At 40.4% G+C, this 115,343-nt stretch carries 93 protein-coding genes and 7 pseudogenes (2 of these 100 running past the window's edge); 81 read left to right on the top strand and 19 right to left on the bottom strand.

The genetic code is table 11. From position 1 onward, the window contains the following. A protein-coding gene (locus DSY56_RS05065) for an amino acid ABC transporter substrate-binding protein (protein ID WP_112444231.1) crosses the window boundary here: on the top strand, nucleotides 1-82 show its 3' end. 758 nt of this gene lie to the left of the window's left edge; the window shows 82 of its 840 coding nt (coding positions 759-840); the start codon falls outside the window, past its left edge; it ends in the stop codon at nucleotides 80-82. A 278-nt stretch (nucleotides 83-360) separates the two neighbouring features. Here the strand turns inward: DSY56_RS05065 and DSY56_RS05060 are convergent, their stop codons facing one another. From DSY56_RS05060 to DSY56_RS05045, 4 genes are all read right to left on the bottom strand, one after another. Further along, nucleotides 361-708, bottom strand: a complete 348-nt coding sequence (locus tag DSY56_RS05060) for a thioredoxin (protein ID WP_050390825.1) — start codon at nucleotides 706-708, stop codon at nucleotides 361-363. 111 nt (nucleotides 709-819) lie between these two features. Next, nucleotides 820-2,538, bottom strand: a complete 1,719-nt coding sequence (locus DSY56_RS05055; RefSeq protein WP_000121686.1) for a phospho-sugar mutase — start codon at nucleotides 2,536-2,538, stop codon at nucleotides 820-822. Between the two features lie 234 nt (nucleotides 2,539-2,772). Further along, a complete protein-coding gene (locus tag DSY56_RS05050) occupies nucleotides 2,773-3,735 on the bottom strand; it encodes an Rpn family recombination-promoting nuclease/putative transposase (RefSeq protein WP_112444229.1) in 963 nt (320 codons plus the stop codon). A gap of 190 nt (nucleotides 3,736-3,925) precedes the next feature. Then, complete coding sequence (locus tag DSY56_RS05045) at nucleotides 3,926-4,885, bottom strand: Rpn family recombination-promoting nuclease/putative transposase (RefSeq protein WP_112444227.1); 960 nt, start codon at nucleotides 4,883-4,885, stop codon at nucleotides 3,926-3,928. 449 nt (nucleotides 4,886-5,334) lie between these two features. On the opposite strand from DSY56_RS05045, the pseudogene DSY56_RS12755 reads away from it, so the two are divergent. The 11 genes and pseudogenes from DSY56_RS12755 to DSY56_RS12305 all read left to right on the top strand — a co-directional run. Continuing rightward, nucleotides 5,335-5,439: pseudogene (locus tag DSY56_RS12755) on the top strand (YSIRK-type signal peptide-containing protein); the annotation flags it as partial. Nucleotides 5,440-6,855: 1,416 nt separating this feature from the next. Next, a pseudogene (locus DSY56_RS12660) lies at nucleotides 6,856-7,115 on the top strand (hypothetical protein). 88 nt (nucleotides 7,116-7,203) lie between these two features. After that, a pseudogene (locus tag DSY56_RS12320) lies at nucleotides 7,204-8,259 on the top strand (MucBP domain-containing protein); the annotation flags it as partial. Then, complete coding sequence (locus DSY56_RS12720; RefSeq protein ID WP_373455503.1) at nucleotides 8,257-8,916, top strand: MucBP domain-containing protein; 660 nt, start codon at nucleotides 8,257-8,259, stop codon at nucleotides 8,914-8,916. The pseudogene DSY56_RS12320 and the gene DSY56_RS12720, both read left to right, overlap by 3 nt. Before the next feature lie 102 nt (nucleotides 8,917-9,018). After that, nucleotides 9,019-12,036, top strand: coding sequence for a G5 domain-containing protein (locus DSY56_RS05035; RefSeq protein WP_112444223.1), 3,018 nt, complete (start codon nucleotides 9,019-9,021; stop codon nucleotides 12,034-12,036). 587 nt (nucleotides 12,037-12,623) lie between these two features. Next, a complete protein-coding gene (locus tag DSY56_RS05025; RefSeq protein ID WP_112444218.1) occupies nucleotides 12,624-13,538 on the top strand; it encodes an Rpn family recombination-promoting nuclease/putative transposase in 915 nt (304 codons plus the stop codon). A gap of 9 nt (nucleotides 13,539-13,547) precedes the next feature. Beyond that, nucleotides 13,548-13,988: pseudogene (locus DSY56_RS05020) on the top strand (Rpn family recombination-promoting nuclease/putative transposase); the annotation flags it as partial. A gap of 159 nt (nucleotides 13,989-14,147) precedes the next feature. Then, nucleotides 14,148-14,321, top strand: a pseudogene (locus DSY56_RS05015) (ATP-binding cassette domain-containing protein); the annotation flags it as partial. A 330-nt stretch (nucleotides 14,322-14,651) separates the two neighbouring features. Next, entirely contained in the window at nucleotides 14,652-15,521 is an 870-nt protein-coding gene (gla, locus tag DSY56_RS05010; protein ID WP_112444212.1) for an aquaglyceroporin Gla, read from the top strand. Nucleotides 15,522-16,594: 1,073 nt separating this feature from the next. Continuing rightward, nucleotides 16,595-17,791, top strand: a complete 1,197-nt coding sequence (gene tuf / locus DSY56_RS05000) for an elongation factor Tu (protein ID WP_001040724.1) — start codon at nucleotides 16,595-16,597, stop codon at nucleotides 17,789-17,791. 96 nt (nucleotides 17,792-17,887) lie between these two features. Beyond that, on the top strand, nucleotides 17,888-18,553 hold the full coding sequence (locus tag DSY56_RS12305) for a hypothetical protein (protein ID WP_234990552.1): 666 nt from the start codon (nucleotides 17,888-17,890) through the stop codon (nucleotides 18,551-18,553). A 79-nt stretch (nucleotides 18,554-18,632) separates the two neighbouring features. Here the strand turns inward: DSY56_RS12305 and DSY56_RS04990 are convergent, their stop codons facing one another. Then, nucleotides 18,633-19,715, bottom strand: a complete 1,083-nt coding sequence (locus DSY56_RS04990; protein WP_112444210.1) for a DEAD/DEAH box helicase — start codon at nucleotides 19,713-19,715, stop codon at nucleotides 18,633-18,635. Continuing rightward, nucleotides 19,712-20,689, bottom strand: coding sequence for a Gfo/Idh/MocA family protein (locus DSY56_RS04985; RefSeq protein WP_112444209.1), 978 nt, complete (start codon nucleotides 20,687-20,689; stop codon nucleotides 19,712-19,714). The genes DSY56_RS04990 and DSY56_RS04985 overlap by 4 nt, the downstream gene beginning before the upstream one ends. Nucleotides 20,690-20,887: 198 nt before the next feature. On the opposite strand from DSY56_RS04985, the gene DSY56_RS04980 reads away from it, so the two are divergent. From DSY56_RS04980 to DSY56_RS04915, 14 genes and pseudogenes are all read left to right on the top strand, one after another. Next, nucleotides 20,888-21,838: an Rpn family recombination-promoting nuclease/putative transposase gene (locus tag DSY56_RS04980; RefSeq protein WP_112444207.1), complete on the top strand. Its 951-nt coding sequence runs from the start codon at nucleotides 20,888-20,890 to the stop codon at nucleotides 21,836-21,838. A gap of 3 nt (nucleotides 21,839-21,841) precedes the next feature. Beyond that, a pseudogene (locus tag DSY56_RS04975) lies at nucleotides 21,842-22,279 on the top strand (Rpn family recombination-promoting nuclease/putative transposase); the annotation flags it as partial. Nucleotides 22,280-22,284: 5 nt separating this feature from the next. After that, nucleotides 22,285-22,404, top strand: a pseudogene (locus tag DSY56_RS12750) (Rpn family recombination-promoting nuclease/putative transposase); the annotation flags it as partial. A 1,230-nt stretch (nucleotides 22,405-23,634) separates the two neighbouring features. Then, nucleotides 23,635-36,648, top strand: coding sequence for a Rib/alpha-like domain-containing protein (locus DSY56_RS04960; RefSeq protein ID WP_160109911.1), 13,014 nt, complete (start codon nucleotides 23,635-23,637; stop codon nucleotides 36,646-36,648). A gap of 367 nt (nucleotides 36,649-37,015) precedes the next feature. Then, nucleotides 37,016-37,312, top strand: a complete 297-nt coding sequence (locus tag DSY56_RS04955; protein ID WP_234990551.1) for a hypothetical protein — start codon at nucleotides 37,016-37,018, stop codon at nucleotides 37,310-37,312. Nucleotides 37,313-37,332: 20 nt separating this feature from the next. Continuing rightward, nucleotides 37,333-37,926, top strand: coding sequence for a hypothetical protein (locus tag DSY56_RS12300; RefSeq protein ID WP_234990550.1), 594 nt, complete (start codon nucleotides 37,333-37,335; stop codon nucleotides 37,924-37,926). Nucleotides 37,927-38,024: 98 nt separating this feature from the next. Beyond that, nucleotides 38,025-38,624 carry a DUF6088 family protein gene (locus DSY56_RS04945; protein WP_112444201.1) on the top strand — a complete coding sequence of 200 codons (600 nt, stop codon included), beginning with the start codon at nucleotides 38,025-38,027 and terminating at the stop codon, nucleotides 38,622-38,624. Between the two features lie 234 nt (nucleotides 38,625-38,858). Then, on the top strand, nucleotides 38,859-40,250 hold the full coding sequence (gene pgdA, locus DSY56_RS04940) for a peptidoglycan-N-acetylglucosamine deacetylase PgdA (protein ID WP_112444288.1): 1,392 nt from the start codon (nucleotides 38,859-38,861) through the stop codon (nucleotides 40,248-40,250). A gap of 102 nt (nucleotides 40,251-40,352) precedes the next feature. Further along, entirely contained in the window at nucleotides 40,353-40,493 is a 141-nt protein-coding gene (locus DSY56_RS12295; protein ID WP_000693317.1) for a hypothetical protein, read from the top strand. Nucleotides 40,494-40,505: 12 nt separating this feature from the next. Then, complete coding sequence (locus DSY56_RS04935; RefSeq protein WP_112444199.1) at nucleotides 40,506-41,348, top strand: aldo/keto reductase; 843 nt, start codon at nucleotides 40,506-40,508, stop codon at nucleotides 41,346-41,348. Between the two features lie 272 nt (nucleotides 41,349-41,620). Further along, the gene (locus tag DSY56_RS04930; protein WP_112444196.1) at nucleotides 41,621-42,382 is read left to right on the top strand and encodes an elongation factor Tu; all 762 of its coding nucleotides are present in this window, start codon (nucleotides 41,621-41,623) and stop codon (nucleotides 42,380-42,382) included. 192 nt (nucleotides 42,383-42,574) lie between these two features. Next, nucleotides 42,575-43,492: a glycine--tRNA ligase subunit alpha gene (gene glyQ, locus DSY56_RS04925; protein ID WP_112444194.1), complete on the top strand. Its 918-nt coding sequence runs from the start codon at nucleotides 42,575-42,577 to the stop codon at nucleotides 43,490-43,492. Between the two features lie 260 nt (nucleotides 43,493-43,752). Next, the gene (gene glyS, locus DSY56_RS04920) at nucleotides 43,753-45,789 is read left to right on the top strand and encodes a glycine--tRNA ligase subunit beta (protein WP_112444193.1); all 2,037 of its coding nucleotides are present in this window, start codon (nucleotides 43,753-43,755) and stop codon (nucleotides 45,787-45,789) included. Nucleotides 45,790-45,831: 42 nt separating this feature from the next. After that, the gene (locus DSY56_RS04915) at nucleotides 45,832-46,089 is read left to right on the top strand and encodes a DUF896 family protein (protein WP_050261374.1); all 258 of its coding nucleotides are present in this window, start codon (nucleotides 45,832-45,834) and stop codon (nucleotides 46,087-46,089) included. A gap of 114 nt (nucleotides 46,090-46,203) precedes the next feature. Here DSY56_RS04915 and DSY56_RS04910 read toward each other — a convergent pair whose 3' ends face one another. Genes DSY56_RS04910 through DSY56_RS04900 form a run of 3 tightly spaced genes read right to left on the bottom strand, consistent with a single transcriptional unit; the run spans nucleotide 46,204 to nucleotide 49,049 of the window. Further along, nucleotides 46,204-47,442: an NAD(P)H-dependent oxidoreductase gene (locus tag DSY56_RS04910; protein ID WP_112444191.1), complete on the bottom strand. Its 1,239-nt coding sequence runs from the start codon at nucleotides 47,440-47,442 to the stop codon at nucleotides 46,204-46,206. 18 nt (nucleotides 47,443-47,460) lie between these two features. Continuing rightward, a complete protein-coding gene (locus DSY56_RS04905; protein WP_033677008.1) occupies nucleotides 47,461-48,066 on the bottom strand; it encodes an NADPH-dependent FMN reductase in 606 nt (201 codons plus the stop codon). 59 nt (nucleotides 48,067-48,125) lie between these two features. After that, nucleotides 48,126-49,049, bottom strand: a complete 924-nt coding sequence (locus tag DSY56_RS04900; RefSeq protein ID WP_112444189.1) for an FAD:protein FMN transferase — start codon at nucleotides 49,047-49,049, stop codon at nucleotides 48,126-48,128. Nucleotides 49,050-49,344: 295 nt separating this feature from the next. Here DSY56_RS04900 and nox point away from each other — a divergent pair, with 295 nt between their 5' ends. The 3 genes from nox (at nucleotide 49,345) to pdxT (ending at nucleotide 52,334) form a co-directional block, all read left to right on the top strand. Then, a complete protein-coding gene (nox, locus tag DSY56_RS04895; RefSeq protein ID WP_112444188.1) occupies nucleotides 49,345-50,724 on the top strand; it encodes a H2O-forming NADH oxidase in 1,380 nt (459 codons plus the stop codon). A 152-nt stretch (nucleotides 50,725-50,876) separates the two neighbouring features. Further along, entirely contained in the window at nucleotides 50,877-51,752 is an 876-nt protein-coding gene (gene pdxS / locus DSY56_RS04890) for a pyridoxal 5'-phosphate synthase lyase subunit PdxS (protein ID WP_000138517.1), read from the top strand. Beyond that, nucleotides 51,753-52,334 carry a pyridoxal 5'-phosphate synthase glutaminase subunit PdxT gene (pdxT, locus tag DSY56_RS04885; RefSeq protein ID WP_112444186.1) on the top strand — a complete coding sequence of 194 codons (582 nt, stop codon included), beginning with the start codon at nucleotides 51,753-51,755 and terminating at the stop codon, nucleotides 52,332-52,334. A 20-nt stretch (nucleotides 52,335-52,354) separates the two neighbouring features. Here pdxT and trhA read toward each other — a convergent pair whose 3' ends face one another. Together trhA and DSY56_RS04875 are read right to left on the bottom strand one after the other, a co-directional pair. Continuing rightward, nucleotides 52,355-53,002 carry a PAQR family membrane homeostasis protein TrhA gene (gene trhA / locus DSY56_RS04880; protein ID WP_049509562.1) on the bottom strand — a complete coding sequence of 216 codons (648 nt, stop codon included), beginning with the start codon at nucleotides 53,000-53,002 and terminating at the stop codon, nucleotides 52,355-52,357. Continuing rightward, the gene (locus DSY56_RS04875) at nucleotides 52,999-53,445 is read right to left on the bottom strand and encodes a DUF1836 domain-containing protein (protein WP_112444184.1); all 447 of its coding nucleotides are present in this window, start codon (nucleotides 53,443-53,445) and stop codon (nucleotides 52,999-53,001) included. Before DSY56_RS04875 ends, trhA begins: the two co-directional genes overlap by 4 nt. A 134-nt stretch (nucleotides 53,446-53,579) precedes the next feature. Between DSY56_RS04875 and DSY56_RS04870 the strand changes: the two genes are divergently transcribed. The 7 genes from DSY56_RS04870 to trxB all read left to right on the top strand — a co-directional run bounded on the left by DSY56_RS04870 (nucleotide 53,580) and on the right by trxB (nucleotide 57,934). Further along, nucleotides 53,580-54,074, top strand: coding sequence for a GNAT family N-acetyltransferase (locus DSY56_RS04870; RefSeq protein ID WP_112444182.1), 495 nt, complete (start codon nucleotides 53,580-53,582; stop codon nucleotides 54,072-54,074). After that, on the top strand, nucleotides 54,074-54,592 hold the full coding sequence (locus DSY56_RS04865) for a methylated-DNA--[protein]-cysteine S-methyltransferase (protein WP_050971675.1): 519 nt from the start codon (nucleotides 54,074-54,076) through the stop codon (nucleotides 54,590-54,592). The genes DSY56_RS04870 and DSY56_RS04865 overlap by 1 nt, the downstream gene beginning before the upstream one ends. Nucleotides 54,593-54,597: 5 nt before the next feature. Continuing rightward, a complete protein-coding gene (locus DSY56_RS04860; protein WP_000889091.1) occupies nucleotides 54,598-54,954 on the top strand; it encodes an arsenate reductase family protein in 357 nt (118 codons plus the stop codon). Nucleotides 54,955-55,111: 157 nt separating this feature from the next. Then, nucleotides 55,112-55,912 (top strand): amino acid ABC transporter permease, encoded by an 801-nt coding sequence (locus tag DSY56_RS04855; protein ID WP_112444179.1) that lies wholly within the window; start codon nucleotides 55,112-55,114, stop codon nucleotides 55,910-55,912. After that, on the top strand, nucleotides 55,912-56,655 hold the full coding sequence (locus tag DSY56_RS04850; RefSeq protein WP_000590965.1) for an amino acid ABC transporter ATP-binding protein: 744 nt from the start codon (nucleotides 55,912-55,914) through the stop codon (nucleotides 56,653-56,655). Before DSY56_RS04855 ends, DSY56_RS04850 begins: the two co-directional genes overlap by 1 nt. 77 nt (nucleotides 56,656-56,732) lie before the next feature. Further along, complete coding sequence (locus DSY56_RS04845) at nucleotides 56,733-56,957, top strand: DUF4059 family protein (RefSeq protein WP_164226726.1); 225 nt, start codon at nucleotides 56,733-56,735, stop codon at nucleotides 56,955-56,957. A 65-nt stretch (nucleotides 56,958-57,022) separates the two neighbouring features. Then, entirely contained in the window at nucleotides 57,023-57,934 is a 912-nt protein-coding gene (gene trxB / locus DSY56_RS04840; protein ID WP_112444175.1) for a thioredoxin-disulfide reductase, read from the top strand. 39 nt (nucleotides 57,935-57,973) lie between these two features. On the opposite strand, the gene rlmB is transcribed toward trxB, so the two are convergent. Further along, the gene (rlmB, locus tag DSY56_RS04835; RefSeq protein ID WP_049497720.1) at nucleotides 57,974-58,702 is read right to left on the bottom strand and encodes a 23S rRNA (guanosine(2251)-2'-O)-methyltransferase RlmB; all 729 of its coding nucleotides are present in this window, start codon (nucleotides 58,700-58,702) and stop codon (nucleotides 57,974-57,976) included. A gap of 44 nt (nucleotides 58,703-58,746) precedes the next feature. Further along, nucleotides 58,747-59,358 carry a peptide deformylase gene (gene def / locus DSY56_RS04830; RefSeq protein ID WP_112444173.1) on the bottom strand — a complete coding sequence of 204 codons (612 nt, stop codon included), beginning with the start codon at nucleotides 59,356-59,358 and terminating at the stop codon, nucleotides 58,747-58,749. 174 nt (nucleotides 59,359-59,532) lie between these two features. On the opposite strand from def, the gene DSY56_RS04825 reads away from it, so the two are divergent. The 6 genes from DSY56_RS04825 (at nucleotide 59,533) to DSY56_RS04800 (ending at nucleotide 64,984) form a co-directional block, all read left to right on the top strand. Continuing rightward, nucleotides 59,533-60,852, top strand: a complete 1,320-nt coding sequence (locus DSY56_RS04825) for a CapA family protein (protein WP_112444171.1) — start codon at nucleotides 59,533-59,535, stop codon at nucleotides 60,850-60,852. Between the two features lie 21 nt (nucleotides 60,853-60,873). Then, nucleotides 60,874-61,701 (top strand): HAD family hydrolase, encoded by an 828-nt coding sequence (locus DSY56_RS04820; protein ID WP_112444169.1) that lies wholly within the window; start codon nucleotides 60,874-60,876, stop codon nucleotides 61,699-61,701. A gap of 1 nt (nucleotide 61,702) precedes the next feature. After that, nucleotides 61,703-62,338 carry an SGNH/GDSL hydrolase family protein gene (locus DSY56_RS04815; protein ID WP_112444167.1) on the top strand — a complete coding sequence of 212 codons (636 nt, stop codon included), beginning with the start codon at nucleotides 61,703-61,705 and terminating at the stop codon, nucleotides 62,336-62,338. 83 nt (nucleotides 62,339-62,421) lie between these two features. After that, a complete protein-coding gene (locus DSY56_RS04810; RefSeq protein WP_112444165.1) occupies nucleotides 62,422-63,147 on the top strand; it encodes a CppA family protein in 726 nt (241 codons plus the stop codon). Next, nucleotides 63,144-64,079 (top strand): serine hydrolase domain-containing protein, encoded by a 936-nt coding sequence (locus DSY56_RS04805; protein ID WP_112444163.1) that lies wholly within the window; start codon nucleotides 63,144-63,146, stop codon nucleotides 64,077-64,079. The genes DSY56_RS04810 and DSY56_RS04805 overlap by 4 nt, the downstream gene beginning before the upstream one ends. 8 nt (nucleotides 64,080-64,087) lie before the next feature. Next, nucleotides 64,088-64,984, top strand: coding sequence for a DMT family transporter (locus DSY56_RS04800; protein WP_112444161.1), 897 nt, complete (start codon nucleotides 64,088-64,090; stop codon nucleotides 64,982-64,984). 147 nt (nucleotides 64,985-65,131) lie between these two features. Here DSY56_RS04800 and DSY56_RS04795 read toward each other — a convergent pair whose 3' ends face one another. After that, nucleotides 65,132-65,830 (bottom strand): GntR family transcriptional regulator, encoded by a 699-nt coding sequence (locus DSY56_RS04795; protein ID WP_000936191.1) that lies wholly within the window; start codon nucleotides 65,828-65,830, stop codon nucleotides 65,132-65,134. Nucleotides 65,831-65,971: 141 nt separating this feature from the next. Between DSY56_RS04795 and guaA the strand changes: the two genes are divergently transcribed. Then, the gene (gene guaA / locus DSY56_RS04790) at nucleotides 65,972-67,534 is read left to right on the top strand and encodes a glutamine-hydrolyzing GMP synthase (protein ID WP_112444159.1); all 1,563 of its coding nucleotides are present in this window, start codon (nucleotides 65,972-65,974) and stop codon (nucleotides 67,532-67,534) included. A gap of 91 nt (nucleotides 67,535-67,625) precedes the next feature. Next, nucleotides 67,626-68,456: a type II restriction endonuclease gene (locus tag DSY56_RS04785; RefSeq protein ID WP_112444157.1), complete on the top strand. Its 831-nt coding sequence runs from the start codon at nucleotides 67,626-67,628 to the stop codon at nucleotides 68,454-68,456. Nucleotides 68,457-68,474: 18 nt separating this feature from the next. On the opposite strand, the gene DSY56_RS04780 is transcribed toward DSY56_RS04785, so the two are convergent. Then, a complete protein-coding gene (locus DSY56_RS04780) occupies nucleotides 68,475-69,389 on the bottom strand; it encodes a DNA adenine methylase (RefSeq protein WP_050242102.1) in 915 nt (304 codons plus the stop codon). Nucleotides 69,390-70,488: 1,099 nt separating this feature from the next. Between DSY56_RS04780 and DSY56_RS04770 the strand changes: the two genes are divergently transcribed. The 7 genes from DSY56_RS04770 to DSY56_RS11840 all read left to right on the top strand — a co-directional run bounded on the left by DSY56_RS04770 (nucleotide 70,489) and on the right by DSY56_RS11840 (nucleotide 78,594). Further along, nucleotides 70,489-71,775, top strand: coding sequence for a peptidase U32 family protein (locus DSY56_RS04770; protein WP_000169104.1), 1,287 nt, complete (start codon nucleotides 70,489-70,491; stop codon nucleotides 71,773-71,775). A gap of 349 nt (nucleotides 71,776-72,124) precedes the next feature. Beyond that, complete coding sequence (locus DSY56_RS04765; RefSeq protein WP_031223021.1) at nucleotides 72,125-72,334, top strand: helix-turn-helix transcriptional regulator; 210 nt, start codon at nucleotides 72,125-72,127, stop codon at nucleotides 72,332-72,334. Next, entirely contained in the window at nucleotides 72,324-72,812 is a 489-nt protein-coding gene (locus DSY56_RS04760; RefSeq protein WP_112444153.1) for a DUF6773 family protein, read from the top strand. Before DSY56_RS04765 ends, DSY56_RS04760 begins: the two co-directional genes overlap by 11 nt. Before the next feature lie 115 nt (nucleotides 72,813-72,927). Beyond that, nucleotides 72,928-74,388: a nicotinate phosphoribosyltransferase gene (locus DSY56_RS04755; RefSeq protein WP_112444151.1), complete on the top strand. Its 1,461-nt coding sequence runs from the start codon at nucleotides 72,928-72,930 to the stop codon at nucleotides 74,386-74,388. After that, a complete protein-coding gene (gene nadE / locus DSY56_RS04750) occupies nucleotides 74,385-75,209 on the top strand; it encodes an ammonia-dependent NAD(+) synthetase (RefSeq protein ID WP_112444150.1) in 825 nt (274 codons plus the stop codon). Before DSY56_RS04755 ends, nadE begins: the two co-directional genes overlap by 4 nt. Nucleotides 75,210-75,458: 249 nt before the next feature. Further along, a complete protein-coding gene (locus DSY56_RS04745) occupies nucleotides 75,459-76,010 on the top strand; it encodes a GNAT family N-acetyltransferase (protein ID WP_112444149.1) in 552 nt (183 codons plus the stop codon). A 631-nt stretch (nucleotides 76,011-76,641) separates the two neighbouring features. Beyond that, nucleotides 76,642-78,594 (top strand): PspC-related protein choline-binding protein 1, encoded by a 1,953-nt coding sequence (locus tag DSY56_RS11840; RefSeq protein ID WP_160109909.1) that lies wholly within the window; start codon nucleotides 76,642-76,644, stop codon nucleotides 78,592-78,594. Between the two features lie 571 nt (nucleotides 78,595-79,165). Here DSY56_RS11840 and queA read toward each other — a convergent pair. After that, nucleotides 79,166-80,194, bottom strand: a complete 1,029-nt coding sequence (gene queA / locus DSY56_RS04715) for a tRNA preQ1(34) S-adenosylmethionine ribosyltransferase-isomerase QueA (RefSeq protein ID WP_112444147.1) — start codon at nucleotides 80,192-80,194, stop codon at nucleotides 79,166-79,168. Between the two features lie 150 nt (nucleotides 80,195-80,344). Between queA and DSY56_RS04710 the strand changes: the two genes are divergently transcribed. Then, nucleotides 80,345-81,052 (top strand): glucosamine-6-phosphate deaminase, encoded by a 708-nt coding sequence (locus tag DSY56_RS04710; protein WP_112444145.1) that lies wholly within the window; start codon nucleotides 80,345-80,347, stop codon nucleotides 81,050-81,052. A gap of 151 nt (nucleotides 81,053-81,203) precedes the next feature. Then, nucleotides 81,204-81,380, top strand: a complete 177-nt coding sequence (rpsU, locus tag DSY56_RS04705) for a 30S ribosomal protein S21 (protein WP_000048054.1) — start codon at nucleotides 81,204-81,206, stop codon at nucleotides 81,378-81,380. A gap of 39 nt (nucleotides 81,381-81,419) precedes the next feature. Here the strand turns inward: rpsU and DSY56_RS12290 are convergent, their stop codons facing one another. Then, nucleotides 81,420-81,611 carry a hypothetical protein gene (locus DSY56_RS12290; RefSeq protein ID WP_112444143.1) on the bottom strand — a complete coding sequence of 64 codons (192 nt, stop codon included), beginning with the start codon at nucleotides 81,609-81,611 and terminating at the stop codon, nucleotides 81,420-81,422. Between the two features lie 96 nt (nucleotides 81,612-81,707). On the opposite strand from DSY56_RS12290, the gene hprK reads away from it, so the two are divergent. The 14 genes from hprK to DSY56_RS04635 all read left to right on the top strand — a co-directional run bounded on the left by hprK (nucleotide 81,708) and on the right by DSY56_RS04635 (nucleotide 101,487). Then, nucleotides 81,708-82,643 (top strand): HPr(Ser) kinase/phosphatase, encoded by a 936-nt coding sequence (hprK, locus tag DSY56_RS04695; protein ID WP_166731227.1) that lies wholly within the window; start codon nucleotides 81,708-81,710, stop codon nucleotides 82,641-82,643. Further along, nucleotides 82,636-83,424: a prolipoprotein diacylglyceryl transferase gene (gene lgt / locus DSY56_RS04690; RefSeq protein ID WP_112444139.1), complete on the top strand. Its 789-nt coding sequence runs from the start codon at nucleotides 82,636-82,638 to the stop codon at nucleotides 83,422-83,424. The genes hprK and lgt overlap by 8 nt, the downstream gene beginning before the upstream one ends. Continuing rightward, complete coding sequence (locus DSY56_RS04685; protein ID WP_112444137.1) at nucleotides 83,425-83,808, top strand: DUF948 domain-containing protein; 384 nt, start codon at nucleotides 83,425-83,427, stop codon at nucleotides 83,806-83,808. It begins immediately after the preceding gene. A 15-nt stretch (nucleotides 83,809-83,823) separates the two neighbouring features. Then, the gene (locus DSY56_RS04680) at nucleotides 83,824-84,219 is read left to right on the top strand and encodes a YtxH domain-containing protein (RefSeq protein ID WP_112444135.1); all 396 of its coding nucleotides are present in this window, start codon (nucleotides 83,824-83,826) and stop codon (nucleotides 84,217-84,219) included. 146 nt (nucleotides 84,220-84,365) lie between these two features. Further along, nucleotides 84,366-84,503, top strand: coding sequence for a hypothetical protein (locus DSY56_RS11830; RefSeq protein WP_160109908.1), 138 nt, complete (start codon nucleotides 84,366-84,368; stop codon nucleotides 84,501-84,503). Nucleotides 84,504-84,540: 37 nt separating this feature from the next. Continuing rightward, nucleotides 84,541-95,091: a YSIRK-type signal peptide-containing protein gene (locus DSY56_RS04675; protein WP_112444133.1), complete on the top strand. Its 10,551-nt coding sequence runs from the start codon at nucleotides 84,541-84,543 to the stop codon at nucleotides 95,089-95,091. Nucleotides 95,092-95,266: 175 nt separating this feature from the next. Continuing rightward, complete coding sequence (hemW, locus tag DSY56_RS04670; RefSeq protein WP_112444131.1) at nucleotides 95,267-96,397, top strand: radical SAM family heme chaperone HemW; 1,131 nt, start codon at nucleotides 95,267-95,269, stop codon at nucleotides 96,395-96,397. A gap of 4 nt (nucleotides 96,398-96,401) precedes the next feature. Then, entirely contained in the window at nucleotides 96,402-97,139 is a 738-nt protein-coding gene (locus DSY56_RS04665; RefSeq protein WP_112444284.1) for an acyl-ACP thioesterase domain-containing protein, read from the top strand. Between the two features lie 10 nt (nucleotides 97,140-97,149). Further along, on the top strand, nucleotides 97,150-97,923 hold the full coding sequence (locus DSY56_RS04660) for a TIGR01457 family HAD-type hydrolase (protein WP_112444128.1): 774 nt from the start codon (nucleotides 97,150-97,152) through the stop codon (nucleotides 97,921-97,923). After that, entirely contained in the window at nucleotides 97,913-98,530 is a 618-nt protein-coding gene (locus tag DSY56_RS04655; RefSeq protein ID WP_112444126.1) for a TIGR01906 family membrane protein, read from the top strand. The genes DSY56_RS04660 and DSY56_RS04655 overlap by 11 nt, the downstream gene beginning before the upstream one ends. A 209-nt stretch (nucleotides 98,531-98,739) precedes the next feature. Beyond that, nucleotides 98,740-99,141: a Spx/MgsR family RNA polymerase-binding regulatory protein gene (locus DSY56_RS04650; RefSeq protein ID WP_000631259.1), complete on the top strand. Its 402-nt coding sequence runs from the start codon at nucleotides 98,740-98,742 to the stop codon at nucleotides 99,139-99,141. After that, entirely contained in the window at nucleotides 99,141-99,419 is a 279-nt protein-coding gene (locus DSY56_RS04645; protein WP_112444124.1) for a UPF0223 family protein, read from the top strand. The genes DSY56_RS04650 and DSY56_RS04645 overlap by 1 nt, the downstream gene beginning before the upstream one ends. Further along, entirely contained in the window at nucleotides 99,409-100,182 is a 774-nt protein-coding gene (locus tag DSY56_RS04640) for an inositol monophosphatase family protein (RefSeq protein WP_112444122.1), read from the top strand. The genes DSY56_RS04645 and DSY56_RS04640 overlap by 11 nt, the downstream gene beginning before the upstream one ends. Further along, the gene (locus DSY56_RS04635; RefSeq protein WP_112444120.1) at nucleotides 100,183-101,487 is read left to right on the top strand and encodes an RsmF rRNA methyltransferase first C-terminal domain-containing protein; all 1,305 of its coding nucleotides are present in this window, start codon (nucleotides 100,183-100,185) and stop codon (nucleotides 101,485-101,487) included. 121 nt (nucleotides 101,488-101,608) lie between these two features. On the opposite strand, the gene DSY56_RS11825 is transcribed toward DSY56_RS04635, so the two are convergent. Then, nucleotides 101,609-101,755: a hypothetical protein gene (locus DSY56_RS11825; RefSeq protein ID WP_200832375.1), complete on the bottom strand. Its 147-nt coding sequence runs from the start codon at nucleotides 101,753-101,755 to the stop codon at nucleotides 101,609-101,611. A 103-nt stretch (nucleotides 101,756-101,858) separates the two neighbouring features. Here DSY56_RS11825 and DSY56_RS04630 point away from each other — a divergent pair, with 103 nt between their 5' ends. The 7 genes from DSY56_RS04630 to DSY56_RS04600 all read left to right on the top strand — a co-directional run bounded on the left by DSY56_RS04630 (nucleotide 101,859) and on the right by DSY56_RS04600 (nucleotide 107,751). After that, nucleotides 101,859-102,737 (top strand): phosphate ABC transporter substrate-binding protein PstS family protein, encoded by an 879-nt coding sequence (locus tag DSY56_RS04630; protein ID WP_112444118.1) that lies wholly within the window; start codon nucleotides 101,859-101,861, stop codon nucleotides 102,735-102,737. Continuing rightward, nucleotides 102,737-103,654 carry a phosphate ABC transporter permease subunit PstC gene (gene pstC / locus DSY56_RS04625; RefSeq protein WP_001070903.1) on the top strand — a complete coding sequence of 306 codons (918 nt, stop codon included), beginning with the start codon at nucleotides 102,737-102,739 and terminating at the stop codon, nucleotides 103,652-103,654. The genes DSY56_RS04630 and pstC overlap by 1 nt, the downstream gene beginning before the upstream one ends. Then, on the top strand, nucleotides 103,644-104,528 hold the full coding sequence (gene pstA, locus DSY56_RS04620) for a phosphate ABC transporter permease PstA (protein WP_000543046.1): 885 nt from the start codon (nucleotides 103,644-103,646) through the stop codon (nucleotides 104,526-104,528). Before pstC ends, pstA begins: the two co-directional genes overlap by 11 nt. Nucleotides 104,529-104,538: 10 nt before the next feature. After that, nucleotides 104,539-105,342: a phosphate ABC transporter ATP-binding protein PstB gene (gene pstB, locus DSY56_RS04615; protein WP_020900241.1), complete on the top strand. Its 804-nt coding sequence runs from the start codon at nucleotides 104,539-104,541 to the stop codon at nucleotides 105,340-105,342. A 12-nt stretch (nucleotides 105,343-105,354) separates the two neighbouring features. Then, on the top strand, nucleotides 105,355-106,113 hold the full coding sequence (gene pstB / locus DSY56_RS04610; protein WP_000133484.1) for a phosphate ABC transporter ATP-binding protein PstB: 759 nt from the start codon (nucleotides 105,355-105,357) through the stop codon (nucleotides 106,111-106,113). A gap of 11 nt (nucleotides 106,114-106,124) precedes the next feature. Continuing rightward, nucleotides 106,125-106,778 carry a phosphate signaling complex protein PhoU gene (phoU, locus tag DSY56_RS04605; protein ID WP_000946458.1) on the top strand — a complete coding sequence of 218 codons (654 nt, stop codon included), beginning with the start codon at nucleotides 106,125-106,127 and terminating at the stop codon, nucleotides 106,776-106,778. Nucleotides 106,779-106,935: 157 nt separating this feature from the next. Further along, nucleotides 106,936-107,751 carry an ABC transporter substrate-binding protein gene (locus DSY56_RS04600; RefSeq protein ID WP_023942905.1) on the top strand — a complete coding sequence of 272 codons (816 nt, stop codon included), beginning with the start codon at nucleotides 106,936-106,938 and terminating at the stop codon, nucleotides 107,749-107,751. A 19-nt stretch (nucleotides 107,752-107,770) separates the two neighbouring features. Here the strand turns inward: DSY56_RS04600 and DSY56_RS04595 are convergent, their stop codons facing one another. Further along, nucleotides 107,771-109,042 (bottom strand): aminotransferase-like domain-containing protein, encoded by a 1,272-nt coding sequence (locus tag DSY56_RS04595; protein ID WP_112444116.1) that lies wholly within the window; start codon nucleotides 109,040-109,042, stop codon nucleotides 107,771-107,773. A 141-nt stretch (nucleotides 109,043-109,183) separates the two neighbouring features. On the opposite strand from DSY56_RS04595, the gene budA reads away from it, so the two are divergent. From budA to DSY56_RS04560, 7 genes are all read left to right on the top strand, one after another. Continuing rightward, nucleotides 109,184-109,915, top strand: coding sequence for an acetolactate decarboxylase (budA, locus tag DSY56_RS04590; protein ID WP_000360314.1), 732 nt, complete (start codon nucleotides 109,184-109,186; stop codon nucleotides 109,913-109,915). Between the two features lie 9 nt (nucleotides 109,916-109,924). Beyond that, on the top strand, nucleotides 109,925-110,677 hold the full coding sequence (locus DSY56_RS04585) for a YhfC family intramembrane metalloprotease (RefSeq protein WP_112444114.1): 753 nt from the start codon (nucleotides 109,925-109,927) through the stop codon (nucleotides 110,675-110,677). Between the two features lie 113 nt (nucleotides 110,678-110,790). Further along, nucleotides 110,791-111,696 (top strand): UDP-N-acetylmuramate dehydrogenase, encoded by a 906-nt coding sequence (gene murB / locus DSY56_RS04580; RefSeq protein WP_061750843.1) that lies wholly within the window; start codon nucleotides 110,791-110,793, stop codon nucleotides 111,694-111,696. A gap of 159 nt (nucleotides 111,697-111,855) precedes the next feature. Continuing rightward, entirely contained in the window at nucleotides 111,856-113,013 is a 1,158-nt protein-coding gene (locus DSY56_RS04575; protein ID WP_000742900.1) for an ABC transporter ATP-binding protein, read from the top strand. Beyond that, the gene (locus DSY56_RS04570; protein ID WP_000753801.1) at nucleotides 112,994-113,800 is read left to right on the top strand and encodes an ABC transporter permease; all 807 of its coding nucleotides are present in this window, start codon (nucleotides 112,994-112,996) and stop codon (nucleotides 113,798-113,800) included. Before DSY56_RS04575 ends, DSY56_RS04570 begins: the two co-directional genes overlap by 20 nt. Next, the gene (locus DSY56_RS04565) at nucleotides 113,797-114,570 is read left to right on the top strand and encodes an ABC transporter permease (protein ID WP_000712740.1); all 774 of its coding nucleotides are present in this window, start codon (nucleotides 113,797-113,799) and stop codon (nucleotides 114,568-114,570) included. Before DSY56_RS04570 ends, DSY56_RS04565 begins: the two co-directional genes overlap by 4 nt. Next, nucleotides 114,567-115,343, top strand: partial view of an ABC transporter substrate-binding protein gene (locus DSY56_RS04560; protein ID WP_112444112.1) — the 5' portion only. Its footprint extends 294 nt past the window's final position; the window shows 777 of its 1,071 coding nt (coding positions 1-777); its start codon is at nucleotides 114,567-114,569; its stop codon lies off the right edge, out of view. Before DSY56_RS04565 ends, DSY56_RS04560 begins: the two co-directional genes overlap by 4 nt.

The following is a 115,343-nucleotide window of genomic DNA, read 5'->3' as shown; positions in this document are numbered from 1 at the left end:
CCAAGAAGGCAAGTTCCAAGAAATCAGCCAAAAATGGTTTGGAGAAGATGTAGCAACCAAAGAAGTAAAAGAAGGACAGTAAGATAAAATAGTGGCTGAGACTGCGTTTTGATTAGCAAAACGCAGTTTTTTGTAATCTAGGAAAACGATAATAGCGATTGAATTTGCATAATTGAATATGGAATAGCCCATTGTGATTTCTAAACCATTGTTAAAAATTGATTTGACTTACAAAATTAAAATGTTCTGTAATGAAATGCTGATGCAACTGTTTTAGGAACAACAAAACGCATAATATCAAGGTTTTCTGGCACCTTATATTATGCGTTTTTGTGATTTTAAGACTTGTTAGCTGATTTTTTACAATCCTGCGAAATCTTTGATTTCTTGTGCTGACATTGAAGAGTCGCAACGGACGTTGATTTGTCCATCTGCAACGTGAACAAAGCCTGGTACAGTTGGGATTCCATAGCGTGAGCGGAATGCTTGTAACTCATTGAGTTGGCTTGGTTCTTCACTGTTGATGAAGTAGATGTGAGCTTTGGTTTCAGCTACGACACCTGACAATGTACCTGCAAATTTACGGCAGTAAGGGCAAGTTTTGCGACCGATAAAGAAGGTTGCAGTTTCTTTTTTATCAAGAGCTTCTTGCGCACGCGCAACTGTAGTGACTTCAAGGTCTTTGATATTATCTAAAAATTGTTCCATGAGATTACCTCGCTTTCATTGATAAGTCTAGTATGCCATAAAGTTTCTAAAATTGCTTAGATTTGATACGAAAAAAAGATGAGATTGGTTAGTCTCATCTTTTATAGGACTTTATTTTACAAAAGCATTGATTTCTGCTTCGATATTAGCAATCTTGGCTTGTGATTCTTCGTTTGTTTCCCCTACAACTGCAATGTAGAACTTGATTTTTGGTTCTGTCCCTGAAGGGCGAACGGCAATCCATGAACCGTCAGCAAGTGTGTATTTCAACACATCACTTGGAGGAGTTGTCAAGTTTGTAACAGTACCGTCAGCAGCAGTAGCTGTTTGAGCTTTGAAGTCTTCTACGACAGTGATAGCTGTTGCATTCCATTCTTTTGGAGCATTGTTGCGGAATTTAGCCATAATTGCTTTGATTTGTTCAGCACCATCCACACCTGAAAGGGTAACAGAGATAGTTTTTTCTGCGTAGTAACCGTACTCTTTGTAGATTTCTTCGATACCGTCAGCAAGTGTCAAACCGCGTGAACGGTAGTAGGCAGCAAGTTCAGCAACGACAAGAACGGCTTGGATAGCATCTTTATCACGTACGAATGGTTTAATCAAGTAACCGAAGCTTTCTTCAAATCCCATCATGTAAGTGTGATTGTGTTTTTCTTCGAATTCTTGGATTTTCTCAGCGATAAATTTGAAACCTGTCAAAACGTTGAACATAGTTGCGCCGTAGCTTTCAGCAATTTTCGTTACCAAGTCAGTTGATACAATCGATTTGCAAAGGGCTGCATTTTCAGGAAGAGTTCCAGCGTTTTTGTGGGCTTCCAAGATGTATTTAGCCATGATAGCGCCGATTTGGTTACCTGAAAGGTTGAGGTAGCTACCATCTTTTTGAAGAACTTCCACACCAACACGGTCAGCGTCTGGGTCAGTTGCCACAAGAACATCTGCACCAACTTGACGACCAAGTTCTTCAGCAAGGGCAAAGGCTGCTTGGCTTTCTGGGTTTGGAGATTTTACAGTTGAGAAGTCAGGATCAGCAGTTGCTTGCGCTTCAACGACTTGAACAGAGTCAAATCCTGCTTGGGCAAGAGCACGACGAGCCAACATTTCACCAGTACCATGAAGTGGTGTGTAGACAATCTTCATGTCTTTACCGAATTCTTCAATCAAGGCTGGGTTGATGTTCACATCTTTGACTTCTTTGAGGTATTCTACGTCAACAGCTTCGCCGATAACTTCAATCAAGCCAGAAGCTTTTTCAGCTTCCACATCAGCAACTTCAACTGCAAATGGGTTTTCGATTGCACGGATATAAGTAGTCAAAGCGTCCGCATCGTGTGGAGGCATTTGTCCACCGTCTTCACCGTAAACCTTGTATCCGTTAAATGGAGCAGGGTTGTGGCTGGCTGTGACCATGATACCTGCGAAACAGTTGAGATGACGAACCGCAAATGATAGTTCTGGAGTTGGACGAAGGCTTTCAAATACGTAAGATTTGATACCGTGTTTAGCAAGAACTGCCGCAGATTCAAAGGCAAACTCAGGTGAGAAGTGACGGCTATCGTAGGCGATTGCTACACCGCGTTCTTTTTCGTTTCCACCTTTTGACTCAATCAAACGAGCTAATCCCTCAGTAGCTTGGCGAACAACATAGATGTTGATGCGGTTTGTACCAGCACCAATCAAGCCACGCATACCTGCAGTACCAAATTCAAGATTTGTATAGAAGGCATCTTCCTTAGTTTTTTCATCCATATTTTCCAAATCTTGACGAAGATAGTCAGGAAGCTCCGCAAAATCAACCCATTTCTGGTAATTTTCTTGGTAAGACATTCAAATTCTCCTTTATTTTTAAAACATTTAATCAGTTTGATTATATCATTTTTTTTAGTTTTAGTAAAACCTTATCTGCTTCGAAAATATCTTCAAACCAGGTTAGATTGAATTTGGGGTTTATACGATGTTGAGGCTAGAAAAAATTGAATTTCAGTAAAAAAAGTAAGTCTTCTCATAATAAAACATTGATACCAAACGTTTTATTATGAGAAGACTTTTACCCAGCATCTTTTAATGATGATAATCTTTCAATAGCGCCTCAAACTCAGAGACAGTCATTCCCAATTGCTGGCTGGCTACCTCAGAAGTCAGAAGACCTTGACGGACTAAATTTAGTAGCATGGACAAACTTCCTTCAACTTTCCCTTGCTCCAGTCCCTGTTCAAGACCTTCTTCTCGCCCTTTTTCAATGCCCTCTGCGCGACCACGTTCTAAGCCCTTTTCCTCCGCTTGTTCCAAGGCATAGTCCTGTGCTAACAAGGCTTGTTCTTCTCGCATACGTAGTTGACTAAACATTTTCCTGTCCTCCTCGGACCAGCTCTTGTAGTCCAGCAGTTGGTCTGCCTGACTGATGGCTCGCTCGGGTTCTTGGGTAAAGGGCTTGTTCCCGAAAAACTCCAACCACGGCTTGCGAACCTCGTCTTTGCTGGTTTCTCTATATTTTTTTAATTCCAAGAACGCCATCTTAACCAGATGGTTTTCTTGTCCGTTATTGGTGATAGTTAAAACCTCACCTGTCGTATCTTCTCGCATACTAAAGCTGTGAAAAGCCAAATCGTCCGAGAAGTAGTTGCTATCTACAATTGCGATTGCGTAAACTGGTGCGATGTGCTTGTAACTCTGGTGGGTATCACCTTCACGTTGACGAATTTTTTCAAGATTTTGATTGACTTGACTGCACAGATAAGCCCATAGGCGATTGATGAAAAAATTCTGATGGTGAACCTGAATCTCAATGATAACTTGAGTGCCGTTGTCCAACTCCGCCAAAACATCTATACTGGTATAGAAATCCTGTGCCGAGTAGGGTAAAGAAGGCAAGACGTGAATATTGCTTCCCTCCAAAATGGTTACATTTTTTGCTGGCAAGTCCAGCATATCGCGGATAAATTGACAAGTGATTTCTGGATTGCTGAAAATTTTCTTAGCAACCAGGTCATTGGTTGGGCTGATGCCCGGATGACGTACAGTCATATTTCTTCTCCTTTCATTATAGCACATTTTTTAATCTAATTTACTAGATTCGATGCTTCTATCTATTTATTCGGAAAAGAAAGTGAAAAGTTCAAACTTTCCTAACAAAAAAGATAGCCAAACTCTTTACATCAAGAAATTTAGCTATCCTTTTTAGTTGTTTTTGTATAGTGTAATATTTACAGATTTCTTACTCATGTCTTGCCAATAACGCCTCAAACTCAGCGACAGTCATGCCTAATTGCTGGCTGGCAACCTCGGAAGTCAGAAGACCTTGACGGACCATATCTAGGAAGGCAAAAAGTTTTCCACGTTCAAGTCCTTGTTCTAAACCTTTTTCGATGCCTTGTTCAATCCCCTCTGCACGACCGCGTTCCAACCCCTGTTCAATACCTTCTTCCCTAGCTGTTTCCAAGGCATAGTCCTGTGCTAACAAGGCTTGTTCTTCTCGCATACGTAGTTGACTAAACATTTTCCTGTCCTCCTCGGACCAGCTCTTGTAATCTAGCAGTTGGTCTGCTTGGCTGATGGCTCGCTCTGGTTCTTGGGTAAAGGGCTTGTTGCCGAAAAACTCCAACCACGGCTTGCGAACCTTGTCTTTGCTGGTTTCTCTATATTTTTTTAATTCCAAGAATGCCATCTTGACTAGATGGTTTTCTTGTCCATTATTGGTAATGGTTAAAACCTCACCTGTAGTGTCCTCTCGCATGCTAAAGCTATGAAAAGCCAAATCATCTGAGAAGTAATTACTATCTACAATAGCGATTGCGTAAACAGGTGCAATATGCTTGTAACTCTGGTGTGTATCACCTTCTCGCTGACGAATTTTTTCAAGATTTTGATTGACCTGACTGCACAGATAAGCCCATAAACGATTGATGAAAAAATTCTGATGATGTACTTGAATCTCAATGATAACTTGGGTTCCATTATCTAGTTCAGCTAAAACGTCTATACTGGTATAGAAATCTTGTGCTGAATAGGGCAAAGAAGGCAAGACGTGAATATTGCTCCCCTCCAAAATAGTTACATTTTTGGCTGGCAAGTCCAGCATATCGCGAATAAATTGACAAGTGATTTCTGGGTTGCTAAAGATTTTCTTAGCAACCAAATCATTGGTTGGGCTGATGCCCGGATGTCTTAGAATCATCCTTTTCCTCCTTCTATTATAGCACATTTTTTAATCTAGGCTCACTAGATTCACTGCTTCTATCTATTTATTCGGAAAAAGTAGAAAAAGAGTAGAAAAAATGTCAAATTGTCTCATTTTTAAAGAAATAAGTGTAAAAGTTAATGGAAATCTAAAAGCAAGCTGGAAAGGTCTCAAAGCACGGCGCTGAGCTGGCTGATAAAAGGAAGTGCGTCCATAAGATGCACACGACAAGGCAAGGATGATGAGGGTTCATCTTTTGTGTCGACTTACTGATGATGGACTCCTAACCTAGCTTTGGTCTCAGTAAAAAGAGTCGTCTATCTCCTAGTCTTCCATTCAAAAAATTTGAAGTTTCAAGCCGACTGGTGTATAATATATTCATGAATTGTATTCTATTATATAGGAAGTAATAGGGTACAATATATATATATATATGGAGTGTAAGAATGAATCATCCAGAAAAACAATTAAAATACAGTATTCGGAAAGTGAGTGTCGGTGCAGCTAGTGTTGTCATTGGGGCGCTCTATCTTTTGATGGGAGCTGGGATTGCTCATGCTGAGGGCATGGAGTCTGCTAGAGAAGCTGAGAGGACAGAAAAACCGACAGATCCAGAACAGTCTGGAAATGGAGAGACAGGAAACAAGCCTGACCTCAGCAATACTGATGCAGCAGCAAACACCTATAATGCTCCCGTAGCTGAAAATCCAGAAGCTGCCAAACCTCGTCGGACTAAAAGAGAATTACCTGATGGGGATGCAAGTAATCCATCGAGTGGAGCTACAGGAACTGAATCAGAGCCGACTTCTGGAAATGATGGAGGTTCAGACCAAGCAGATACTGATCCAGCTTTACTGGATGCCAATCGTAAAGGTGACACAGTAAAAGACAATCAGCCTGGGGTACATGTACCTAAAGATGGAGAAGAGGGTGGGGATGATAAGAATGCCAACTTAACATTTGATGCTCCTAAGGAAAATCTGACTCTCGAACAATTATGGGATATTGTAAAAAATATGCCAGACGACTTCCAAAATAATGAACGTTCTTACTTGCGTAATATGAACACCCTTGGGGATGCTCTTAGATTTAAAAATGGCAAAGTCAGTGAAGATGGTACAGGAGATAAATTACAAGATGGCGAAATAAGAGAACTTAATTCTTTCGGTGGATGGACAGCGATTGCAGGTAAAGATGGCACACCAGGTAAATTCGTTATTGGTAAGAAAAATTCAGATGGTTACTTCACAGGTTGGTATAAGAGAGAAGATGGTACGATTAAACAAGGTGGTATGCTTGGCGGAGATGCTTTAGACAACATCTATGTGCACGAACAAGCCTTAGACCGTCGTTTTAAATACATGCTTATGCTTGTTAAAGGACGTACACGTGCCAATCGTGACGAGACGGTTTCAGATAATTCTCAGTATGATCCTAAATCTCAAAACGAACGTGCGGGTTTGAATCCTACTAATTATAAAAAACTTCCATTTTTGACGAAGGATAACTATAATAAATATTCTCCAGGTGTCGTTGGATATAATGGGATAGAGAAGCAGTTTACTGCCTTTTCTCCTGACTTCGGAAGCCGTGTTCGTGTGGAATTTGTAACAGGTTATATCTCAGATATTAACGGTTCTAAAGGAACCTATCGAGTAGTCATTAAAACTAAAGATACTGCTGGTCAAGAGAAGACGGTATACGATCAAACCATTCACCGTGTAGCTGAAATCGTTCAAAACGAAGAGTTGTACAAAAAAGGTTTAGATGTGGAACTGGCGCATAAAACTGTTTTGAAGTTATTTAAAGAGGAGTTTCATAAGCGTGTTAATCTAATTCTTAATCCGAAAATAAAAAATAGTTCATTAAATGGTATAAACAAAAACAAGTATGATTCAGAGCAAAAAAAACTACACGATCAACTTGAAGCAGAAGCAACGGAAGAAGCTAAAAAACAAGGCGATATTGTGCTGAATGTTGACAAGGCTTCTATGCACATAAAAAATTCAGCAAAAAAAGATTCAGAGTGGAAGAAAACTTTCACAGTGTGGACAACTACAAAGCTAGCAAATGAGTTGAATAATGTATTGAAAGAGGCTGATAAAGATACTCCTAATACCCCAACTTGGCTAAACTCAGCTTCTTCTCAAGCTAAAGATGATGAGAGAGCATATAAACTACTGAAGACTCTTATACCAGGTGCTAAGAAAATTACCTATCATGTTAACGACGATCAGCTAGAAGTTGAAACAGACAAATACACCTATCTCGCCGCTAGAAATGGTAGTAAGGAAGTGGGTATTCAAGGGTCAGATATAGCAGCAACTGGAACTGCAACAGATTATAATGCTGATGCCCGGACCTTTGAGAGAGACAATACAAATACAAAAGCAAATGCCCTTAATAATGGTTGGGCTAGATCTGGTTCTGAAGAGTTCAAACACTTCTCCCACTATGTAGGGGTAGATAAAGGGATTGTGCGAACGAACGTACTGACTGATAAACAACTATCTGATAAGATTAGGGATGCAGTGGGTCCTGGAGATAGCAATCTAGGAAAAGGTGGCTACTTCTCTACTGGGGATGTTCTATTAGGAAAAAATGTTGTTTCTTATACCGTACAAGTATTTTCAGAGAATAATGAAAGAGTAGGGGTAAACCCTCAAAGTCACCGTGTTCAGTATAATCTCCCAATTCTAGCTGACTTTTCAGTCATCCAAGATACTGTGGAACCATCACGAAACGTTGTTGAAAAAATCATTCCAAAACTAAATATTCCACCAGAAGAGAAAGATAGAATAACCAAAGAAATCAAGAAAAAGAAAAAAACCTCAGAATTGGCAGACCTAATCTCAGGAAATGTGAAAGTTCGCTATGTTGATGAACAAGGGCGTTTGCTATCATTGAAAAATGATACTGGAATTGGAGAAAAAGAAAGTGACGGAACCTACATTACCAATAAAAAACAACTGATTGGTACCAGCTATAATGTCACAGATAAAAAATTCAGTAGCATGACTACTACCGACGGAAAATATTATACTTTTAAAGAAGCAGATGCAACTTCTGCAAGTTTAACTGGGAATATTGTAAGCGAAGGTAGAACAGTGACCTTAGTTTATAAAGAAAGCGAAGCGCCAGCAGCAACAGGAAACGTAACGGTTCATTACGAAAACGAAGCCGGAGAAACAATTGAAACCGCGAAAGAAGTTGCCAAAGATGTCGCAACAGGAACAGCTTACGATACGACCACTGCAGAGATTAAGAAAGACCGTATCCAAACAGCCGATGGCAAAGTGTACAAGCTGAAAGAGGTCAAAGCAGGCTCCGCAGCTGAAACAGGAAAAGTAAGTGATACTCCAGCGGTCATCACCTACGTGTATGCACTGCAAAACGGAAACGTAACGGTTCATTACGAAAACGAAGCCGGAGAAACAATTGAAACCGCGAAAGAAGTTGCCAAAGATGTCGCAACAGGAACAGCTTACGATACGACCACTGCAGAGATTAAGAAAGACCGTATCCAAACAGCCGATGGCAAAGTGTACAAGCTGAAAGAGGTCAAAGCAGGCTCCGCAGCTGAAACAGGAAAAGTAAGTGATACTCCAGCGGTCATCACCTATGTGTATGAGTTGGTGAAAACTCCGGACAATTCAACACCAAATAAACCAATTCCAGAAAAACCGGAAATTCCAAAACCTCAGGAACCAGGTACTCCAGATGTACCTAATCCAGATAAACCAACCCCACAACCAAATCCAGAGCATCCAAGTGCTCCTACTCCAAGCCCAGAACTACCAAATCCAGAGACTCCAATACCAGAGCCAACTCCAGAACCAGATACTCCAAGACCTGAAACTCCAGTGAGTCCAGATCCAGAAGCTCCGACTTATGAGACAGGTAAGAGAGAGGAGTTGCCAAATACAGGTACAGAGGCTAATGCTGGCTTAGCTGGGGCAGGATTGTTGACCTTGTTAGCAGGTTTGGGACTAGGATTCTTCAAGAAAAAAGAAGATGAATCCGAATAATATAGAAAACGTTGCTTCTTGCCAAAAGTTGGATGAGTTATCTGGCTTTTGGCTCGGAGTCAACAATCTATAAACTAAAATAAATATTAAATCGAGGAAAATATGTCAAGACAATCAACTAAGAATAAAAAATATGCTTTACGCAAAATCGGAAAAGTTTTCGGTTCCTGTGTGGTGGCTACTGTCATTACCCTAGGTGGTGTTGCAATAATGGCACCAAATGTTACAGTTTATGCTTCAAATAATGAATCGGATCCCGGACCCGGAGAGACTAATATTGCAGATTTCGCATCTAATGAGGATGGGTATGAAGTTCGAGTTCCCAAAGGGAAAAAATATGTAGGAAATGACAAGATTGAAAGTACTGAACCTGTATTGAAACATAAAGGTCACGATGGTAGAAGTTTTATCTTAAAAGCTAAAGAAACTGATAATCTGAGTAAAAGTGAAATAGATGATTATTTTTCAGAAGAAGGAAATGAACTAGAAAATTTATTCACAAAATTATATGATGAAGACGAAGATCGTCAAACTGATGAGAAATATAAAAGAGCTGATGCTGATGCGATAAACGCAAATGCAGGTAACCCAATTGATGGTACAAACTTTGTTGAACCTAAAGTAAGTGATGTAGATACAAGATACCCTCATCGTGTTGATGCAGGGGTAACGAATATTGCTGACATATATGACAGTAATAACGATGGAAAACCCGATAACGCTGATGGTGTGATTGATGGTCAGGATACTATTGTAGAGGCTAATAAACCGATAGAAGTTAATCCAGAGGCAGACGAAAATGTTGTGAAAGAAGATGGTAGTGTTGTACTATCTAAGTATTATCGTATTCATGTCAACAAAGGGGACACAGCCGACAAAGACGATGACATCTATGAAGTTGGTACAAAGCCAACAGTCACAACCAATGAGATTGATTTTAAAACGATTTATGAGCCAAATGATCAAGATGTTGCCGGAAATCAAACAATAAAAACTCCTGGTAAAAAAGGTACTTCTACAACGACAACTACCTATACAGTCAATCCAGAGACAGGTGCACGTACAGCAAATCCATCTACAACAGTGGAAACAGAAAAACCTGTTAATAAAGTTGTTAAAGTTGGGAATAAACAAGTCACTACACAAGAAATTCCAATGACGGTTACTTATAAAGAAGATCCTACCTTGGAAGGTGGTAAGACAGTTGTAGATGTTGAGGGTGCTCCGGGAGAAAAGGAAATTACGACTGTTTATGATGTGTCTGAGACGGATGGAAGTTTAAGCAATCCTCAGACCACAGAAAAGACAACGACGGCTATGACGCCTAGAGTGGTTCGCGTTGGTACCAAACCAAAAGAAGTAGAGACACCTATTCCATTCCCAACTCGTTATGAACGTGATGACTCAGTTCCAAATGGACAAGAAGTTGAGACTGTAAAAGGTGTTGATGGAAAAACAGTCAAAAAGACAACGTATACGATGAATCCTGACACAGGTGTCGTAACACAAAATGAACCAACAACAGAAATAACTGACCCAGTGACACGTGTTGTTAAAGTTGGTACCCAACCGAAAGTAGATGTAACTCCTGTCCCATCTCCTAAGAGATATGAGAAGGATCCAGATAAAGAAAAAGGACAACCAAACCAAGAAGTCCCAGGGAAACCAGGTACATCTACAACGACTACAACCTATGAAGTAGATCCAAAAACAGGTAAGGTTACAGAAAAAGTAGGCGATCCAGTTGTGGTAGAACCAACGGAAACTGTTGTCAAAGTCCCAGCGAAGGATAAAGTAGTAACAGAAGAAATCCCAGTTGTCACAGAGTATGAAGATGACCCAACTCTTGAACCAGGAAAAGAAAAAGAAGTAACACCGGGTCAACCAGGTGAAAAAACAACAACGACTACTTATACTGTAGATGGAAAAACAGGTGATATTACTGAAAAGACTACAACTCAAACTACCAAAGAAATGGTAAAAAGAATGGTTAAGAGAGGACCAAAAGAAGGAACTCCAAGTCAACCAGAACAACCAACCGCTCCTGAGGAAGCACCAGCTCAACCAGGACAGCCATCTGATCCTGAAGACCAACCAAATCTTAAGGTAGCTCCGCCGACTATCGCTATTGTGGAAGAAGCGAATAAAGCAAGCATCGAAGTCAAAGCACCTAAAAAAGATGCGGACACGGTCAAAATCACCTATCCTAAGAGTGATGGTTCTGGTGAGGAAGTTCTCACTCTTACCAAGCAACCTAGTGGCGAATGGACTTTAGACAAACAACCTGAAAATGTTACATTAGACAAGAAAACAGGTACTGTAACCATTCCACGAGAGTCAGTTGTCAATAAAGAAAAAGTCCAAGCTCAAGCCAAGCATAAAACGAGTGGTTATACTCCGTTTGTATACGCTGCTTTATCAATCGAAGAAGCAAACCCAGAGCATCCAGTAACGCTATGGGTAGATACAGCAGGTAAGGAGATTAAGGAAAGAGTAGAAGGCCAAAAAGTACAGGCTGGCGAAATTGCAGGCTACAAGTGGTTATCTAGTCGCTTAGAAGAAGGTGTTTTAACGCATACATTTGAGAAAGTAGCGAATGGAACTCCAAGTTCACCAGAAAGCTCAACTAGTCATCCAAGGACTCCATCAAGTTCGCCATCAACTTCAACGCCAGAAAAACCAAACAAAGCTGAAACTCCAGCGGTTCGTACAGTATGGCGCGATGAAAACGGAAAAGACTTGAAGGTTCCATCAGTTGATAAGCAAGAAGCAGGTGAAGTTCCAGGCTATGAATTTGTTGAGAGTCACCGTGAGGGAGATAACTTGACAGTTCATGTGTTTAGAACCAAGCAAGCTCAAACTCCTGCTCCAAAAGACCAAACTCCAAATCCAGAACAAGCTGCAAGCCCAGCACCATCTAAAGTTTCAGAACAAAGAGGTGAAGCAGTGGCTACAGCTACATCAGAAAAGACAGTAGATAGTGCAACATCTACCAAAACATCTGATAAAGCAGAGTTGCCAAACACAGGTACAGAAGCTAATGCTAGCTTGGCTAGCGCTGGTATCATGACCTTGTTAGCTGGTCTAGGACTAGGATTCTTCAAGAAAAAAGAAGACTAAAAACTCATAGTTTTTAAGAAGATGATTCGTCATCTTCTTTTTTTGGCTCATTGTCAACTGTAGTGGGGTGGAGAAAAGCTAATACTCTTCGAAAATCTCTTCAAACCGCGTCAACGTCGCCTTGCCGTATATATGTGACTGACTTCGTCAGTCTTATCTACAACCTCAAAGCAGTACTTTGAGCAACCTGCGGCTAGTTTCCTCTTTGATTTTCATTGAGTATAAGATTAAGAAGAGGCTGAGAAAAAGCCTCTCAAATCAGAAAAACGCATAGTATCAGGTGTTCAAAACTTGAGACTATGCGTTTTATTGTGGGAAGATTTACTTTATTTTCTCCGGAAGTTGAGTTTTGGTCCAGTCTCTTTAAATTATATGTTATCTTAAATTCAGAACAGAACATTATAACTTATAAAACATTGCTAGAAATTGATTCGACTTTACTATCCTATTTGTTCAGAGTTTATTTCCTTTTGCTATAAAGTTTGAATTTCTTTTGTTTTTTCTACTCTTTTTCCGAATAAATAGATAGAAGCATCAAATCTAGTAAATTAGATTAAAAAATGTGCTATAATGAAAGGAGAGCAAATATGACTGTACGTCATCCGGGCATTAGCCCAACTAACGATTTGGTTGCTAAGAAAATCTTTAGCAATCCAGAAATCACTTGTCAATTTATTCGCGATATGTTGGACTTGCCAGCAAAAAATGTGACCATTTTGGAGGGAAGCAACATTCACGTCTTGCCCACTACACCGTACTCGGCACAGGATTTCTATACCAGTATAGACGTCTTGGCGGAGTTGGATAATGGAACACAAGTAATCATTGAGATTCAGGTACATCATCAGAATTTTTTCATCAATCGCCTGTGGGCTTACTTGTGCAGTCAGGTCAATCAAAACCTAGAAAAAATTCGCCAGCAAGAGGGCAATACTCACCAGAGTTACAAGCATATCGCACCAGTTTACGCAATAGCTATTGTGGATAGCAACTACTTCTCAGATGACTTGGCTTTCCACAGTTTCAGCATGCGCGAGGATACGACAGGTGAGGTTTTAACCATTACCAATAACGGTCAAGAAAACCATCTAGTCAAGATGGCATTCTTGGAATTAAAGAAATACAGAGAAACCAGCAAAGACGAGGTTCGTAAGCCATGGTTGGAGTTTTTCGGTAACAAGCCCTTTACTCAAGAACCCGAGCGAGCCATCAGCCAAGCAGACCAACTGCTGGACTACAAGAGCTGGTCCGAGGAGGACAGAAAAATGTTTAGTCAACTACGTATGCGCGAAGAACAAGCCTTGTTAGCGCAGGACTATGCCTTGGAAACCGCTAGGGCTGAGGGGGTTGAACAAGGACTGGAGCGTGGAAAAGTTGAAGGTAGTTTGTCTATGCTACTAAATCTCGTTCGCCAAGGTCTTCTGACATCTGAGGTTGCCAGCCAGCAGTTAGGAATGACAGTTGCTGAGTTTGAGGAGCTATTGAAAGACCATTGTAAATAAGAATAATAAAAATACAGAGAAACCAGCAAAGATAGCGTTCGCAAGCCGTGGTTGGAGTTTTTTGGGAACAAGCCCTTTACTCAACAACCCGAGCGAGCCATCAGCCAAGCAGACCAACTGCTGGACTACAAGAGCTGGTCCGAGGAGGACAGAAAAATGTTTAGTCAACTACGTATGCGCGAAGAACAAGCCTTGTTAGCACAGGACTATGCTTTGGAAACCGCTAGGGCTGAGGGGGTTGAACAAGGTTTAGAACAAGGTTTAGAACGTGGTCTTGAACAAGGACGAGCAGAAGGTATTGAACGAGGACGATCTGAGGGTCTTGAACAGGGTTTAGAACGTGGAAAACTTTTTGCCTTCTTAGACATGATTCGTCAACATGTTTTAACTTCTGAATTTGCCAGCCAGCAGTTAGGAATGACTGTCGCTGAGTTTGAGTCACTCTTGTAAACGAGCGAAAATGTTTAGCTAGCTATCTTGCAAAAAATAAGTAGAGTTTATAATCCAAATACTTTTTAATACCAAGAATAAGCAGAGCCGGTTTTTCTAGGATATTTGGGTTAAGACGATTGTCTTGAATGCCTTAGGGAAACATGCTATACTACTTGTATGATTATTTTACAAGCTAATAAAATTGAACGTTCTTTTGCAGGAGAGGTTCTTTTTGATAATATCAACCTACAGGTTGATGAACGAGATCTGATTGCCCTTGTTGGGAAAAATGGTGCAGGTAAGTCTACTCTTTTGAAGATTTTAGTTGGAGAAGAGGAGCCAACTAGCGGATAAATCAATAAGAAAAAAGATATTTCTCTGTCTTACCTAGCCCAAGATAGCCGTTTTGAGGTTGTAGATAAGACTGACGAAGTCAGCTCAAAACACCGTTTTGAGGTTGCAGATAAGACTGACGAAGTCAGCTCAAAACACCGTTTTGAGGTTGCAGATAAGACTGACGAAGTCAGTATCATATATCTACAGCAAGGCGACGTTGACGTGGTTTGAAGAGATTTTCGAAGAGTATTATTTTTAAAAAATCTTTCCAGAAACTAGTTGCTAAATAGGGTAAAAATTGATAAAATAAGGAATGTCTAAAAAATTTTAAGGAGAATCTAGCAAATGGATTTCACATGGGCACTAAAGTATGCCACTGAATTTTTGGGAACTGCCATTTTGATCATTCTTGGGAATGGTGCAGTTGCCAACGTTGAACTTAAAGGTACGAAAGGTCACCAAAGTGGCTGGATCGTCATCGCTGTTGGTTATGGTATGGGGGTTATGATCCCAGCCTTGATGTTTGGTAACGTATCTGGGAACCACATCAACCCTGCTTTCACTCTAGGACTTGCAGTTAGCGGTCTTTTCCCTTGGGCACAAGTGGTACCTTACATTATCGCGCAAGTCTTGGGGGCTATCTTTGGTCAAGCCTTGGTTGTGGCAACACACCGCCCATTCTACTTGAAAACTGAAAACTCAAATAACATCTTGGGAACTTTCTCAACTATTTCAAGTATTGACCATGGTACAAAAGAAAGTCGCTATGCAGCAACTGTTAATGGTTTTGTAAACGAGTTTGTTGGTTCATTTGTTTTGTTCTTTGCAGCTCTTGGTTTGACTAAAAACTTCTTTGGTGCTGAAGTGCTTCAATACATGAAACAAATGGCAACACAAGCAGGACAAACAGTTGATTTTTCTGACTTGGCTATTAAAGCACAGGTGGCTCCACACACTGCTTCAGGACTTTCTGTAGCTCACTTGGCACTTGGATTCCTCGTTATGGCCTTGGTAACATCACTTGGTGGACCTACAGGACCTGCCTTGAACCCAGCCCGTGACTTGGGACCACGTCTCCTTCATGCTTTCCTTCCAAAATCAGTTCTTGGTGAGCATAAAGGCGATTCAAAATGGTGGTATTCTTGGGTACCAGTAGTAGCACCTATTGCAGCAGCAATTGCGGCAGTAGCTGTATTCAAATTCCTTTATCTCTAAGAAATAGCTCCTTTAACATTTGAGTGAGCACCATCTATAAGTAAGAGAGGATCAGATTGGTTCTCTCTTTTTGATTTTCTAGGAAATGAAAGAAAGTCTAAACAAACTTCTCTCCAGCAGTGGTTTAGAAGTCTCAGTGGGCTATTCAGCTTTAATGGGCTATAGTAGCTTGCAGTTGAAATAATAGATCCTTGTTTCTAAAACATTGTGAGAAATTGGTTTGAATTCCCCAATCAAATTGTGCAGTTTTCATTCTACTATATATTATCGGAGATGGGTTCCCTATCTTGTAAGTCTGCTTTATAGTTGGTTGAAGTTGGAATAGTCAGCCCTTCTTTCTCAAACATTGTGAGGAATTGATTTGCCTTCCTTAACAAGATGTTCAGTTTTTATTTCATTTTGCCATAAAATAAGCGATTAGGGGGGGCTATTCTTCGACCGACGTCCTTATCGTTTTATCTGCAATCTTATACTCAATGAAAATCAAAGAGTAAACTAGGAAGCTAGCCGCAGGTTGCTCAAAGCACTGCTTTGAGGTTGTAGATAGAACTGACGAAGTCAGCTCAAAATAATGTTTTGAGGTTGTAGATGAAGAGGTTTGGCAAAAACTCGACTTTAGGAGAAAATGAAGTAAATCTTCCCATAAAACGCATAGTACCAAGATTTCTCAAGACCTGATACTATATGTTTTTCTGATTGCAAAGACTTTTTGACCAGTCTCAACTATACCTACGGTAAGGCGACGCTGACGTGGTTTGAAGAGATGTTCGAAGAGTATTAAACTGATGTTGTGAATAACTTATACCTAGCTTCCTAGTTTGCTTTTGTAGTATAAACCAGAGACTGTTTGCATTTTCAGCAAGTGAGTGGATGAATAATGCTGAAAACTCCTCGAAGGATAAGTCTATTTAGTACTTTCTATATAGTTAGTTAAATTTTTACCAAGAATAATTCACAAAAACGTTGTAAAACACTTGCAATTTAGCTGAAATTTGATAAAATAGTAAGGAAAGTTAGACTGTATTGCCTACTGTCTATCTATAAAATATATTTTATTGGAGGCTTTTACTCAAATGGCAAAAGAAAAATACGATCGTAGTAAACCACACGTTAACATTGGTACTATCGGACACGTTGACCACGGTAAAACTACCCTAACTGCAGCTATCACAACTGTTTTGGCACGTCGCTTGCCTTCATCAGTTAACCAACCTAAAGACTATGCGTCTATCGATGCTGCTCCAGAAGAACGCGAACGCGGTATCACTATCAACACTGCGCACGTTGAGTACGAAACTGAAAAACGTCACTACGCTCACATCGACGCTCCAGGACACGCGGACTACGTTAAAAACATGATCACTGGTGCCGCTCAAATGGACGGAGCTATCCTTGTAGTAGCTTCAACTGACGGACCAATGCCACAAACTCGTGAACACATCCTTCTTTCACGTCAAGTTGGTGTTAAACACCTTATCGTCTTCATGAACAAAGTTGACTTGGTTGACGACGAAGAATTGCTTGAATTGGTTGAAATGGAAATCCGTGACCTATTGTCAGAATACGACTTCCCAGGTGACGATCTTCCAGTTATCCAAGGTTCAGCTCTTAAAGCCCTTGAAGGTGACTCTAAATACGAAGACATCGTTATGGAATTGATGAACACAGTTGATGAGTACATCCCAGAACCAGAACGTGACACTGACAAACCATTGCTTCTTCCAGTCGAAGACGTATTCTCAATCACTGGACGTGGTACAGTTGCTTCAGGACGTATCGACCGTGGTATCGTTAAAGTCAACGACGAAATCGAAATCGTTGGTATCAAAGAAGAAACTCAAAAAGCAGTTGTTACTGGTGTTGAAATGTTCCGTAAACAACTTGACGAAGGTCTTGCCGGAGATAACGTAGGTGTCCTTCTTCGTGGTGTTCAACGTGATGAAATCGAACGTGGACAAGTTATCGCTAAACCAGGTTCAATCAACCCACACACTAAATTCAAAGGTGAAGTCTACATCCTTACTAAAGAAGAAGGTGGACGTCACACTCCATTCTTCAATAACTACCGTCCACAATTCTACTTCCGTACTACTGACGTTACAGGTTCAATCGAACTTCCAGCAGGTACTGAAATGGTAATGCCTGGTGATAACGTGACAATCGACGTTGAGTTGATCCACCCAATCGCCGTAGAACAAGGTACTACATTCTCTATCCGTGAGGGTGGACGTACTGTTGGTTCAGGTATGGTTACAGAAATCGAAGCTTAATTCGATTTAGTTCCCAGAAGAACAATTATTTAAGTCAGACACTAAAAGAATCTTGCTTTGCAAGGTTCTTTTTTTCAGATATTGAACTAATACTCAATGAAAATCAAAGAGCAAACTAGGAAGCTAGCTGCAGGCTGCTCAAAACACTGTCTTGAGGTTGCAGATAAGACTGACGAAGTCAGCTCAAAATATGGTCTTGAGGTTGTAGATGAAACTGACGAGGTCAGCTCAAAACACCGTTTTGAGGTTGTAGATAAGACTGACGAAGTCAGCTCAAAACACCGTTTTGAGGTTGTAGATAAGACTGACGAAGTCAGCTCAAAACACCGTTTTGAGGTTGTAGATAGAACTGACGAAGTCAGCTCAAAACATGTTTTTGAGGTTGCAGATAAGACTGACGAAGTTAGCTCAAAACACTGTATTGAGGTTGCAGATAAGACTGACGAAGTCAGCTCAAAACATGGTCTTGAGGTTGCAGATAAGACTGACGAAGTCAACTTAAAACATGTTTTTGAGGTTGTAGATAAGACTGACGAAGTCAGCTCAAAATACTGTTTTGAGGTTGCAAATAGAACTGACGAAGTCAGCTCAAAATACTGTTTTGAGGTTGCAGATAGAACTGACGAAGTCAGCTCAAAACATGCTTTTGAGGTTGTAGATAAGACTGACGAAGTCAGCTCAAAACACTGTTTTGAGGTTGTAGATAGAACTGACGAAGTCGGTATCATATACATATGGCAAGGCGAAGCTGACGTGGTTTGAAGAGATTTTCGAAGAGTATAAAATTGAATTGCTTATAAAAAAGCTCCATACACTGGATGTGTATAGAGTAATGGGGGCTTTATTTAATATAGAGTTCTTGATTTTTCAAGACAATTTCACGTACGCTCGCAAATTTCTTGAGTTTTTTAAGTTCTTCTGGATGAGTGACGAGAGTGATAACATAACCTTCCTTGCCCATACGGCCAGTACGGCCAGCACGGTGGGTGTAGGTTTCGCTATCTCTGGGAATATCAAAGTTTACGACACATTCTAGGCTATCGATATCAATTCCACGTGCCAGAAGGTCTGTTGCAAGAAGCAGGGTTAGTGTCTTATCTTTAAACTTTTCTAAGATGACTTTTCTAAATTTAACATTAACATCACTAGCAAGAGAAACAGCCAATATATCACGATACTGTAATTTTTCTTCTGCGCTTCCAAGGTCTGATAGGCTGTTAAAGAAGACCAGACCGCGGAAATCCTCCACATGAACCAGTTTTCGTAGCATATCCACTCGGTGACGTTGGTCTACCTGCATGTAGAAATGTTGGATGTTGTCTAGTTTTTGGTCAGAGAGATCAATGGTACGTGTGTTTGGCGCAATCTTTTCTTGGTCAAACTTGGTTGTGGCACTCATGTAGACCAGTTGGTGATCACGAGGTGCGTAGTGAGTGATTTTCTCAACAAAGTGTATCTGAGAATCATCAAGCAATTGGTCGAATTCATCCAGGATGATGGTTTCCACATTCATCATCTTGATTTTTTTCAATTTAATGAGTTCAAAGATACGGCCAGGAGTTCCAATCAGAATTTCTGGTCCTTTTTTTAGGCGTTCAATCTGGCGTTTCTGGCTTGAACCTGATAGGAAGAGTTGGGCTGTCAAGCCGATGGCTTCTGACCACGTTTTACATACGTCAAAAATCTGTCCAGCAAGCTCGGTATTTGGTGCTAGAATCAAGAGTTGTTGGGCTTTTTTCTTTTGTAGTCTGAGAAGACTTGGTAGGAGGTAAGCTAGGGTCTTACCAGTTCCGGTTGGGCTCACTCCTAGGAGGTTTTCTCCAGCAAGAATAGGATCAAATAGTTGAGTTTGAATGGGGGTGAATTCCTGGAAACCGAGTTGGTCACTTAGTTCTTGCCATTCAGTCGGTAGTTTGCTTTTCATTTTTCTGCCTCAAATCTAATGCCAGCAGTCTGGCGCATGGTATATAGTAGCTCATGAACAGAGCCTGCATCATCCAGCCAAGTTTGGTAGAGATTCAGGTCTGGTTGCTGAATCATCTGTGCAAATGTAGCGATTTCCTCAGTCATTGTATGAGGAGCCTGTTGGATAGGGAGTTGGACTTGATTGCCTTGATGGTCGGTAAAAATAGCCGAGCGAACATGCTCAATCGTGTTGAGGGTCAAGGTTCCATCTGTCGTATAAATCTCGCAAGGAAGATTGGAAGTAATGTTTTTCCCAGCCTTAATATGAACTTGATAGTCAGGGTAGAATAGGATTCCATCTCCATTTAGGTCAATACTATTGTCAAGCTGTTGAGCCTGATAGGTTGCGTCCTGAACCTTTCCAAAGAGGCGAACGGCAGCGTAGAGAGGATAAATCCCCAAATCCATGAGAGCTCCACCGGCAAAACGGTCTGAAAAGACATTTGGTGTCTGTCCAGCCAACAAGTCAGGCATTTTGGAAGAATACTTGGCATAGTTGAGATCTGCTCCCAAAATCTGTTTGTCTGCTAAAAAGTTTTTGATGATAGTGAAAGCTTTTTCATGGTAATTGCGAGCTGCTTCGAATATCAAACAGTGATTTTTCTCAGCTGTTTGAAGCAAATTCAGCCATTCTTGTGGCTGAGTGACAGCTGGCTTTTCAAGAATGACATGTTTACCTGCAGACAAGGCAGCTTTTGCCTGAGCAAAATGCAAGGAGTTTGGACTGGCAATATAGACTACATCAAAAGAGCTCTTGAAGAAGTCCTCTAATTGATCGAATAGTTGGATATTCTCATAGTGAGAAGCAAAGGTTGCGGCAGTTTCAAGTTTCCTAGAATAGACTGCGACCAGCTGGTATTTTCCACTAGCATGGGCTGCTTCTATGAAGTGATGGCTGATAGCACCTGTTCCGATGACACCTAATTTAAGCATAGATACTCCTTTTCCGATTTTAAATCCTTCTTTCATTATAACATAGATAGACGGGACTATCCAACAGAGGGTAAAAAATTTCAAATAAGCGATTCGCTTTCTTCTGAAGAAAAGCTTTCTTTTACGAATAAATAGATAGAAGCAGAGAATCTAGCAAACCTAGATTAAAAAATGTGCTATAATAGAAGGAGGAAAAGGATGATTCTAAGACATCCGGGAATCAGCCCAACTAATGATTTGGTTGCTAAGAAAATTTTCAGCAACCCAGAAATCACTTGTCAATTTATTCGCGATATGCTGGACTTGCCAGCCAAAAATGTGACCATTTTGGAGGGGAGCAATATTCACGTCTTACCTTCCATGCCGTACTCAGCGCAGGATTTCTATACCAGTATAGATGTTTTAGCGGAGTTAGATAATGGAACCCAAGTTATCATTGAGATTCAAGTCCATCATCAGAATTTTTTCATCAATCGCCTGTGGGCTTACCTATGCAGTCAGGTCAATCAAAATCTTGAAAAAATTCGCCAACGAGAAGGTGATACTCACCAGAGTTATAAACACATCGCACCCGTTTATGCCATTGCAATTGTGGACAGCAACTACTTCTCAGATGACTTGGCTTTCCACAGTTTCAGCATGCGAGAGGACACGACAGGTGAGGTCTTAACCATCACAAATAACGGTCAGGAAAACCATCTGGTTAAGATGGCTTTCTTGGAATTAAAAAAATACAGAGAAACCAGCAAAGACGAGGTTCGCAAGCCGTGGTTGGAGTTTTTTGGGAACAAACCCTTTACCCAGCAACCCGAGCGAGCTATCAGCCAAGCAGATCAACTGCTAGACTACAAGAGCTGGTCCGAGGAGGATAGGAAGATGTTTAGTCAACTACGTATGCGTGAAGAACAAGCATTATTAGCACAGGACTATGCCTTGGAACAAGCTGAAGAAAAAGGTTTAGAGCGTGGACTTGAACGCGGTCGTGCAGAGGGTATTGAACAGGGACTGGAGCGTGGACTTGAACGTGGAAAACTCTTTGCCTTCCTAGATATGGTTCGCCAAGGACTTCTGACTTCCGAGGTTGCTAGTCAGCAGTTGGGTATGTCAGTATCTGAGTTTGAGGCGCTATTGAAGGACCACCATAAATAAAACCTAAAAAAATACAGAGAAACCAGCAAAGACGAGGTTCGCAAGCCGTGGTTGGAGTTTTTTGGGAATAAACCCTTTACCCAGCGCCCCGAGCGAGCCATCAGCCAAGCAGACCAACTGCTAGACTATAAGAGCTGGTCCGAGGAGGACAGGAAAATGTTTAGTCAACTACGTATGCGTGAAGAACAGGCCTTGTTAGCACAGGACTATGCCTTGGAACAAGCTGAAGAAAAAGGGTTAGAGCGTGGTCTTGAACGCGGTCGTGCAGAGGGGATTGAACGTGGACGAGCTGAAGGGATTGAACAAGGTCTAGAGCGTGGAAAACTTTTTGCCTTCCTAGATATGGTTCGCCAAGGTCTTCTGGCTTCTGAGGTAGCCAGCCAGCAGTTGGGTATGTCAGTATCTGAGTTTGAGGCGCTATTGAAAAAACATTACAAATAAGACCTAAAAAATACAGAGAAACCAGCAAAGACGAGGTTTGCAAGCCCTGGTTGGAGTTTTTTGGGAACAAGCCCTTTACCCAGTACCCCGAGCGAGCCATCAGTCAGGCAGACCAACTGCTGGATTAAAAATTAGGAAATATCGTGTAGAAAATAGTAACAGATTTTATCTCTTTGTGGGATGAAGTCTGTTTTTTTGTATGATGGGCAGGTCCTACATCTGAGTGGCAAGTTCTCCGTAGGTATCCGCTATCGGTTAATGCATAGCATATATGAATGAAATAAGAACTGAACAAATCAGTCAGGAAAGTCAAAGTAATTTCTATCAATGTTTTAGAAGTACTAGTGAACTATTCCAAATTCAATATCCTATAAACAAAAATCAAAAAGCAAGCCAGGAGACTTATGTAGGATAGCTCAAAATACTAATCTTAGATTGAGGATAAGAGTAGAATGATAATCAATGGATTTAGAACAAATATAATGAGCTGAATCTAGGATAGTACAAGGGTCTTTTAAAATATTGTTATAAATTGATTTAAATTCCAAGACCAATTTGTTTGATTCTTGTTTCATTTTGTTTTAGTTGCTTTTTATAGTGAGTTGAATTTAGAATAGCACATCATAGTTTCTAAAGCATTGTTAGAAAATACTTTAAAATCCCCTTATTAATTTGTTCATATTTTATTTCAATCTATTATATTTCCAAGCTTGATTATCATGAGGTAAGGGCTGAAAGCGCTCTAGGGATAGGAGTGATTTTGGAGATGAGAATCGTCAAAGAAAGGAATAGGGAGATGGTGGCTCTAGGAACAGGGGATAGTGAGATGAAATAAAAGCTGAACAATTCAATTTCTAACCAGCTAACCATTTAATCTTGCTACAAATAGGTATCGAACAAGTCCCGTAAGTCTTAGACATTTTTCAGAAACTGATGATAAGCTCTTCCAATCCCAAAATAGGGAGGTTTTTCAAACTAAAATTTGAATCCATACTTGGTTTCTAAATTATATTTAATATATTCACACTACTAAAAATCAGCCAATTATAACTATTATTATACTAAAATTTTCATAAATAAAGATATAGAAAAGTTATTAGTTTCTAGGAAATAAATCAAAAAAGCGTATATCTATAATCAATATAATAAGCATATACTAAAAAATTCTCTAAAAATCAAGATTTTTGGATGATTAGATGGTAAATTCGGGGGGGTATGGTATAATTATTACTAGACTGTACACTGGGTGCAGTGGGTTAAATAGTGCTATCAATACTATTTAATATCATGTGAGTTTGAAGATGATAAGGCTATTTTTGTTTTCAAAACAACTTACAAAAAAGGAGAAAGATTTCATGGACTTTGGAAAATATAACAAAGAAAAGGTTTTCCGATATTCGATTCGAAAATACCACTTTGGTGCTGCCAGTGTCGCGGTTGCAGCATTGATGTTCTTTGCCAACGGGGCAGTAGCAGCGCATGAACCCATCACTCCAGCTACGGCAAATGAAGTAGCTACGGTGGGGTCTGATGGAAAGGCAGACGGTGATTTAGGAAGCTCGGATGAGGGAGACTCGAACAAGGTTTTAACTGACCAGCCAGCTGAACTTAAAGCACCTGATGAGGTGAAAACGCAAGAAGCACCAGCTGAGGGAACAAATCAAGGGCAAGCAGTAGCTGAGTCTAACTCTGCTCAGTCAGAGACAAATCCAGCTAGCCAAGAACCTTCTCAAGCAGGAGAAGTAAGAGAGCAAGAAGAGCCGACCGTCGCTGATACGACAGCAGCCAAATCAACCCAAAGCAATTTGCAAGCTTTGTTGGCAAACCTAACGCTTAGCTCAATGCAGGAACTTCATGCTGAAGTGGAAGCGCGTTTAGCAGCAGCTAAGGCAGTTTTGGAAGATCCAAAAGCGACGCAAGCGCAGGTTGATGAGCAAGCAAGACTGATGGCTGAGCTTATGAGCCGTGTCAATCAAGCCTTGACACCTAGCCTAGAAACTCCAACAATCTTGGAAAAAGCAGGTCTGACATCTACAGGTTTGGCATCTACTGGACTTGCTACTCCAGAGGGAGCTACGACTGCGCAACCAAGTGGAGGAAAAGGTCGTAGAAGAGCTTTGAGCGAGCCTACATCAGATGAAAATCAAGTTACGCCATCTGCTGGAGGAGACTCAACAGGTTCTGGAGCTGGCTCTCAAACGACTCCACAGACGCTCCCAACCTACACCAACACAGAAGGTAAAAATGGTGTTTATGACCTAAAAGATGAGCTAGAGTTTATCACTAATCAACTCCGAGCAAACAATGCGTCGGAAGATAAGATCCAAGCAGCGAAGGCAGCTGTTGATAAGTTCAATGAGGCCTTCTCTAAAGGCGATACCATCAGTCAAGAAGATTTTAATGCTGCCTTAGCAGACCTGAAAAAATCACGTGAACTGATCGAAGGAGTTCTTGCTGAAAATGAAGCAAATGCAGGAGTGGTAACAGGACCTGCAACTCCAAGTGAAAACAATGTAACCATTCAACCGCGTACCAACGCTACAGGATGGTCAGGTTTCCGCTCGATACCAGCAGGCGCACCAACTCGTACGAGACGTGCGGCAGGGCAGGATAGAGCGGCTCATATAGAGACTGCTACGTATAATAGTAAGACAGGATATTTCTTTGAAAATGGTCAAAACGGTTCTCCTTACTCTAAATATACTTATGTATTTTACTCAAAAGGTGGAGTAGGTACCCCGTACTATGAAGGCGGACAAATTTCAGAGGCTTATAAAAATTTCCATATAGATGTAAGACGAACTGATACAGGTTTGCGTTGGAAGATTGTTGTCAATGGAGAACACAAGACTCTAGGGGTAAATAAATTTTACTTTACATTGCCACAAGGGCAAACTTTAAGGAGTGGAACTGTTGCGGTTCAAACGTTTAATAAAAATGGTGGTTCTTTGATAGAACGACCATCTGTTGCTCCAGGAGAAAATGAGCTGAAGGATGCATTAGCAAACGCCTTTGCAAATCTTCCTCAGAACTCACCTTTTAGAGGTGCTAGGCTTCAAGATGTTCAAAAAGGTACGAAAGACAATACGAATGCAAGAATATCAGTAGTTGGGACAACTGCAGCACAGCAATTTGATGTAGGTACCTTAGAAGGTATTGCGCGACAAGCAACTCATGGTGCAGCGCACTTGACAGACAGAGGATTTTACTATCGTGATAGAGTTATTGAAACTGATCCCAATATTCAAAAGTATTCAAACGAGAAATTCTCTCGTATTATGGCAGATGTCAAAGATGTATATACTTTCCAGTTGGATCGTGAGGATGATCGTTCTTATGAGATTACTTTTGAAACGAACGGTTCACGTGATTTACGTTCTTTAACTTTTGCTAGTGGACTTAAGCGTGTTGAGGGTTCTACTCGTCAATTGATTAACCAATGGTACGCTAGAACAAATGATGAAGTTGACTTGATTGAGAAATATCCAGCAGAAACGCAGGGAGACGGGGTATTTTTTATTAGTCAAGGAAAAAGAGGTGTTACCAACTTTGGAGACGGTAATGGAGGAGAAGTAGTCTCTGGTGTATTTAGTGTCAAGGCAGATAAACCTTTTGATACAGATACCTTGATAACAGTTGGAGATACCAATTATCCCTATTTTAAGACGATAGATTATACATCATATCTTATAAATTCTGGTAATAAAGTGGAAGCTAACCAAGCAAATGGTGCACCTGCGACCTATAAAATTTATAAATTGGGAACAGAGTTAGTCGGTTATTCTGGTGCAAGACAGATAATGGATACACCAGGAGCGACGAACTATGTGCTTGAAAGAAAATTTGATGGTCCGACAGGAGATGGTTCATCAGAACTGATTGGACTGACCTTTGTTGTCAAACCGAAAACTCCATCTCTATCAACAGAACTCACTGATTCTGTTGGAAAGAGAGTAACAGTTGAGGCAACAAATGGAACCAAAGGGGTTGAAATGGTTCTCTATCGTAAGTTGGCGAATGGAGAACTTGAAGAAGTAAAAAGAGCTGCGGCAGATAGTAGCGGTCGTGCACGTTTCAAAGATGTTGAAGTTGGTATAGGTACTTATCTTGTTAAAACCGTAGCTAAGGGTGAGTCGTATACACAAAACGGAAATACCACTAATCTAGTCTTTTCTGATCCGTCAAATGAAAAAACAGCAGTTGCTCGTCCTTTTGAAACAAAGCCAATCATTGAAAAAAATGTAGATGATAGTATTACGACAACCATTGGTCAAAAGGGAGCTACAAAAGCGGAAGTTCGATATACAGACGCAGCTGGTAGACAACAGGTTGTCGCATTTACCAGAGGACAAGATAGCTATTGGAATAAAGATAATAGCAATGCTAACTCTACAGTAACAGTCGTTGATAATCGTGATGGAACTGCAACTGTTCATATGACTGCAGGGACAGCTGCATTGAACACCCATGTATTTGCTAAGCAACGTTCGAAAACAACTGATTTTAGCGCGGAAGCAGATTTTAAAAATACAGATTTGAAAGTGGGCTTAACACTGAATGGTCGGGATTTTAAAAACGATAAGCTTATTAAATGGCCTTTGGATCAACAGGTTGGTGGTAGTGGAATTAAGTTTCTTGCTAAGAGTGCTGATAAGATTAAAGATATTCGCATAAGTGGTGCAGATGGTCTGGGAGTTACTTGGGTAAAAGAAGGTACAGGAACCACAAGTATGACCATTGCAGCACGTGGAAATTTCAATAAAAATATATCAGGACTTCACACCTTATCAGTTACTGCAACAACCGTAACCGGAAACGAATTGACAACAACCGCTACACTTGTGTTGCCACCGTTGGCAGGAAATTTCAAAACAACAAATGATGATTTAAAAGGGAAGTCAGAAAAAACGGGAAATGAGCGTCCTATTATTGAGGGTCAAGGTTTTACTTATCCAGCAAATACAACAACTCAAGTAGGTGATGATCGTCTTCAATGGAAAGTGTTTCTAGTAAAAGGTGGGTCGAATAACGAGAATGAATTCACTAGACCTGCGCAAAATTACCAAATTGTAGCTTCGAGTTTATTGAGAGAAGACGGGAAAGTTACTTTTAGACCAGAAAATTATAAACAAGAGGCTTTGGGGACAGATGATGTCAGAATGGTAATGGCTCTTGTTCGAGAGAATACAGATGAGGTATATAGGGGAGTACAATCTTCTCTTAGTACACAATCTATCCATGCCACAACACCAATTGTTCCGTTCGCAACAAAACCAGAACTTGTCACAACTTCAACAGGAGATGTGACTGCAACAATCGGGAGAAACGATGCAAATGCAGCAATTATTTCATATGTGACTGAAAACGGAGCGACTCAGAATACTATTTTAAACAAAAATAATCAAAACTGGAGTTTAGCTCAACCGGACTCGAATGTTAGAATTACTAATGGCACAGATGGAACTGCAACAGTTACGATTCCATTTGGCGTTGCTCGTTCGAGAACGCAGGTTATTGCACAGCAAAAGTCTAATACAACTGGATTAAGTGAGGCAAGCACGACTACTGTTCCATCAGATATGGAAGCTCCAACTGTAAAATTAACCAACAAAGGAAGTAATGAAGAAGTTACATTAACTGATGATGCTTCTGTTACTACAGTCGATGTTTATCGTGGAGCAACACTTGAATTACCATTAAAGTATTATGACAATGTTAGCACAGGAAAAGTGAATATTAGTTATAAAGCTGGTCTTCCAAAGGGTGTGTCGTTCAATAGTAATGAAAATGTAACTACCTCTACGACAATTAAGGAAAGTGGTAAAACCGAAACTACACCTGGTACTTATACTGTGAGAGGTAGAGTTGCTTCTGATGCAAATCTTGGAGTACAAACTGTTACATTGAAAGTATCTGATGCTACTAATGGAGATGTGGATCAAGGGAATAAAAAAGAAGTCAAATTTAATATTCGTGTGCTAGATGTTGCATTTGAACAAGGGTATTCATCTAGTGGGAATGACAAAAAAATTGTTACCGAAGCAACTTTAAATAAAAATACTGCTGATCCAAACACTTATCTAACAGGTACAGAAGGAACTCGAAGAAGTGATTATATCCTTCCGCAAGGAATGACTTTCCGTTATATTACAGGTACTAATGGAACTGAATTTAAAACGAACTTACAATTCACGACTCCAGGAAAATATAATGTAAAAGCAGCAGCTTTCTTCCCAACGAATACAGTTTCGACTAAGGGATTGCCGATAACTCCAACTAATGCAACTGGAGATAAGATTTCAGAAATTACAGGACGTACTTATATAGCTCGTGATATAGAGTTTCAAGTTAGACCGACAGCCCCAGAAGTGTCTGCTGAAACTAACGGCGATGTGATAGTGAGTCCTACAAATCAAGCAAATGTTAACCGATTGAGCTTTTCTTATACAGATAAAAATAATGTTCAAAAGAATCTAACGGCAACAAAAACGGGAAATGTTTGGGTATTAAGCGATGGTACGCCTTCTGATGGCGTGACTATTGATAGTGCTACTGGGAAAGTCACTATTAAAGACCGTCAAGTGAAGGATAATGCTAGCGTTACAGCTAAACTAGTGACAGTTGATGATATAGATAGCACAACCACAAGTGCAACTTCAAATGTTGGTGAGCGCGTATTACCAACGATTACATTTAATGAGAAATATACAGAAGTTGTCAATGGTGAGCGTGTGGCTTATATAACCCCTACAGAAGACCTAGACAATGGTTCTATAACATTAGCTACTGTGAATGATAACTCAGGTAAATTACGTGAAGTGAGATTATCCGAACAGAATAATCTAGGTTTTGCGCTAGGTTCTGGATTAACTTATAATGACTTGGTTAAGACTGACAATCAAGAAGTAACTGCTCCAAGAGATATTACAGTTACTGGTAAATTAACACAGAAAAATGGTAATAGACCTTGGCGTAATGGCGATGCATTGTATACTCGTTATATTGTCGCAACAGATGCTTCGGATAATTTTGTTAGAGAGCTCAGTGCAAGTATCACAAATCCAACTCGTGTTGCCTTAAAAGTATTGACACAAGCAGTTAAATATGAACCGATAGTAGCGACACAAGCTCTTGCAAAAGATATTACTGCAGCTGGACAGACGGTGAGTCAAGATGAATTTACTGCGATTAAGTCCAAGATTCAGTTTACTACGACTAAAGGTGATGTAAAAGTATCCCATGATACAACTGACTTGGAAATAGTTATGAAAGAAAATGGTGCAATTAAGCGAGATGCTGATGGTACCTATTATGTAGGGGCAATAATTACATACCCAGACCTTTCTACAGAAGACATCAAGGTAGCGGTCGAGAAGAGTGATAAGGAAGCTCCGACTGTGAAAATGAATGGTGTCGCATTGACAGAAAATGCAGATGATAATCGATTTGTCATTTATCGAGGGGCAAGATTTAATCCAACCTTTGAAGTGAACGATAATTCTGGAAAAACTACTTACTTAAAAGCAAGTGGAATTCCAAACGGAGTATGGTTCAACAAACAAGGCGGGACTGATGCGCCGAAAACTGGGGATATGAATAATGGTACAACGTATACATTATCAACTAATAACACTGTTGAACAGAATGCTCCTTTAGGTGAACGTGAAGCTAATGTTGTCGTGAAAGATGCATTAAACAATGAAAGAACATATAAGTTTAAGTACGTAATTGCGGATCTTGAAGTGAAAAATAGCCCTAAAACAGCTACATTAAACTCAGAGTTAGGAAATGCTAGTGAATTTATAGGAGCAGTTGGGGAAACTAATTCCACTCCTTCAGATACTTATCTTCCAGATGGTACGACATATAAGTGGACTAAGAATACTAGTGAAGTACCTAATACGACTCGTTTAACAAGTGCAGGACGAAATACAGATTATAAAGTTGTTACAACATTCCCTACAGGAGGACCGACTAAGAAGGAAATTGATGGTAAGAATGTAACCATTTATACACCGGAAAGGGTTGAAAAAAATGTTGTATTCAATGTAACCGAGGAGACGCCTCCGACGGTTAAATTAACTAATAAATCAGACGGAAATAGAGTAAGTATACTGTCTGCTAATGAATCAAGTTCTCCAGTTGTTACTGTATTCCGTGGTGCGAAGTTAGAATTACCATTGACTTTATTTGATAATGAAATAGCAGGACGTGTTAATGTTCAGTACATGAATGGATTGCCAAGTGGGGTGTCATTTGGTGGGACTGGTACGAATAATGATAGCTTAACGTTAACTGGTAAGACAGAACAAACACCTGCTGAACATATAATTAAAGGAACTGTAGCAACAGATGCCCAGTTAGGAACTACTACAGTTACGCTAAAAGTATCAGATGGTACAAATGGTATTTCATCTGGTAATCAGGCAGAAGTGAAGTTTCGTGTTAAGGTGGTTGATTTAGACTTTGAAACAGGACGTTCGGAGCAACCGAATGTTGATTCTATTACGGTACCTGTGACTAAAGGGGAAAATATTCCAGATCCAAATCACTTTTTAACAGTAAATGATGGTAATAATCGTCAAGATACGGGAAATTTCCCTCAAAATATGACTTTCCGTTATGTAGATGAGGCGACTGGTACCACAACACGTACCTTAAGATATACTGATCCTGGTCGCTATGTAGTGAAAGCCAGAGCTTACTTCCCTCAAAATTATGCAGGAGTAGAGGGTATTGGTACAGTGGTGTCTGGTCAAACTGGTGATAATACAGAGATAAATGGTCGTCGTTATATAGAAAAAACGATTACCTTTGAATTAAAGCCAACAGCGCCAGTCGTAACACCAAAAGACAATGGTGATGTAGTCATTACGAATTCAAACGAAACGAATGCGAATGATTTAAGTATAACCTATACAAATACAGCAACGTCCACAGGTGCACCAGTAACAGTGACAGCTCAGAAGACAAATGGTAGGTGGACACTAATCAATGCGCCGGCAGATGGAGTGATTATTGATGAAACTACAGGGACAGTAACGATTAAGGATCGTGCAGTGAAAGATAGCGCTACTGTTACAGCTAAAGTCACAGCTAAAGGTTTAGATAGTACAACTACATCTGAAAATGCAAAAATAGGGGATAAAATACCTCCAACATTTGAATTTGATTCAGTATATACAGCTGTAGAGAGTAACGGAGATCGTGTTGTATATGTAACACCTACAGAGGATATAACAGCGAATCCTATTCGATTAGGAACATTCAATGATGATTCTGGGAAATTAAGAACAGTTCTTCTATATGCTGATGCAATAGGTGCTCATTTGTCTTATGGATTAGAATATAATAGACAAGATCTTCAAAATAATTTAGAGATTACAGCACCAAAAGAGGTCTTCATTACCGGTAAAGTGGATGCTAGAAATGGTAGTGCGCTATGGACCAATGGACAGACTTTGATTACTCGCTTTGTTTCTACTATGGATGCTTCAGGCAATGAATTGAAACAAATTCAACCAAATAATGCCTCAAATCCAACGCGTGTGGTCTTTAAAATCTTAACTCAAGCTGTGAAATATACGCCGTCTGTATCTACAGTAACAATTGAACGTGATATTACACAGCCGAACACTAGCTTGACTACAGCCGAATTTAATAAGGTTAAAGATACTTTAACTTTTGCAACGGATAGAGGGACAGTTAACGTACGTAATAATACAACAAACTTAACATTTGAGATGACAAATGCAAATGTTCAGACCAAACCTGATGGAACTTGGTTTGTAACTGCACGTGTGACATACCCAGATGGTTCAAATGATATAGTAGAAGTTCCGTTAAATACTACTGATGCTAATAAATCAAAACCAGCTATAACAACAGCTTCTGTTAAAGCTGAAAAAGATGCATCTGTACAAGGGCGTATAGCAACTTCGCAAAATGATCGTGTATTAGGTAAGATTACGATACCAGCAGGTCAACCGACACCAACTTCAAAAGCAATTAAAAATAATGGAGCTATTACAGAAGATAATGGTAAGAAGGTTGTTACGGTAGAATTAACGTATTCTGATAACTCTAAAAAAGAAGTGAAAGTCCCTATCCTAGAAGTTAAACCAGTTGATATTACTTCAACATTTAATGAAGGTGACAACACTGTTACAATCAAACCAGAAACTCCTGTGTCAACTGGAGATAAACTTCATTTAAGTATTCGTGGTGTCGGAATGCAACTCACAAAAACTGATAACGGATATACTAACAGTCGTAATGATCGTACTATTAGTATTTCAGGTGACGGAAGTATCACAGTTACATTAGCAGGTTCAGAGAAGTTTCGTGCTGGAGACAGAGTTGTAGTTCGTCATGAAAGTAATCTAAACGGTCAAGTAGACTCATACGAAACGGAAGCATGGTCAGGATTAGCATCAATTGATCAGGTGCCAGTTGTTAATCCAAATTCTTTGACTTCTACAGAAATAGAGGCTGTAAAAGCAGCTGTCAAGAAAGCTAATCCGTCAGTTAATCTTGCTGAATTACAGGTTGCAACAAATGGTGATGTTACTTACCGTCATGCAGGAGCAGGTGTTAATACAGGAGATACAATCCCGATAGCAAGATTGAACGGGAATGTTCGTGAACAGAATCAGTCTGAGAAGTATAAACCCGAAGTCACAGCATTGATAAGGAATGTTAAAAATGCAGTTCATACAGCAGATGAGATAAAAGCAGCTGTGAAAGAAGTGCATATAAAAGCTAAGGATGTTGTTGGTGATGTACCGGATAATGGTGGTGTGGTAGTTGTTAAGGTGACATATACGGATGGAAGTTCCAAAGATGTGAATGTTCCAATAGTTGTAACACCTGAAAAAACGCCAGTTAAAAATACTACTGATTTAACAAGTACTGAAAAAGAATCAGTTAGAGCATCTGTTCAGAAATTAAATCCAACAGCTACAAACATAGTTGTAGAGGAGAATGGTAGGACATTGGTTACACTTCCAGATGTAGCCATGGTTACGGTAGAAGGAAATCAGACGGTTAAACTTGAATCACCGACTATCACAGCAACCTCTGGTGATAAGTTGAGAGATACTGATCGTACTATTTCAGGTACGGCTGTTAATGGTGCTACTAAGGTAACATTACATTTCCAAGATAATACAGAAGTAACTATCACTCCTACTAATGGAACTTGGTCTTATGATCTTCCAGAAGGTACCTACCTACACCAAACAGAACAAAATAATAAAGTTGGCTATTCGACAAATAAAGTCACTGTAACTCAAACAGCCTTTGGTCAAACAAGTGATGCTAGAGAATACAGTGTTGTAGAGAATCGTACATTTACAGGAAAATCTATCAAACAAATTGCAGGGAATGACGCGTTTAGTGAATTGAAAAATCATCCAGAGCGTCTCTTGAACTATCAAGAAAATGGACAAGCGGCAACACTTCCAAACTATTTGACTGCTACTTGGAAAGAAACACCTGATTTTACGACAGTAGGAACACGCACTGCAACATTGCTCATCTCTGAAAAGACAGAAACGAATAATCAAACACGCCCTCTAACGGAAGTAAGTGTACCAGTAACGGTTTATCCAACAGTTGTAGCTAAAAAAGATAAATTTACAACATTGCTAAATCAGGCGTTGCCTGAAGGAGAACAGCCTGAAAGGTATGTACAGTTTAAAAATCAGAGTAACGCTAATGTAAATAAACCAACAGATGGTGTAACGGTAGTATGGGATAATAAACCAAGTACAAATGTTACAACAAACGAAAGTGGGGAGAATACAAAAGGTAGCGTAAAAGTTACTTATCGTGTAACAAATGCTGATGGTACAGAAGAAAGTGTGGAGCAAACTATTGATATCAATTTGAAAGTTTATCATGCTGTTCCTCTAACGAAACATGTAACAACTACTTTTGGAACGGATTTTGGTGGAACAAGTAATAATGCTCAGACTTACTTTTTGTCTAATTCACCAAGGACATCTTCTGCTTGGAAATCAACATCAGGTAACGGTTATTCAGAATATGCAAGTTATAGTAGAACTTCTGAAAAACAAAAAGCAAATTACCTTGGTAAGTATAAAGATGGTATTCAAGTCTTTATGGCAGGAGATAACGGTCAAATAAATTGGTATCGTTCTGAAAAATTTGATGTAACATTTGAAGTTAAACCATTAACGCCGACAGTAGAAGGGGCAACAACCGGTGCAACAAGCTTGACAGTTAACAACGTGAATAGCGGAACGACTGTAGAACTTTATGATGCAACTGACACTACTAAAGCTCCTGTTAAGATTGGTGAAACAGTGGTAGATAAAGAGGGTAACTACGATACGAAAAATAATATTTCAGTTCCGTTAACTCAAGGTCTTGCCCCAGGTACAAAAATCATCGCCAAAGTTGTGTATATTTCTGGTAGTGATAGAACAGAATCTGATAGTAGTTCAGAAGTAGTTATAAAACATCCGAAACCAGCAGAATTGACGTCAAAGGCGAAAATGAATGGTGATTATGAGTTCAGTGTTCCAACAGATGCAGATAAGGTTACATTTAATATTCCTACAGAAAATGATGGAACGAAGACTGTCACTCTTACAAGTGAAAACAGCTGGGCGTCTACAGATACTGCTGTTAAGAAAGTAGGAGATAAACTTGTAGTTCCGAATGGAACATTAGGAACTACAAATCGTATGGTTCAAATTATAGCAACAAAGGGAACAGGAGAAGCAGAAAGCTCCGCACGTGACTATACTGTTACTGTTCCAAAACATGAGGTTGAAACGACTAAAATTAGCAAAGTAGTTGGCGGAAGCACCCCTACAAATGAAGAATTGCTGGATGCTGTAACAGTTGATAATAAAGCGTCAGCAACCTTAAAAGATGGTACAACTTATCCAACTGCTCTTGGAACTCATACTATCGAAGTGGTAGTGACTTATGCAGATAGTACTACAGAAATTGTCGAAGTTCCGTATGAAGTGAAATCTGCTGACAAGTCAGCATTAGAAGCATCTAAGACAGCGTTGTCTGGCGACATCAACCAAGAAACTTCAACAGCTGGTAAGACAGAAGCAAGTAAGAAAGCTTTCGAAACAGCTAAGACTCAAGCTCAAGAAGCCTTGAAGAAAGCTGAGGAAGTGATTGCGGATGGTAATGCGACAGAAGCAGAAGTAGCGGAAGCTAAGAAGAAAGCAGATGAAGCTAAGACAGCCCTAGATACTGCTCGTACAGGCTTGACGAACGTCGACAAGTCAGCATTAGAAGCATCTAAGACAGCGTTGTCTGGCGACATCAACCAAGAAACTTCAACAGCTGGTAAGACAGAAGCAAGTAAGAAAGCTTTCGAAACAGCTAAGACTCAAGCTCAAGAAGCCTTGAAGAAAGCTGAGGAAGTGATTGCGGATGGTAATGCGACAGAAGCAGAAGTAGCGGAAGCTAAGAAGAAAGCAGATGAAGCTAAGACAGCCCTAGATACTGCTCGTACAGGCTTGACGAACGTCGACAAGTCAGCATTAGAAGCATCTAAGACAGCGTTGTCTGGCGACACTAATAACAGTGCTAACACGAACAACGGCGGTACTACCACCCCTGCTGACAGCAATAGCAACAGTGTGACACCAGGTAATAGTGGTAACACTCCAGTCCCTGGTGTGACGACTGATGATAGTAGCAACACGAACCCTGCTACTCCATCATCTACTGTTGGACAGGTTCAAGCAAGTACTCCAGCTCAAGAAACACCAGTTTCTACAAACACTTCAAACAATTCAGGCAATACAGCGACTCCTAGCGAGATTCGTCCTGTTGACAAGTCTGAGCTTGCTCGATTGGTTGAAGAACTAGAAACTCGTTTGAAAGACTTGGATGGTATTGATCAATCTGTCATCGACGCTACGAAGGTCATTCTCGGAGAGGGTCAAGAAGCCCTTAGAAATGCTGACTTGACAGAGGCAGGCTTGAAAGAGATGACTGCCAAGGTCAAAGAAGCACTCGAATCCTTGAGAGGTAAGCAAGCGACTAAGGATGAAGAAGAAACGAAAGAAACAAGGAAAGAACAAGATCATCTTCCATATGGTACGATGATTGGCAGCCTGCTCGCCCTTCTTGGTCTCCTTCTCTTCCTCATCGCGCGTCGCAAGAAAGAGTCAGAACTCAAGAAATTGACCAAGGAATTAACTAAGGTTCTGCAAGAAAGCGACCTTACAAATGTAGATGCGAAAGTCCTCGACCAAGCACGAGAAACTCTCGCTCAAGCAGTTGCCTTCCTAGCCAATGAGAAAGAGTTTGACCACACAGAAGATGAGTTGATTGAGAAACTCAAAGCTATTCTTGCTCAGTTAAGATAAGCGACATGTTGAAATATCGCAGGCGACCATAGAAGTTACTACATTGCTGGATAATGACGATAGGAAAAGTTAGTCGCAAACCTGTAGTGGGAATATTTCAGCTTCTAGCGAGGAAATGGTTCTGGGAACAGGACACCGTCTTTTGGATGGGAATGCTTCCTCCTCTAGTATCAGTAGAAGTCTTCAATGGCAGAGTAAGATAAAGAAGAAACACGAGACAAGTAAGATAGTTCATGAAATGGAACTGAAAATTGCTGGTGTGGACTCTTGAAGGAAGTAATGGATAGAAAGAAGTTGAAAAGCGTCTTTCTATCCATCTTTCTTTAGGAATAGATGTAAGCGCTTTAAAAATAGAAAGGGTAATGGAATGGGGAAACATGAAAGTAGAAAAAACAAACCTATTTTATTAGTAGGGAATGGAATCAATAGATTATTTGCAAGCGAGCCAGAAAATGATGATTTCTTTAATGTCGACAAGTTTAGAGGTGAAAAAGAGGCGGAGAAACGTTCATTACATGCTGAGATAAGCGATTCTTTGCGTTTTCCAATGAGGATTTTAGTACTCTATAAGGGGAAAGAAGAAACTGTCGCAGAGGAACTAACTGATTTTTTGAAGGATAAGATGACGATTTCAAAAAGAAAGAGTTTCTTGAGGACTTATTAACGTTAGAAGTAGAGAATATTTTGACGACGAATTACAGCTTTGAATTTGAAAAAACAATTTGTACTAATCCATCTATTGGAAAAATCTTAAATCTATATGGATATGGGAAGGAGGGGGAAATCAATAAAAAGGAGAGGGAGCTAGGAATCTATCAATATATAAAATTAGGTGATCGAAAAAAACTATGGCATATACATGGAATAGCAACCAGAAAAAATTCTATTATACTAGGACAATACCATTATGGTTATTTGCTTTCGCAGGTGATAGGATATACGTCTGAATTATTAAGAAGATGGAATTCTAAAAATGATTTTTATCATCATTCATGGATTGATTGTTTTGTAAGCAATGATGTGCATATCCTTGGTTTTGCTTTCGATTTAGCTGAAATCGATTTGTGGTGGCTACTCGCATACAAGAAGAAACATTTTGAATTTACAAAGGTGTATTTTTACTCGAAAGTTGGATATTTAGATGATAATGTGAGAATACTCTTGTGTACATATGGCGTTATTATAAAAGAAATAAATACGGCTGATTATCATGATTTTTATAATCAAGCTATTACTGAAATAAGAAATGGGATAAAAATGGATAGAGATGTTACATAAGAAATTGTAAGAGGTCTGTTCCCTCTTGATAAAATGACTCTCATTTGACTTTTTGCACCAAAAATAGCATCATATTCGGTGCAAAGGAGGCGTGATAGATGAACTATAAGCAGGAAATAGTAAACAGGATAGAAAATTTTGAATCGAATCAAGTTTTTATAGCAAATGATTTCTTTGATATTGCAGGATATGAAACTGTTCGTAGTACATTAAATCGTCTTGTAAAAGACAAAAAGGTTACTCGCATTTTGAAAGGTATTTATTATAAACCAAAATATATAGAACTGATTGGAGAGTATGCAATGGCGTCTGTGGATGAAGTTGCTGATGCTATTGCTAGAAAATATAATTGGACCATTGCTCCATCGGAAAACACAGCCCTTAATTTACTTGGTTTATCTACGCAGGTACCAGCAAAATGGACCTATATATCAGATGGAAGGTATGCCAGTTTTAATGTTGGTAAGGCAAGGATAGAATTTAAGCATAGAAATAATGGAGATATTTCAAATATGTCAACCTTAACTGCAATGGTGATACAATCTGTCAAGGCAATGGGGAAAGAGAACATTACTTCTCAGCAGATTGACTACTTACGGAAAAAATTATCTGAAGAAGAAAAGTCAACATTACTAGCTGAAGGTAAAACTACAAGTGTCTGGGTATATAGTATTATCAAGAAAATATCAGAGGTGTAGGGATGTTTGAGGATAAATAGATTGAGAAAAATAAATCAATTTCTCAGAATGTTTTTAGAAGTCACGGTGTCTATTCTAGCTTCAATCCACTAGAAATTCCATAGATAGAAAACTACATAATCTCTACAGATAGGGCTGATCGAGTTGATGTGAGATGATTTGGCTTTCTAGGGGAATTGTGGATTGCCAAACTGTATCATTGAAATTATTGCTCAAATTTGTTATGATATAAATATGAATAAAAGTAGACTGGGACGTGGCAGACACGGGAAAAAGAGACATGTATTATTGGCTTTGATTGGTATTTTAGCAATTTCTATTTGCCTATTAGGCGGATTTATTGCTTTTAAAATGTATCAGCAAAAAAGTTTTGAGCAAAAGATTGAATCACTCAAAAAAGAGAAAGACGATCAATTGAGTGAGGGAAATCAGAAGGAGCATTTTCGTAAGGGTCAAGCCGAAGTGATTGCCTATTATCCTCTCCAAGGGGAGCAAGTGATTTCCTCTGTTAAGGAGCTGATAAATCAAGATGTTAAGGACAAGCTAGAAAGTAAGGACAATCTTGTTTTCTACTATACAGAGCAAGAAGAGTCAGGTTTAAAGGGAGTCGTTAATCGTAATGTGACCAAACAAATCTATGATTTAGTTGATTTTAAGGTTGAAGAGACAGAAAAGACCAGTCTAGGAAAGGTTCACTTAACAGAAGATGGGCAACCTTTTACACTTGACCAACTGTTTTCAGATGCTAGTAAGGCTAAGGAACAACTGATAAAAGAATTGACCTCCGTCCTAGAGGATAAAAAATTGGATCAAGACCAGAGTGAGCAGATTATAAAAAACTTCTCTGACCAAGACTTATCTGCATGGAATTTTGATTACAAGGATAGTCAGATTATCCTTTATCCAAGTCCTGCGGTTGAAAATTTAGAAGAGATAGCCTTGCCAGTATCTGCTTTCTTTGATGTTATCCAATCTTCGTACTTACTCGAAAAAGATGCGGCCTTGTACCAGTCTTACTTTGATAAGAAACATCAAAAAGTTGTCGCTCTAACCTTTGATGATGGTCCAAATCCAGCAACGACCCCGCAGGCATTAGAGACTCTAGCTAAATATGGTGTTAAAGCCACTTTCTTTGTGCTTGGGAAAAATGTTTCTGGGAATGAGGACTTGGTGAAGAGGATAAAATCCGAAGGTCATGTTGTTGGAAACCATAGTTGGAGCCATCCGATTCTCTCGCAACTTTCTCTTGATGAAGCTAAAAAGCAGATTACTGATACTGAGGATGTGCTAACTAAAGTGCTGGGCTCTAGTTCAAAACTCATGCGCCCGCCTTATGGAGCCATTACAGATGATATTCGCAATAGCTTGGATTTGAGCTTTATCATGTGGGATGTGGATAGTCTGGACTGGAAGAGTAAAAATGAAGCAGCTATTTTGACGGAAATTCAGCATCAAGTAGCTAACGGCTCTATCGTTTTGATGCATGATATTCACAGTCCGACAGTCAATGCCTTGCCAAGGGTCATTGAGTATTTGAAAAAACAAGGTTATACCTTTGTGACCATACCAGAGATGCTCAATACTCGCCTAAAAGCTCATGAACTGTATTATAGTCGTGATGAATAAGCAAGAAAAAATAGGTCTGTCAGATATGTGATAGACTTATTTTTTACAAAAGATAGTACTAATTAAAAAATGTTTTATGCTATAATTGATGAATAATACTCAATGAAAATCAAAGAGCAAACTAGGAAACTAGCTGCAGGTTGCTCAAAACAGTGTTTTGAGGTTGTGGATAGAACTGACGAAGTCAGTAACAATACCTACGGCAAGGCGACGTTGACGTGGTTTGAAGAGAGTATAAAATAGAAGGAGAAGCATATGAATACCTATCAATTAAATAATGGAGTAGAAATTCCAGTATTGGGATTTGGAACTTTTAAGGCTAAGGATGGAGAAGAAGCCTATCGTGCAGTGTTAGAAGCCTTGAAGGCTGGTTATCGTCATATTGATACGGCAGCGATTTATCAGAATGAAGAAAGTGTTGGTCAAGCAATCAAAGATAGCGGAGTTCCACGTGAAGAAATGTTCGTAACTACGAAGTTGTGGAATAGTCAGCAAACCTATGAGCAAGCTCGTCAGGCTTTTGAAGAGTCTTTAGAGAAGCTGGGATTGGAATATTTGGATCTGTATTTGATTCATTGGCCGAACCCAAAACCACTTAGAGAAAATGACGCATGGAAAACTCGCAATGCGGAAGTTTGGAGAGCGATGGAAGACCTCTATCAAGAAGGGAAAATCCGTGCTATCGGCGTTAGCAATTTTCTTCCCCATCATTTGGATGCCTTGCTTGAAACTGCAACTATCCTTCCTGCGGTCAATCAAGTTCGCTTGGCACCAGGTGTGTATCAAGAGGAAGTCGTAGCTTACTGTAGAGAAAAAGGAATTTTATTGGAAGCTTGGGGCCCTTTTGGTCAGGGAGAACTTTTTGATAGCAAGGAAGTGCAAGAAATAGCAACAAATCACGGAAAGTCTGTTGCTCAGATAGCCTTGGCCTGGAGCTTGGCAGAAGGATTTTTACCACTTCCGAAATCTGTTACAGCATCTCGTATTCAGGCTAATCTTGATTGCTTTGGAATTGAATTAAGTAAAGAGGAACGAGAAACCTTAAAAACGATTGCTGTTCAATCTGGTGCTCCACGAGTTGATGATGTGGATTTTTAGAAAATCATAAAAAGAATTGTACATTATTCTAATTTTTGATATAATAGTCAGCAGGAAAGAAAGTCTTATGGCGTTCTTCAAGCGAGCTTGGGATAGTGGGAGCCAAGTAGAACAAAATCAAGAGCTGGCGCTTTCTGTAGTATTTTCAAAAACAATGAAGTAATAAATTAGGGTGGAACCGCGTTTCTGACGCCCCTAGGTTAAATCAACCTAGGATTGTCGGACGCGGTTCTTTTGCTTATTCAGTCTATTGTGTGAAAGAAAGGAGAGACGTGGAAAACCTTTATCTTGTAAAAGACGATAGTCAACTAGCTGCATTTCGTGATTTTGTAGTAAGAAATACTGAAAAGTTGAAAGATTATCAATCTTTTTTAAAGAATGAACTTGCAGTCTGTGATTTACCGCAAGCCGTTATTTGGTCAAGTTTTAATGCTGCTACACAGATTATTAGGGAAAGCGCTGTTCCAGCCTATACAAATAATAGAAGAATGGTTATGACGCCTGATTTAGCTGTTTGGAAAGAGTTGTATTTGTATCAGTTGATGGACTACGAGTGTTCTGAGCAAACTCAAGCAATAGAAAGTCACTATCATTCTTTATCTGAAAATTTTCTCTTACAGATTGTAGGACATGAGCTAGCTCATTGGTCGGAGCATTTTTTAGATGATTTTGATGGTTACGACTCTTATATCTGGTTCGAAGAGGGGATGGTTGAATATATTAGTCGCAAGTATTTCTTGACAGAAGAGGAATTTCAAGCGGAAAAAATTTGTAATCAATCTCTCGTAGAACTTTTTCAGAAGAAGTATGGTTGGCATTCATTGAATGACTTTGGTTCTTCGACTTATGATAAGAACTATGCAAGTATTTTTTACGAATACTGGCGTAGTTTTTTGACAATAGATAAGTTGGTAGAAAATCTAGGTAGTGTACAAGCGGTCTTCGATTCTTATCATTTATGGGCAAATACAGATAAAACTCTTCCCTTGTTAGATTGGTTTGTTCAGCAGAAGTTAATTGAGAAAGAAATATAAAAACTAAAGGAGTAAACAATGTCTAAGAAATTAACATTTCACTGCGTCAGTGGCAGAGACCTCCTTACAATCGGGCTGCTCCACGCTCAGCACTAGAGTACCTGAGCTAGACGCAGTACTAACTCGTCTTGCCTCGTATAATCAATGAGGCAGACTCGTGTCGCAAGTAATTTATATAAAAAGGAGTAAACAATGTCTAAGAAAATAACATTTCAAGAAATTATTTTGACTTTGCAACAATTTTGGAATGACCAAGGTTGTATGCTTATGCAGGCTTATGACAATGAAAAAGGTGCGGGAACTATGAGTCCTTACACTTTCCTTCGTGCTATCGGACCTGAGCCATGGAATGCGGCTTATGTAGAGCCATCACGTCGTCCTGCTGACGGTCGTTATGGGGAAAATCCTAACCGTCTTTACCAACACCACCAATTCCAGGTGGTCATGAAGCCATCCCCATCAAACATCCAAGAACTTTACCTTGAATCTTTGGAAAAATTGGGTATCAATCCTTTGGAGCACGATATTCGTTTCGTTGAAGACAACTGGGAAAACCCATCAACTGGTTCAGCTGGTCTTGGTTGGGAAGTTTGGCTTGATGGGATGGAAATTACTCAGTTCACATATTTCCAACAAGTAGGTGGATTGGCAACTGGCCCTGTGACTGCGGAAGTTACCTATGGTTTGGAGCGTTTGGCTTCTTACATCCAAGAAGTAGATTCTGTATATGATATTGAGTGGGCTGATGGTGTAAAATACGGAGAAATCTTCATCCAGCCTGAGTATGAGCACTCAAAATATTCATTTGAAATTTCAGATCAAGAAATGTTGCTGGAAAACTTTGATAAGTTTGAAAAAGAAGCTGGTCGTGCATTAGAAGAAGGCTTGGTGCACCCTGCCTATGACTACGTTCTCAAATGTTCACACACCTTTAACCTGCTTGATGCGCGTGGTGCGGTATCTGTAACAGAGCGTGCAGGCTATATCGCTCGTATCCGTAACTTAGCTCGTGTCGTAGCCAAAACCTTTGTCGCAGAACGCAAACGCCTAGGCTACCCACTTTTAGATGAAGCAACACGAGCTAAACTCCTAGCAGAAGACGCAGAATAGTGAGTAATACTGTGCTCTAAAATCGTTAGAGGCAAGTCGAAGACTTGCTAGAGGGATATGCACTGCTGTACTGTTATGTGGGGATTTTTGAAACCTTAGGGTCAAAAATCAGTCAGCTAAATCCACTTTGATGAGACTGTTGGAAATCTTGATCAATATTGCATTAGATTTCCATACAAACTCACAAAGTTAGTTAGCTACGTCCCCAGTACCTAAGGTGCATATCAAAAAAAGATTGAAGAAAATGTAAAGGAAAAAACATGACAAAAAACTTATTAGTAGAACTAGGTCTTGAAGAATTACCAGCCTATGTTGTTACACCAAGTGAAAAACAACTAGGCGAAAAAATGGCAGCCTTCCTCAAGGAAAACCGCCTGTCTTTTGAAACCATTCAAACCTTCTCAACACCACGTCGTTTGGCTGTTCGTGTGACCGGTCTCGCAGACAAACAGTCTGATTTGACAGAAGATTTCAAGGGTCCAGCAAAGAAAATTGCCTTGGATAGTGATGGAAACTTCACCAAAGCAGCTCAAGGATTTGTCCGTGGAAAAGGCTTGACAGTTGAAGATATCGAATTCCGTGAAATCAAAGGTGAAGAATATGTCTATGTCACTAAGGAAGAAGTTGGTCAAGCAGTTGAAGCCATTGTTCCTGGTGTTGTAGATGTCTTGAAGTCATTGACTTTCCCTGTTAGCATGCACTGGGCTGGAAATAGCTTTGAATACATTCGTCCTGTTCACACTTTAACTGTTCTTCTAGATGAAGAAGAGTTTGACTTGGATTTCCTTGATATCAAGGGCGGTCGTGTGAGCCGTGGTCATCGTTTCTTGGGACAAGAAACTAAGATTCAGTCAGCATTGAGCTATGAAGAAGACCTTCGTGCACAATTTGTAATCGCAGATCCACGTGAACGTGAGCAAATGATTGTTGACCAAATCAAGGTAATCGAAGCTGAACATGGCGTACGTATCGAAATTGATGCTGATTTGCTTAATGAAGTCTTGAACTTGGTTGAATACCCAACTGCCTTTATGGGAAGTTTTGATGCCAAATACCTTGAAGTTCCAGAAGAAGTTTTGGTGACTTCGATGAAAGAACACCAACGTTACTTTGTTGTTCGTGATCAAGACGGTAAATTATTGCCAAACTTTATTTCTGTCCGTAACGGAAATGCAGAGCATTTGGAAAATGTTATCAAAGGAAATGAAAAAGTCTTGGTAGCCCGTTTGGAAGACGGAGAATTCTTCTGGCGTGAAGACCAAAAATTAGTTATTTCTGACCTTGTTGAAAAATTAAACAATGTGACCTTCCATGAGAAAATTGGTTCCCTTCGTGAACACATGATTCGTACTGGTCAAATTGCTATTCTCTTGGCAGAAAAAGCAGGCTTGTCAGCGGATGAAACGATTGACCTAGCCCGTGCAGCAGCCATTTACAAGTTTGACTTGTTGACAGGTATGGTTGGCGAATTTGACGAGCTTCAAGGAATTATGGGTGAAAAATATGCCCTTCTTGCTGGGGAAACTCCAGCGGTAGCAGCTGCTATTCGTGAACACTACATGCCTACATCAGCCGAAGGAGAACTTCCAGAGAGCAAGGTCGGCGCAGTGCTTGCCATTGCAGATAAATTGGATACGATTTTGAGTTTCTTCTCAGTAGGCTTGATTCCATCAGGTTCTAATGACCCGTATGCCCTTCGTCGTGCGACCCAAGGTGTGGTTCGTATCTTGGATGCTTTTGGTTGGCACATTGCTATGGACGAGCTGATTGATAGCCTTTATGCTCTAACATTTGACAGCTTGACTTATGAAAATAAGGCAGAGGTTATGGACTTTATCAAGGCTCGTGTTGATAAGATGATGGGATCTACTCCAAAAGACATCAAGGAAGCCGTTCTTGCAGGTTCAAACTTTGTTGTGGCGGATATGTTGGAAGCAGCAAGTGCTCTCGTAGAAGCAAGCAAGGAAGAAGACTTTAAACCATCTGTTGAATCACTTTCTCGTGCCTTTAACTTGGCTGAGAAGGCAGAAGTAGTAGCTACAGTTGATTCAGCTCTCTTTGAAAATGAAGAAGAGAAAGCCTTGGCAGAAGCAGTAGAATCACTTGTTTTGTCAGGGACTGCAAGTCAACAATTGAAACATCTCTTTGCGCTTAGCCCTGTCATCGATGCCTTCTTTGAGAATACTATGGTTATGGCTGAAGATCAGACTGTTCGACAAAATCGTTTGGCAATCTTGTCGCAATTAACCAAGAAAGCAGCTAAACTTGCACGTTTTAACCAAATCAATACCAAATAAAATCTGTTAAACGGATTAAATCTTATCATAAAGGAGAGAAACATGGATCCTAAAAAAATTGATCGTATCAACGAACTTGCTAAAAAGAAAAAAACAGAAGGCTTGACCCCAGAAGAAAAAGTAGAACAAGCCAAACTACGTGAGGAGTACATCGAAGGTTATCGTCGCACTGTTCGTCATCACATTGAGGGAATCAAAATTGTAGACGAAGAAGGGAACGATGTTACACCAGAAAAACTACGCCAAGCCCAACGTGAAAAAGGGTTACATGGCCGTAGTCTTGATGACCCAAATTCATAATCAGTATTCTTTCTTTTAACAAGGATAGATAAAATAATACCAAAAGACTAGCAGATACAAACTGCTAGTCTTTTTTAACTAAAAAAGGAACCAAAATGGTTCCTAAAACTATCATTAGTAACTTGCACCAGCTGTAGCGTCTGCGCCACCACCGTGACCTCCAGCATCACCTGCATCAGAAGCTCCAGATGTGGCATCTGCGTCACCGTGGCCTCCGGCAGGAGCTGCAGCATTTCCACCAACTAGACGTTGACCAGTTGTTTCCAAGTACCAATCGAGCCATGGTTGGAAATTGAAGATGATTTCATTGATTCCAGCATATGAACCATCTGGATAGTACATTGCCTTGTAGTTATGTGTATTGATAACACCTTCAGGTGTTCCCGGCACAATTGTACGGACATATTCTTGATCTCCGTTACGTAGTACACCGACAACCCATTCAACGTTTTTCATTCTTTCAGGTGGTAGGGAAGCATGTACTGTTCCTAGTCGGCTACCTGCTTGAACGCGCACACGTTTACCATACATTGTATTTGGATCTTGATGGGCGTTATTATAGTACAAGAATTGGTTATTATCATCCGCATATGTCAACTCAAATGGCATTGCTTTCAAGAACATATCAATTTGGTTAACTGTCAAGATACCGTGGTCTAATTTAACGTAAGTATCTCCTGAAACAGCTCCAACAAGCTCAGCTGCTTTTTCTACCCATTCAGGATCATCAGGGTCAACACCTTGAATTGTAGTTGCGATTGGTTTTGTACAATATAAATCTTCTGGTGCGATTGGTTTTGGTTTTTTCAATTTTGAAACGACTCCCACATATTTTACAAAGTTGTCTAAACATGTTTCAAGGAAATTAACAGTTCCTTCATTTGTTATATTCCCATCAACATCAAAAGCTTCTTTGGCTTTACCAAGAAGGAATTCATTTCCTGGAAGAGTGTAGGCATTGACACCTGGAGCGTCAAGAATCTTACGAAGGTGAACTTGGGCACGAGAAGTACCTTGGTCGTAGTAAGAAGCTCCCACAATCATAACTGGTTTGTTTTCAAATGGATGAACTTCGTATGAAAGCCATTCAAGAACCGATTTTAGAGAAGCTGAGATTGTGTGGTTGTGCTCAGGAGTAGCAATAATGACACCATCAGCACGAGTAATTTTGTTATATAAATAACGTAATTGGAAACTTTCATCCCATTTTTCGTCTTGGTTAAACATTGGAACTTCATCAATTTCGAGAACTTCTAATTCAAATTTGAGTTTGAAGTGACGACGGATGAATTCCAAGAGTTTACGGTTATATGATTGATCGTAGTTTGATCCTACAAGTCCAACAAATTTCATTCTTTTTGGTCTCCTATCTTACAAATTTTCCCAGTCAAAGTCTTCAGCATCTTTGCGAAGTAGGGCTTGTGCGTTGCGCAATTTTTCTGTGATTTTTACAAAGATACGGAAGTCGTCAAAAGTGGCATCCAGTTTTTTAATAACATCAAGATCTACTAGATCTCCACTTGGATTAAAGGCTTGAAGAGAATGTGAAAGCAAGAATTCATCTGGAAGGACACTTGCTTTGATTTCTGGAGCATTCAAGATTTGGCGAAGTTGCATTTGAGCACGTGATGAACCAAGCGTACCGTAAGAAGCACCTGTAATCATGATTGGTTTGTTCAAGAGTGGGTAAATACCATAAGACAACCAAGCAAGAGCGCTCATCAAAACAGCTGGGATAGAGTGGTCGTACTCAGGAGTACCGATAATAACACCATCTGCCTCTTCAATTTTAGCAGCAATTTCCAGAATTTCAGCAGGTACTTGCTTGTCAGCTGGTTTGTTGAAGACAGGAATGTCTTTAATTTCAACAAGTTCAATTTCAGCTTTGTCAGCAAAGTGTTTTTGCATGTATTGAAGCAATTGACGGTTTGTAGAACGTTTTGAATTTGTTCCAACAATAGCAATAAGTTTTAACATGAGATTTCCTTTCTCTTTTTACATAATACGATTTTAAAACTCCATTGAAACAGTTGTCTCTATAGAGTAGGAATTCCTGAAGAACAGCTTAGGTGGCCTTCCTTATCGATGAGGATGGCTTCGATGCCCTTCAAACTTTCGACTTGCCAGAGGATAGAAGCTGGTCTTTCTCCAAAGAGTCGAGTTGTCCAGATTTCGCCATCAACTGATTTATCAGAGATGATTGTGAGACTAGCGAGTTCTGTTTCAACAGGGTATCCTGTTTGGCTGTCAAAAATGTGATGGTAATCTTGTCCATCGACGGTCAGGTAACGTTCATAAATGCCTGAAGTCACGACAGATTGATTGACAACAGGAATGGTCATTAAGTGATTTCCCCTCGGATTGGCTGGGTCTTGAATCCCTATTTGCCAAGGCTGATTTCCTCTTGCCTGATTTTTTCCAATGGTCAGGATATTCCCTCCCAGATTGATTAAGGCAGATGTCACTCCCTCTTCTCTCAGAAATTGGGCAACCTTATCCGCACTGTATCCTTTGGCTAAACAACCAAGATCGATCTTCATTCCTTTCTGTTTTAAAAACACAGTAGAAGTAGAAGAATCTAACTCGATAAAATGAGGATTGATTAGAGGCAGAACCGATTCAATTTCTTGAGGTTGGGCGACTTTGGCATCTGAAAAACCGATGCGCCAGGTTTGAATTAGGGGACCAATGCTGATATTGAGATAGCTAGAGGGTGCTAGGCTATGCTCTAACCCAAGTGAAATCAATTTAAACAGGTCTGGATGAACTTTGACTGGAGCTATTCCAGCTTGATGATTGATTTCCATCAACTCCGATTTCTGACTATTGGCATTGAAGCGGTATTCTAGCTCTCTGAGTAAATCAAAGGATTTTTGGAGCAAGCCATCGGCTCGCTCATCTACTAATGAAATAGTGATAGTAGTCCCCATTAGCCGTTCGGAATGTGAACTTAGAGGCAAGCTACCAACTCCTTTCTCTTATAGAAAATAAGTTGTAATATCAAGTAATTATCTAAATTGAAGCCCTTACATTTTATTTTCATGTTATTAGAATACCATAAAGTTAGACTTTTCACAAATAAAATTTGGAAAAAGTCAAGAAATATGCTCATAAAATTCATGAGGCTTGAAAACAGGATAAATGGAGAATTATTTTTGATAAAAAATCCTGAAATAATAGTAAACCACTTGTAAACGCTAACAGTAAATGTTATACTAGTAGAGTAAATTTAAAATTGAAGGTAGGAATTTTTCTATGAGTAAAATCGTTGTAGTCGGTGCTAACCACGCTGGTACAGCATGTATCAATACCATGTTGGATAATTTTGGAAATGAGAACGAAATTGTTGTATTTGACCAAAACTCTAACATCTCTTTCCTAGGATGTGGAATGGCCCTTTGGATTGGGGAACAAATTGACGGTGCTGAAGGCTTGTTCTATTCTGATAAAGAAAAATTGGAAGCTAAAGGTGCTAAGGTTTATATGAATTCACCAGTTCTTTCAATCGACTATGATAACAAAGTAGTTACAGCGGAAGTTGAAGGAAAAGAGCACAAAGAATCATACGAAAAATTGATTTTCGCTACAGGTTCTACACCAATCTTGCCACCAATCGAAGGTGTTGAAATTGTTAAAGGAAACCGCGAATTTAAAGCAACTCTTGAAAACGTACAATTCGTGAAATTGTACCAAAATGCAGAAGAAGTCATCGAAAAACTTGCTGACAAGAGCAAGCACCTAGAGCGCATCGCTGTTGTTGGTGGTGGTTATATCGGTGTTGAACTTGCTGAAGCCTTCGAGCGTCTTGGAAAAGAAGTTATCCTTGTTGACATCGTAGATACTGTCTTGAACGGTTACTATGACAAGGACTTCACACAAATGATGGCTAAGAACTTGGAAGACCACAACATCCGCTTGGCGCTTGGTCAAACAGTAAAAGCTATCCAAGGTGATGGAAAAGTAGAACGTTTGGTAACAGACAAAGAAACATTTGATGTGGATATGGTTGTTCTTGCGGTTGGTTTCCGTCCAAATACAGCTCTTGCTGATGGTAAGATTGAACTCTTCCGCAACGGTGCCTTCCTTGTAGACAAGAAACAAGAAACATCAATTCCAGGTGTATTTGCAGTTGGTGACTGTGCGACTGTCTATGATAATGCTCGTAAAGACACTAGCTACATTGCCCTTGCTTCAAATGCTGTTCGTACTGGTATTGTTGGTGCCTACAATGCTTGTGGACATGAATTGGAAGGAATCGGTGTGCAAGGTTCAAACGGTATCTCAATCTATGGTCTTCACATGGTTTCAACTGGTTTGACTCTTGAAAAAGCGAAAGCTGCAGGTTACAATGCGACTGAAACAGGCTTTAACGATCTTCAAAAACCAGAATTCATGAAACATGATAACCATGAAGTAGCAATCAAGATTGTCTTTGATAAAGATAGTCGTGAAATTCTTGGCGCTCAAATGGTATCACGTGATTCTGCTATCAGTATGGGAATCCATATGTTCTCACTTGCTATCCAAGAGCATGTTACAATTGATAAATTGGCATTGACAGACCTCTTCTTCTTGCCACACTTCAACAAACCATACAACTACATCACAATGGCTGCCCTTACAGCTGAAAAATAAAATTTGATGAGCTATCTGGCCTTAAGTTAAGGTCAGATAGTTTTTTTAGTCAATGTGTACCCATACAATTATCCATTTTTTATCTTGTGATTCCTTCTAATCTAACTTAAAATGAAATAGTAGCTACCAATACAAATGATGAGGATAAAGAAATGACTGAAAATCGTTATGAATTAAATAAAAACTTGGCACAGATGCTCAAGGGCGGTGTAATCATGGACGTTCAGAACCCTGAACAGGCCCGTATTGCAGAGGCTGCTGGTGCGGCAGCTGTGATGGCCTTGGAACGGATTCCAGCTGATATTCGTGCAGCTGGTGGCGTTTCCCGCATGAGTGATCCAAAGATGATTAAGGAAATCCAAGAAGCGGTTAGTATTCCAGTAATGGCTAAGGTCAGAATCGGGCATTTTGTGGAAGCTCAGATTTTAGAGGCTATTGAAATTGACTATATCGATGAGAGTGAAGTTCTATCGCCAGCTGACGACCGTTTCCATGTGGACAAGAAAGAATTCCAAGTTCCTTTTGTCTGTGGGGCTAAGGACTTGGGTGAAGCCTTGCGTCGTATCGCTGAAGGTGCTTCTATGATTCGTACAAAAGGAGAACCGGGGACAGGGGATATCGTCCAAGCTGTTCGTCATATGCGTATGATGAATCAGGAAATTCGCCGAATTCAAAACCTACGTGAGGACGAACTTTATGTTGCTGCCAAGGACTTGCAAGTTCCTGTAGAATTGGTTCAATATGTCCATGAACATGGGAAATTGCCAGTTGTAAACTTCGCAGCTGGAGGCGTTGCAACGCCAGCAGATGCTGCGCTGATGATGCAATTAGGGGCAGAGGGCGTCTTTGTCGGTTCAGGTATTTTTAAGTCAGGAGATCCTGTTAAACGAGCGAGTGCCATTGTCAAAGCAGTAACCAATTTCCGAAATCCTCAAATCCTAGCTCAAATCTCTGAAGATTTAGGAGAAGCCATGGTTGGTATTAATGAAAATGAAATCCAAATTCTCATGGCTGAGAGAGGAAAATAGATGAAAGTCGGAATATTGGCCTTGCAAGGTGCCTTTGCAGAACATGCAAAAGTGCTAGATCAATTAGGTGTCGAGAGTGTTGAAATCAGAAATTTAGAGGATTTTCAGCAGTATCAGAATGGTTTGTCGGGTTTGATATTACCTGGTGGTGAGTCTACAACCATGGGCAAGCTCTTACGAGACCAGGACATGCTGATTCCCATTCGAGAAGCCATTCTTTCTGGATTACCAGTATTTGGAACCTGCGCGGGCTTAATTTTGCTGGCTAGGGAAATCACTTCTCAGGACGAGAGTCATCTTGGAACCATGGATATGGTGGTCGAGCGCAATGCCTATGGGCGCCAATTAGGAAGTTTCTACACGGAAGCAGAATGTAAGGGAGTCGGTCAGATTCCAATGACCTTTATCCGTGGTCCGATTATCAGTAGTGTTGGAGTGGGTGTAGAAATTCTAGCAAGAGTTGATAATCAAATCGTTGCAGCCCAAGAAAAAAATATGCTGGTAACTTCTTTTCATCCAGAATTGACTGATGATGTGCGCTTGCACCAGTATTTTATTAATATGTGTAAAGAAAAAAGTTGAGATTGAATTTCTCAACTTTTTTACATGTAATAAACAATGGCGATGTATTGGAGTGCGGACGCAGCTAGGATAAAGAGATGCCAAATCATGTGGAAATAAGGTTTTTTCTTGGCATAAAATCCAGCTCCAACTGTATAAGAAAGTCCGCCAGTTACCATGAGGCTCCAAAAGATTGGTGTTGTTTGACTGATAATGGCAGGAATGATAGCCAGAACCAACCAGCCCATAATCAGGTAAAGAGCAAGGCTGAATTTCTCATTGACCTTTTTAGCAAAGATTTTATAGAGAATACCAAAGATGGTCGTTCCCCATTGGATGGCAATAATTAGATAGCCAAACCAGTTATTCATCAAGGTTAAGACGACTGGCGTATAAGAGCCTGCGATAGCCACATAAATCATCGAATGGTCGATGATTCTCAAGACGTATTTGTGGGTTGAACCGTAGGCCATAGAGTGGTAAATGGTGGATGATAGGAACATGAGAAAGAGACTGATGACGAAAATGGAAACGCCGATAGAGGATAAAAATCCGTGTGCTTCATAACTATAGGTGGATGAAATAGGGAGCAAGATGAGCATGATGACTGCCCCCACAGCATGGGTCACGCTATTAGCAATCTCCTCTCCAAAACTGAGTTGTTTGCTGAGTTTAAGACTAGTGTTCATCGGCTTACCTCCTCTTGAGTATGATGGATTAAGTCTAGAGTTTGATGATAGAGTTTAACTGTTTGGCAGCTACTTTGGATAATAGGGTTTGCTGGGTCAATCTCTTGGTTCATGTAATCTACAAAGGCGTCGTAGAGTTGCTCTGAACTAGCCTGACTTTGTAGAGTATTCAGTGTCTGGGCTATTTCTTGAATAGAAAATACAGACTTGAGGGTTGTGATAGCAATCAGACGGGCAATCTGTTGGCGTTGGTATTTTTTCTTGTCAGGCTTTGTAAGATAACCATGTTTGACATAGTTATTGACCATGGATGCTGTTAGCCCCTTATCTTTATCTGGAGAGACAGGAGCGCAGACCTGATTGACATAGAGCAAAACCTGGTCCAGATAGAGGTCAATGTTTGGAATTTCTGCCCATTTTGGGTAGGAAAAGGTAGTTTTCATTTTAAACTCCTTATAATCTAGTTTTAATAACTAGATTATAAAATAATAAAAACAGAAAGTCAAGTTTTAACTGCTTGTGAAAAGGCTTGAATTATGCTATGATGGGAGAAACTAGTCAGAAATGAGGAGAAAAGATGGAGATTCGTTTAGCTTTTCCAAATGAAGTAGATACCATCATGCAGGTGATGGAGGAAGCCAAGAAATGTTTAGCAGATGCTGGTAGTGACCAGTGGCAAAATGGTTATCCAAATGCGGACATTATTATCGATGATATTATCTCAGGTCAAGCCTACGTAGCCTTGGAAGAGGGAGAACTACTAGCCTATGCAGCTGTGACCAAAAGTCCAGAGGCAGCCTATGAAGCTATTTATGAAGGAAAATGGCAAGCTGGAGAGTCAGAGTACCTAGTCTTTCACCGTATTGCTGTGGCAGCAGATGTGCAGGGACAAGGAGTTGCTCAAACCTTCTTAGAGGGCTTGATTGAAGGATTTGATTATCTAGATTTTCGCTCAGATACGCATGTTGCAAACAAGGTCATGCAACATATTTTTGCAAAACTTGGTTTTAGACAAGTTGGTAAGGTGCCGGTTGATGGCGAACGCCTGGCCTATCAAAAATTGAAGAAATAATGAAAAAGAAGTACGCAAAAATGCTCTACTTTTCGCCAATAGGAACCTTGTCTTTGGTTGCCGACGAGCAATATCTGTATGGCGTTTGGGTGCAGGAGCAGAAGCATTTTGAGAGGGGACTAGGAGATGAGACGATAGAAGCAGTTGTTAGTCATCCCATTTTAGACCCAGTTATTGCTTGCTTAGATGCTTACTTTAAAGGCAAGTCTCAGGATTTATCCGACTTGCCCTTGGCTCCAATCGGAACGGATTTTGAAAAGCGAGTTTGGTCCTATTTACAGGAAATTCCTTATGGTCATACAGTGACCTATGGACAAATAGCCCAAGAGCTACAAGTGGATTCTGCTCAAGCAATTGGCGGAGCGGTGGGACGCAATCCGTGGTCTGTTCTAGTACCTTGTCATCGTGTGCTGGGAGCAGGCAAGCGTCTGACAGGTTATGCTGCAGGAGTGGAAAAGAAAGCCTGGCTCTTGGATTATGAAGGCGTAGATTTTAAAGATATAAATAATAGAAAGTGAAAGACATGTTAGAATTTATCGAATACCCAAAATGTTCAACTTGTAAAAAAGCAAAACAAGAATTAAACCAACTCGGTGTGGACTACAAAGCCGTCCATATCGTGGAAGAAACACCTAGTCAAGAAGTCATTTTAAACTGGCTAGAGACTTCAGGTTTTGAGTTGAAGCAATTTTTCAACACCAGTGGGATCAAATACCGTGAATTAGGGCTGAAAGATAAGGTAGGAAGCCTGTCAAACCAAGAAGCAGCTGAGTTACTAGCAAGCGACGGTATGTTGTTAAAACGGCCCATTTTAGTAGAAAACGGGACTGTTAAGCAAATCGGTTATCGAAAAGCTTATGAAGAATTGGGATTGAAATAGTTTTTACTTATCTCTTTGATAGATAAAATATATAACCTCCCTGTTTCAAAGTATGATAAACTAGTAGGTAGACAAAGTCTGTATCTGACCGTAGCAAATAATTTCATTGACGGCAGAAGTATGGTAGAATGAATCATTATCAGGAGAGGATGTTTTTATGAATGTTACAACGATTTTAGCATCAGATTGGTACCAAAACTTGATGCAATTGATTCCGGATGGCAAGCTGTTTAGCCTGCGTTCGGTCTTTGATGGGATTCCAAGAATTGTCCAACAACTTCCAACAACGATTATGTTGACAATTGGTGGTGCCTTTTTTGGCTTGGTTTTGGCGCTTCTTTTTGCCATTGTGAAAATCAATCGTGTCAAGATTTTATATCCCTTGCAGGCCTTCTTCGTTAGTTTCTTAAAAGGGACACCGATTTTGGTGCAACTCATGTTGACCTACTACGGAATTCCTTTGGTTTTGAAAGCCCTCAATCAGCAATGGGGAACTGGTCTCAATATCAATGCCATTCCAGCTGCTGCTTTTGCCATTGTTGCCTTTGCCTTTAATGAGGCAGCTTATGCTAGTGAAACCATTCGTGCAGCCATTCTCTCAGTCAATCCTGGTGAGATTGAAGCGGCACGCAGTCTGGGGATGACCCGAGCGCAAGTTTATCGTCGAGTGATTATTCCAAATGCGGCCGTTGTAGCGACTCCAACCTTGATCAATTCCCTCATCGGCTTGACCAAGGGCACGTCCCTAGCCTTTAGTGCGGGTGTTGTGGAAGTCTTTGCCCAAGCTCAGATTCTAGGTGGAGCTGATTACCGCTATTTTGAACGCTTCATCTCCGTTGCCCTTGTTTATTGGATAGTCAATATCGGAATTGAAAGCCTCGGTCGTTTCATCGAGAGAAAAATGGCTATTTCTGCACCTGATACAGTGCAGACAGATGTGAAAGGAGACCTTCGTTAATGATTAAGATTTCGAATTTAAGTAAATCCTTTTCAGGACAGACTGTCTTGGATCATCTGGACTTGGATATTCAAAAAGGGGAAGTTGTAGCCTTGATTGGTTCTTCAGGAGCTGGAAAATCAACTTTTCTTCGTAGTCTCAATTATCTTGAAACACCTGACAGTGGCTCGATTCAGATTGATGATTTTTCAGTTGATTTTTCTAAAATCACTCAAGAAGAAATCCTTGCCCTACGCCGTAAGCTGTCTATGGTATTTCAACAGTTTAATTTGTTTGAACGCCGCACGGCACTTGATAATGTGAAAGAAGGTTTGGTTGTTGTCAAGAAATTATCTGACCAAGAAGCAACCAAGATTGCCAAGGAAGAGTTGGCTAAGGTTGGACTTTCTGACCGTGAAAACCATTATCCTCGTCATTTATCAGGTGGACAGAAGCAACGGGTTGCCTTGGCGCGTGCGCTTGCTATGAAACCAGATGTCTTGCTCTTAGATGAACCAACTTCAGCCCTTGACCCAGAATTGGTCGGTGAAGTAGAGAAGTCTATTGCAGATGCTGCTAAGTCAGGTCAGACCATGATTTTGGTCAGTCATGACATGTCCTTTGTAGCCCAAGTAGCTGATAAGATTCTCTTCTTAGATAAGGGGAAAATCATTGAGTCTGGAACACCGGATGAGATTATCCACCATCCTAAAGAAGAGCGGACAAAAGAATTCTTTGCTAGTTACAAACGGACTTATATTTGATATAATAGATAAAGGAAAACTCAGTTAGCTGGACTAGCTGAGTTTACTCTTTAAAAAAGATAGAAATGAGAGAAATCATGCTACTGCAACTATTTTCTTTATATTTCGAGAGTTTGATCTTGACCACCATCCTCGTCCTGATTTTTTTAGGGATTTGGATTGGACTAAGAGCCATGTCGGGAGTTGATAAGACAGCCAAGGCTCGCCAAGCCCATCTCTATGATATGATTATGATTGGAGTCTTGGTTGTTCCAGTATTATCCTTTGCGGTTATGAGTTTAATTCTTGTTTTCGAAGCATAATCCTTGCATGATTGACAAGAAAGAGTTAGAATAAAGATAGTTACAACAAGAAAGAAGGAAACTATATGTACGATACTATTATTATCGGTGCTGGACCTGCAGGGATGACTGCAGCCTTATACGCTGCTCGAAGCAATCTGAAAGTAGCCTTGATTGAAGGTGGTTTACCAGGTGGTCAGATGAATAATACATCTGATATTGAAAATTACCCAGGATACGCTAATATTAGTGGGCCAGAATTGGCAGAAAAGATGTTTGAACCGCTTGAAAATCTTGGTGTTGAGCACATTTATGGCTATGTTGAAAATGTCGAAGATCATGGTGATTTTAAGAAAGTGATGACTGATGACCAAACATATGAAACACGTACAGTTATCGTAGCAACTGGTTCTAAACACCGTCCTTTGGGAGTACCTGGAGAAGAAGAACTGAACAGCCGTGGTGTTTCTTATTGTGCCGTATGTGATGGTGCTTTCTTCCGTGACCAAGATTTGTTGGTAGTTGGTGGTGGAGATTCAGCTGTTGAAGAAGCCCTCTTCTTGACTCGTTTTGCCAAGACTGTTACCATTGTTCACCGTCGTGACCAACTTCGTGCTCAAAAGGTTTTACAAGACCGCGCCTTTGCGAATGAGAAAATCAGCTTTATCTGGGATTCTGTAGTTAAGGAAATCAAAGGTGAAAACCGAGTAGAATCTGTCGTATTTGAAAATGTGAAAACAGGTCAAGTGACAGAACAAGCCTTCGGTGGCGTCTTTATCTATGTTGGATTGGACCCTCTTAGCGATTTTGTTAAAGAATTGAATATCCAAGATCAGGCTGGCTGGATTGTGACAGATAACCACATGAAAACTGCAGTTGACGGTATTTTTGCAGTTGGAGATGTTCGCTTGAAAGACCTTCGCCAAGTAACAACAGCAGTTGGAGATGGGGCCATCGCCGGTCAAGAAGTTTACAAGTTTATCACCGAACATAGTTAATCATAAAAAAAGTTTCCAATCAGATGACTGGAAACTTTTTTATAGTCTATTTCGGAAAACTTCGTACATGAGAATGGCTGCAGCAACACTGGCATTGAGACTTTGAACATGTCCATTCATCGGAATGGTAATCATCTCATCAACCTGTTTTTTGATGTTGCTAGAGATGCCTTTTCCTTCATTTCCGATGATGAGGGCAATTTTCCCTTTTGTATTCCACTTGTGGCAAGGAGTCCCATTCATATCTGTTCCAAAGGTCCAGAAGCCTTCATCCTTGAGTTTGTCTAGAGTTTGACTCAGATTGGTCACTCGGGCGATTGGAACATGCTCAATAGCACCTGTGGCCGTTTTGGCAACGACAGGAGTAACTCCGACAGCACGGTGCTTGGGAATGATGACTCCTGAAACATTGGTCGCATCAGCGGTTCTTAAGATGGAGCCTAAGTTGTGAGGATCAGTTAACCCGTCCAGAATCAATAGCAAAGGATTTTCTTCTTGACGCGTTTTGGCAAGAATGTGATCTAGCTCGCTATAGGCAAATTCAGATACTCGTAGAACAAAACCTTGGTGGACAGCACCTTCAGTCATCTCAGAGAGGGATTTTTTTGAAGTCCAGGAAATGGACACCTTCTTTTCTGTAGCCAGTTCTTTGACTTTCTCAAGATTCTTACCTCGGAGATCTTCTTGGAGGTAAAGTTTGTTTCCTGTGTTTGCAAGGAGGGCTTCGGTAACGGCGTGAACGCCATAGACAATATCATTTGTTTTCATGCCTCTATTATAACACAAAACCCCGTCTTGCAACGGGATTTTCTTTATTCAAGAATCAGTAAACCATCTTTAACTTCAAATGGGTCTTTTTCATTGATACGGTCGTAAAACATGATTCCGTTGATGTGGTCAATTTCATGCTGAACAACGATGGAGTTGTAGCCTTTGAGTTTGATACGGTGTTTTTCTCCATCCTTGTCAAAGTAGTCAACAGTAACGCGGGCATGGCGAATAACATAGCCAGGCACGTTACGGTCAACAGATAGGCAACCTTCTCCTTCACCAAGAGCAGCGTCCTGAACAGAGTGAGAGACGATTTTTGGATTGTACATAATGGCTTGCAAATCGTAGGCTTCCTCTGGAGTTTCACCTTCTTCAACAATATTAGGCACCAAAACAGCGATAATGCGTTTTGAGATATCTAACTGGGGAGCAGCCAGTCCAACCCCCCCGCGTAACCCCATCTTTTCAGCCATGACAGGATCTTGGGAATGTTTGAGGAATTGCATCATCTTTTCGCCAAGGATGATTTCCTGGTCAGACAAGGGAAAAGTGACTTCCTCAGCAACCGCGCGTAGAGTAGGATTCCCTTCGCGGATAATATCGTTCATATCAATTAAGTGAGCAGCTTTTGTAATACGTTCTATAGCAGACATTTTCTCTCCTTTCATTACCTCTACATGATAACACAAAATGACAAGGATTGAAAGTATTATAGCCTTTAGGATTTATAGAAAATAGATAGGATGTTCAATTCAATTGTGAAAGAAATACTTATCTGTGATATAATAAAAAGAAAAGGCTTGCATAAGAAAGTAGGGAGAATGAAGATGCAAAGAAGACAAGATAGAAATCAGGGTGGTTTAGCTTTTCGTTTTATGAAGGGCTTGGTAAACTTTTTTAGGAGTTATCGCAGGTGGAGCAATAAAGGATTTGTGGCGGTACTCTTGCTAGCAGTTGCTTTATCAATGGGCTTGGTCTTATTGTTTGAAAGTTTCCAAGGCATGCCTCTGACCAGTCAAAAACGAGATACTATTTCTCAAGAGGGGACCAAGCAAAAGTCTCAGGAGCAGGAAGAGGAAAAATCTGCTAGAATTATGGCCAACGGAGATTTGCTCTACCACGATGGACTTTTCTTTTCAGCTAAAAAAGAAGACGGTACCTATGACTTTCATGAGAATTTTGAGTATGTGACACCTTGGCTCAAGCAAGCAGATTTAGCTATTGGTGATTTTGAAGGAACCATCAATAAGGATCATTATTTAGCGGGTTATCCTCTCTTTAATGCTCCTGCTGAAGTTATGGATGCCATTAAGGATGCAGGTTATCATGTGCTGGATTTAGCTCATAATCATATTTTGGATTCGCAAATTGAGGGAGTTATTTCAACGACCGATATTATTGAGAAAGCTGGAATCACTCCAATCGGAGTTTATACGCATGAACCACGTGATCAGGCTCCGCTGGTCATTAAGGAAGTGAATGGTATCAAGGTTGCACTGTTAGCCTATTCCTATGGTTTCAATGGAATTGAGCAGTATATTTCTCAGGAAGACTATAATCGTTATCTTTCAGATTTAAACGAAGATAAGATGAAGGCTGAAATTGAACGGGCAGAGAAGGAAGCAGATATCACCATTATCATGCCTCAGATGGGTGTGGAGTATCGCTTGGAACCAACTGAAGAACAAAAGGCTCTTTATCACAAGATGATCGATTGGGGAGCAGATGTTATCTTTGGAGGGCACCCACATGTAGTTGAGCCATCTGAAATTGTTGAAAAAGATGGGGAGAAGAAACTCATTATCTATTCAATGGGGAACTTCATTTCCAATCAACGGATTGAATCTATGGGAGATGAAGAGAATGCTAAGTGGACTGAACGTGGCGTTCTCATGGACGTGACCATTAAGAAGAAGGATGGAAAAACAACTATCGGAACAGCTAAAGCTCATCCTACTTGGGTCAATCGAACACCAAAGGGAACTTTTTCACCAGAAGGATATCCCCTATATCATTATCAAACCTATATATTGGAAGATTTCATAGAGGGTGGCAGTCATCGTGATCAATTAGATGAAGCGACTAAGGAACGAATTGATACAGCCTATAAAGAAATGAACGAACATGTAGGATTGAAGTGGGATTAGTTTGAATACAGAGGGAAGTAAATGACGATTAAGGTAATTGCGACAGATATGGATGGAACCTTGCTGGATGCCAGAGGACAGCTTGATATTCCACGCTTGGAAAAGATTTTAGATCAGTTGGATCAAAGGGGTATTCGTTTTGTCATCGCGACGGGGAATGAAATTCACCGCATGAGGCAACTACTGGAGCACTTGGTCGATCGAGTGGTTCTGGTTGTTGCCAATGGTGCTCGTATTTTTGAAAACAATGAATTGATTCAGGCTCAGACTTGGGATGATGCCATTGTCGATAAGGCTTTGGCTCATTTCAAGGGTCGAGCGTGTCAGGATCAGTTTGTTGTAACGGGTATGAAGGGTGGTTTCGTCAAAGAAGGTACGATTTTTACAGATCTTGAAAGTTTTATGACTCCAGAAATGATTGAAAAATTCTACCAACGGATGCAGTTTGTGGATGAATTAACCTCTGACCTCTTTGGTGGTGTGCTCAAGATGAGTATGGTTGTTGGTGAGGAACGTTTGAGTTCGGTCTTGGAAGAAATCAATGACCTCTTTGATGGCCGTGTTCGGGCTGTATCGAGTGGCTATGGTTGCATCGATATCCTTCAAGCTGGGATTCATAAAGCATGGGGCTTAGAAGAATTACTCAAGCGCTGGGACTTGACCTCCCAACAAATCATGGCTTTTGGTGACAGTGAAAATGATGTTGAAATGCTTGAAATGGCTGGAATTGCCTATGCGATGGAAAATGCTGATGACAAAGCCAAAGCTGTTGCGACGGCTCTAGCGCCAGCCAACAGCCAAGGAGGAGTTTATCAAGTCTTGGAAAACTGGTTAGAAAAAGGAGAATGAAGTGGCAGTACAGTTATTAGAAAATTGGTTACTAAAGGAACAAGAAAAAATCCAAAACAAGTATCGTCACTTAAATCAGGTTTCTGTTGTAGAGCCAGACATTCTTTTTATTGGTGATTCCATTGTCGAATATTATCCTCTGCAGGAACTATTCGGGACTTCGAAGACAATTGTCAATCGAGGAATTCGTGGCTATCAGACAGGACTGTTATTAGAGAATCTAGATGCGCATCTGTACGGTGGGGCAGTAGATAAAATTGTCCTTTTGATTGGGACAAATGATGTCGGAAAAGATGTGCCTGTGAATGAGACTCTCAATAATCTCGAAGCTATCATACAGTCTATTGCTCGCGATTATCCATTGACAGAGATAAAATTGCTTTCCATTTTGCCAGTCAATGAGGGAGAGGAGTACCAGCAGACAGTCTATATCCGTACGAATGAAAAAATTCAGAAATGGAATCAAGTCTATAAAGAACTTTCTTCTGCCTATATGCAGGTGGAATTTTTGCCAGTTTTTGATAGTTTGACAGACCAAGAAAGCCAACTCAAAAAAGACTATACTACTGATGGATTGCACCTCAGTGTTGCTGGTTATCAGGTTTTGACAAAAACCTTGAAAGACTATCTTTACTAAATAGCGAAATAATGTTAAATTTGAGCATAATATCTTGTAAAAAATTCTAAAATCCTTTAAAATAAAAAGTGACGGAGGAATTTATGAATGTAAATCAGATTGTACGGATTATTCCTACTTTAAAAGTTAATAATAGAAAATTAAATGAAACATTTTATATTGAAACCCTTGGTATGAAGGCTTTGTTAGAAGAGTCAGCCTTTCTGTCACTAGGTGATCAAACAGGCCTTGAAAAACTTGTTTTAGAAGAAGCTCCAAGTATGCGCACTCGTAAGGTAGAGGGAAGAAAAAAACTAGCTAGATTGATTGTCAAGGTGGAAAATCCCTTGGAAATCGAAGGACTCTTATCTAAAACAGATTCGATTCATCAATTATATAAAGGTCAAAATGGCTACGCTTTTGAAATTTTTTCACCAGAAGATGATTTGATTTTGATTCATGCGGAAGATGATAGAGCAAGTCTAGTAGAAGTAGAAGAAAATCCTGAATTTCAAACAGATTTGGAATCAATTTCTTTAAGTAAATTTGAGATTTCCATGGAATTACACCTCCCAACGGATGTAGATAGTTTCTTGGAACTATCTGAAATTGGGGAAACCCTTGATTTTATCCCAGCTCAGGGTCAAGATTTGACTGTGGATAATGCCGTTACTTGGGACTTATCTATGCTCAAGTTCTTGGTCAATGAATTAGACATAGCAAGTCTGCGCCAGAAGTTTGAGTCTACTGAATATTTTATTCCTAAGTCTGAAAAATTCTTCCTTGGAAAAGATAGAAATAATGTTGAATTGTGGTTTGAAGAAGTATGAAGTGGACCAAGATTATTAAAAAAATAGAAGACCAAATCGAGGCAGGGATTTATCCCGGAGCCTCTTTTGCGTATTTTAAGGACCATCAATGGACGGAGTTCTATTTAGGCCAGAGTGACCTAGAGCATGGTTTACAGACTGAGGCAGGACTAGTTTATGACCTAGCTAGTGTCAGCAAGGTTGTTGGCGTTGGCACAGTTTTTACTTTTTTGTGGGAAAAAGGCAAATTAGATATTGACAGACCGGTAACAGATTTTTTAGCTGAGAGTGATTATCCAGACATCACTATTCGCCAGCTCTTAACCCACGCTACAGATCTTGATCCTTTTATTCCCAATCGAGACCTTTTAACAGCCTCAGAATTAAAGGAAGCGATGTTTCATCTCAATAGACGAAGTCAGCCAGCCTTTCTTTATTCGGATGTCCATTTTTTGCTGTTGGGTTTTATTTTGGAAAGAATCTTTAATCAAGACTTGGATGTGATTTTACAAGAACAAGTCTGGAATCTTTGGAGAATGACGGAAACCAAGTTTGGACCTGTTGAGCTTGCTGTTCCAACCGTCAGAGGTGTAGAGGCAGGTCTGGTACATGATCCCAAGGCTCGTCTCTTGGGCATACATGCTGGTAGTGCTGGTTTATTTTCGACTGTAAAGGATTTACAAATCTTTTTAGAACACTATTTAGCAGATGATTTTGCAAGAGATTTGAGTCAAAATTTTTCTCCTTTGGATGACAAGAAACGTTCTTTAGCATGGAATTTGGAGGGAGATTGGCTAGACCATACGGGCTATACAGGTACCTTTATCATGTGGAATCGTCAGAAGCAAGAAGCGGCCATTTTCCTATCGAATCGTACCTATGAAAAGGATGAGAGGGCTCAATGGATTGTAGACCGTAATCAAGTGATGGACTTGATTCGTAAAGAAGAGTAAGGAGAGACATGTCAAACAGTTTAAAAGGGACTTTATTAACAGTTGTGGCTGGGATTGCTTGGGGCTTGTCAGGAACGAGTGGCCAATACCTGATGGCACACGGAATTTCGGCTCTGGTTTTGACTAACTTGCGCCTTTTAATCGCTGGTGGGATTCTCGTGCTCTTGGCTTATGCTACTGCAAAGGATAAAATGCTGGCCTTTTTAACGGATAAGAAGAGTTTGCTGTCTCTTCTCATTTTTGCTCTAATTTGCCTCTTCCTCAATCAATTTGCCTATCTAACTGCTATTCAGGAAACCAATGCAGGAACTGCGACGGTGCTTCAGTATGTTTGTCCTGTCGGGATTTTGATTTATAGCTGTATCAAGGATAAGGTGGCGCCGACGCTGGGAGAGATAGTTTCCATCATATTAGCCATCGGAGGAACCTTCCTGATCGCCACTCATGGGCAGTTGGACCAGTTATCTATGACACCTTCTGGCCTGTTCTGGGGTCTATTTTCTGCTCTGACTTACGCCCTTTATATCATTTTGCCCATAGCCTTGATTAAGAAGTGGGGGAGTAGTTTGATCATTGGTGTGGGAATGGTCATAGCAGGTTTGGTTGCCCTTCCTTTTACAGGAGTTCTACAGACTACTATCCCAACAAGTCTTGATTTTCTCCTTGCTTTTGCAGGTATTATCCTTATCGGGACTGTCTTTGCCTATACAGCTTTCCTTAAAGGAGCCAGTCTGATAGGACCAGTTAAGTCAAGCTTGTTGGCTTCGATTGAGCCAATCTCAGCGGTTTTCTTTGCCTTCTTAATAATGAATGAACAATTTTATCCCATTGATTTTCTTGGTATGGCAATGATTTTAATTGCAGTAACTTTGATTTCGTTGAAAGATTTACTCTTAGAGAAATAAAAAGACTCTTTGTCCGTGACAGAGAGGTTTTATGTAGTATTTTATACTCAATGAAAATCAAAGAGCAAACTAGGAAACTAGCCGCAGGCTGTACTTGAGTACGGCAAGGCGACGTTGACGCGGTTTGAATTTGATTTTCGAAGAGTATTAATTGTTTTCAAGATAAAATTCAAATCGTTCACCTACATATTGACTTTTTACGTATTCAAAAGCAGTACCATCTTCTAGGTAGGAAACCTGAGTCAAACCAAGAATAGCATGTCCTTTTTCAACTTCTAAATAGTGGGCAATCTTTTCTTTAGCAAGACGAGCATAGATGGTCTGCTGTGATTTACCAATACGGTAGCCATGTTTTTGCAAGGTTTGGAAGAAATGACTGGTGATTTCTTCTTTTTTAAAGTCCTTAATGAATTTCTCAGGAATAGAAGCAACCTCATAAACCAGAGGAACTTGGTCGGCATAGCGAACCCGCTCCATTCGGATAATATTTTCGGTAGGAGAAATTCCTAGCTTGGCAACTTCCTGTTCATTGGGAATGGTTTTTCTGTAGGAAATGAGTTGGCTAGAGGGTACTTTACCTTGGGACTTAACAATTTCAGTAAAACTGGTTGTCCCTCGCATTTTTTCTTGTACACGTGTACTGGATACAAAGGTGCCGCTTCCTACACGACGCTCTAAAACGCCTTCTTCGACCAATAGAGATACGGCTTGGCGGAGGGTCATGCGACTAACCGCAAACTGCTCTGCTAAATCTCGTTCACTAGGGAGTCTTTCTCCAATAGCCCAACGGTGCTCGTCAATATCCTTTTTAATCTGATCGTGGATTTTCATATAAGCAGGTAGCATATTTTTCACTTCATTTCTATCTTTTCTCTATTGTACCCTAATAAACTAGAAAAAGTCAAACTTCGCCTTGTTTAGTTGGTAATTCACTAGTATTTGTGATAGAATATTGAAAAAAGATATTTCTTTTGAGAAAGGAAAAAGATGAGCAACATTTCAACTGATTTGCAAGATGTAGAAAAAATCATCGTATTGGACTATGGTAGCCAATACAACCAGCTGATTTCACGCCGTATCCGTGAGATTGGTGTTTTTTCAGAACTAAAAAGCCATAAAATTTCAGCTGCTGAAGTTCGTGAAATCAACCCTGTAGGAATCATCCTTTCAGGTGGTCCAAATTCTGTATACGAAGATGGTTCATTCGATATTGACCCAGAAATCTTCGAACTCGGAATTCCTATTTTGGGAATTTGTTACGGTATGCAGTTATTGACCCATAAACTTGGAGGAAAAGTTGTTCCTGCAGGTGATGCTGGGAATCGTGAATACGGTCAATCAACCCTAACTCACACACCATCAGCGCTTTTTGAATCAACACCTGATGAACAGACTGTTTTGATGAGCCATGGTGATGCGGTTACTGAGATTCCTGCTGACTTTGTTCGTACTGGAACATCAGCTGACTGCCCTTATGCAGCCATTGAAAACCCAGATAAACACATTTACGGTATCCAATTCCACCCAGAAGTTCGCCATTCTGTATACGGGAATGATATCCTTCGTAACTTTGCCCTTAACATTTGTAAGGCTAAAGGCGACTGGACAATGGATAACTTCATTGACATGCAGATCCAAAAAATCCGTGAGACCGTCGGTGATAAACGTGTTCTTCTTGGTCTATCAGGTGGTGTTGACTCATCTGTCGTTGGGGTTCTTCTCCAAAAGGCTATTGGCGATCAATTGATCTGTATCTTTGTAGACCACGGTCTTCTTCGTAAAGGGGAAGCAGACCAAGTTATGGACATGCTTGGTGGTAAGTTTGGTTTAAATATCGTCAAAGCAGACGCTGCAAAACGTTTCCTTGACAAACTTGCAGGTGTTTCTGACCCTGAGCAAAAACGTAAAATCATCGGTAACGAGTTTGTCTATGTATTCGATGACGAAGCAAGCAAGCTCAAAGATGTGAAATTCCTTGCTCAAGGTACCTTATATACAGACGTTATCGAGTCTGGTACAGATACAGCTCAAACTATTAAGTCACACCACAACGTGGGTGGTCTTCCAGAAGACATGCAGTTTGAACTCATCGAACCACTCAACACTCTTTATAAGGACGAAGTTCGTGCCCTAGGTACAGAGCTTGGTATGCCAGAACATATCGTATGGCGCCAACCATTCCCAGGACCAGGACTTGCTATCCGTGTCATGGGAGAAATCACTGAAGAGAAACTGGAAACAGTTCGTGAGTCAGACGCTATCCTGCGTGAGGAAATTGCTAAAGCTGGTCTTGACCGCGATATTTGGCAATATTTCACTGTCAACACAGGCGTTCGTTCAGTTGGTGTTATGGGTGACGGTCGTACGTATGACTACACAATTGCAATCCGTGCTATCACTTCTATCGATGGTATGACTGCTGACTTTGCCAAAATTCCTTGGGATGTCCTTCAAAAAATCTCTGTTCGTATCGTAAATGAAGTAGATCACGTTAACCGTATCGTCTACGATATTACAAGTAAACCACCTGCAACTGTTGAGTGGGAGTAAGAAAAATTACAATAAAAAGGCTTTGAAATCAATGTTTCAGAGCCTTTAATTAAATAATCGCAAACAATTCGCAAACAAAGGAGCTGAGTAAATGACACCTTATACAGATAAAATAATTGATACTATTGCTAAGTATTTACCAAAAAATGAAAATGAATGGGAACTCGTTGGTTTTATAAACAAAAAGAAGGAAATCTACACGTTTGGGAGTGATTCAAAGATTATAGGTAGATTGTTTGAAGTTATAGCTTTTGAAGCATTGCAACGTTCAGCCAATGAATTGGGCTATACTTTACATGAATCTGAAAAACAAACTGTATACCCTGATTTTTATTTTAAAAAGCAAGATGGGCGAAAAATTGCCATCGATATAAAAACTACTTACAGAAGAAGCGAAAATACGAAATTTGGCTTTACTGGAGGTAGTTTTACAAGTTTTATGAGAAATGGAACAAAGAATATTGTAGGTCATTACTCTGATTATGACGGTCATTATATTTTAGGTGTTGTCTATACTCGAGAGACGAAACCAACTACTGGAAAAGTTAATTTTGAGAAATTAGATTCTATAATTCCTGCATATAAAAATATAGAAATGTTTGTTCAAGAAAAGTATAGAATATGTGGTGATAAGAAAGGTAGTGGAAATACCGATAATATTGGAACAATTACTTCAACATCCATTAAGCCTTTTGTTTATGGTGCAGGCCCTTTCTCCGTTTTAGGAGATGATGTGTTTAAAGATTATTGGAAACATTACCCAAGATATACTGATACCCAAAAGGTAAAACAATCTTTATATAATAATCTTGAAGGATATTTTGATTGGCTTTCTAAAACAGATGAACCTAAATCGCTAGAATTAAAACAATTATATTCAGATTATCTATCTCAGTACGATGAAACATTTGATAAAAAATAGAGCAGTTCGCTCTATTTTTTATATTTCAAAAAGGCTAATTTGCTCTTGTTCAGGATGCACTTCATTTAGGTTTGAATTAGATTCACTTATTACTAGGGCTTCTATCATTTTATTTCGATTAGATTCCTTTGCTCCTAAGTGATAAAAATGTTCAGTAGTTAACAACTTTCCATCCGTCCATTTTTCCATGTGGGTATTTTTTCTATACTGATTTTCGTACCACATACTAAAGGCGTATCCTGCTTTTCCTTTTTGAGTAAGTTCTGCGAGTAATGTCGCGTATTCTTCACTCCAAGAATCATAATATCCATCATATCGATCAATGTACGGAGGGTCTAAATAAACAAAGTCATTTTCTCCCATCATCTCAAATGCTTTAGTGAAAGGAATACAGATAAATTCCCAATCTTTACCCTTCATTATTTTTTCAATCCATGAAACTTGATTTACAATTTTTGTAATCAATGCTTTTTGAAATCTCTCTGGTTTTCGTCCAAAAGGAACATTATAATTACCTTTATTATTAAAACGTATCATTCCATTAAAATTGGAACGTTGTAAAAATAAAAAATCTAAAGAGCTATGTTCTTTATTAAATCTATCTCTAACTTCATAGTAATAAGATGTCTTATCAGCCGGAGTACTAGATAATTTAGTTGCTTCATTTTCTAAAAAAGTTCTAACTGTTTGAGCAGTAATCTTCTTTGATTGAATATCTTTGTAAAATTGAATGATATAGGGATTGGTGTCACTAAAAATAGCCTTCTGTGGTTCTAAATTAAAACCTACTACACCAGATCCCATAAATGGTTCAAAGTATGTTCCTTTACCATCCCACTTTATTGATTCAGCAATAAATGGAACTAATTTAGTTTTTATTCCTTGGATTTTAATAGGTGGTACTTTAGGTGTGATAATTTTTTTAGGTAACAATTGTAATTCTCCTCCCCTACTATATGTATTCTATTATAGCATTTTTTATACTTTTTTCTTCAGAAACTGATTATAAACTTCTCCTATTCCTAAAATGTAAAGTTAAACGCATAAAATATTTAACACTACAAAAAATAGTCAAATAAATGTATTCTGCATTAAAAATTGATCTAAGCATTGTTGAACCTTCTTTATATAATTTCAGTGTTGTAATTATTTCACGCCACTGTTATAAAATAAGTGTCGTGTTTTGTCGACACATAAAATTGAAATAAAAAAAATAGGCTTGAAGCCTAAATTTTTCCGTGACGCACTAAAAGAGAACCCCTCACTATCATTCTGATAACAAAAGAAGTGGTTACATAATTTGTTTCTGTATATAGAGGTAAAATCTTTTTTAACTCAGCAATATCATCAATAGTAGTTTGATTTACTTGTAAATCAGTTCGAGTTTTTGGGGCACTTCGTTCTTCAACTTGAGACCCAAATTTTAATACTTTATCCCAGTTTTGTTCAGCAGTAATTTTTTTAGAATCTAAATAAGCTTGATTTACGACAAACCCATTAGTAAGATGAAGATTATCAAATTCTCCAGTTGCTTTTATTTCTTTTTTTAGAGCATCGATACTATTTCGTGTTTCTATTGCTAGTCTAACAGCTAATCTTACTATATCACCACCTTTTTATTACTAATACTATTATACAAAAAATGTTGTGTTTTTGTTACACATTAATTTCAACTCTGTAAACAATAGAAATTAATTCTAATAAATTCTTATAAAAATAACTAGTATAAATCCTTAATTTTAAACTATATCAAACCTTATCAATTTAGAAAACAATAGAATGGGAATAGTCATCTAAGGACTAATTTATGTAGTTTAATGAGCCAGTATCTTTGGGTACTGGTTTTTTACTATATATGGATTTTTGACGACTTGCTAAGACTAGGTTAATTTTCAACAAATTAACAGTTAGTTTGTAAGCCTTAAAAGATTAGAATTGTCAAAACAATCTGTCTAGGCTTGATTTTATCGCTTATTTACTATAAAATGAGAAGGAAAAACGTCAAACTTTTATATTGCAAATAGGAGAAATCATGACAAAAACATTAAAACGTCCTGAGGTTTTATCACCTGCAGGGACTTTAGAGAAGCTAAAAGTAGCTGTTCAGTATGGGGCAGATGCTGTCTTTATCGGTGGTCAGGCCTATGGTCTCCGTAGCCGTGCAGGAAACTTTACCTTTGAACAGATGGAGGAAGGAGTCCAGTTTGCGGCCAAGTACGGTGCCAAGGTCTATGTTGCTGCCAATATGGTTATGCACGAAGGAAATGAAGCTGGTGCTGGTGAGTGGTTCCGTAAACTGCGTGATATCGGGATTGCAGCAGTTATCGTATCTGACCCAGCCTTGATTATGATTGCAGCGACTGAAGCACCAGGTCTTGAAATCCACCTCTCTACTCAAGCCAGTGCCACTAACTATGAAACCCTTGAGTTCTGGAAAGAACTGGGCTTGACTCGTGTCGTTTTGGCGCGTGAGGTTTCGATGGAAGAATTAGCTGAAATCCGCAAACGTACAGATGTTGAGATTGAAGCCTTTGTTCACGGAGCCATGTGTATTTCTTACTCTGGTCGTTGTACTCTTTCAAACCACATGAGTATGCGTGATGCTAACCGTGGTGGTTGCTCTCAATCTTGCCGTTGGAAATACGACCTTTACGATATGCCATTTGGTCAAGAACGCAAGAGCTTGAAAGGTGAAATTCCAGAAGAATTTTCAATGTCAGCCGTTGACATGTCTATGATTGACCATATCCCAGATATGATTGAAAATGGTGTGGACAGTCTTAAGATTGAAGGGCGTATGAAGTCTATTCACTACGTATCAACAGTAACCAACTGCTACAAGGCGGCTGTGGATGCCTATCTTGAAAGTCCTGAAAAGTTTGAATCTATCAAACAAGACTTGGTGGACGAGATGTGGAAGGTTGCCCAACGTGAATTAGCAACAGGTTTCTACTATGGTACACCATCTGAAAATGAGCAGTTGTTTGGTGCGCGTCGTAAAATTCCTGAGTATAAGTTTGTCGCTGAAGTGGTTTCTTATGATGATGCGACTCAAACGGCAACCATTCGTCAACGGAATGTCATCAACGAAGGCGATCAAGTTGAGTTTTATGGACCAGGTTTCCGTCATTTTGAAACCTATATTGAGGATCTTCACGATGCCAAAGGCAATAAAATCGACCGTGCTCCAAATCCAATGGAACTATTGACTATTAAGGTGCCTCAACCTGTTCAAGCAGGAGACATGGTTCGTGCATTAAAAGAAGGACTCATCAATCTCTACAAAGAAGATGGAACTAGTGTCACAGTTCGAGCTTAATGTAGTTGTTTAGTTTTAAAAAATTATGCAAAGCTCCATATACAACACTTAAACGAGATTAAAGAATGGCGAAATCCCTTGATGTGCAAGGGATTAGCTGTCCTTTTTTATTTTTAAGTGATAAAGTCGGAGCTTAGGTATCAAAGCCTATCAAATTAAACAAAGAAGCGATGCCGTCGATATTTTGAAATCCTATATTTAAACGTAACACTCTCTATTTTTTTATGGTAGAGAGTTTTTTGTTAATAAAATTTCACAAAATGACATTTATATATTGCATTAAGTTGGATATATGATATAATGATGTTAAAAAGAGGCGCAACTTTTTAAAATTATAAGGAGGACGCAGGTGGCTAAAAATTTAAAATTAAAATTAGCTCGTGTAGAGCTTGATTTAACTCAAGGTCAACTGGCAGAGGCTGTGGGGGTGACGCGCCAGACTATTGGTTTGATAGAGGCGGGAAAATACAATCCCAGTCTCTCGCTCTGCCAGTCCATTTGCAGATGTTTAGGGAAAAGCCTAGACCAACTATTTTGGGAGGAAGAAGATGGTAAATAAATTTATTCATTATCAATTACTTGACGAAAGAGAAGAACAATTAATCAATAAAGCTGGGGCAGAATCCTTTTCCCTCTTTATTGGGCTGGTGCTTCTAAGCTATTTGGTGGCAGTGTTGGCTCCATCTCTTTTTAATCCGAATTTTCTAGTCTATACTCTGATAGTAGGAATTTTCTTCTTTTTCAATCGTGCCCGTTATCTGGGAGTGACCTACTATAGTCGTTTTCATTTTACGATTTTGGGTTGTTTTTTCCTAACCTTGGCTATTACGGCTCTTTTGATGTTGCAGAATTATCAATTCAACATAGAAATTTATCAGCACAATCCTTTGAACGTTAAATACCTATCTGCTTGGGCGATTACTTATGTCATTTACCTTCCATGGGTCTTTATTGGCAATCTTGGTCTGAAGAGCTATGGCGAATGGGCGCAGAAAAAATTTGAACAAGATATGGATGAACTGGAGAGTAGTGAATAGCTTGTTACTCTTTTCTCAATCCAGCTAAAATGTGATATAATAGTACTAATTTATTGGAATACATGAAAGTTCTTGAAAATTTTCATGGGTTTCTAGCTAAGGAAGTAGGAAAAGTATGTATCCAGATGATAGTTTGACATTGCACACGGACTTGTACCAGATCAACATGATGCAGGTTTACTTTGACCAAGGGATTCACAATAAGAAGGCGGTCTTTGAAATGTATTTCCGCCAACAGCCTTTTAAGAACGGCTATGCGGTTTTTGCAGGTTTGGAAAGAATTGTGAGTTATCTTGAAGACTTGCGTTTTTCAGATAGTGATATTGCCTATTTGGAGTCGCTGGGCTATCATGGGGCATTCTTGGATTACCTTCGCAATTTCAAGTTGGAGTTGACCGTTCGTTCTGCCCAAGAAGGGGACTTGGTCTTTTCCAATGAACCGATTGTGCAGGTGGAAGGCCCTCTAGCCCAATGTCAATTGGTCGAAACGGCCCTTTTGAACATCGTCAACTACCAGACCTTGGTGGCTACTAAGGCAGCTCGTATTCGCTCGGTTATCGAAGATGAACCCTTGATGGAGTTTGGGACACGTCGGGCTCAAGAGATGGATGCGGCTATCTGGGGAACACGCGCAGCGGTGATTGGTGGCGCCAATGGAACCAGCAACGTGCGTGCGGGTAAACTCTTTGACATTCCTGTTTTGGGGACCCATGCTCATGCCTTGGTACAGGTTTATGGCAATGACTATGAGGCTTTCAAGGCTTATGCTGCGACCCACAAAAATTGCGTTTTTCTTGTGGATACCTATGACACCCTTCGCATTGGGGTACCCGCTGCAATTCAGGTGGCGCGTGAACTGGGTGATCAGATTAACTTTATGGGTGTGCGGATTGACTCTGGGGATATTGCCTACATTTCCAAGAAAGTCCGTCAGCAACTGGACGAGGCTGGATTTACAGAGGCTAAGATTTATGCTTCAAATGACCTAGATGAAAATACTATCCTCAACCTCAAGATGCAAAAGGCCAAGATTGATGTCTGGGGTGTGGGTACAAAGCTGATTACAGCCTATGACCAGCCAGCTCTTGGGGCGGTTTATAAGATTGTTGCGATCGAAGATGAAAATGGTAATATGCGCAATACCATCAAGCTGTCTAATAATGCGGAAAAAGTGTCTACGCCAGGTAAGAAGCAGGTGTGGCGCATTACCAGTCGTGAAAAAGGCAAGTCAGAGGGTGACTACATCACTTATGATGGTGTGAATGTGAGTGACATGACAGAAATCAAGATGTTCCATCCGACCTATACTTATATCAAGAAGACGGTTCGTAATTTTGATGCTGTTCCTCTCTTGGTGGATATTTTCAAGGACGGAAAATTGATTTACAAGCTGCCTAGTTTGACTGAGATTCAGGATTATGCTCGTAAGGAATTTGACAAGTTGTGGGATGAGTACAAGCGCGTGCTTAATCCACAGCATTATCCAGTGGATTTGGCGCGTGATGTATGGCAAGACAAGATGGACTTGATAGACAAAATGCGCAAGGAAGCCCTCGGCGAAGGAGAAGAAGAATGAGTTTGCAAGAAACGATTATCCAAGAGCTGGGCGTAAAACCAGTTATTGATGCCCAAGAAGAAATCCGTCGTTCTATTGATTTCTTAAAGAGATACCTGAAAAAACATCCCTTTCTTAAAACCTTTGTACTAGGAATTTCTGGAGGGCAGGACTCAACCTTGGCAGGGCGCTTGGCGCAATTAGTTATGGAAGAAATGCGAGCAGAGACAGGAGATGATAGCTACAAATTTATCGCTGTCCGCCTGCCATACGGAGTACAAGCCGATGAAGCAGATGCTCAAAAAGCCCTAGCATTTATCCAGCCAGATGTCAGCTTGGTAGTTAATATCAAGGAATCAGCTGACGCTATGACAGCTGCAGTTGAAGCGACAGGTAGTCCTGTTTCAGATTTTAACAAGGGCAATATCAAGGCTCGTTGCCGTATGATTGCTCAGTATGCCCTTGCTGGTGCCCACAGCGGAGCGGTCATTGGAACAGACCACGCTGCGGAAAATATCACAGGTTTCTTTACCAAGTTTGGTGACGGTGGTGCGGATATTTTACCCCTTTTCCGTCTCAATAAACGCCAAGGAAAACAACTCTTGAAGGAACTTGGTGCAGACCCAGCCCTTTATGAAAAAATCCCAACAGCAGACCTAGAAGAAGACAAACCAGGCCTAGCTGACGAAGTAGCCCTCGGAGTCACTTATGAAGAGATTGACGACTACCTAGAAGGCAAAACAATCAGCCCAGAAGCCCAAATCACTATCGAAAATTGGTGGCACAAAGGCCAACACAAACGCCACCTACCAATCACCGTCTTTGATGACTTTTGGGAGTGAAAACCTCCAGTGGAGGTTTTCAGCCTCTCACCTTGAAATAAGAAAGTGAGAGAAGGTCCGGTAACTCACAGAGTTCGATTTCGTCGTCTCACCCCCGCAACGATGACTAGGTTTGAAAAAGCTTGCTAGAGCGCATTTCGAACCAGACAGCGACTGCGTCAAGGGATTAGACCAAAAACTCGTTTTCTAGCTGTTGCTGAGTTTAGTCTTTTTACTAAGAGCCTAGAAATAAGGAAGTGAGGCGGAATCATGAAATCTATCGGTACGCAAATATTACAGACAGAGCGTTTAACCTTGCGAAGATTTGTGGAAAGTGATGCAGAAGCTATGTTTCAGAATTGGGCTTCATCCGCTGAGAATCTGACCTATGTCACCTGGGATCCCCATTCTAATGTCGAAATCACTCGAAACTCGATTCGAAATTGGATTGTCTCCTATACCAATCCCAACTATTACAAATGGGCCATTTGTCTCAAAGAAAACCCGGAGCAGGTGATAGGAGATATCAGCATCGTTGCAATAGATGAGAACGATTCTTCTTGTGAAATTGGTTATGTGCTCGGCAAGAAATACTGGGGACATGGAATTATAACAGAGGCCTTGAAAGCTGTCTTGGACTTCTCCTTTACTCAAGTAGGATTTCAAAAAGTTAAGGCACGATATGCTAGTCTCAATCCAGCTTCAGGTCGTGTCATGGAGAAGGCTGGAATGTCCTATCTAAAGACTATTATCAATGGTGCAGAGAGAAAAGGATATCTTGCGGATCTTATTTATTATCAGATAAGTAGGGAAGACTGGTGAATTCTCTTTTCTGCTTCCATCGAAGTCAACTATTTATTGTAAATATAATAATTGGCATCCCAAGTTTATTTGCAACTTTAAAATAGCATATTGATTAGCACAAGACAGATGTTCTAGTTCCTTCTTTAATCTTGTTTAGTATTAGTTAAAAAATCGCTTTAAGCTTGTAACTAAGAGGGAGCTAATCGACTAGATTCTCCAGTCGAACAGGTGGTAATATGTTTTTTATAGTGTAATCCTAGCTGTTGTTAAATTTAAAATAGAATCCTCTATCGAGTTAGGGAATTAAGTTCCACCAATTTTATTTATGTTTTTCTATCAAAATATCTAACATTAAAATAGTCTCATTCTGATGAGCAAACTATTCGATTGCTACTGCATAGTTGTATAAGGAATGATGAAAGATGAGTGAAAATTATCAAGTTGGAATGTTTGTATCGAAATATATTAGCATGTATTTAGATAAGATGTCTGCAATCCTCTATATATGAGATTGATTACGATATAGTTGAAGTGTTAGTTCAATAATCAATATCTCATTCTGAGCTTATTTAATATACAAAATATATTGTTTAACATTTACCAGAAAAGATGCTATACTAGAAGTAGTAACTTTTAGAAGGAGGATGTAATGGAAAAATTTAATACCAATAAGCGCTATGCATTACGTAAACTCGGAAAGATTTTTGGTTCTGTGATAGTCGGGCTAACTTTATTTTTAGGAGGAATCCTGAATACAAGTTTTGTTCATGCTGATGGGGCAGATGTGACAAGTGAATTGGATGATAATTTTGAAACCCAAGATAACCGAAAAGATATCCCCTATGAAACAATATACGAAAGAGATGACAATCTTCCTAAAGGAACGAAAGAAACAAAAACACCTGGTAAAAAAGGAATAAAAGCTACCGTAAAAACATATTCATCTACAACTTTACAGTTGGTCAGCGAGAAATCTGACGTTGTTATTCTTCAACCTCAAACAGAAGTTATCAAAGTGGGAACAAAGCCTACTGTAGTTACCGAAACGATTAGCTCTCTTATTAGATATATAAAAGATGCCACTCGCCCTGTTGGAAGTAATGTTTTAACAGAAAGTGATGGAGAAGATGGACTTAGAAAAATTACTACAACATATGATGTAAATGATAAAACAGGTGAGGTAACAATTAGAGAAACAACATCCACCATTGAAAAAGAATCAAAGGATATTATCTATAAAGTTGCAGCTAAAGATAAGGTAGAAAAACGCATCACCGAAAAAAGTACAAATATCCGTTTTGAAAAAGATGAAACTAAAGACCGTAGTGAAAATCCTATTACAATTGACGGAGAGGACGGAACTGTAACCACGACAAGGACCTACGATGCTGATTCAGAGACTGGTAAGGTCACAGAAAAGGTTACTGTAGACAGAAAAGAACCGACAGACACAGTTATCAAAGTTCCAGCTAAAAGTAAGGTTGAGCGTGAAGTTCTTCCTACAAGTGTCATCCGTTATGAAAAAGATGAGAGTAGAGACCGAGGAGCTTCTATTGAGATGATTGATGGAGAGGATGGCTATGTAACTACGACAAGGACCTACGATGTTAATTCAGAGAATGGTCATGTTACCGAAAAGGTTACTGTAGACAGAAAAGAACCGACAGACACAGTTATCAAAGTTCCTGCCAAGAGCAAGGTTGAAGAAGTTCTTGTTCCATTTGCTACTAAATATGAAGCAGACAATGACCTTTCTGCAGGACAGGAGAAAGAGATTACTCTAGGAAAGAATGGGAAAACAGTTACAACGATAACTTATGATGTAGATGGAAAGAGTGGACAAGTAACTGAGAGTACTTTAAGTCAAAAAGAAGACTCTCAAACACGAGTTGTTAAAAAAGGAACCAAGCCCCAAGTTCTTGTCCAAGTAATTCCAATCGAAACAGAAGATCTCGATGACCCAACTCTTGATAAAGGTCAAGAAATAGAAGAAGCAGGAGAAATTGGTGAAATTACGCTTACTACAATCTATACTGTAGATGAACGTGATGGAACAATTGAAGAAACTACTTCTCGTCAAATTACTAAGGAGATGGTAAAAAGACGTATAAGGAGAGGGACGAGAGAACCTGAAAAAGTTGTTGTTCCTAAGAAATCATCTATTCCTTCGTATCCTGTATCTGTTACATCTAATCAAGGAACGGATGCAGCAGTAGAACCAGCTAAACCAGTTGCTCCAACAACAGGCTGGAAACAAGAAAATGCTATGTGGTATTTTTATAATACTGATGGTTCCATGGCAACAGGTTGGGAGCAAGTTGATGGTTTATGGTACTATCTAAACGATAATGGTTCCATGGAGACAGGTTGGGAGCAAGTTGATGGTTTATGGTACTATCTAAACGATAATGGTTCCATGGAGACAGGTTGGCTACAAAATAATGGTTCATGGTACTACCTCAACAGCAACGGTTCTATGAAAGCCAATCAATGGTTCCAAGTTGGTAGTAAATGGTATTATGTAAATGCATCGGGTGAGCTAGCGGTCAATACAAGTATAGATGGCTATAGAGTCAATGATAATGGTGAATGGGTGCTTTAACAGATTCCTCCCTACGACACAATTGATAATAGTATGTCTGGATATATAATTATGTATAAAAAGCTATAGATAAGCTCATCTTATAGCGACTATAAAAAAGTGAACAAACCTAGTCTTCTATACATTAGAATTCAGGTTTGTTCACTTTTTGTTTAATACTCAATGAAAATCAAAGAGCAAACTAGCCGCAGGTTGCTCAACGCACTGCTTTGAGGTTGTAGATAGAACTGACGAAGTCAGCTCAAAACACTGTTTTGAGGTTGTGGATGAAGTTGACGCGGTTTGAAGAGATTTTCGAAGAGTATAAGTCTTTGATTTTGAGACAAAGGAGATTCAGGGTCAAAGTAGTGAATGATTCTGAAACAACTCATAATAGTCTCTTGAGAGGACAGATAAGAGTAACAAATATGGTGCTACTTATGTGTCTTGCATTTTGATTTGCAGATATCGAAGAAAATATAGTGAGTTGAAATAAAATATAGATGAATCAATTTGGAGAGTCAACGCAATCTATTGTAGATATAATATCTTATCGATTTATTGGTATTAGAAGATTTAGAGAAATTCTTTCTTAATAAATAAACATGGCGTCACCAAAACTGAAGAAGCGGTAGTGTTCTTGGATGGCATGGTGGTAGGCATCTAAGACTAATTCACGGCCAGCAAAGGCAGAAACCAACATGACCAGAGTTGATTTTGGCAGGTGGAAGTTGGTTGAGAAGGCATCCACGACCTTCCATTCATAGCCAGGTTTGATAAAGATATTGGTCCAGCCAGAATCTGCTTGGATTTGCCCATTAAATTTGGAACCGATAGTCTCCAGTGTGCGGATTGAAGTAGTTCCAACAGCGATGACACGACCACCATTTTCTTTGACAGAGTGGAGGGTGGCAGCTGCTTCCTCAGAAAGCTGGTAGAATTCTGAGTGCATTTCGTGTTCGTCCAGATTGTCAACTGAAACAGGTCTAAAGGTTCCGAGTCCGACATGAAGAGTCAGATAGACTAGATGAACACCCTTAGCTTGGATTTCTGCCAGCAGTTCTTTGGTGAAGTGAAGACCAGCAGTCGGTGCAGCAGCAGAGCCACTTTCTTTAGCGTAGACCGTTTGATAGCGTTCACGATCATCCAGTTTTTCGTGGATATAAGGTGGCAGAGGCATTTCTCCCAGACTTTCCAAGACTTCTAGGAAAATTCCTTGGTATTCAAAGCGGACAATGCGGCCTCCGTGAGTCAATTCTTCCGTAACGACAGCGCTGAGGCGACCATCACCAAAGCTGACACGAGTACCAACCTTGAGGCGTTTGGCAGGTTTTGCCAGAACTTCCCACTCATCTCCACTAGTATTTTTGAGGAGGAGAAGCTCTACATGGCCTCCTGTTTCATCCTTTTGACCATAGAGGCGGGCAGGGAGAACGCGGGTGTCGTTCATAACGAGGGCATCACCAGGTTCCAGCATATCAATAATGGAGTGGAAGTGTTTATCCTGCATTTCTCCCGTCTCACGGTTGACAATGAGGAGTTTAGAGGCATCCCGTTTTTCAAGGGGCGTTTGGGCAATCAATTCCTCAGGCAAGTGGAAATCAAAATCAGCTGTATTCATATATCTGTTCATTCTTTCTAAGTTCTAATCTTATCCATTATAACATGTTTCAAGTTTGGACGCTCTTTTTTTAGAAATTAAATCGTTTTCACTTGACAAAAATTGGTCTATACCATATAATAAATATAGATAGAAATGGAGGATGAAAAGATGAAAGTTATCAAAGTTGAAAACCAAATCGAAGGTGGAAAAGTTGCTTTTGAGATTTTGAAGGAAAAATTGGCCAACGGCGCTCAAACCCTAGGACTTGCGACAGGAAGCAGTCCACTTGAATTTTACAAGGAAATTGTTGAAAGTGACCTCGATTTTTCAAATCTAACCAGCGTCAACCTTGATGAGTATGTAGGTCTTGATGGAGATAATCCACAGTCTTACCGTCACTTCATGAAAGAAAACTTGTTCAACCAAAAACCATTTAAAGAAAGTTTCTTGCCTCGTGGGGTTAAGGATCATGCTGAAGCTGAAGTTGAACGCTACAACCAAATTTTGGCTGACCATCCAGTTGACCTGCAAATCTTGGGAATCGGTCGCAATGGGCATATCGGCTTTAATGAGCCTGGCACTCCATTTGACAGTCAAACGCATCTAGTAGAACTGGACCAGTCTACTATCGAAGCAAACGCACGTTTCTTTGACAAGATTGAAGACGTCCCAACCCAAGCTATTTCAATGGGGATTAAAAACATTTTGGATGCCAAGTCTATTATTCTTTTTGCTTACGGTGAGTCGAAAGCAGAAGCCATTGCCGGAACAGTGTCTGGCCCAGTGACTGAGTCTCTACCAGCAAGTAGCTTGCAAAACCACCCTGATGTGACCATTATCGCGGATGCTGAAGCGCTCAGCTTGCTTGAAAAATAAAAAACGAAACCCTTCAGTTTCTTCTATCTGAGTGCTTTAAACTCTTATATAAATGGAAGAAAAAATCAAAATTAAACCGCATTTTTTCTTGACAATTATTCCTTTTACGTGTAAAATAGAATAGATCTTGAACTTGAAGGGAGTGAAAAAAATGTCTAAAACAGTAGTACGTAAGAATGAATCTCTTGACGACGCACTTCGTCGTTTCAAACGTGCGGTTACTAAAGCTGGTACTCTTCAAGAAACACGCAAACGTGAATTCTATGAAAAACCTTCTGTAAAACGTAAACGTAAATCAGAAGCAGCTCGTAAACGTAAAAAATTCTAATTTGAAATGAAAGGCTGGAGAAATCTAGTCCTTTTTCTTTTAATACTCTTCGAAAATCTCTTCAAACCACGTCAACGTCGCCTTGCCGTAGATATGGTTACTGACTTCGTCAGTTTCATCTACAACCTCAAAGCAGTGCTTTGAGCTGACTTCGTCAGTTTCATCTACAACCTCAAAACGGTGTTTTGAGCAACCTGCGGCTAGTTTCCTAGTTTGCTCTTTGATTTTCATTGAGTATAAATAAATACTTCAAAGCCTGCAAAAATCTGAAACTTCTAAGGACAATTTGATATAATAGAAAGAAGAACTCATTTGAAGGAGGAAATGATGTCGGTTTTAGTAAAAGAAGTGATTGAAAAGCTTAGACTAGACATTGTCTATGGCGAACCAGAATTGCTTGAAAAGGAAATCAATACAGCGGATATTACGCGACCCGGTCTTGAAATGACAGGCTATTTTGACTACTATACGCCAGAGCGGATTCAACTTTTGGGGATGAAGGAGTGGTCTTATCTGATCAGCATGCCTTCCAACAGCCGTTATGAAGTTTTGAAAAAAATGTTTCTACCTGAGACACCTGCGGTCATTGTTGCCCGTGGTTTGGTGGTTCCAGAGGAAATGTTAAAGGCAGCCAGAGAATGTAAGATTGCCATTTTAACCAGCCGTACAGCTACTAGTCGTTTGTCTGGAGAGTTATCTAGCTATCTGGATTCTCGTTTGGCAGAACGTACCAGTGTACACGGTGTCTTGATGGATATCTATGGGATGGGTGTCTTGATTCAGGGCGATAGTGGAATTGGTAAGAGCGAGACAGGTCTTGAGCTTGTCAAACGTGGTCACCGCTTGGTAGCTGATGACCGTGTCGATATCTTTGCCAAGGATGAGATTACTCTCTGGGGTGAACCAGCTGAAATTTTGAAACACTTGATTGAAATTCGTGGGGTTGGTATTATCGATGTCATGAGTCTCTACGGTGCCAGTGCTGTCAAGGATTCTTCACAGGTTCAGCTTGCTGTCTATTTGGAAAATTACGATACGCATAAGACCTTTGATCGTCTTGGAAACAATGCAGAGGAACTTGAAATTTCTGGCGTAGCCATTCCTCGTATCCGTATTCCAGTTAAAACAGGTCGTAATATTTCTGTCGTGATTGAGGCAGCTGCCATGAATTATCGTGCCAAGGAAATGGGCTTTGATGCGACCCGTTTGTTCGAAGAACGCTTGACAAATCTCATCGCTCGAAATGAGGTGCAAAATGCTTGATCCAATTGCTATTCAACTAGGACCTCTAGCCATTCGTTGGTATGCCTTGTGTATTGTGACAGGCTTAATTCTTGCGGTTTATTTGACCATGAAAGAAGCGCCTAGAAAGAAGATCATACCAGACGATATTTTAGATTTTATCTTGATCGCCTTTCCTTTGGCTATTTTAGGAGCTCGTCTCTACTATGTCATTTTCCGTTTGGATTACTATAGTCAGAATGTAGGAGAGATTTTTGCCATTTGGAATGGTGGTTTGGCCATCTACGGTGGTTTGATTACTGGTGCCCTTGTACTCTATATCTTTGCTGATCGTAAACTCATCAATACTTGGGATTTTCTAGATATTGCGGCGCCTAGCGTCATGATTGCCCAAAGTTTGGGTCGCTGGGGTAATTTCTTTAACCAAGAAGCCTATGGTGCAGCGGTGGATAATCTGAATTATCTACCTGCCTTTATCCGTGACCAGATGTATATTGATGGGAGCTACCGTCAACCGACCTTCCTTTATGAGTCTCTATGGAATCTGCTTGGCTTTGCCTTGATTCTGATATTGAGACGAAAATGGAAGAGCCTCAGACGAGGTCATATCACTGCTTTCTACTTGATTTGGTATGGTTTCGGTCGTATGGTCATCGAAGGCATGCGGACAGATAGTCTCATGTTCTTTGGCCTTCGGGTATCGCAATGGCTATCAGTTGTCCTTATCGGACTGGGTATTTTTATCATTCTATATCAAAATCGAAAGAAGGCCCCTTACTATATTACAGAGGAGGAAAACTAAATGTTAGAAGTTGCATATATTCTTGTTGCCCTAGCTTTGATTGTCTTTTTAGTCTATCTAATCATTACTGTACAAAAGCTTGGACGTGTTATCGATGAAACAGAGAAGACGATTAAAACCTTGACTTCAGATGTGGATGTGACCTTGCATCATACCAATGAGTTGCTGGCTAAGGTCAATGTCTTGGCAGATGATATCAATGTCAAGATGGCAACGATTGATCCACTCTTTAATGCTGTTGCAGATTTATCTCTATCTGTTTCAGACCTCAATGACCATGCGCGTGTCTTGAGCAAGAAAGCTTCATCAGCTGGTTCAAAAACACTCAAGACTGGGGCAAGTTTGTCAGCTCTTCGTCTTGCAAGTAAATTTTTAAAAAAATAAAAAAGGAGAATCCTTATGGGTAAACTATCCTCTATCCTTTTAGGAACCGTTTCAGGTGCAGCTCTTGCCTTGTTTTTAACAAGCGATAAGGGCAAACAAGTTTGCAGTCAGGCTCAAAATTTTATAGATGATTTGAGAGAAGATCCGGAGTATGCCAAGGAGCAGGTCTGTGAAAAACTGACAGAAGTTAAGGAGCAGGCTACAGATTTCGTTCTGAAAACCAAAGAACAGGTTGAGTCAGGTGAAATCACTGTGGACAGTGTACTTGCTCAAGCTAAATCCTATGCTTTTCAAGCGACAGAAGCATCAAAAGATCGATTCAATAATCTCAAAGAGCAATGGCAAGAAAAGGCCGAAACTCTTGATGACTCAGAAGAGATTGTGATTGATATTAGAGACGAAAAAATCTAGATTTGACAGAGAGGGAAACCTCTCTTTTTGTTCGTAATAATATAACATGTTGATATTTTATAAATAAATAAAAATTTTTAACTTTATTTGATAGAATAAATCGTTTTATATTTGTGTAAATATAGTAAAACTGGTATAATTGAGCTGTGATGGCTGTGATGGCTGTGATGGCTGTGATGGCTGTGATGGCTGTGATGGCTGTGATGGCTGTGATGTTATTTGCCTATAGCAATCATCATAGTGATTTTTGTAGCTTAACTCTTTTTAAGGAGTTGAAGTTATAAAGATTGCTTTTTTATTATATTTTCCTTAGGAGGAGAAATGGAACACAAATCGAATTCGTATAAAGTAAATCGACAGCAAGGTGAAAAGGTACTGCGCTTTTCGATTCGTAAATATAGCTTTGGTGCTGCTTCAGTAGCTGTTGCGGCATTGATGTTTTTGTCTGGGCATCAGGCTGTTCGAGTTGAGGCGGCTCAAGTTTCAGATACGACTGAAGTACCGGTTATCCCAGGTAAAGAAGATGCTCATACTGCTACAATAGTAGATTTGCCTAAAACAGAAGATTCTCTAACTACAGATAAAGAAGAAAAATCACTAACCACTGCTGAGAATCCGGCTGAGACTTTATCTGAGAAACTACCTGAAACTTCAACTGAGAATGCATCTGAAAACGAGACTACTGCCCTTGATAAAGAGGTAGTTGAAAAACAAACATTAGATAAGACTAAATTACAAGCTAATATTACAAAAGTTCAAGAACTCTTGGATAAAGTCAACAAAGAAAAAGCTCCAGCTTCGACCCTTGCTGCAATCCAGGCAGATTTAGAAACAGCTAATAGTGTGCTTAATAACAATAGTCTTGAATTAACACAAGCTGAAATTGATGCGGCAGCTAAAACGCTTAGCGATAAATTGTTTATATTATCTTCAATGCCTAAGATAAATGCGCCTAAGAAGGTTTTAAAAGAAGGTGAAAATACGATTGCCAATACTGGGTCTCGTGATTCACGTAATGGCGAAACCATGGAAGAAGGATCTGATCTTCGCTCAGCACCTATTGATAAAAATACCAAACGTGGTGAATTAGGAATCGTTGTAGCCAACTCTGGATTTATTACAGGATATGCAACACCATCTTCAAAAATTGAGATTAAGAGAAATGGTACAACTGTGCTGACTTCTAAATTAGATGACACAGGAGCCTTCAAATTAAATGCTCCAGGTATTGAAGTTGGAGATGTGGTTGAATTAGTGGTTAATGGCCAAACTGTTACTACTACTACAGTAAAACAAACAGACACAGTAGCTTTTAATGATAGTTTAGCAGGAATTGCTCAAGTTGATGGATACACAGCGGCAGAAGCAGATGTTGAAGTAACAGTCGGAGGAAAAACTTATACTACCAGATCGCAAACAAATGGTTACTTTACAGTGAATGTTGATACGAACTTAATGGTAAACGATGCGGTTGTTACAACTGTTATCAAAAAGAATGGTCAAGAAGTTGGTCGTGGAACAAGTACAGTACGTAACACGAAAGTAACAGACTTCGGGGTTGGTTGGATTAAAAACCCTATGATTAACTATTCACATCGTGACGTGTTCTCTCCAGATACAAAACAATATGCCTTCGTAAGTAAGGGAACTGCTGATCAAGCCTATGACAATATTCGTGTTTACCGTGAAATGCGTATTGAAAATAATGGGGATAAATATTATTACTGGATATTAGATTCAGGGCCAAGACCAAATGGATTGGCTGGTGTTTCTAAAAAAATTTCACTTGCGATTCCACGTACGGTTGGAGATCCTTATGAATTTACGTATACAAAATACCAAGATGGAAAACAGACCTTCCATAAGGATTATGTTAGTGCATCAGCATGGGAGTATGAACACTCTGCTTTTCGTGCTTATGTAAAAGATGGCGTCCGACGTTCAGGGGCGGCTTATACTGAAAATGTAGACGGATGGCTTAAATATATAAACCCAGAGGTTGGTACTAGACTGAATAATTGGAGGTTTAATATTTATCGTAAAAATAGCGGAGATGGTACAGAACCTAACAACGATGCCTTTTCTCGTGTTAGTGATATATTGGGGATTCGTAAAGATGGTCTTGAATACAATCTTGTTCGAGGTGTTATAGAAGACAGAATGAACGTAGTTGCAGGGCAACGTTCAATTATTACTTTCAAGACGAAAATTCTTGAAGGAAAAGAGCTAAATGATAGTATTATGTCGGATTGGGGAGATAAAAACACTAATAACCCTATGCTTGACGAAATAAAAAAACGTCTAGCCAATGACCCATTCCTTGCTTATGGAGGATATACAGAGGGTGGATATAGACGCTATAGAACTGGTGAAAATGCAATTATCGGTGTATTACCGTTGAAACCAGACGAAGCAGCTAAATATAATCTTAAACCAGTATCTAAAGAGCAAACAACTAATAAAGGTGTCGTTCCAGATGCAATTAATAGTATTGCTAATACAAAAGAGTTACCTGCTGGTACAACATACCGTTGGTTTAAAGATCCAGATGTATCAAAAGCTACAGCACCAGATAGACCTGTGTATGGTAAAGTCGAAGTGATTATTCCAGAGCGTGGAACGTATATTGTGGATGCTCCTGTACATGTTTTAGAAGATAAAGCTCAAACTCCAGAAGCTCCATCAGCAACAGCAAAAGAAGATGGATCTGTAACAGCTAAACCGCAAGATTCAACAAAAGTAGATAAAATTAAAGTTAGCTACACAGGAGAAGATGGTTCTAATAAGACGGCTGAAGGAAATAAAGGTGGAAATGGAACGTGGACTGTTGTGAACAATCCAGACGTTCAAATTGATGCAAGTACTGGTGAAATCACAATCCCAGCTGATAAAGTCAAAGACAATACAGAAGTAACAGCAGTAACAACAAATGGAAACAGTGATGAATCAGCTCCAGCCAAAGCAACTGCAAAAGCACCAAAACCTGAAAAACCAATCTTAACTGCACCAAATAACGGTAATGTAACAGCAAAACCACAAGATCCAGCCAAAGCAGATAAAATTACGGTTACTTATAAAGACGAAGATGGAACAAATGTAACGGTAGTAGGTAATAAAGGAAATGATGGTACATGGACTGTTGTGAACAATCCAGGTGTAACTATTGATTCTAATACAGGTGAAATTACAATTCCAGCTGATAAGGTAAGAGATAATACCGTAGTAACAGCTATCACAAAAAATGGAAATAGTGTTGACTCAGACCCAGCAACAGAAACAGCAAGAGCACCAAAACCAGAAAAACCAATAGTAGTAGCAAATGAGGATGGGTCTGTAACAGCAAAACCACAAGATCCAACCAAAGCAGATAAAATTACGGTTACTTACACAGGAGAAGATGATTCACCAAAAACAGTAGTAGGAACAAAAAATCCATTTAATCAATGGATTTCAGATGATCCAGAAATCAACATCAATGAAGACACAGGTGAAATTACAATCCCTGCTGAAAAAGTAAAAAATGAAACAGTTGTAACAGCTATCACCAAAAATGGAACGAGTGATGATTCAGAACCAGCAAAAGCAACTGCAATAAAACCGGATAATGAACCACCTATTTTAACACTATCTGCTAACAACCTAAAAGTAGTAGAAGGCGAAACTATAACATTTAGAGTAAAAGCAAAAGATGATAAAAATGTTACTTTTGAAGCGACTGAATTTTTAGCTAAATATTTTAAGAGGTACAATGTTGGAACAACAGGAGTAGTGTCGTCTAGATATGTGAAAAATACAGAAAAAGAAAAAGAAATAGAGATTACAATTAATACTATAGCTGAAGATGTTGGTAAACAAAATACAATTATATTTAACGCAACAGATGATGCAGGAAATAAAGCTACACCAGTGATTTTCTCATTTGATGTAACACCACGTGATAGAACAGCACCAACGATTTCAGCTAATGGAGCTACAGTTACAAATCGTGAGGAAATTATACCAATTCCAGTAACAGCTAAAGATAACGATGGTGGAGTTGGAATGCGTGAAGATACTCCAATCGAAGTAAAAGACTTACCAGATGGATTGAAATTTGAAAATAATCAAATCGTAGGAACTCCAACTGGAGCCTCAGGAGTAACAAAAGTAACGATTACAGCTTATGATAAGAATGATAATAAGGCTGAAAAAACAATTGAAATTGTAGTTAAAGGACAAAATGACAAGTATAACCCAGTAGGAATCAATCGAACAGTTCCTAAAAACTCAACACCTAACGCAGAAGATAGTATTGGAAACAAACAAGATTTGCCACAAGGAACAAAATATCATTGGTTAACGCCACCAGATACGAGCCAAGGTGGACAAACTGTCTCGGCAGTTGTTGTGGTAGAGTATCCAGATAAAACAACAGATAACGTTAGTGTAAATATTAGTGTACCTACGAATTTGACAGCAGAAGTTACGAAACCAAATGAAGTTTTGGAGAAACGTGCAGTTGACTCTAAAAAAGTTGTCACACCAAATAAAGAGGGTTCAACGATTGCAACGCCAGATGAAGTGAATGGATTAACAGTTAATGGAGAAGGTAAATTAACAGGAACGCCAAAAGTAGAAAATTGGGGCAAAGACGAAGAAAAACGTGCTATCACAATTCCAGTTAAAGTTACGAATGGAAACGAAGAAATCACAGTAAGCGTACCAGTTACAATTTTACGTGATACGGATGGAGATGGAGAACCAGACACTACAGATCCAGATGATGACGGTGACAAAATTACGGATGAGGAAGAAAAGGCAAAGGGAACAGATCCAAAGATTTTTGATAAACCAGACAAGCCAACCTCATATGGTCTAACAGGAGCAGTAAAACCATCTACTGTTACTGAGAATAAACAAGTGACTGAACCAGGAGTTGTTACACCAAATAAGACAGGATCAACGATTGAAACACCAGCTTCTGTAAATGGATTAACCGTTGATAATAATGGAAGTTTAACAGGAACTCCAAAAGTAGACTCTTGGGGTGAAGGTGAAGAAGAACGTGATATTACTATCCCAGTAAAAGTTAAGAAGGATTCGGAAGAAGCTAATGTAAGTGTACCGGTTAAAATCCAACGCGATACAGACGGAGATGGCAATCCAGATGTGACAGATACAGATGATGATAACGATGGAATTTCAGATGACGATGAAAAGAGAAATGGAACAGATCCAAAAGTAGCAAATGGTCTGACAGGAATCGTTACAGCTCCAGCTAAAGTGAAAGAAAAAACTCCAGTACCGACGACTTTACCAAAAGTTGTAACGCCAAATAAAGAAGGTTCAACAATTACAACAGAAAATCCAGTAAATGAATTGAAAGTGAATGGAGAAGGTAAATTAGAAGGAACACCAACCGTAAATGATTGGGTTGGCGGAGAAGAAGAACGTAATATCACAATTCCTGTTAAAATTACGAGAGAAAAAGAAGGAACTCCAAAAGAGGAAGTTACGGTACATGTTCCAGTGACAATCCAACGTGATACAGATAACGATGGAACTCCGGACGTTGACGATTTAGATGATGATAACGATGGAATTTCAGATGAAGATGAAAAGAATAATGGAACAGATTCAAAAACTGCAGACGGACTAAGTGTGAAAGTTACAAAACCGAATGTAGTGCTGGAGAAAAAAGAAGTTACTCCAAAAGAAGTTGTCACTCCAAATAAAAAAGATGCAACAATTACTACAACTACGCCAGAAGTGAACGGTCTGACAGTTAATGGAGAAGGTAAATTAACAGGAACTCCAACAGTGGACAATTGGGGCGATGATGAAGAAAAAACTATCAACATTCCGGTTACAGTAACGAGAAAGAAAGATGGTAAAGAAAATGTTATAGAAACTGTTGCCGTTAAAGTTCCAGTAACAATCCAACGTGATACAGATGGAGATGGAACACCAGACGTTTTAGATACAGATGATGATAATGATGGAATTCCAGATGAAGTAGAGAAAAGTAATGGAACAAATCCAAAAGTTCCTGATAATCTAACAGCAATAGTTGCTTCACCAACTAAAGTTAAAGAGAAAAAACCAGTAACTCCAACAAAAGTTGTCACACCGAATATGCCAAATTCAGCAATTACGACAGAAAATCCAATGAATGGCTTGAAAGTCAATAATGAAGGTAACTTAGAAGGAACACCGTCAGTAGATAATTGGAAAAAAGACGAAGAAGAACGTCATATCTTAATTCCGGTTAAAGTAAAAAATGGTGATAAAGAAATCATAGTAAAAGTTCCAGTAACAATCCAACGTGATACAGATAATGATGGAATCCCAGATTCAGAAGACACAGATGATGATAACGATGGAATCCCAGACACTGTAGAGGATACAAACGGAACAGATCCAAAAGCTGCAAATGATTTAGAAGTAGCAGTTACAAATCCAGACAAAGTGAAGGAGAAACAACCAGTTACTCCAATAAAAGTTGTAACTCCAAATAAAGAAGGTTCAACGATTGTAACAAACGCCCCAAATGGAACAGTGAACGGACTAAAAGTCAATGATAAAGGCGAACTGGAAGGAATCCCAACAGTAAATGATTGGGATAAAGAGGAAGAAGAACGCCCTATCGACATTCCGGTTAAAGTTACTAAAGTTGTAGAAAAATTCACAGAAAATGGTAAAGAAGAAGTAACGGAAGAAAAAGACGTAACAGTTCGAGTAACAATCCAACGTGACACAGATGGAGACGGAGATCCAGATGTTACAGATACAGATGATGATAACGATGGAATTCCAGATGAAGTTGAAAAAGCAAATGGAACAGATCCGAAAAATGCAAACAACCTAACTGCAAAAGTTTCAGATCCAACTAAAGTTACAGAGAAGAAACCAGTTCCTTCAACATTAGCGAAAGTTGTCACACCGAATAAAGACGGTTCAACAATTACAACAGAAAACCCAGTAAATGGATTAAGTGTTGATAAAGATGGTAAATTAACAGGAACACCGAGCGTAACTAATTGGGGTAGTGATGAAGAACGTAAAATCACCATTCCAGTTAAAGTTAAGAATGGTGATGAGGAAATTCGAGTAGAAGTTCCAGTTATTATTCAACGTGATACAGATGGAGATGGAGATCCAGATGTGACAGATAAAGATGATGATAATGATGGAATTTCAGATGAGGAAGAAAAGAAAAACGGAACAGATCCAAAAGTTGCTACAACACAAACTCCTGTGGAAATAACTATTACACGTGAGAAAAATGGAGACGCAATTGTTACACCGAAAAAACCAGACGGAAAACCGTACCCTAAAGATACGAAGGTAGAAATTCCAGGTGAAAATGGAACAACAATAGTAGTAACGATAGGTGACAAAGGTTTTGGAACAGTACCAAATGATCAACTTCCAAAAGGTGAAGTACCAGGACAAGGTGTCGTAACAGAACCAAACAAACAACCATCAAAACCAGTAGATGTAACAACGCCAGTTCGTAAGACACCAACGGTAGAGTTGACTCAAAACCCAAGCACAGGAGATGTTACAGTAACACCGAAGAAAATAGATGGCTCAAACTATCCTACAGGAACTACTGTAACAATCCCAGGCAAAGATGGAAAAACGATTGATGTAGTAATCGGTGAAAATGGTTCAGGTACAGTTGCAAATGGTGATTTACCAGAAAGAGATGTACCAGGAACAGCTATCATTACAGAACCAAATCAAAAACCATCACAACCAGTGAATATTACAACACCAGCTAAAAAGGTTCCAACACTACAATTAGATCAAGATCCAAAAACTGGAGATGTCACAGTAACACCGAAAAAACCAGATGGAACAACATATCCATCAGGAACTAAGGTAGAAATTCCAGGGAAAGATGGAAATCCAATCACTGTAACAATTGGAAAAGATGGTACAGGAAAAGTTCCTAATAATGATTTACCGGATGAAGATACTCCAGGAACAGGTAAGATTAAAGAAGATGGTAAACCAGAGGTAGAGATTAAGGTAGAAACACCGAAAAAAATTGACCCTAGTGCGCCAGAAACAGCACAAGTAGGGACAATTGAAATCACAAGAAAACCAAACGGAGATGCTGTAGTTACACCTAAGACCACAGATGGAAAAAATTATCCTAAAGATACTAAAGTGAAAATTCCAGGAGAAAATGGAACAAGCATCGTAGTAACGATAGGAGAAAATGGTTCAGGAGAAGTACCGAATGACCAACTTCCAAAATATGAAGTACCAGGAAAAGGAACAGTAACAGAACCGAATAAGAAACCGTCACAACCAGTGGCTGTAACAACACCAGCTCGTAAGACACCAACAGTGGAAATGGAACAAAATCCAAACACAGGAGATGTAACGGTAACACCGAAGAAACCAGATGGAACAACATATCCACCAGGAACGAGGGTAGAAATTCCAGGAAAAGATGGAAAAACTATTGAAGTAACACTTGACAAAGATGGCAAAGGTACAGTTCCGAATAATGATTTACCTGATGAGGATACTCCAGGAACAGGTAAGATTAAAGAAGATGGTAAACCTGAGATAGATGTTAAGGTAGAAACACCGAAAAAAATCAATCCAAATCATCCAGCTACAGAACAACCAACTGAAATTGACATCACAAGAAAACCAAATGGAGATGCGATTGTTACACCTAAGAAACCAGATGGAACACCATATCAAGCAGGAACGACTGTGAAAATTCCAGGAGAAAATGGAACACCTATTGTTGTGACAATCGGAAAAGATGGTTTTGGATTAGTTCCGAATGACAAACTTCCAAAAGATGAAGTGCCAGGAAAAGGAATAGTAACAGAGCCAGGAGCTAGACCGTCACAACCAGTGGATGTGATAACGCCTGCTCGTAAGCCGTCAACTATACGTTTGGATCAAGATCCAAAAACTGGAGATGTAACAGTGATTCCTATGAAGCCAGGTGGAGGAACATATCCACCAGGAACTAAGGTCGAAATACCAGGTAAAAATGGTAATCCAATTGTAGTAGAAATCGGACAAGGTGGAACAGGAACAGTTCCAAATAACGACTTACCAGATGGAAATGTACCTGGAACAGGTAAGATTACAGAACCAGGAAAACCAACTACGGAAGCTCAGGTGCTAACGCCAGGTAAAATCAATCCAATCGCTCCTCAAACAGACCAATCAGGTAAGATTGAAATTACAAGAAATCCAAATGGAGATGCAGTAGTTACACCTAAGAAACCAGATGGCTCAACATATCCATCAGGAACTAAGGTTGTGATTCCAGGAGAAAATGGAACATCTATTATTGTAACGATTGGAGATAACGGCTCAGGAACAGTTCCAAATGATAAACTTCCAAAAGAAGCTGTCACAGGAAAAGGAATTGTAACAGAGCCGAATAAGAAACCGTCACAACCAGTAGCTGTAACGACACCTGCTCGTAAGACTCCAACAGTAGAGCTGACACAAGATCCAGCTACAGGAAATGTCACCGTCACACCGAAAAAACCAGATGGAACAACATATCCACCAGGAACTACGGTAGAAATTCCAGGGAAAGATGGCAAGCCAATCGTTGTACCAATCGGAAATGATGGAACAGGAACAGTTCCAAATAATGATTTACCTGATGAAGATACTCCAGGAACAGGTAGGATTAAGGAACCAGGTAAGACAACAGTTGAAGTTAAGGTAGAAACACCGAAAAAAATTGATCCTACTGCGCCAGAAACGGCAGAATTAGGTACAATTGAAATCACAATAAAACCAAATGGAGATGCAGTCGTCACACCGAAGAAGAAAACAGATAAAACAACGTATCCGGAAGGTAGTAGGGTGAAAATTCCAGGAGAAAATGGAACATCTATAGTAGTGACAATTGGAAAAGATGGCTCAGGAACAGTTCCAAATGACCAACTTCCAAAAGAAGCTAAACCAGGAAAAGGAACCGTAACAGAACCAGGTAAGAAACCATCTAATCCGGTGGATGTAACAACCCCAGCTCGTAAGACACCAACAGTAGAGTTGAATCAAGATCCAAATACAGGGGATGTGACGGTAACACCTAAGAAACCAGATGGAACACTATATCCAGAAAATACTAAGGTAGAAATACCAGGTAAGAATGGTAAACCTATCGTCGTAATAATTGGAAAAGACGGAAAAGGAACTATACCTAATAAAGATTTACCAGATGGAATAGAACCAGGAAAAGGAACGATTACTGAACCAGGAAAAGATCCTGTAGAAGTAATTGTAACAACCCCAGCCCGTAAGATACCAACACTAGATGTTTATCAAGATCCAAATACAGGTGACGTTACAGTAACGCCTAAGAAACCAGACGGTTCAACATATCCACCAGGAACGAAGGTAGAAATTCCAGGTAAGAATGGCACACCAATTGTCGTAATAATTGGACAAGACGGAAAAGCTACAATACCAAACAGTGAATTACCAGACGGTAAAGTTCCAGGTACAGGTAAGATTACTGAACCAGGTCAACCAGCTGTAGAAGTTCCAGTAGAAACTCCAGCTAAGGTAACACCAGCAACACCAACAGATACAAATCCAGTTGCACCAGTGACACCTGATACGCCAGTCAAACCTGACACTAATGGAGGTTCTGGTCAAGATACACCTGCGCCTATGCCTGCACCAACAACTCCAATTCCAGATGCAGTTACACCGAATGCAGATCATGAAGATACTACAGATGCTAGTGATAACGGAGCTAAATCAAATGATTCTCAAAATGTATTGCCAAATACAGGAACAGAATCAAATGCGACTCTTGCATCTCTAGGACTTCTTGGTATTCTAAGTGGTCTCGGACTTGCTCTTAGAAAGAAAAAAGAAGACTAAAAATTTAGTCAAATGAACATTCATTCTTTTGTATTGTAAAGACAAACTAGATTGGTTCTGGGAATCGTGTTCGTCATAAAATACAAAGAATGTTTAGATAAAGAAAGCGAACAATGCTAGGATTTTGTTAAAGGGAATTCTAAGTATTGTTCGCTTTTGTGGTATAATAATTACTATGCAGAAAAAACCAACGTCAGCCTATGTGCACATTCCATTTTGTACCCAGATTTGTTATTATTGTGACTTTTCAAAAGTTTTTATCAAGAATCAGCCAGTCGACAGTTATTTAGAGCATCTGTTAGAAGAGTTTCGTTCTTATGATATTCAAAAGTTGAGAACCCTCTATATCGGTGGTGGAACACCGACAGCCCTGTCGGCTACGCAACTAGAGGTGTTATTGAAGGGCTTGACTAAAAACTTGGACCTGTCTGTCTTAGAAGAGTTGACCATTGAGGCAAATCCAGGGGACTTGGATGCGGATAAAATTGCTGTTTTGAAGAACTCGGCTGTCAATCGTGTTTCGCTAGGTGTGCAAACCTTTGACGACAAAATGCTGAAAAAGATTGGGCGCAGTCATTTGGAGAAGGATATTTATGAAAATATCGACCGCCTGAAATTGGCTGGTTTTGACAATATCTCTATCGACTTGATTTATGCGTTGCCTGGTCAGACCATGGAGCAGGTCAAGGAAAATGTGGCTAAAGCCATTGGGTTGGATATTCCCCATATGAGTCTGTATAGCTTGATTTTGGAAAATCACACGGTCTTTATGAATCGTATGCGACGAGGGAAATTACCTCTGCCTAAGGAGGAACTGGAAGCTGAGATGTTTGAGTACATCATCGCAGCGCTGGAGCGAGCTGGTTTTGAGCATTATGAGATTTCCAATTTCTCCAAACCCGGTTTTGAAAGTCGTCACAATCTCATGTACTGGGACAATGCTGAATACTATGGCATCGGTGCTGGAGCATCTGGTTATGTCAATGGAGTGCGCTATAAAAATCATGGTCCCATTCGTCATTATCTCAGTGCAGTTGAGGAAGGTAATGCTCGCATCACAGAAGAGCACCTGAGTCAAAAGGAGCAAATGGAAGAAGAAATGTTCTTGGGGCTCCGCAAGAAATCAGGGGTCTCTATGGCGCGATTTGAAGAAAAATTTGGACGGTCTTTCGATGGACTTTATGGAGAAATTGTCAGAGACTTGGTTCAACAAGGTCTCATGCAAATAGACGGTGATCGCGTGCGCATGACAAAAAGAGGTCTCTTTTTAGGAGACATCGTAGCAGAACGATTTATTTTGGAGTAGGATGATGGGCTTAACTTATCAAATGAAAATGAAAATTCCTTTTGATATGGCTGATATGAACGGTCATATCAAGCTTCCAGATGTGATTTTGCTGTCCCTGCAAGTTTCAGGGATGCAGTCGATTGAACTGGGAGTTAGTGATAAGGCCATTTTGGAAAACTATAATCTGGTCTGGATTATCACAGAATACGATATTGAGGTGGTTCGTTTGCCTCGTTTTGCGGAAGAAATTACCATCGAAACGGAAGCCCTGAGCTACAATCGACTCTTTTGCTACCGTCGCTTTACCATTTATGATGAAGCGGGGCAGGACCTTATCTACATGATGGCGACCTTTGTTCTCATGGATCGAGACAGTCGAAAAGTCCATGCTGTCGAACCTGAGATTGTGGCTCCTTACCAGTCTGATTTTGATAAAAAACTTATCCGCGGGCCAAAGTATGAGTCCTTGGAAGAGCCAATCAGTAAGGATTACCATGTTCGTTTTTACGATTTGGATATGAATGGTCATGTCAATAACAGTAAATACTTGGACTGGATTTTTGAGATCATGGGAGCGGACTTTTTGACCCACTATATTCCCCAAAAAATTAACCTCAAGTATGTCAAGGAAGTTCGACCAGGTGGGGTGATTACATCGGATGTTGAACGGACTGGACTGGAAAGCAAGCATGAGATTACAAGCGACGGTGCGACCAATGCCCAAGCTATCATCGCTTGGCAAGAAATAAAAAAGGATTAGGGAGAAATAGATGAAATATAAAGGCTATTTAATTGATTTAGACGGAACCATTTATAAGGGGAAAGACCGAATTCCAGCAGGAGAGGCTTTTGTCCATGAATTGCAAAAGCGGGACATTCCCTATCTCTTTGTGACCAACAATACAACCCGCACTCCAGAGAGTGTTCAGGAGATGTTGGCTCAGAATTTTAATATCGATACGCCCCTATCGACTGTCTACACAGCTACTTTGGCGACTATCGACTATATGAATGACTTGGGTCTTGAAAAGACGGTCTATGTCATCGGAGAAGCAGGGCTCAAGGAAGCCATCAAGGCGGCTGGTTATGTGGAAGACAAGGATAATCCTGCCTATGTGGTAGTAGGTCTGGACTGGCAAGTCGACTATGAAAAATTTGCGACAGCAACTCTGGCTATCCAAAAGGGTGCTCACTTTATCGGAACTAATCCAGACCTCAACATCCCGACAGAACGAGGGCTTTTGCCAGGTGCTGGTTCACTGATTACCCTTCTTGAAGTAGCAACACGAGTGAAGCCTGTTTATATCGGAAAACCAAATGCCATCATTATGGACAAGGCGGTTGAGCACTTAGGCTTGGAACGTGAAGAATTAATCATGGTTGGGGACAATTACCTGACTGATATTCGAGCAGGGATTGACAATGGCATTCCAACGCTCTTAGTGACAACAGGTTTTACTAAGGCAGAAGAAGTAGCAGACCTTCTAATCGCACCGACACATGTGGTTTCTAGTCTTGCGGAGTGGGATTTTGATGAAAACTAAACTGACCTTTTGGAGCTCTATGCTCTTTCTCCTCTCCCTCTCAATCCTTTTGACCATTTATTTGGCTTGGATTTTTTATCCGCTGGAAATTCAGTGGTTGAACTTAATGGATAGGGTCTATTTAAAACCAGAAACCATTCAATACAACTTTCATATCTTGATGGATTACCTGACCGATCCTTTTAGTCAGGTCTTGCAGATGCCAGATTTTCGTTCGTCAGCAGCTGGGCTGCACCATTTTGCGGTGGTCAAGGACCTCTTTCATCTAGTTCAACTAGTTGCTCTAGTGACATTACCAAGTTTCTATGTCTTTGTCAAAGGGATTGTGAAAAAGGGCTTTTTATCTTTATTTAGTAAGGGACTTCTGACTCTAGTAGTTTTGCCTTTGGTGATTGGTCTTGGGGGAGTTTTGATTGGTTTTGACCAATTTTTTACTCTTTTCCATCAAATTCTCTTTGTGGGAGATGATACCTGGCTTTTTGATCCAGCCAAGGATTCAGTTATTCTGATTTTGCCAGAGACCTTTTTCCTTCATGCTTTTCTTCTCTTTTTTGCCCTCTATGAAAGCTTCTTTGGCTATCTGTGTCTAAAAAGTCGTAAGAAGTGAAAAGAAAGATGTTTTTAATTTATATATATAAAAATGTATATCATTTGAAATCATTGTTAAGAGTGAATTAACCAAATCCAATTGTATCAATCGTTCGCGAACAGTCTATTTTTCTTGAAAAAATAGGCTTTTTTTCTAAAAATCTCTAGTCAAGCGCTTTATTTTTTTGTATAATAGAAGTAGCAAAGTATAGATAAGAAGAGAAAAGCATGATTACACTATTTCTATCACCGAGCTGTACATCATGTCGTAAGGCTAAGGCCTGGTTAGAAAAACATAAGGTTCCCTTTGTGGAACACAATATTATGACCAGTCCTTTAACAAGAAAAGAATTGCAACACATCCTTTCCTTGACCGAAAATGGTACTGATGACATCATTTCAACTCGTTCAAAAATTTTTCAAAAATTGAATATTGATGTAGAGAGTATTTCGGTATCGGAATTACTTCATTTGATTGAGCAGTATCCTAGTCTTTTGCGTCGTCCAATTATTATCGATGCTAAACGTATGCAGATCGGTTTTAATGAAGATGAGATTCGTGCTTTTCTCCCTCGTAGTTACCGTAAGCAAGAGCTAAAAGAAGCAAGAATGAGAGCTGGTATTAGTTAATGAACAAACAGTATAGTTACCCACTAGATTTGTCGTGGAGCACTGAAGAACTTGCTTCAGTGCTTTCTTTTTTTAATGATGTTGAAGCTGCCTATGAAAGCAAGGTAGAGGCTCAAAAGTTACTGGGCTCCTATAAGGGATTCAAAGCGGTTGTGCCAAGCAAGAGCGAAGAGAAACGTTTGGGACGAGAATTTGAAACAGTTAGTGGCTATTCGCTTTACCGAGCGGTTCAGGCTGCCAAGGAAAAAGGGGAAGGAAAGATTTCTCTTGGAAAGTAAATTTGAATTTGCCAAAGAGCTTGTCAAGAGGGCGGGCCAGTACATCCTTGACCATATGCAGGAAGACTTGCGTGTTGAGACCAAGTCCTCTCCAACAGATTTAGTGACCAGACTGGACAAGGAAGTTCAGGAGCTCTTGGTTGGTGAGATTTTGTCTCGTTATCCTGAGGATAAGATTTGTGCTGAAGAAGGTTGTCTGCGAGCCTCGGTTCAAGAGGGCAAGGTTTGGGTCATTGATCCCATTGATGGTACCAATAATTTTGTGGCTCAGCAGGAAGATTTTGCTGTCATGATGGCTTATTTTGAAAATGGTCAGGGGCAGTTTGGACTGATTTATGATGTTGTCAAAGGGGATTGTTACCATGGTGGTGGAGCCTTTCCAGTTTGTCGAAACGATAAGCTCCTAGCTCCCTTTAAAGCCAAACCACTTGGAGATTTTCTCATTGCGGGAAATAGTGGCATGCTGGAAACCAACGAATGGGGGCTGGCTGATTTGAGTCGAGCAGTACTTGGTGTTCGTGTCTATGGGAGTGCGGCCATTAGTTTTGCCAAGATTTTGTCAGGGCGTTTATTGACCTATGTCACTTATCTGCAACCATGGGATTATGCTGCAGCTAGTATTTTAGGGGAAGGTCTGGGCTATCGGGTGGTGACCCTTTCTGGTAAAGCTCCTGATTTTCAAACCAGACAGCCGGTCATGATGGTGCCTCTTGAGATGCTGGAGGAAATTCAGTCCTATATTTACGAAAGGAAAAGAACTTAAATGCAATTTCCAGAAGGATTTGTTGAAAAATATGAAGAGATACTAGGAGATGAGGCAAGAGATTTTCTTGCCTCTTTTGAGGAGGAAGCGGTTTCGGCTTTTCGGGTCAATCCTTTAAAAGAAGCGCCAGTTTCCTTTCCTGATTCCATTCCTCAAACTCCTTGGGGTCACTATGGGAAGGTTTCAGGGAAATCGCCTGAGCATGCTACTGGCTTGGTTTATTCGCAAGAACCCGCTGCCCAGATGGTGGCTCAGGTAGCCCAACCCAGTCCTGGAATGAAGGTCTTGGATTTAGCCGCTGCTCCAGGTGGCAAATCAACCCAACTGGCAGCCTATCTAGCAGGAGAGGGTCTCCTTGTTTCCAATGAAATTTCAAGCAAACGGGCTAAGATTTTAGTAGAAAACATGGAGCGCTTTGGAGCGACAAATGTCGTGGTGACCAATGAATCTGCTGACCGCTTGGCCAAGGTTTTTAAGGGCTATTTTGACCTCATTGTCCTAGATGCCCCTTGCTCAGGGGAAGGGATGTTCCGTAAGCAACCAGATGCTATGGACTATTGGAGCCTTGATTATCCGAGCCAATGTGCAAGTTTGCAAAGAGAAATTCTAGCGGATGCGGTGACTATGCTAGCTGAAGGTGGTCGCTTGGTTTATTCAACCTGTACCTGGGCTCCTGAGGAAAACGAGGAGATTGTCAATTGGTTGCTGGAAGAGTATGATTTTGATTTGCTGCCAGTAGAGCATATCAATGGAATGGTAGCTGGTATTGACCTGCCAGAAACGGCTCGGATGTATCCTCATCATTTTAAGGGAGAGGGTCAGTTTGTAGCCCATCTACAGTTTAAGGGTGACAATCCAGCACCTAAATGTAAGGCAAGTAAGAGTAATCTCAGCCGTGAACAAGTTACTTTGTGGCAGGAATTTGCCCAAAAACATTTGAAGGTCAATCTAAGGGGTATCTTGCAGACTTTTGGAGACCAACTCTATCTCCTGCCAGAACTTTTGCCAGATTTAGGGAAACTCAAGATTGCTCGGAATGGACTGCATCTGGGTACCTTTAAGAAGAAACGCTTTGAGCCTAGTTTTGCTCTTGGTCTAGCCTTGAAACCGAGTCAGGTCAAGCAGTCGGTTGAAATTGACCAAGAAGCGTTTGTAAAGTATGTCGCTGGAGAAACCGTTCAGCTGGTGGAAAGTCTGCCAAATGGTTGGTACCAAGTTTTAGTTCAAGGAAATGGCTTGGGCTTTGCTAAGGTGACTGGAAATGGTTTGAAAAATTATTTTCCTAAAGGCCTCAGATTCAAGTGAAAATGCTAGTCAAAGTAGCTTGTCTATGTTATAGTGGAAGTATGGATTTTTTTCAAATTGTCTTTCATTTTAAGTCAAAATTGGTGGAAAGGTAACTAAGCAAATTTCTAGTTAAACCAAGCTAATACTCTTCGAAAATCTCTTCAAACCGCGTCAACATCGCCTTTCCGTATGTATGCTTACTGACTTCGTCAGTTCTATCCACAACCTCAAAACAGTGTTTTGAGCAGCCTGCGGCTAGTTTCCTAGTTTGCTCTTTGATTTTCATTGAGTATAAGAACTTTAGTTGGCTCCCAATTTTCAAAAGAAAAACATAAATAAATAGTTGAAAAAATTCAAACCATTCACCATTATTTTCAAGGAGAAAAACAGTGAAAAAAAGGAAAAAACTCGCTCTATCCCTTGCGGCTCTTTTGCTGGCAGGTTCGTTAGCGGGATGTGCTAGCTGGATTGATCGTGGAGAATCCATGACAGCTGTTGGTTCAACGGCTCTTCAGCCCTTGGTCGAAGCAGCAGCAGATGAATTTGGCTCTCTGCACGTTGGAAAAACAGTCAACGTCCAAGGTGGAGGATCTGGTACAGGTCTGTCTCAGGTTCAGTCTGGAGCTGTTGATGTAGGAAATTCAGACGTATTTGCCGAGGAAAAAGACGGTATCAACGCATCCGCTCTAGTGGACCATAAGGTAGCTGTAGCGGGCTTGGCGGTAATTGTGAACAAGGAAGTTGATGTTGAAAATCTGACAACTGAACAACTCCGTAGCATCTTCACAGGTCAAGTGACCAACTGGAAAGAGGTCGGTGGAAAAGACCTAGCCATTTCTATTATCAACCGTGCGGCAAGTTCTGGTTCGCGTGCAACCTTTGATAGTGTTGTCATGGATGGCCAATCTGCCGTGCAGAGTCAAGAACAGGATTCAAATGGGATGGTCAAAAACATTGTTTCCCAGACACCAGGAGCCATTTCTTACCTAGCTTTTGCCTATGTGGATGACTCTGTTAAACTCATGAAATTGAACGGCTATGAGCCGATTGCAGAAAATGTTACAACCAATAACTGGCCTTTGTGGTCTTATGAACATATGTACACCCTAGGTCAGCCAAACGAATTGGTGGCAGAATTTCTCAACTTTGTCCTCTCAGATGAAGCGCAAAGCGGAATCGTTAAGGGAATGGGCTATATTTCTGTCAAGGAAATGAAGGTTGAAAAAGATGCTGTAGGAACGGTGACAGCACTAGAAGGGAGTCACTAATGAATCAAGAAGAATTAGCTAAAAAATTACTTTCTCCCTCAAAGAACTCTCGTCTAGAGAAACTAGGAAAAGGCTTGACCTTTGCCTGTCTGTCTTTGATTGTCATCATTGTCGCTATGATTTTAATCTTCGTAGCCCAAAAAGGTTTGTCGACCTTCTTTGTCAATGGAGTCAATATCTTTGATTTCCTATTTGGCCAAACTTGGAATCCTTCAGGTAAACAATTTGGTGCCCTTCCCATGATTTTGGGTTCCTTTATTGTCACAATCCTATCAGCCCTTATCGCAACTCCTTTTGCCATTGGTGCGGCAGTCTTTATGACCGAGGTCTCACCAAAAGGTGCTAGAATCTTGCAACCAGCCATTGAATTGCTGGTCGGGATTCCTTCAGTCGTCTATGGATTTATCGGTTTGCAGGTTGTGGTTCCCTTTGTCCGCAGTGTCTTTGGTGGAACTGGTTTTGGGATTTTGTCAGGGATTTTTGTTCTCTTTGTCATGATTTTACCGACAGTAACCTTTATGACAACTGATAGCTTACGTGCGGTGCCTCGTCACTACCGTGAAGCTAGTTTGGCCATGGGAGCCACTCGCTGGCAAACCATCTGGCGCGTGACCTTGAAGGCAGCGCGTTCAGGGATTTTCACAGCAGTGGTCTTTGGGATGGCGCGTGCCTTTGGTGAGGCCTTGGCCATTCAGATGGTGGTCGGAAACTCAGCCGTTGTCCCAACTTCATTAACAACACCTGCTGCGACCTTGACATCTGTTTTGACTATGGGTATCGGAAATACCGTTATGGGAACAGTTGACAATAACGTTCTCTGGTCACTGGCCTTAGTCTTGCTCTTGATGAGTTTGGCCTTCAACAGTGTCATTAAATTGATTACGAAAGAAAGAGGAAAGAAAAACTATGCACGCTAAGAAATTAGATAAAATTGCAACAGCTGTCCTCTACTCGATTGCAGGAATTATCGTTGCCATCTTGGCATCCTTGATTCTTTATATCTTGGTTCGTGGTTTGCCCCACATCTCTTGGTCTTTCTTGACTGGCAAATCATCTTCTTACCAAGCAGGTGGAGGGATTGGAATTCAGCTTTATAATTCCTTCTTCCTCTTGGTAATTACCTTGATTATCTCTGTACCTTTGTCCATGGGAGCTGGGATTTTCCTAGCTGAATATGCCAAAAAAGGTCCTGTGACCAACTTTGTTAGAACCTGTATTGAAATCTTGTCTTCACTGCCATCTGTGGTTGTAGGTCTCTTTGGTTACTTGATTTTTGTAGTTCAGTTTGAGTATGGATTTTCAATCATTTCAGGTGCCTTGGCCTTGACGGTTTTTAACCTGCCTCAGATGACTCGTAATGTTGAAGATAGCTTGAAACACGTTCACCATACGCAACGTGAGGCTGGTCTGGCTCTTGGAATTTCTCGTTGGGAGACAGTTGTCCATGTCGTCATTCCAGAAGCCCTACCAGGTATTGTGACGGGGGTTGTCTTGGCCTCTGGTCGTATCTTTGGTGAGGCTGCGGCTCTTATCTATACAGCAGGACAATCTGCTCCAGCCCTTGACTGGTCTAACTGGAATATTCTCAGTGTGACGAGTCCAATCTCTATCTTCCGTCAAGCAGAAACCTTGGCTGTCCACATCTGGAAAGTCAACAGTGAAGGAACCATTCCAGATGGCACCATCGTATCAGCAGGTTCTGCCGCCGTGCTCCTCATCTTTATCCTCATCTTTAACTTTGGAGCCCGTAAACTCGGAAGCTACCTACATAAGAAATTAACCGCTGCCTAAAGGAGAAGCCATGTCAAAATATAATTGGGATGAAAAGCATATCATCACCTTTCCTGAAGAGAAAGTGGCCCTCTCTACTAAGGATTTACATGTTTACTACGGTAAAAAAGAATCCATCAAGGGCATCGATATGCAATTTGAAAAAAATAAAATTACTGCCTTAATTGGCCCATCTGGATCAGGAAAATCAACCTACCTCCGCAGTCTTAACCGTATGAATGATACCATTGATATTGCCAAGGTAACAGGTCAAATCCTCTATCAAGGAATTGACGTTAATCGTCCAGAAATCAATGTTTATGAGATGCGTAAGCACATCGGAATGGTCTTCCAACGACCAAATCCCTTTGCCAAGTCTATCTACCGCAACATTACTTTTGCTCATGAACGTGCAGGAGTCAAGGACAAGCAAGTCTTGGATGAAATTGTGGAAACTTCTCTTCGTCAGGCTGCCCTTTGGGACCAGGTCAAAGACGATTTGCACAAGTCAGCCTTGACCCTATCAGGTGGTCAGCAGCAACGTCTCTGTATCGCTCGTGCTATTTCGGTCAAACCTGACATTCTCTTGATGGATGAGCCTGCGTCAGCCTTGGATCCGATTGCGACAGCTCAGCTGGAAGAAACCATGCTGGAATTGAAGAAGGACTTTACCATCATCATCGTGACCCACAGTATGCAGCAGGCTGCGCGTGCTAGTGACTACACAGGATTTTTCTATTTGGGTGACTTGATTGAGTATGATAAGACGTCTAATATTTTCCAAAATGCCAAACTACAGTCAACCAATGACTACGTAACTGGACACTTTGGATAGAAAGGAAACAGTATGACAGAAGCGATTTTACAGGTGTCAGACCTGTCCGTTTACTACAATCAAAAAAAGGCCTTGAATAGTGTTTCCCTCTCTTTCCAACCTAAGGAAATTACAGCCTTGATCGGTCCATCTGGATCAGGAAAGTCAACCCTTCTCAAGGCTATAAACCGCATGGGGGATCTCAATCCAGAGGTGACAACAACGGGATCAGTAGTCTATAATGGTCACAATATCTACAGCCCCCGTACAGATACAGTTGAATTGCGGAAGGAAATCGGTATGGTCTTCCAACAGCCGAATCCTTTCCCTATGTCCATCTACGAAAATGTTGTCTATGGGCTTCGTATCAATGGAGTGAAGGACAAACAGGTTCTGGATGAAGCGGTGGAAAAAGCCTTGCAACGTGCTTCTATCTGGGATGAAGTCAAGGACCGCCTGCATGATTCAGCTATCGGGCTTTCAGGTGGACAACAGCAACGTGTCTGTGTTGCCCGTGTCTTGGCAACCAGTCCTAAAATCATTCTCTTGGATGAACCGACTTCAGCCTTGGACCCTATCTCTGCTGGTAAGATTGAGGAAACCTTGTATGGCCTAAAAGATAAATACACCATGCTCTTGGTTACGCGTTCTATGCAACAAGCCTCTCGTATCTCTGACAAGACAGGATTTTTCCTTGATGGAGATTTGATTGAGTTTAACGATACCAAGAAGATGTTCCTCAACCCACAACATAAGGAAACAGAAGATTATATTTCAGGAAAATTTGGATAAGGAGATAAATGATGTTACGTTCTCAATTTGAAGAAGATTTAGAGAAATTGCACAACCAGTTCTATGCTATGGGACAAGAAGTGCTATCCCAAATCAATCGTACAGTGCGTGCCTTTGTCACGCATGACCGTGATTTGGCCAAGGAAGTCATCGAAGACGATGCAGAAGTAAACGAATACGAAGTGAAATTGGAGAAGAAATCATTTGAAATGATTGCCCTTCAACAACCCGTTTCTCAGGACTTGCGTACTGTTTTGACAGTCTTGAAGGCTGTATCTGACTTGGAACGTATGGGGGACCATGCCGTTTCCATTGCCAAAGCGGCAATTCGTATGAAAGGGGAGCAACGCATCCCAGCTGTTGAAGAAGAAATCAAGAGAATGGGTCGCGATGTCAAAAACTTCGTTGAAGCAGCCCTTGAACTCTATCTCAATGGTTCAGTGGATCAGGCCTATGAAGTAGCAGCTATGGACGAAAAAATCAACCATTACTTTGATAGCATTCGTGACTTGGCTACAGAAGAAATCAAGAAAAATCCTGATGCCATTGTTACAGGTCGTGATTACTTCCAAGTTATTGCCTTCTTGGAACGGATTGGAGATTATGCTAAGAATATCTGTGAATGGGTTGTTTACTTTGAAACAGGTAAGATTGTCGAACTATAAAATAGGTTGGATCTGTATAAAAAGGAGCTTGAAATCAACTGATAGCTCCTTTTCTTGAATGAAAAAAATATTTTTAAGATAAAAATTCAAAAAACACTTGACAAGTAACTTGGATAGCGTTATAATTATACAAAATTAACAGAGAGGTTGTTTATTTATGAAATCAAAAAAATGGATATTTGTTTTATGTAGTTTTCTTGCAAGTTTCTTCTTAGTAGCTTGCCAGTCAGGTTCGAATGGTTCTCAGTCAGCTGTTGAGGCCATTAAGCAAAAAGGGAAATTGGTTGTGGCGACCAGTCCTGACTATGCACCTTTTGAATTTCAGTCTTTGGTTGATGGGAAAAATCAGGTAGTCGGTGCGGATATTGATATGGCTCAAGCTATCGCTGACGAACTTGGGGTTAAGTTGGAAATATCAAGCATGAGTTTTGATAATGTCTTGACTAGTCTTCAAACTGGTAAGGCTGACCTAGCGGTTGCAGGAATTAGCGCTACTGACGAGAGAAAAGAAGTCTTTGATTTTTCAATCCCTTACTATGAAAACAAGATTAGTTTCTTGGTTCGTAAGGCTGATGTAGAAAAATACAAGGATTTAACTAGCCTTGAAAGTGCTAATATTGCAGCTCAAAAAGGGACTGTTCCAGAGTCTATGGTCAAGGAACAATTGCCAAAAGCTCAATTGACTTCCCTAACCAATATGGGTGAGGCAGTCAATGAATTGCAGGCTGGAAAAGTAGATGCTGTTCACATGGATGAGCCTGTTGCCCTTAGTTATGCTGCTAAAAACGCTGACCTAGCTGTCGCAACTGTCAGCTTGAAGATGAAGGACGGCGAAGCCAATGCAGTAGCTCTTAGAAAAAATAGTGCTGATTTGAAAGAAGTGGTGGACAAGGTCATCCAAAAGCTCAAGGATGAAGGAACCTACCAAAGCTATCTTGAAAAAGCAGCAAGTCTAACAGAAGTTGAAGAATAAGAAAAAGCAGAGTTGGAAGTCAATCCAATTCTGCTTTTAAATAGTTTAAAACATTTTCTAAATCGTCTAGGGACACCTTGGCAAATTGATAAGGGCAGGCGCTCAAATAGGCCTTTTCAAAGAAGTCCAAGCCCAGTTGACTATGTTTGAGACTGGCAATTTTAGGGTATCGTCGTAGGTCTAGCAATACACCATCGTGAAGAGGAAAGTGAGGAAGGGGGCAAGTCAATTTAGCTAACCTTTCCTCGATTTGCTTCTGGTAAGCTTCCTGATTGGCCAAGCGAGCCAGACGGTTTTTCTCAAACAGTTGACTGTCGATATAGAGTGATAAAGCCTTTTGCATGATGAGATTGCTGTCGTAGTCTAGGATATTTTTGTAGGCCACAAAGGCTTCTTTGATAGCATTTGGCAGAATGAGTGCCGTAATCCGCAGGGCTGGAAAGAGGCTGGTTGAGAAGGACTTGATGTAAATAACCCGCTCCTCTGTATCCAGATAGTGGAAGGTCTGGCCCTTCTTAGAATCCAAATCCCCCAGATAATCGTCCTCTACAATATAGACACCATACTTGGCAGCTAAGTCAAGAATAGTTCGTTTGTCCTGCTCAGAATAGGAATGACCTAGGGGATAGTGAAAGCGAGGAATGGTGTAGAAAAACTTAATCTTTCCTGTTTTGAAGTGTCGCTCCAGCTCCTCCAAGTCAATCCCATCAATGCCTCGTTCGATCGTTTGATAGTCCAGCCCCTGAGCAATCAAGAGGCGATTCATCCGATGGTAGGTCGGCTGTTCCACCAAGATTTCCTTGGCTTGGCTAGGAAAGGATATTTGAGAAAGGATAAAAAGGGCTTGTTGGGTTCCAGAAGTCAGTACCAGTTGGTCAGCCTTGCAGTAGAGGGCTTGGTCAAAGAGGAGTTTGTGAATGGACTGTCTTAGGTCCTCTAAACCTTCTTGGTTGTCATAGTAGTTGAAGAGGTAGTTTTCTCGGCCAATCAAGGTTTCATTGACACAGAGTCGGAAATCGTCATAGGCGCTGGCATGTTCGTCGGTAACCTCAATTTCTAGGTCCAGGTGTTGCCCTTGTTCTAGGACATAGTAGCCACTCTGGGGCTTGGCATAGAGGTATTGCTCGTGCCGTAATTCTAGCAGGGCTCGTTGAATAGTGTCCTTGCTACAGTGAAAGTCAAGGCTCAGTTGACGGATAGAAGGCAGGCGGCTTCCCGTCGGAAATCGTCCAGACTCGATACAATTTTTCAGATAGGAAACGACCTCTTGGTACTTGCTTTGTTTCTTCATTCCAAACCTCCCTTGATTTTGTTACATTGTACCCTTTTTTTTCCTTCTTGGCAATGTCTAGGGTGTTTCTCTCGTTCACATCTAGGGGCAAATGTGGTATACTTAGGAGTAACATTTATAGAATAACAGACAAGAAAGTGAATGGATAAGAACGTGCAGGAACCAGTGAAATTATTTCAATACAATACCCTTGGAGCCTTGATGGCAGGCCTTTATGGTGGTACTATGACAGTAGGAGAATTGCTAGAGCATGGTGACCTTGGTTTGGGAACCTTGGATTCCATTGATGGGGAATTGATTGTCTTGGATGGCAAGGCTTATCAGGCCAAGGGATCAGGAGAGCAACCAGAGATTGTGGAAGTATCACCAGATGCCCTTATTCCTTACGCAGCAGTGGTACCGCATCAGGCAGAAGTCATTTTCCGCCAGCGCTTTGAGATGACAGACAAGGAATTGGAAGAACGAATTGAGTCTTATTACGACGGGGAAAATCTTTTCCGCTCGATCAAGATTCGTGGGGAATTTTCGCATATGCATGTGCGCATGATTCCCAAGTCGACACCAGATACCAAGTTTGCTGAGGTCGCAACGCATCAGCCTGAATATAGTCGTGACAATGTGGCAGGGACCATCGTTGGTTTCTGGACCCCAGAAATTTTCCATGGGGTTAGTGTGGCAGGCTACCATCTGCACTTCATCTCAGATGATTTGACCTTCGGTGGACATGTCATGGACTTTGTCATAAAGGAAGGGATTATCGAGGTGGGAGCAGTTGATCAGTTGGACCAACGTTTTCCTGTCCAAGACCGTCAATACTTGTTTGCTAAGTTCAATGTTGACGAGATGAAAAAAGATATTGAAAAGGCAGAATAGGAGAAGAAAATGACCATTCATATTATCATTACCATGGTGCTGTTGCTAGCTTTTCTGTTTGGGAGCATTTGGTATGCCAAAAAGAAATACCAGATTAATCTAGCTGTCTTGGGCTTGGGTGCCGTTGCTTTCTTTGTCTCTACACAGATTTTAGAAAAACTGGTGCATATCTTGGTTTTACATCCTCAAAAAGATGGTAGTATTGCCCTCTTGCAAGACCATCCGCTTGTCTATATCATCTATGGCCTCGCCATGGCAGCATTTTTTGAGGAAACGGCTCGTCTTGTTTTCTTCAAATGGTTGGAGAAAAAGAGAAGTTTGGAAAAGGCAGACGCCTTGGCCTATGGACTGGGGCATGGTGGCTTGGAATTAATTTTCCTGGGTCTTGCTAGTTTGTTTAATCTCTACATCGTTCTCTCAGCAGTTCAAACTCAGGATCCACAGGTTATGCAATTACTGTCTGAAAATATGTTGAAGACTATCCAGTCGCTATCGGTCTGGCAGATTTATTTGCTTGGTTTTGAGCGAATCTTGGCGCTAGGTTTTCAATTACTCTTGACAGTTTGGGTTTACCAAGCTGTTCGCCAGAAGAAATGGATTTATCTCCTAGCAGCCTATGGCCTACATGCCTTCTTTGATCTGGCACCATCTCTAGTCCAAGTTGGCTGGCTGACCAATCCAGTCTTGGCGGAAGTTGTCCTAGCACTAGAGCTCGTTCTGGTTGCCTATGGAACCAAGGCAATCTTTTGCAAAAAATCATAAGAAAAGGGGGAAACCTCTTTTTTTTGTTTAAAATAAGCCCAAGATTTTTTTAGGGTCGTCAAATGGTCTTAAAAATGGTATAATGGAATGAATTTTGTAAAAGGAAGAGTGACATGTCTGTAAGAGAAAAAATGCTTGAAATCTTAGAAGGAATTGATATCCGTTTTAAGGAACCCTTGCATAGCTATAGTTATACAAAAGTAGGTGGAGAGGCCGATTATTTGGTCTTTCCACGAAATCGTTTTGAGTTGGCGCGCCTTGTTAAATTTGCCAATCAAGAAAATATCCCTTGGATGGTTCTTGGCAATGCCAGCAATATCATCGTTCGTGATGGTGGGATTCGTGGATTTGTCATCTTGTGTGACAAGCTCAATAACGTTTCCGTTGATGGCTATACCATTGAAGCTGAAGCAGGGGCCAACTTGATTGAAACAACTCGCATTGCGCTTCGTCATAGTTTGACGGGTTTTGAGTTTGCTTGTGGCATTCCAGGGAGCGTTGGTGGTGCTGTCTTTATGAATGCGGGTGCCTATGGTGGCGAGATTGCTCACATCTTGCAGTCTTGTAAGGTCTTGACCAAGGATGGAGAAATCGAGACTCTGTCTGCCAAGGACCTGGCTTTTGGTTACCGTCATTCAGCCATTCAAGAGTCTGGTTCTGTTGTCTTATCAGCTAAATTTGCCCTAGCTCCAGGAACCCATCAGGTTATCAAGCAAGAAATGGACCGCTTGACGCACCTACGTGAACTCAAGCAACCTTTGGAATACCCATCTTGTGGTTCGGTCTTTAAGCGTCCAGTAGGGCATTTTGCAGGTCAGTTGATTTCTGAGGCTGGTTTGAAAGGCTATCGTATCGGTGGCGTAGAAGTGTCAGAAAAGCACGCAGGATTTATGATCAATGTTGCTGATGGAACGGCCAAAGACTACGAAGACTTGATTGAGTCTGTGATTGAAAAAGTCAAGGAACACTCTGGCGTCACTCTTGAGAGAGAAGTCCGTATTTTAGGTGAAAGCAAGTAGGAAGCTGTAGTTGAAAAGCTGCTGCTATGTCATGGAAAGGGGGTGAAAGCCTATCGTTAGTGCAGAAGAATGTAGGCAGTTTAATCTCCTACACGAGGTAGTGGCGGCCTGACAGAGCCCTGATCTGTTAATCTATGAAAAAGAAGGAATAAATGACAATTGAAAAAACCAATTATTGAATTCAAAAACGTCTCTAAAGTTTTTGAAGACAGCAACACCAAGGTTCTCAAAGATATCAACTTTGAGTTGGAAGAAGGGAAATTCTACACCCTTCTAGGCGCATCTGGTTCAGGGAAATCAACCATCCTTAACATCATTGCAGGTTTACTGGATGCTACGACTGGAGATATTTTGTTGGACGGTGTTCGTATCAACGACATCCCAACCAACAAGCGTGACGTCCATACGGTCTTCCAATCCTATGCCTTGTTTCCACATATGAATGTGTTTGAAAATGTTGCCTTTCCACTTCGCTTGCGTAAAATTGACAAGAAAGAAATCGAGCAACGCGTAGCGGAAGTTCTCAAGATGGTTCAGTTGGAAGGTTACGAAAAGCGTTCTATCCGTAAACTCTCTGGAGGACAACGTCAGCGTGTTGCCATTGCCCGTGCTATCATCAACCAACCCCGTGTGGTTTTGTTGGACGAGCCTTTGTCAGCGTTGGACTTGAAATTGAGAACAGACATGCAGTATGAACTGCGTGAATTACAACAACGATTGGGCATTACCTTTGTCTTTGTCACTCACGATCAGGAAGAAGCCCTTGCAATGAGTGACTGGATTTTCGTCATGAATGATGGCGAGATTGTCCAGTCTGGAACGCCTGTGGACATCTACGATGAGCCAATCAACCACTTTGTTGCCACCTTTATCGGTGAGTCAAATATCTTGCCAGGTACCATGATTGAGGACTACTTAGTTGAGTTTAACGGCAAACGCTTTGAAGCGGTCGATGGGGGGATGAAACCAAATGAACCTGTTGAGGTTGTTATTCGTCCAGAGGACTTGCGCATTACCCTTCCTGAAGAAGGCAAGCTCCAAGTTAAGGTCGATACCCAGCTTTTCCGTGGGGTGCACTATGAAATTATCGCCTATGATGAACTGGGAAATGAATGGATGATCCACTCAACCCGTAAGGCTATTGTTGGTGAGGAAATCGGTCTGGACTTTGAACCAGAAGACATCCACATCATGCGTCTCAACGAAACCGAAGAAGAGTTCGATGCTCGTATCGAGGAGTACGTAGAAATCGAAGAGCAAGAAGCAGGTCTGATCAATGCAATCGAGGAGGAAAGAGATGAAGAAAACAAGCTCTAAACTCTTTGTAGTGCCCTACATGCTTTGGATTGCCCTCTTTGTGTTGGCACCCTTGGTCCTGATTTTCGGTCAATCCTTTTTCAACATTGAAGGCCAGTTTAGCTTAGAAAACTATAAATCTTACTTTGCGTCACAAAACTTGACCTACCTCAAAATGAGTTTCAACTCAGTGCTTTATGCAGGGATTGTGACCTTTGTGACCCTGCTTATCAGTTATCCGACAGCCCTCTTTTTGACTCGTCTCAAACACCGTCAACTCTGGCTTATGCTGATTATCCTGCCTACATGGATCAATTTGCTCCTCAAGGCCTATGCCTTTATCGGGATTTTTGGTCAAAATGGCTCTATTAACCAATTCTTAGAATTTATCGGAATCGGTTCACAGCAGTTGCTCTTTACCGATTTCTCCTTTATCTTTGTCGCAAGCTACATCGAGCTTCCCTTTATGATTTTGCCGATTTTTAATGTCTTGGACGATATGGATAACAATCTCATCAATGCAAGTTATGACCTCGGTGCTACCAAGTGGGAGACCTTCCGTCATGTCATCTTCCCTCTATCGATGAACGGTGTGAGAAGTGGAGTTCAGTCTGTCTTTATTCCTAGCTTGAGTCTCTTCATGCTGACCCGTTTGATTGGTGGGAACCGCGTTATTACACTGGGGACAGCCATTGAGCAAAACTTCCTGACCAATGACAACTACGGTATGGGTTCTACCATCGGTGTGATTCTCATCCTGACTATGTTCATCACCATGTGGGTGACCAAGGAAAGGAGAGAACGATGAAAAAATTTGCCAACCTTTATCTGGGACTGGTCTTTCTTGTCCTCTACCTGCCAATCTTTTACTTGATTGGCTATGCCTTTAACGCGGGCAATGACATGAATAGCTTTACAGGCTTTAGCTTGAGCCATTTTAAAACCATGTTTGGCGATGGTCGTCTTATGTTGATTGTAACTCAGACCTTTTTCTTGGCCTTCCTGTCAGCCTTGATTGCGACCATTATCGGGACTTTTGGTGCCATTTACATCTACCAGTCTCGTAAGAAATACCAAGAAGCCTTTCTATCACTCAATAATATCCTCATGGTTGCGCCTGACGTTATGATTGGTGCCAGCTTCTTGATTCTCTTTACCCAACTCAAGTTTTCACTTGGCTTTTTGACCGTTCTTTCTAGTCACGTGGCCTTCTCCATTCCTATCGTGGTCTTGATGGTTTTGCCTCGTCTCAAGGAAATGAACGGTGACATGATTCATGCGGCCTATGACCTTGGTGCTAGTCAATTTCAGATGTTCAAGGAAATTATGCTTCCTTACCTGACACCGTCTATTATTGCAGGTTATTTCATGGCCTTCACCTATTCGCTAGATGACTTTGCCGTAACCTTCTTTGTAACGGGAAATGGCTTTTCAACCCTGTCAGTCGAGATTTACTCTCGTGCTCGCAAGGGGATTTCCTTAGAAATCAATGCCCTGTCTGCCCTTGTCTTTCTCTTTAGTATTATCCTAGTGGTTGGATATTACTTTATCTCACGTGAGAAGGAGGAGCAAGCATGAAAAAACTCTATTCATTTTTAGCAGGAATTGTAGCCATTATTCTCGTCTTGTGGGGAATTGCGACTCATCTCGATAGTAAAATCAATAGCCGAGATAGTCAAAAACTGGTTATCTACAACTGGGGGGACTATATCGATCCAGAACTCTTGGAGCAATTCACTGAAGAAACAGGAATCCAAGTCCAGTACGAGACTTTTGACTCCAACGAAGCCATGTATACCAAAATCAAGCAGGGTGGAACGACCTACGATATTGCCATCCCTAGTGAATACATGATTAATAAGATGAAGGACGAAGACCTCTTGGTACCACTTGACTATTCAAAACTTGAAGGTCTTGAAAATATCGGACCGGAGTTCCTCAACCAGTCCTTTGACCCAGGCAATAAATTCTCTATCCCTTACTTCTGGGGAACATTAGGAATTGTCTACAATGAAACCATGGTAGAGGAAGCGCCTGAGCACTGGGATGACCTCTGGAAGCCAGAGTATAAGAACTCTATCATGCTCTTTGATGGGGCGCGTGAGGTGCTGGGACTGGGGCTCAACTCCCTAGGCTACAGCCTCAACTCCAAGGATACCCAGCAGTTAGAAGAGACAGTAGACAAGCTCTATAAACTGACTCCAAATATCAAGGCCATCGTTGCCGACGAGATGAAGGGCTACATGATTCAGAATAATGCTGCAATCGGTGTGACCTTCTCTGGCGAAGCCAGCCAAATGCTGGAAAAAAATGAAAATCTACGCTATGTGGTTCCGACCGAGGCCAGCAAC

The sequence above is a fragment of the Streptococcus sp. 596553 genome (assembly GCF_900411395.1).
In the GTDB taxonomy this organism is placed as follows: Bacteria; Bacillota; Bacilli; order Lactobacillales; family Streptococcaceae; genus Streptococcus; species Streptococcus mitis_BA.
This window is presented reverse-complemented; position numbering and strand designations above follow the sequence as displayed.

What these genes read in the sequence shown, in the direction of transcription:
- DSY56_RS04655 (WP_112444126.1), top strand. Translation starts at nt 97,913, where the DNA reads ATGAAAACTAAACTGACCTTTTGGAGCTCTATGCTCTTTCTCCTCTCC.
- DSY56_RS12295 (WP_000693317.1), top strand. Translation starts at nt 40,353, where the DNA reads ATGAAAATCAAAGAGCAAACTAGGAAACTAGCTGCAGGTTGCTCAAAA.
- tuf (WP_001040724.1), top strand. Translation starts at nt 16,595, where the DNA reads ATGGCAAAAGAAAAATACGATCGTAGTAAACCACACGTTAACATTGGT.
- DSY56_RS04960 (WP_160109911.1), top strand. Translation starts at nt 23,635, where the DNA reads ATGGACTTTGGAAAATATAACAAAGAAAAGGTTTTCCGATATTCGATT.
- pstA (WP_000543046.1), top strand. Translation starts at nt 103,644, where the DNA reads ATGCACGCTAAGAAATTAGATAAAATTGCAACAGCTGTCCTCTACTCG.
- DSY56_RS04875 (WP_112444184.1), bottom strand. Translation starts at nt 53,445, where the DNA reads ATGAAAACTACCTTTTCCTACCCAAAATGGGCAGAAATTCCAAACATT.
- lgt (WP_112444139.1), top strand. Translation starts at nt 82,636, where the DNA reads ATGCTTGATCCAATTGCTATTCAACTAGGACCTCTAGCCATTCGTTGG.
- DSY56_RS04675 (WP_112444133.1), top strand. Translation starts at nt 84,541, where the DNA reads ATGGAACACAAATCGAATTCGTATAAAGTAAATCGACAGCAAGGTGAA.
- DSY56_RS04660 (WP_112444128.1), top strand. Translation starts at nt 97,150, where the DNA reads ATGAAATATAAAGGCTATTTAATTGATTTAGACGGAACCATTTATAAG.
- DSY56_RS04760 (WP_112444153.1), top strand. Translation starts at nt 72,324, where the DNA reads ATGGTAAATAAATTTATTCATTATCAATTACTTGACGAAAGAGAAGAA.
- DSY56_RS04945 (WP_112444201.1), top strand. Translation starts at nt 38,025, where the DNA reads ATGAACTATAAGCAGGAAATAGTAAACAGGATAGAAAATTTTGAATCG.
- def (WP_112444173.1), bottom strand. Translation starts at nt 59,358, where the DNA reads ATGTCTGCTATAGAACGTATTACAAAAGCTGCTCACTTAATTGATATG.
- hemW (WP_112444131.1), top strand. Translation starts at nt 95,267, where the DNA reads ATGCAGAAAAAACCAACGTCAGCCTATGTGCACATTCCATTTTGTACC.
- DSY56_RS05050 (WP_112444229.1), bottom strand. Translation starts at nt 3,735, where the DNA reads ATGACTGTACGTCATCCGGGCATCAGCCCAACCAATGACCTGGTTGCT.
- DSY56_RS04710 (WP_112444145.1), top strand. Translation starts at nt 80,345, where the DNA reads ATGAAAGTTATCAAAGTTGAAAACCAAATCGAAGGTGGAAAAGTTGCT.
- DSY56_RS04635 (WP_112444120.1), top strand. Translation starts at nt 100,183, where the DNA reads ATGCAATTTCCAGAAGGATTTGTTGAAAAATATGAAGAGATACTAGGA.
- trxB (WP_112444175.1), top strand. Translation starts at nt 57,023, where the DNA reads ATGTACGATACTATTATTATCGGTGCTGGACCTGCAGGGATGACTGCA.
- queA (WP_112444147.1), bottom strand. Translation starts at nt 80,194, where the DNA reads ATGAATACAGCTGATTTTGATTTCCACTTGCCTGAGGAATTGATTGCC.
- DSY56_RS05035 (WP_112444223.1), top strand. Translation starts at nt 9,019, where the DNA reads ATGTCAAGACAATCAACTAAGAATAAAAAATATGCTTTACGCAAAATC.
- pdxT (WP_112444186.1), top strand. Translation starts at nt 51,753, where the DNA reads ATGAAAGTCGGAATATTGGCCTTGCAAGGTGCCTTTGCAGAACATGCA.
- murB (WP_061750843.1), top strand. Translation starts at nt 110,791, where the DNA reads ATGTCTGTAAGAGAAAAAATGCTTGAAATCTTAGAAGGAATTGATATC.
- DSY56_RS04935 (WP_112444199.1), top strand. Translation starts at nt 40,506, where the DNA reads ATGAATACCTATCAATTAAATAATGGAGTAGAAATTCCAGTATTGGGA.
- DSY56_RS04770 (WP_000169104.1), top strand. Translation starts at nt 70,489, where the DNA reads ATGACAAAAACATTAAAACGTCCTGAGGTTTTATCACCTGCAGGGACT.
- DSY56_RS05045 (WP_112444227.1), bottom strand. Translation starts at nt 4,885, where the DNA reads ATGATTCTAAGACATCCGGGCATCAGCCCAACCAATGATTTGGTTGCT.
- DSY56_RS04600 (WP_023942905.1), top strand. Translation starts at nt 106,936, where the DNA reads ATGAAATCAAAAAAATGGATATTTGTTTTATGTAGTTTTCTTGCAAGT.
- DSY56_RS12305 (WP_234990552.1), top strand. Translation starts at nt 17,888, where the DNA reads ATGAAAATCAAAGAGCAAACTAGGAAGCTAGCTGCAGGCTGCTCAAAA.
- DSY56_RS04825 (WP_112444171.1), top strand. Translation starts at nt 59,533, where the DNA reads ATGCAAAGAAGACAAGATAGAAATCAGGGTGGTTTAGCTTTTCGTTTT.
- gla (WP_112444212.1), top strand. Translation starts at nt 14,652, where the DNA reads ATGGATTTCACATGGGCACTAAAGTATGCCACTGAATTTTTGGGAACT.
- nox (WP_112444188.1), top strand. Translation starts at nt 49,345, where the DNA reads ATGAGTAAAATCGTTGTAGTCGGTGCTAACCACGCTGGTACAGCATGT.
- pstB (WP_000133484.1), top strand. Translation starts at nt 105,355, where the DNA reads ATGACAGAAGCGATTTTACAGGTGTCAGACCTGTCCGTTTACTACAAT.
- glyQ (WP_112444194.1), top strand. Translation starts at nt 42,575, where the DNA reads ATGTCTAAGAAAATAACATTTCAAGAAATTATTTTGACTTTGCAACAA.
- guaA (WP_112444159.1), top strand. Translation starts at nt 65,972, where the DNA reads ATGAGCAACATTTCAACTGATTTGCAAGATGTAGAAAAAATCATCGTA.
- DSY56_RS04985 (WP_112444209.1), bottom strand. Translation starts at nt 20,689, where the DNA reads ATGCTTAAATTAGGTGTCATCGGAACAGGTGCTATCAGCCATCACTTC.
- DSY56_RS04820 (WP_112444169.1), top strand. Translation starts at nt 60,874, where the DNA reads ATGACGATTAAGGTAATTGCGACAGATATGGATGGAACCTTGCTGGAT.
- DSY56_RS04980 (WP_112444207.1), top strand. Translation starts at nt 20,888, where the DNA reads ATGATTCTAAGACATCCGGGAATCAGCCCAACTAATGATTTGGTTGCT.
- phoU (WP_000946458.1), top strand. Translation starts at nt 106,125, where the DNA reads ATGTTACGTTCTCAATTTGAAGAAGATTTAGAGAAATTGCACAACCAG.
- DSY56_RS04845 (WP_164226726.1), top strand. Translation starts at nt 56,733, where the DNA reads ATGCTACTGCAACTATTTTCTTTATATTTCGAGAGTTTGATCTTGACC.
- trhA (WP_049509562.1), bottom strand. Translation starts at nt 53,002, where the DNA reads ATGAACACTAGTCTTAAACTCAGCAAACAACTCAGTTTTGGAGAGGAG.
- DSY56_RS04870 (WP_112444182.1), top strand. Translation starts at nt 53,580, where the DNA reads ATGGAGATTCGTTTAGCTTTTCCAAATGAAGTAGATACCATCATGCAG.
- DSY56_RS05060 (WP_050390825.1), bottom strand. Translation starts at nt 708, where the DNA reads ATGGAACAATTTTTAGATAATATCAAAGACCTTGAAGTCACTACAGTT.
- nadE (WP_112444150.1), top strand. Translation starts at nt 74,385, where the DNA reads ATGAGTTTGCAAGAAACGATTATCCAAGAGCTGGGCGTAAAACCAGTT.
- DSY56_RS04680 (WP_112444135.1), top strand. Translation starts at nt 83,824, where the DNA reads ATGGGTAAACTATCCTCTATCCTTTTAGGAACCGTTTCAGGTGCAGCT.
- DSY56_RS04645 (WP_112444124.1), top strand. Translation starts at nt 99,141, where the DNA reads ATGAACAAACAGTATAGTTACCCACTAGATTTGTCGTGGAGCACTGAA.
- DSY56_RS11825 (WP_200832375.1), bottom strand. Translation starts at nt 101,755, where the DNA reads ATGAAAATCAAAGAGCAAACTAGGAAACTAGCCGCAGGCTGCTCAAAA.
- DSY56_RS12290 (WP_112444143.1), bottom strand. Translation starts at nt 81,611, where the DNA reads ATGAAAATCAAAGAGCAAACTAGGAAACTAGCCGCAGGTTGCTCAAAA.
- DSY56_RS04785 (WP_112444157.1), top strand. Translation starts at nt 67,626, where the DNA reads ATGACACCTTATACAGATAAAATAATTGATACTATTGCTAAGTATTTA.
- DSY56_RS04865 (WP_050971675.1), top strand. Translation starts at nt 54,074, where the DNA reads ATGAAAAAGAAGTACGCAAAAATGCTCTACTTTTCGCCAATAGGAACC.
- budA (WP_000360314.1), top strand. Translation starts at nt 109,184, where the DNA reads ATGGATAAGAACGTGCAGGAACCAGTGAAATTATTTCAATACAATACC.
- glyS (WP_112444193.1), top strand. Translation starts at nt 43,753, where the DNA reads ATGACAAAAAACTTATTAGTAGAACTAGGTCTTGAAGAATTACCAGCC.
- DSY56_RS04810 (WP_112444165.1), top strand. Translation starts at nt 62,422, where the DNA reads ATGAATGTAAATCAGATTGTACGGATTATTCCTACTTTAAAAGTTAAT.
- pstC (WP_001070903.1), top strand. Translation starts at nt 102,737, where the DNA reads ATGAATCAAGAAGAATTAGCTAAAAAATTACTTTCTCCCTCAAAGAAC.
- DSY56_RS04915 (WP_050261374.1), top strand. Translation starts at nt 45,832, where the DNA reads ATGGATCCTAAAAAAATTGATCGTATCAACGAACTTGCTAAAAAGAAA.
- pgdA (WP_112444288.1), top strand. Translation starts at nt 38,859, where the DNA reads ATGAATAAAAGTAGACTGGGACGTGGCAGACACGGGAAAAAGAGACAT.
- DSY56_RS04800 (WP_112444161.1), top strand. Translation starts at nt 64,088, where the DNA reads ATGTCAAACAGTTTAAAAGGGACTTTATTAACAGTTGTGGCTGGGATT.
- DSY56_RS04955 (WP_234990551.1), top strand. Translation starts at nt 37,016, where the DNA reads ATGGGGAAACATGAAAGTAGAAAAAACAAACCTATTTTATTAGTAGGG.
- DSY56_RS11840 (WP_160109909.1), top strand. Translation starts at nt 76,642, where the DNA reads ATGGAAAAATTTAATACCAATAAGCGCTATGCATTACGTAAACTCGGA.
- DSY56_RS04990 (WP_112444210.1), bottom strand. Translation starts at nt 19,715, where the DNA reads ATGAAAAGCAAACTACCGACTGAATGGCAAGAACTAAGTGACCAACTC.
- DSY56_RS04910 (WP_112444191.1), bottom strand. Translation starts at nt 47,442, where the DNA reads ATGAAATTTGTTGGACTTGTAGGATCAAACTACGATCAATCATATAAC.
- DSY56_RS04755 (WP_112444151.1), top strand. Translation starts at nt 72,928, where the DNA reads ATGTATCCAGATGATAGTTTGACATTGCACACGGACTTGTACCAGATC.
- DSY56_RS04745 (WP_112444149.1), top strand. Translation starts at nt 75,459, where the DNA reads ATGAAATCTATCGGTACGCAAATATTACAGACAGAGCGTTTAACCTTG.
- DSY56_RS05055 (WP_000121686.1), bottom strand. Translation starts at nt 2,538, where the DNA reads ATGTCTTACCAAGAAAATTACCAGAAATGGGTTGATTTTGCGGAGCTT.
- hprK (WP_166731227.1), top strand. Translation starts at nt 81,708, where the DNA reads ATGTCGGTTTTAGTAAAAGAAGTGATTGAAAAGCTTAGACTAGACATT.
- DSY56_RS04595 (WP_112444116.1), bottom strand. Translation starts at nt 109,042, where the DNA reads ATGAAGAAACAAAGCAAGTACCAAGAGGTCGTTTCCTATCTGAAAAAT.
- DSY56_RS04665 (WP_112444284.1), top strand. Translation starts at nt 96,402, where the DNA reads ATGGGCTTAACTTATCAAATGAAAATGAAAATTCCTTTTGATATGGCT.
- pstB (WP_020900241.1), top strand. Translation starts at nt 104,539, where the DNA reads ATGTCAAAATATAATTGGGATGAAAAGCATATCATCACCTTTCCTGAA.
- rpsU (WP_000048054.1), top strand. Translation starts at nt 81,204, where the DNA reads ATGTCTAAAACAGTAGTACGTAAGAATGAATCTCTTGACGACGCACTT.
- DSY56_RS04805 (WP_112444163.1), top strand. Translation starts at nt 63,144, where the DNA reads ATGAAGTGGACCAAGATTATTAAAAAAATAGAAGACCAAATCGAGGCA.
- DSY56_RS04685 (WP_112444137.1), top strand. Translation starts at nt 83,425, where the DNA reads ATGTTAGAAGTTGCATATATTCTTGTTGCCCTAGCTTTGATTGTCTTT.
- DSY56_RS04855 (WP_112444179.1), top strand. Translation starts at nt 55,112, where the DNA reads ATGAATGTTACAACGATTTTAGCATCAGATTGGTACCAAAACTTGATG.
- DSY56_RS04570 (WP_000753801.1), top strand. Translation starts at nt 112,994, where the DNA reads ATGAAGAAAACAAGCTCTAAACTCTTTGTAGTGCCCTACATGCTTTGG.
- pdxS (WP_000138517.1), top strand. Translation starts at nt 50,877, where the DNA reads ATGACTGAAAATCGTTATGAATTAAATAAAAACTTGGCACAGATGCTC.
- DSY56_RS04795 (WP_000936191.1), bottom strand. Translation starts at nt 65,830, where the DNA reads ATGCTACCTGCTTATATGAAAATCCACGATCAGATTAAAAAGGATATT.
- DSY56_RS04905 (WP_033677008.1), bottom strand. Translation starts at nt 48,066, where the DNA reads ATGTTAAAACTTATTGCTATTGTTGGAACAAATTCAAAACGTTCTACA.
- rlmB (WP_049497720.1), bottom strand. Translation starts at nt 58,702, where the DNA reads ATGAAAACAAATGATATTGTCTATGGCGTTCACGCCGTTACCGAAGCC.
- DSY56_RS04860 (WP_000889091.1), top strand. Translation starts at nt 54,598, where the DNA reads ATGTTAGAATTTATCGAATACCCAAAATGTTCAACTTGTAAAAAAGCA.
- DSY56_RS04850 (WP_000590965.1), top strand. Translation starts at nt 55,912, where the DNA reads ATGATTAAGATTTCGAATTTAAGTAAATCCTTTTCAGGACAGACTGTC.
- DSY56_RS04565 (WP_000712740.1), top strand. Translation starts at nt 113,797, where the DNA reads ATGAAAAAATTTGCCAACCTTTATCTGGGACTGGTCTTTCTTGTCCTC.
- DSY56_RS04585 (WP_112444114.1), top strand. Translation starts at nt 109,925, where the DNA reads ATGACCATTCATATTATCATTACCATGGTGCTGTTGCTAGCTTTTCTG.
- DSY56_RS04650 (WP_000631259.1), top strand. Translation starts at nt 98,740, where the DNA reads ATGATTACACTATTTCTATCACCGAGCTGTACATCATGTCGTAAGGCT.
- DSY56_RS05025 (WP_112444218.1), top strand. Translation starts at nt 12,624, where the DNA reads ATGACTGTACGTCATCCGGGCATTAGCCCAACTAACGATTTGGTTGCT.